The 89,767-nt window shown below is 59.2% G+C and carries 84 protein-coding genes and 2 pseudogenes (1 of these 86 running past the window's edge); 52 read left to right on the top strand and 34 right to left on the bottom strand.

Going from position 1 to position 89,767, the window contains the following annotated elements; all coding sequences use genetic code 11:
* The 3 genes from ACQRAX_RS19670 to ACQRAX_RS19660 form a co-directional block, all read left to right on the top strand.
* Positions 1 to 273: hypothetical protein (locus tag ACQRAX_RS19670; protein ID WP_427867751.1), on the top strand; the 273-nt coding region annotated here is incomplete at its 5' end.
* The gene (locus ACQRAX_RS19665) at positions 240 to 1,046 is read left to right on the top strand and encodes an aminoglycoside phosphotransferase family protein (protein ID WP_412041064.1); all 807 of its coding nucleotides are present in this window, start codon (positions 240 to 242) and stop codon (positions 1,044 to 1,046) included. The genes ACQRAX_RS19670 and ACQRAX_RS19665, both read left to right, overlap by 34 nt.
* 50 nt (positions 1,047 to 1,096) lie before the next feature.
* On the top strand, positions 1,097 to 1,987 hold the full coding sequence (locus ACQRAX_RS19660; RefSeq protein WP_412041065.1) for a formate/nitrite transporter family protein: 891 nt from the start codon (positions 1,097 to 1,099) through the stop codon (positions 1,985 to 1,987).
* Positions 1,988 to 1,993: 6 nt separating this feature from the next.
* Here the strand turns inward: ACQRAX_RS19660 and ACQRAX_RS19655 are convergent, their stop codons facing one another.
* Positions 1,994 to 3,097 (bottom strand): MBL fold metallo-hydrolase, encoded by a 1,104-nt coding sequence (locus ACQRAX_RS19655; RefSeq protein ID WP_412041066.1) that lies wholly within the window; start codon positions 3,095 to 3,097, stop codon positions 1,994 to 1,996.
* A gap of 129 nt (positions 3,098 to 3,226) precedes the next feature.
* Here ACQRAX_RS19655 and ACQRAX_RS19650 point away from each other — a divergent pair, with 129 nt between their 5' ends.
* A complete protein-coding gene (locus tag ACQRAX_RS19650; protein WP_412041163.1) occupies positions 3,227 to 4,300 on the top strand; it encodes a diguanylate cyclase in 1,074 nt (357 codons plus the stop codon).
* A 56-nt stretch (positions 4,301 to 4,356) separates the two neighbouring features.
* The gene (locus ACQRAX_RS19645; RefSeq protein WP_412041164.1) at positions 4,357 to 6,942 is read left to right on the top strand and encodes a bifunctional diguanylate cyclase/phosphodiesterase; all 2,586 of its coding nucleotides are present in this window, start codon (positions 4,357 to 4,359) and stop codon (positions 6,940 to 6,942) included.
* 38 nt (positions 6,943 to 6,980) lie between these two features.
* Here ACQRAX_RS19645 and ACQRAX_RS19640 read toward each other — a convergent pair whose 3' ends face one another.
* On the bottom strand, positions 6,981 to 7,304 hold the full coding sequence (locus tag ACQRAX_RS19640; protein ID WP_412041067.1) for a DUF2025 family protein: 324 nt from the start codon (positions 7,302 to 7,304) through the stop codon (positions 6,981 to 6,983).
* Positions 7,305 to 7,512: 208 nt separating this feature from the next.
* Between ACQRAX_RS19640 and ACQRAX_RS19635 the strand changes: the two genes are divergently transcribed.
* A complete protein-coding gene (locus ACQRAX_RS19635) occupies positions 7,513 to 8,727 on the top strand; it encodes a GAF domain-containing sensor histidine kinase (RefSeq protein WP_412041068.1) in 1,215 nt (404 codons plus the stop codon).
* A 23-nt stretch (positions 8,728 to 8,750) separates the two neighbouring features.
* Positions 8,751 to 9,152, top strand: a pseudogene (locus tag ACQRAX_RS19630) (SDR family NAD(P)-dependent oxidoreductase); the annotation flags it as partial.
* Positions 9,153 to 9,171: 19 nt separating this feature from the next.
* Here ACQRAX_RS19630 and ACQRAX_RS19625 read toward each other — a convergent pair.
* The 6 genes from ACQRAX_RS19625 to ACQRAX_RS19600 form a co-directional block, all read right to left on the bottom strand.
* Positions 9,172 to 10,041, bottom strand: coding sequence for an efflux RND transporter periplasmic adaptor subunit (locus tag ACQRAX_RS19625; RefSeq protein WP_412041069.1), 870 nt, complete (start codon positions 10,039 to 10,041; stop codon positions 9,172 to 9,174).
* A gap of 12 nt (positions 10,042 to 10,053) precedes the next feature.
* Positions 10,054 to 10,260 (bottom strand): DUF1656 domain-containing protein, encoded by a 207-nt coding sequence (locus tag ACQRAX_RS19620; protein WP_412041070.1) that lies wholly within the window; start codon positions 10,258 to 10,260, stop codon positions 10,054 to 10,056.
* A complete protein-coding gene (locus ACQRAX_RS19615) occupies positions 10,247 to 12,235 on the bottom strand; it encodes an FUSC family protein (protein WP_412041071.1) in 1,989 nt (662 codons plus the stop codon). Before ACQRAX_RS19615 ends, ACQRAX_RS19620 begins: the two co-directional genes overlap by 14 nt.
* 184 nt (positions 12,236 to 12,419) lie before the next feature.
* Positions 12,420 to 12,530: a cytochrome c oxidase subunit CcoM gene (ccoM, locus tag ACQRAX_RS19610; RefSeq protein WP_412041072.1), complete on the bottom strand. Its 111-nt coding sequence runs from the start codon at positions 12,528 to 12,530 to the stop codon at positions 12,420 to 12,422.
* A gap of 135 nt (positions 12,531 to 12,665) precedes the next feature.
* Positions 12,666 to 12,827, bottom strand: a complete 162-nt coding sequence (locus tag ACQRAX_RS19605) for a hypothetical protein (RefSeq protein WP_010221101.1) — start codon at positions 12,825 to 12,827, stop codon at positions 12,666 to 12,668.
* Positions 12,828 to 12,905: 78 nt separating this feature from the next.
* Positions 12,906 to 13,235 (bottom strand): aspartate-semialdehyde dehydrogenase, encoded by a 330-nt coding sequence (locus ACQRAX_RS19600; protein ID WP_412041073.1) that lies wholly within the window; start codon positions 13,233 to 13,235, stop codon positions 12,906 to 12,908.
* 313 nt (positions 13,236 to 13,548) lie between these two features.
* Between ACQRAX_RS19600 and rapA the strand changes: the two genes are divergently transcribed.
* The gene (rapA, locus tag ACQRAX_RS19595; RefSeq protein ID WP_412041074.1) at positions 13,549 to 16,395 is read left to right on the top strand and encodes an RNA polymerase-associated protein RapA; all 2,847 of its coding nucleotides are present in this window, start codon (positions 13,549 to 13,551) and stop codon (positions 16,393 to 16,395) included.
* Positions 16,396 to 16,639: 244 nt separating this feature from the next.
* Positions 16,640 to 18,916 (top strand): putative bifunctional diguanylate cyclase/phosphodiesterase, encoded by a 2,277-nt coding sequence (locus ACQRAX_RS19590; RefSeq protein ID WP_412041075.1) that lies wholly within the window; start codon positions 16,640 to 16,642, stop codon positions 18,914 to 18,916.
* Here the strand turns inward: ACQRAX_RS19590 and ACQRAX_RS19585 are convergent.
* A complete protein-coding gene (locus ACQRAX_RS19585; protein WP_412041076.1) occupies positions 18,816 to 19,703 on the bottom strand; it encodes an NAD(P)-dependent oxidoreductase in 888 nt (295 codons plus the stop codon). The two genes, ACQRAX_RS19590 and ACQRAX_RS19585, sit on opposite strands and share 101 nt — an antisense overlap.
* A gap of 199 nt (positions 19,704 to 19,902) precedes the next feature.
* Between ACQRAX_RS19585 and ACQRAX_RS19580 the strand changes: the two genes are divergently transcribed.
* On the top strand, positions 19,903 to 22,086 hold the full coding sequence (locus tag ACQRAX_RS19580) for a hypothetical protein (RefSeq protein ID WP_412041077.1): 2,184 nt from the start codon (positions 19,903 to 19,905) through the stop codon (positions 22,084 to 22,086).
* Between the two features lie 164 nt (positions 22,087 to 22,250).
* Here the strand turns inward: ACQRAX_RS19580 and ACQRAX_RS19575 are convergent, their stop codons facing one another.
* Positions 22,251 to 22,556: a DUF2288 domain-containing protein gene (locus tag ACQRAX_RS19575; RefSeq protein WP_412041078.1), complete on the bottom strand. Its 306-nt coding sequence runs from the start codon at positions 22,554 to 22,556 to the stop codon at positions 22,251 to 22,253.
* Positions 22,557 to 22,877: 321 nt separating this feature from the next.
* Between ACQRAX_RS19575 and ACQRAX_RS19570 the strand changes: the two genes are divergently transcribed.
* From ACQRAX_RS19570 to ACQRAX_RS19550, 5 genes are all read left to right on the top strand, one after another.
* Positions 22,878 to 24,008: a branched-chain amino acid ABC transporter substrate-binding protein gene (locus ACQRAX_RS19570; RefSeq protein WP_412041079.1), complete on the top strand. Its 1,131-nt coding sequence runs from the start codon at positions 22,878 to 22,880 to the stop codon at positions 24,006 to 24,008.
* Positions 24,009 to 24,234: 226 nt separating this feature from the next.
* A complete protein-coding gene (gene livH / locus ACQRAX_RS19565; RefSeq protein WP_028943524.1) occupies positions 24,235 to 25,158 on the top strand; it encodes a high-affinity branched-chain amino acid ABC transporter permease LivH in 924 nt (307 codons plus the stop codon).
* The gene (locus ACQRAX_RS19560; RefSeq protein ID WP_412041080.1) at positions 25,155 to 26,411 is read left to right on the top strand and encodes a high-affinity branched-chain amino acid ABC transporter permease LivM; all 1,257 of its coding nucleotides are present in this window, start codon (positions 25,155 to 25,157) and stop codon (positions 26,409 to 26,411) included. The genes livH and ACQRAX_RS19560 overlap by 4 nt, the downstream gene beginning before the upstream one ends.
* Positions 26,408 to 27,175, top strand: a complete 768-nt coding sequence (livG, locus tag ACQRAX_RS19555; RefSeq protein ID WP_412041081.1) for a high-affinity branched-chain amino acid ABC transporter ATP-binding protein LivG — start codon at positions 26,408 to 26,410, stop codon at positions 27,173 to 27,175. Before ACQRAX_RS19560 ends, livG begins: the two co-directional genes overlap by 4 nt.
* Complete coding sequence (locus ACQRAX_RS19550; protein ID WP_412041082.1) at positions 27,176 to 27,877, top strand: ABC transporter ATP-binding protein; 702 nt, start codon at positions 27,176 to 27,178, stop codon at positions 27,875 to 27,877.
* A gap of 66 nt (positions 27,878 to 27,943) precedes the next feature.
* On the opposite strand, the gene ACQRAX_RS19545 is transcribed toward ACQRAX_RS19550, so the two are convergent.
* On the bottom strand, positions 27,944 to 28,852 hold the full coding sequence (locus ACQRAX_RS19545; RefSeq protein ID WP_412041083.1) for a LysR family transcriptional regulator: 909 nt from the start codon (positions 28,850 to 28,852) through the stop codon (positions 27,944 to 27,946).
* A 107-nt stretch (positions 28,853 to 28,959) separates the two neighbouring features.
* Between ACQRAX_RS19545 and ACQRAX_RS19540 the strand changes: the two genes are divergently transcribed.
* From ACQRAX_RS19540 to ACQRAX_RS19530, 3 genes are all read left to right on the top strand, one after another.
* Positions 28,960 to 29,559 (top strand): short chain dehydrogenase, encoded by a 600-nt coding sequence (locus ACQRAX_RS19540; protein ID WP_412041084.1) that lies wholly within the window; start codon positions 28,960 to 28,962, stop codon positions 29,557 to 29,559.
* 70 nt (positions 29,560 to 29,629) lie between these two features.
* Positions 29,630 to 30,304 carry a COG3650 family protein gene (locus ACQRAX_RS19535; protein ID WP_412041085.1) on the top strand — a complete coding sequence of 225 codons (675 nt, stop codon included), beginning with the start codon at positions 29,630 to 29,632 and terminating at the stop codon, positions 30,302 to 30,304.
* Between the two features lie 106 nt (positions 30,305 to 30,410).
* Positions 30,411 to 32,024 carry an NAD(P)/FAD-dependent oxidoreductase gene (locus tag ACQRAX_RS19530; protein WP_412041086.1) on the top strand — a complete coding sequence of 538 codons (1,614 nt, stop codon included), beginning with the start codon at positions 30,411 to 30,413 and terminating at the stop codon, positions 32,022 to 32,024.
* 61 nt (positions 32,025 to 32,085) lie between these two features.
* On the opposite strand, the gene ACQRAX_RS19525 is transcribed toward ACQRAX_RS19530, so the two are convergent.
* The gene (locus ACQRAX_RS19525; protein ID WP_412041087.1) at positions 32,086 to 33,180 is read right to left on the bottom strand and encodes a PLP-dependent cysteine synthase family protein; all 1,095 of its coding nucleotides are present in this window, start codon (positions 33,178 to 33,180) and stop codon (positions 32,086 to 32,088) included.
* A 223-nt stretch (positions 33,181 to 33,403) separates the two neighbouring features.
* Here ACQRAX_RS19525 and nhaA point away from each other — a divergent pair, with 223 nt between their 5' ends.
* The gene (nhaA, locus tag ACQRAX_RS19520) at positions 33,404 to 34,582 is read left to right on the top strand and encodes a Na+/H+ antiporter NhaA (RefSeq protein ID WP_412041088.1); all 1,179 of its coding nucleotides are present in this window, start codon (positions 33,404 to 33,406) and stop codon (positions 34,580 to 34,582) included.
* Between the two features lie 80 nt (positions 34,583 to 34,662).
* Here nhaA and ACQRAX_RS19515 read toward each other — a convergent pair whose 3' ends face one another.
* The gene (locus ACQRAX_RS19515; protein ID WP_412041089.1) at positions 34,663 to 35,127 is read right to left on the bottom strand and encodes a glycine zipper 2TM domain-containing protein; all 465 of its coding nucleotides are present in this window, start codon (positions 35,125 to 35,127) and stop codon (positions 34,663 to 34,665) included.
* Between the two features lie 145 nt (positions 35,128 to 35,272).
* Between ACQRAX_RS19515 and ACQRAX_RS19510 the strand changes: the two genes are divergently transcribed.
* Positions 35,273 to 35,509 (top strand): hypothetical protein, encoded by a 237-nt coding sequence (locus ACQRAX_RS19510; RefSeq protein WP_412041090.1) that lies wholly within the window; start codon positions 35,273 to 35,275, stop codon positions 35,507 to 35,509.
* Here the strand turns inward: ACQRAX_RS19510 and pdxH are convergent.
* From pdxH to dinG, 5 genes are all read right to left on the bottom strand, one after another.
* Entirely contained in the window at positions 35,506 to 36,153 is a 648-nt protein-coding gene (gene pdxH / locus ACQRAX_RS19505; RefSeq protein WP_412041091.1) for a pyridoxamine 5'-phosphate oxidase, read from the bottom strand. The two genes, ACQRAX_RS19510 and pdxH, sit on opposite strands and share 4 nt — an antisense overlap.
* 18 nt (positions 36,154 to 36,171) lie before the next feature.
* Positions 36,172 to 37,137, bottom strand: a complete 966-nt coding sequence (locus ACQRAX_RS19500) for an OmpA family protein (protein WP_412041092.1) — start codon at positions 37,135 to 37,137, stop codon at positions 36,172 to 36,174.
* Positions 37,138 to 37,236: 99 nt separating this feature from the next.
* Entirely contained in the window at positions 37,237 to 38,382 is a 1,146-nt protein-coding gene (locus ACQRAX_RS19495) for a serine hydrolase domain-containing protein (protein WP_412041093.1), read from the bottom strand.
* A gap of 151 nt (positions 38,383 to 38,533) precedes the next feature.
* A complete protein-coding gene (locus ACQRAX_RS19490) occupies positions 38,534 to 40,789 on the bottom strand; it encodes a beta-galactosidase (protein ID WP_412041094.1) in 2,256 nt (751 codons plus the stop codon).
* 81 nt (positions 40,790 to 40,870) lie between these two features.
* The gene (gene dinG / locus ACQRAX_RS19485; protein ID WP_412041095.1) at positions 40,871 to 43,015 is read right to left on the bottom strand and encodes an ATP-dependent DNA helicase DinG; all 2,145 of its coding nucleotides are present in this window, start codon (positions 43,013 to 43,015) and stop codon (positions 40,871 to 40,873) included.
* Positions 43,016 to 43,112: 97 nt separating this feature from the next.
* Between dinG and ACQRAX_RS19480 the strand changes: the two genes are divergently transcribed.
* Entirely contained in the window at positions 43,113 to 43,577 is a 465-nt protein-coding gene (locus ACQRAX_RS19480) for a CopD family protein (RefSeq protein ID WP_412041096.1), read from the top strand.
* A gap of 57 nt (positions 43,578 to 43,634) precedes the next feature.
* On the opposite strand, the gene ACQRAX_RS19475 is transcribed toward ACQRAX_RS19480, so the two are convergent.
* The 4 genes from ACQRAX_RS19475 to ACQRAX_RS19460 form a co-directional block, all read right to left on the bottom strand.
* The gene (locus ACQRAX_RS19475; protein WP_412041097.1) at positions 43,635 to 44,393 is read right to left on the bottom strand and encodes a collagen-like protein; all 759 of its coding nucleotides are present in this window, start codon (positions 44,391 to 44,393) and stop codon (positions 43,635 to 43,637) included.
* Entirely contained in the window at positions 44,386 to 44,661 is a 276-nt protein-coding gene (locus ACQRAX_RS19470) for a DUF1145 domain-containing protein (RefSeq protein ID WP_412041098.1), read from the bottom strand. The genes ACQRAX_RS19475 and ACQRAX_RS19470 overlap by 8 nt, the downstream gene beginning before the upstream one ends.
* Before the next feature lie 94 nt (positions 44,662 to 44,755).
* Positions 44,756 to 45,463, bottom strand: coding sequence for an OmpA family protein (locus ACQRAX_RS19465; protein ID WP_412041099.1), 708 nt, complete (start codon positions 45,461 to 45,463; stop codon positions 44,756 to 44,758).
* Positions 45,464 to 45,553: 90 nt separating this feature from the next.
* The gene (locus ACQRAX_RS19460; protein WP_412041100.1) at positions 45,554 to 46,240 is read right to left on the bottom strand and encodes an OmpA family protein; all 687 of its coding nucleotides are present in this window, start codon (positions 46,238 to 46,240) and stop codon (positions 45,554 to 45,556) included.
* A gap of 159 nt (positions 46,241 to 46,399) precedes the next feature.
* Between ACQRAX_RS19460 and ACQRAX_RS19455 the strand changes: the two genes are divergently transcribed.
* From ACQRAX_RS19455 to ACQRAX_RS19425, 7 genes are all read left to right on the top strand, one after another.
* Positions 46,400 to 46,894: a DUF6231 family protein gene (locus ACQRAX_RS19455; RefSeq protein ID WP_412041101.1), complete on the top strand. Its 495-nt coding sequence runs from the start codon at positions 46,400 to 46,402 to the stop codon at positions 46,892 to 46,894.
* 4 nt (positions 46,895 to 46,898) lie between these two features.
* Entirely contained in the window at positions 46,899 to 47,375 is a 477-nt protein-coding gene (locus ACQRAX_RS19450; protein WP_412041102.1) for a YchJ family protein, read from the top strand.
* Positions 47,376 to 47,380: 5 nt separating this feature from the next.
* Positions 47,381 to 47,851 (top strand): LEA type 2 family protein, encoded by a 471-nt coding sequence (locus ACQRAX_RS19445; RefSeq protein WP_412041103.1) that lies wholly within the window; start codon positions 47,381 to 47,383, stop codon positions 47,849 to 47,851.
* Between the two features lie 6 nt (positions 47,852 to 47,857).
* The gene (locus ACQRAX_RS19440) at positions 47,858 to 48,058 is read left to right on the top strand and encodes an SEC-C metal-binding domain-containing protein (RefSeq protein ID WP_400171984.1); all 201 of its coding nucleotides are present in this window, start codon (positions 47,858 to 47,860) and stop codon (positions 48,056 to 48,058) included.
* Between the two features lie 113 nt (positions 48,059 to 48,171).
* Positions 48,172 to 50,613, top strand: coding sequence for a penicillin acylase family protein (locus ACQRAX_RS19435; protein WP_412041104.1), 2,442 nt, complete (start codon positions 48,172 to 48,174; stop codon positions 50,611 to 50,613).
* Positions 50,614 to 50,799: 186 nt separating this feature from the next.
* Positions 50,800 to 52,848 (top strand): c-type cytochrome, encoded by a 2,049-nt coding sequence (locus ACQRAX_RS19430; RefSeq protein WP_412041105.1) that lies wholly within the window; start codon positions 50,800 to 50,802, stop codon positions 52,846 to 52,848.
* Positions 52,849 to 52,954: 106 nt separating this feature from the next.
* Positions 52,955 to 54,070 (top strand): succinylglutamate desuccinylase/aspartoacylase family protein, encoded by a 1,116-nt coding sequence (locus ACQRAX_RS19425; protein ID WP_412041106.1) that lies wholly within the window; start codon positions 52,955 to 52,957, stop codon positions 54,068 to 54,070.
* A 34-nt stretch (positions 54,071 to 54,104) separates the two neighbouring features.
* Here the strand turns inward: ACQRAX_RS19425 and ACQRAX_RS19420 are convergent, their stop codons facing one another.
* Both ACQRAX_RS19420 and dcd read right to left on the bottom strand, forming a co-directional pair.
* The gene (locus tag ACQRAX_RS19420; protein ID WP_412041107.1) at positions 54,105 to 54,338 is read right to left on the bottom strand and encodes a hypothetical protein; all 234 of its coding nucleotides are present in this window, start codon (positions 54,336 to 54,338) and stop codon (positions 54,105 to 54,107) included.
* Positions 54,339 to 54,437: 99 nt separating this feature from the next.
* Positions 54,438 to 55,004 (bottom strand): dCTP deaminase, encoded by a 567-nt coding sequence (gene dcd, locus ACQRAX_RS19415; protein WP_028943496.1) that lies wholly within the window; start codon positions 55,002 to 55,004, stop codon positions 54,438 to 54,440.
* Positions 55,005 to 55,354: 350 nt separating this feature from the next.
* On the opposite strand from dcd, the gene ACQRAX_RS19410 reads away from it, so the two are divergent.
* Positions 55,355 to 55,564: a cold-shock protein gene (locus tag ACQRAX_RS19410; protein WP_010221054.1), complete on the top strand. Its 210-nt coding sequence runs from the start codon at positions 55,355 to 55,357 to the stop codon at positions 55,562 to 55,564.
* Between the two features lie 134 nt (positions 55,565 to 55,698).
* Here ACQRAX_RS19410 and apbC read toward each other — a convergent pair whose 3' ends face one another.
* Positions 55,699 to 56,793, bottom strand: coding sequence for an iron-sulfur cluster carrier protein ApbC (apbC, locus tag ACQRAX_RS19405; RefSeq protein ID WP_045185763.1), 1,095 nt, complete (start codon positions 56,791 to 56,793; stop codon positions 55,699 to 55,701).
* Between the two features lie 156 nt (positions 56,794 to 56,949).
* Between apbC and metG the strand changes: the two genes are divergently transcribed.
* The 8 genes and pseudogenes from metG to ACQRAX_RS19365 all read left to right on the top strand — a co-directional run bounded on the left by metG (position 56,950) and on the right by ACQRAX_RS19365 (position 63,543).
* Entirely contained in the window at positions 56,950 to 58,989 is a 2,040-nt protein-coding gene (metG, locus tag ACQRAX_RS19400; RefSeq protein WP_412041108.1) for a methionine--tRNA ligase, read from the top strand.
* 90 nt (positions 58,990 to 59,079) lie between these two features.
* Complete coding sequence (locus ACQRAX_RS19395) at positions 59,080 to 59,661, top strand: Rnf-Nqr domain containing protein (protein WP_412041109.1); 582 nt, start codon at positions 59,080 to 59,082, stop codon at positions 59,659 to 59,661.
* A pseudogene (gene rsxB, locus ACQRAX_RS19390) lies at positions 59,658 to 60,497 on the top strand (electron transport complex subunit RsxB); the annotation flags it as partial. The gene ACQRAX_RS19395 and the pseudogene rsxB, both read left to right, overlap by 4 nt.
* 1 nt (position 60,498) lies before the next feature.
* Positions 60,499 to 61,485, top strand: coding sequence for an RnfABCDGE type electron transport complex subunit D (locus tag ACQRAX_RS19385; protein WP_412041110.1), 987 nt, complete (start codon positions 60,499 to 60,501; stop codon positions 61,483 to 61,485).
* Positions 61,482 to 62,099 (top strand): RnfABCDGE type electron transport complex subunit G, encoded by a 618-nt coding sequence (locus tag ACQRAX_RS19380; RefSeq protein ID WP_412041111.1) that lies wholly within the window; start codon positions 61,482 to 61,484, stop codon positions 62,097 to 62,099. Before ACQRAX_RS19385 ends, ACQRAX_RS19380 begins: the two co-directional genes overlap by 4 nt.
* Complete coding sequence (locus tag ACQRAX_RS19375) at positions 62,092 to 62,616, top strand: Rnf-Nqr domain containing protein (protein WP_412041112.1); 525 nt, start codon at positions 62,092 to 62,094, stop codon at positions 62,614 to 62,616. The genes ACQRAX_RS19380 and ACQRAX_RS19375 overlap by 8 nt, the downstream gene beginning before the upstream one ends.
* Positions 62,617 to 62,620: 4 nt before the next feature.
* Positions 62,621 to 63,259, top strand: a complete 639-nt coding sequence (gene nth, locus ACQRAX_RS19370) for an endonuclease III (RefSeq protein ID WP_412041113.1) — start codon at positions 62,621 to 62,623, stop codon at positions 63,257 to 63,259.
* A gap of 104 nt (positions 63,260 to 63,363) precedes the next feature.
* The gene (locus ACQRAX_RS19365) at positions 63,364 to 63,543 is read left to right on the top strand and encodes a PA3496 family putative envelope integrity protein (protein ID WP_412041114.1); all 180 of its coding nucleotides are present in this window, start codon (positions 63,364 to 63,366) and stop codon (positions 63,541 to 63,543) included.
* A 95-nt stretch (positions 63,544 to 63,638) separates the two neighbouring features.
* Here ACQRAX_RS19365 and ACQRAX_RS19360 read toward each other — a convergent pair whose 3' ends face one another.
* Entirely contained in the window at positions 63,639 to 64,265 is a 627-nt protein-coding gene (locus tag ACQRAX_RS19360) for a response regulator (RefSeq protein ID WP_412041115.1), read from the bottom strand.
* 429 nt (positions 64,266 to 64,694) lie between these two features.
* Between ACQRAX_RS19360 and ACQRAX_RS19355 the strand changes: the two genes are divergently transcribed.
* The gene (locus tag ACQRAX_RS19355) at positions 64,695 to 65,255 is read left to right on the top strand and encodes a hypothetical protein (RefSeq protein WP_412041116.1); all 561 of its coding nucleotides are present in this window, start codon (positions 64,695 to 64,697) and stop codon (positions 65,253 to 65,255) included.
* A 42-nt stretch (positions 65,256 to 65,297) separates the two neighbouring features.
* On the opposite strand, the gene ACQRAX_RS19350 is transcribed toward ACQRAX_RS19355, so the two are convergent.
* Together ACQRAX_RS19350 and ACQRAX_RS19345 are read right to left on the bottom strand one after the other, a co-directional pair.
* Complete coding sequence (locus tag ACQRAX_RS19350) at positions 65,298 to 66,515, bottom strand: argininosuccinate synthase (protein WP_412041117.1); 1,218 nt, start codon at positions 66,513 to 66,515, stop codon at positions 65,298 to 65,300.
* 129 nt (positions 66,516 to 66,644) lie between these two features.
* Positions 66,645 to 67,598, bottom strand: coding sequence for a flagellar protein MotY (locus tag ACQRAX_RS19345; RefSeq protein ID WP_412041118.1), 954 nt, complete (start codon positions 67,596 to 67,598; stop codon positions 66,645 to 66,647).
* A 130-nt stretch (positions 67,599 to 67,728) separates the two neighbouring features.
* Between ACQRAX_RS19345 and pyrC the strand changes: the two genes are divergently transcribed.
* Complete coding sequence (gene pyrC, locus ACQRAX_RS19340; protein ID WP_412041119.1) at positions 67,729 to 68,775, top strand: dihydroorotase; 1,047 nt, start codon at positions 67,729 to 67,731, stop codon at positions 68,773 to 68,775.
* Complete coding sequence (rnt, locus tag ACQRAX_RS19335; protein ID WP_412041120.1) at positions 68,772 to 69,440, top strand: ribonuclease T; 669 nt, start codon at positions 68,772 to 68,774, stop codon at positions 69,438 to 69,440. The genes pyrC and rnt overlap by 4 nt, the downstream gene beginning before the upstream one ends.
* A 77-nt stretch (positions 69,441 to 69,517) precedes the next feature.
* On the opposite strand, the gene ACQRAX_RS19330 is transcribed toward rnt, so the two are convergent.
* On the bottom strand, positions 69,518 to 70,120 hold the full coding sequence (locus ACQRAX_RS19330) for a peroxiredoxin (protein ID WP_010221038.1): 603 nt from the start codon (positions 70,118 to 70,120) through the stop codon (positions 69,518 to 69,520).
* A gap of 234 nt (positions 70,121 to 70,354) precedes the next feature.
* Here ACQRAX_RS19330 and ACQRAX_RS19325 point away from each other — a divergent pair, with 234 nt between their 5' ends.
* Positions 70,355 to 70,573 carry a bacterioferritin-associated ferredoxin gene (locus ACQRAX_RS19325; RefSeq protein WP_115085622.1) on the top strand — a complete coding sequence of 73 codons (219 nt, stop codon included), beginning with the start codon at positions 70,355 to 70,357 and terminating at the stop codon, positions 70,571 to 70,573.
* Positions 70,574 to 70,772: 199 nt separating this feature from the next.
* Entirely contained in the window at positions 70,773 to 71,243 is a 471-nt protein-coding gene (gene bfr / locus ACQRAX_RS19320) for a bacterioferritin (protein WP_045185735.1), read from the top strand.
* A gap of 66 nt (positions 71,244 to 71,309) precedes the next feature.
* On the opposite strand, the gene grxD is transcribed toward bfr, so the two are convergent.
* Both grxD and ACQRAX_RS19310 read right to left on the bottom strand, forming a co-directional pair.
* Positions 71,310 to 71,642: a Grx4 family monothiol glutaredoxin gene (gene grxD, locus ACQRAX_RS19315; RefSeq protein ID WP_412041121.1), complete on the bottom strand. Its 333-nt coding sequence runs from the start codon at positions 71,640 to 71,642 to the stop codon at positions 71,310 to 71,312.
* 92 nt (positions 71,643 to 71,734) lie between these two features.
* Entirely contained in the window at positions 71,735 to 73,843 is a 2,109-nt protein-coding gene (locus ACQRAX_RS19310; RefSeq protein WP_412041122.1) for a molybdopterin-dependent oxidoreductase, read from the bottom strand.
* Positions 73,844 to 74,209: 366 nt separating this feature from the next.
* Between ACQRAX_RS19310 and argF the strand changes: the two genes are divergently transcribed.
* Together argF and ACQRAX_RS19300 are read left to right on the top strand one after the other, a co-directional pair.
* The gene (argF, locus tag ACQRAX_RS19305; protein ID WP_412041123.1) at positions 74,210 to 75,130 is read left to right on the top strand and encodes an ornithine carbamoyltransferase; all 921 of its coding nucleotides are present in this window, start codon (positions 74,210 to 74,212) and stop codon (positions 75,128 to 75,130) included.
* Entirely contained in the window at positions 75,127 to 76,236 is a 1,110-nt protein-coding gene (locus ACQRAX_RS19300) for an ABC transporter ATP-binding protein (RefSeq protein WP_412041124.1), read from the top strand. Before argF ends, ACQRAX_RS19300 begins: the two co-directional genes overlap by 4 nt.
* A 112-nt stretch (positions 76,237 to 76,348) precedes the next feature.
* Here ACQRAX_RS19300 and ybaK read toward each other — a convergent pair whose 3' ends face one another.
* Entirely contained in the window at positions 76,349 to 76,819 is a 471-nt protein-coding gene (gene ybaK, locus ACQRAX_RS19295; RefSeq protein WP_412041125.1) for a Cys-tRNA(Pro) deacylase, read from the bottom strand.
* Positions 76,820 to 77,102: 283 nt separating this feature from the next.
* Here ybaK and ACQRAX_RS19290 point away from each other — a divergent pair, with 283 nt between their 5' ends.
* The 4 genes from ACQRAX_RS19290 to glpD all read left to right on the top strand — a co-directional run bounded on the left by ACQRAX_RS19290 (position 77,103) and on the right by glpD (position 82,123).
* The gene (locus tag ACQRAX_RS19290; protein ID WP_412041126.1) at positions 77,103 to 77,954 is read left to right on the top strand and encodes an MIP/aquaporin family protein; all 852 of its coding nucleotides are present in this window, start codon (positions 77,103 to 77,105) and stop codon (positions 77,952 to 77,954) included.
* 67 nt (positions 77,955 to 78,021) lie between these two features.
* Positions 78,022 to 79,521 carry a glycerol kinase GlpK gene (gene glpK, locus ACQRAX_RS19285; protein WP_412041127.1) on the top strand — a complete coding sequence of 500 codons (1,500 nt, stop codon included), beginning with the start codon at positions 78,022 to 78,024 and terminating at the stop codon, positions 79,519 to 79,521.
* Positions 79,522 to 79,645: 124 nt separating this feature from the next.
* Entirely contained in the window at positions 79,646 to 80,401 is a 756-nt protein-coding gene (locus ACQRAX_RS19280) for a DeoR/GlpR family transcriptional regulator (protein ID WP_107024606.1), read from the top strand.
* A 183-nt stretch (positions 80,402 to 80,584) separates the two neighbouring features.
* On the top strand, positions 80,585 to 82,123 hold the full coding sequence (gene glpD, locus ACQRAX_RS19275) for a glycerol-3-phosphate dehydrogenase (RefSeq protein ID WP_412041128.1): 1,539 nt from the start codon (positions 80,585 to 80,587) through the stop codon (positions 82,121 to 82,123).
* 64 nt (positions 82,124 to 82,187) lie between these two features.
* Here the strand turns inward: glpD and ACQRAX_RS19270 are convergent, their stop codons facing one another.
* The gene (locus tag ACQRAX_RS19270) at positions 82,188 to 82,973 is read right to left on the bottom strand and encodes an NEL-type E3 ubiquitin ligase domain-containing protein (RefSeq protein ID WP_412041165.1); all 786 of its coding nucleotides are present in this window, start codon (positions 82,971 to 82,973) and stop codon (positions 82,188 to 82,190) included.
* Entirely contained in the window at positions 82,859 to 86,521 is a 3,663-nt protein-coding gene (locus ACQRAX_RS19265; protein ID WP_412041129.1) for a dermonecrotic toxin domain-containing protein, read from the bottom strand. Before ACQRAX_RS19265 ends, ACQRAX_RS19270 begins: the two co-directional genes overlap by 115 nt.
* Before the next feature lie 353 nt (positions 86,522 to 86,874).
* Between ACQRAX_RS19265 and ACQRAX_RS19260 the strand changes: the two genes are divergently transcribed.
* From ACQRAX_RS19260 to ACQRAX_RS19245, 4 genes are all read left to right on the top strand, one after another.
* A complete protein-coding gene (locus ACQRAX_RS19260) occupies positions 86,875 to 87,807 on the top strand; it encodes a glutamate/aspartate ABC transporter substrate-binding protein (protein ID WP_412041130.1) in 933 nt (310 codons plus the stop codon).
* A gap of 99 nt (positions 87,808 to 87,906) precedes the next feature.
* Positions 87,907 to 88,653: an amino acid ABC transporter permease gene (locus ACQRAX_RS19255; RefSeq protein ID WP_045185713.1), complete on the top strand. Its 747-nt coding sequence runs from the start codon at positions 87,907 to 87,909 to the stop codon at positions 88,651 to 88,653.
* Positions 88,650 to 89,318: an amino acid ABC transporter permease gene (locus ACQRAX_RS19250; RefSeq protein WP_177327798.1), complete on the top strand. Its 669-nt coding sequence runs from the start codon at positions 88,650 to 88,652 to the stop codon at positions 89,316 to 89,318. Before ACQRAX_RS19255 ends, ACQRAX_RS19250 begins: the two co-directional genes overlap by 4 nt.
* On the top strand, positions 89,315 to 89,767 hold the 5' portion of the coding sequence (locus ACQRAX_RS19245; protein ID WP_045185709.1) for an amino acid ABC transporter ATP-binding protein. The gene runs 282 nt beyond the window's last position; 453 of the gene's 735 nt are visible here — the first part of the coding sequence; its start codon is at positions 89,315 to 89,317; its stop codon lies beyond the right edge, outside the window. The genes ACQRAX_RS19250 and ACQRAX_RS19245 overlap by 4 nt, the downstream gene beginning before the upstream one ends.

The following is an 89,767-nucleotide window of genomic DNA, read 5'->3' as shown; positions in this document are numbered from 1 at the left end:
CGAATTCTACAGCGTTTCAATCCGCTGTCAACCACCTTTTTCACCGCTACCGATCTTGCGATCGAAGCCCCTCCGGTGCTACCTGGAACATCTAACTCGTTGAATCTCAAGGAGTTTTCCGTTCCGACTACGCCGGAAGTGGGGCGAATTATAGACAGATCCACAGGGGCGTCAAGGACTTATTTCAACTTTGTTTTAAATAGCTATATAAAGGTACTGCTAACCGGAGAAACGCATTCATGTTCGAACCCTACCTACAGCGCTGGCAGCTGATCGCCGACGGTGCGCCGATCATTACTCACAGCAGCCACCTGCTACCAGTGCGGTACCGCAAACAGCCGGCGATGCTCAAAGTTGCCCTGGTAGCCGAAGAACTTAACGGCGCACTATTAATGCAATGGTGGGACGGCCAAGGCGCTGCGAAGGTTCTCGCTCATGCCGACAACGGACTGTTGCTGGAGCGTGCCCAAGGGCTGGACGCGCTGGACGACTATGCAGTGAATGGCCGTGATCAGCAGGCCACGCAGATTCTTTGCCAAACCGTCGCCAACCTGCACGCGCTTGAACGCAAACCTGCACTGCCCCTTGTTGACCTGCATACCTGGTTCAAAGGCTTGCGTAGAGCAGCCCAGCTTCACGGCGGCATTTATCAACACTGTTCGCAAATCGCTGAGCAACTGCTCGCAGCGCCGTGGGAGGAGTCAGTGCTGCACGGCGATATTCACCACGGCAACGTTCTCGACTTTGGCCCACGCGGCTGGCTGGCGATCGATCCCAAGGGTCTCTATGGCGAGCGAACCTTCGATTACGCCAACCTGTTCTGCAACCCCTCCCCTCACATTGCCACCGATTACCAACACTTCAGCCAACGACTTGAGATTGTTTGCGCGCTCGCCGGCTTGCCACGCCAACGCTTATTGCAGTGGATCGTCGCCTGGTGCGGGTTATCGGCAGCCTGGTTCCAGGAAGACGATATGCAGGAAGGCGTTGAGCAACGACTAAAATTGGCCCAGCTAGCAATCAATACACTCGCGGTAGGCAACTAATCGGGCTCGGCGCTGCTCTGTAGATAAGGCACCCCATGTGAGCCACTGCCATGAGCGAGACCGAAAGCAGCAAAACCCCGGGCCTGTCGACGGATGAAGAGCAGGAAGTCAGCCAGAACCAACCGCCCCGCGCGGCGGTCTTGCACGAGATCATCCGCTACCAGGGCGATCAGGAACTGGAGCGGACAATTGCCGCCCTGTGGTGGTCAGCACTGGCCGCCGGCCTGAGCATGGGGCTGTCGATGATGGCCATGGGTCTGTTCTACGCGCGGCTGCCCGAAGGAGAAAGCAGCCAGGTGATTGCCAGCCTTGGCTATTCAGCCGGCTTTCTCGCGGTGATTCTGGCTCGTCAGCAACTGTTCACCGAAAACACCCTCACTGCCGTGCTGCCAGTGATGACCGAACCCACGCTGAGCAACCTCGGGCGCCTGCTGCGTTTATGGTCGGTGGTCCTGCTCGGCAATCTGGCCGGCACTATATTGGTGTCCTACGTGATGCTGTACCTACCGATTTTCGACAGCAAGACCGATGAAGCCTTTCTAGATGTCGGTCGCAAGGTTATGCAAAACGACCTCGGGCAGATGTTCGCCAAGGGCATTATCTCCGGCTGGATGATCGCCACCATGGTCTGGATGATCCCCGCCATGGAGCACGCCAAGATATGGATCATCCTGATGATCACCTACTTGATGGCCTTGGGCGATTTCACCCATATCGTTGTCGGCTCGGTAGAGGTCTCCTACCTCGTCTGGGCTGGAGAGGTCAGCTGGCAGGTGTTCTGGCTGAACTTTGCCGCCCCCACGCTGGTTGGCAACATTATTGGTGGCAGCTTCATCTTTGCCCTGATCAGCCATGCCCAGGTGCGCAGTGACAGCGGCAAGCCCCCTTCTAAATTGCCGGCCCTGGCCAAAGAAAAGCTGCGAAGCCGCTCTCAAGAGTAGCCCGAGTCATTGCAACTCTTTCATCGCCATGACCCGCTCACCCGCCCCATGCGGTTGACGCACTGGCTTAGGTAACCACCAGGCCGGACCACTATGCGGCTGGTCAAGGCTAACCCGCTCGCCCATTTGCGGAGTACTGAGTGGCACTTGGGCGGTATTGGCCAGCGCCAGAATGCGGTCGAACGGTTCATGCCAGCTGTGCACTGAAAGATCGAAGGTGCCGTTATGGATTGGCAACAGCCAGCGCCCGCGCAAATCCTGATGCGCCTGCAGGCTTTGCTCGGGCTGCATGTGCACGTTGGGCCATTGCAGGTTGTAGGCCCCGGTTTCGATCAGGGTCACGTCAAATGGACCGTACTGCTCGCCAATCTGCTTGAAGCCATCGAAGTAACCGGTATCGCCACTGAAGAACACACGCAGGTTCTCATCCAGGATTACCCAGGAGGCCCACAACCGGCTGTTGCTGTCGAACAGGCCGCGCCCGGAAAAGTGTTGCGCCGGGGTGGCGACGAAGCGGATGCCCTCGACCTGGGTTTCCTGCCACCAGTCCAGCTGCCGCACTTTGGCGGCCGGTACCCCCCATTCGATCAACAGATCGCCAACGCCCATCGGCGCAAGGAAATGCTCGGCGCGATCGGCCAGTTGCCGGATCGCCTGTTCATCAAGGTGGTCATAGTGGTCGTGAGAGAGGATCACCGCAGTCAACGGCGGCAGTTCGTCCAGTTTCAGCGGCGGCTGGTGAAAGCGCTGCGGGCCGACCCACTGCACGGGTGAGGCGCGTTCCGCAAATACCGGGTCGGTGATGAAGAAGCGCTCGTGCAGCTTCAGCAATACCGTGGAGTGCCCCAGTCGCCACAGGCTGCGATCCGGTGCTTCAAGCAATTGCTGGCGACTTAGGGGTTGAACAGCGATCTCCACATCCGGTCGGGTTCCGGCAGGCTTACTCAGGAACAGGAACTTGAAGCCGATGCGCAGCTTTTTCAGCACGCTGTCTTGCGGCATTTGGCGCAGGTTGTGATACCGCCCATCCTGGCGCAACGCCGGTTCACCGGCCTTTGGGGAAGAAGGGACCATGAATAGAAGCACTCCAAGGATAAGGGCGAGTTTCATGTTACCCCGAGGTGGCTGCATCCACTGTGAAATGGCTTGTAAGGCCATTTTTCAACAGCCTGCGATTGTTCAACAATATTCACACCTTTTATGCGATAAACGGCGTCCCGGAACAGACCAGCACTCATGATGGATAATAGAAGCGGCAAGGGACTTTCATTTGTCAGGAGGATCTACCTGCCGCGCATTATTGGCTTGGGTATCGGCATGCTTGCCGTTATGGCCGGTATTTTCGGCCTGGACATACCGCAATGGGCCTGGGCACTGCTGCTGTTCAATGGCCTGATCTGGCCGCACCTGGCCTTTCAACTTGCTCGTCGCGCTGGCGTGCCGTACCACGCCGAGTACCGCAACCTGCTAATCGATTCGTTGATGGGCGGGTTCTGGACCGCCACCCTGCAGTTCAATCCCCTGCCCAGCGTGACTATCCTGGCGATGATGGCGATGAACAATTTCGCCGCGGGTGGTCAGCGCCTGTTCTTCAAGGGGCTGCTGATTCAGGGCCTGGGGGCAGGGCTGTCGATTGCCCTGTTCGGCCCCGGTTTGCAGCTGCAGGCCACGCCAATGCAGATCTATGCCTGCCTGCCGATGCTGACCCTGTATCCAATGGCCGTCGGCTGGGTCTGCTACAAACTGGCGATGAAGCTCGCTGAACATAAACGCCGCCTCAGCGCCCTGAGCCGCACCGACAGTCTCACCGGCCTGCTCAACCATGGCTCCTGGAAAGACCTGTTGCAGCTCAAGTTCCAGGTCTGCCAGCAACAACACTGCCAGGCGGTGATCGCCCTTATCGACATCGACCACTTCAAGGCGATTAACGATACCTACGGCCATGTGGTTGGTGACTGTGTGTTGAGCCAGCTCAGCAGCGAACTCAAACGCGGCCTGCGCGAAGACGACCTCGCTGGCCGCTATGGCGGTGACGAATTTTGCCTGATCCTGCCCAATACCGACGTCGAACAAGCCAGCCAGGCCATGGAGCGGCTGCGCGAACAAGTCGGTGGTTACCGCAACCCACAGTTACCGGAGTTACGGATCAGCTTGAGCATTGGCCTGGCCGGCTGCCGCGAAGGCTTGGCGGATGCCGAGGCATGGCTTAACGAGGCCGATAAAGCCCTGTATGTCGCCAAGAACAGTGGGCGCAATCAGGTCAATTTCTCTCAACCGGACCTCACAACGCTGAAGCTGGCCTATCCTCAGTGAACGTTCGCCTCGCGGTGTAGCCGTCGGGACGCAGCTCACCAAGGATCTGCATGCGTATGGACAGGATCGTCGACGTTTCACCTACCAGCCCTCCCCCCAGCCTGCCGACACGTAAACTGATTGCCAGTATCGCTGCGCTGTTCGTTCTGGCTTGCTTGATTGCCGTCGGGGCACTGTTCAATATCGCCTCCTCCCTGAACGCCAATGAGCGCGAAAAAAGCAGCTTCTATGCACACAAGGCGCTGGAACAACGGCTCGAGTCAGCTCGTCAGTTTCTCTCCAGTTATGCCGTGTGGGATGCTGCCTATCAGCACCTCAATGGCACTGCCGACCTGCACTGGGCCTATGAAGAAGAGAACGTCGGCGACTCGCTGTACACCGCCAGTGGCTTTGAAGGCGTGTTTGTAGTCGATGACCACCGCACCAAATATGCCTTGTTCAAAGGCCAGCTCAGCAGCGCACCGGCCAGTACCTATATAGAAGAACCGCTGGATTCAATCATCACTCAGGCTCGAGGGGTTGCCGCCGACCGCCAGCAGATTACCCGCTACGTCTTGTTCAACGGCTGGCCGGCGGTGCTGGTGGCTGCTGCAATACGTCCCGATGATGAAGCGCTGAGCATTGACCCGCGAACGACCTCGGTGATGATCTTCGTCGACCAATTGACGGCGGAAAAACTCGTCAACCTGGGCACCGGTGCGGGTTTGAGTGGAATGCGCATCGAGAAGGTTGGCAACGAACTATTGGCCGATGCTTCCAGCCTGCCCCTGGGTGATACCGGCTACCGCCTGGAGTGGCTGACTCCGCGCCCAGGTGATCAATTGCTCTGGGCGGTATTACCACCGCTGCTCGGCGCCATGCTGGTGCTGGGCCTGCTGATGGTCTACTTCTTCCGCTACGCCTTGCGCACCTCGCGGCAAATCGACAGCACCTTGCAGCGCCTGCAAGCCAGTCATCTGGCGCTGGAGGCCAGCGAACAGCGCTTTCGCGCCGTTGCCGAGGCCGCCTCGGACTGGATCTGGGAAACCGACCGTTACCATCGCTTGAGCTACCTGTCGCAGCGCTTCGTGGCGGTCACCGGCTTCACCACCAAAGACTGGTTGGGGCAACCGATCAATCAACTGCTCAGTTGTGAAACCACCCCTCTCACCCTCTGGCTCGACAACCAGGCTGATCCCGACCCACAACAAATGGCCAACTTGCGTTGCGGCTATCGCGACCAGAAGGGTCATTCACGTTTTTGCCGGGTGTCAGCGCGCTCGATCATGGCGGGCGACAAGCTGGTTGGGTTTCGTGGCACTGCCAGTGATATTACCGATGAAGTAGCCGCCCATGCGCACATCCAGCACCTGTCGATGCATGATGCGCTGACCGGCCTTGCCAATCGCAACAAGCTGTCGCGCTTTCTCGAGCAAGCCCTGCTCAAGGGCCAGGCCGCTACACCTTTGACACTATTGCTGCTGGATCTGGACAGCTTCAAGCCAATCAACGACTCCCTCGGCCATGCCGCCGGCGACGCAGTGTTACTGGAGGTTGCCACCCGCTTGCGTGAATCAACCCGTGACGGTGACTTGGTGGCCCGCCTGGGCGGTGACGAGTTCGTCTTGGTAATGAACGGTATGGACAGCCGCAACGAAATCGACCGTTTTTGCGCTCGCCTGATCGACAACCTGCACCAGCCGATCCACTTCGAAGAACAGATTCTGCACATCGGCGCCAGCCTGGGTGTCGCCCAGACCCGCCTGCAAGGTTTCGATGCGGGTGAACTGATCCGCTGCGCCGATATTGCCCTGTACCAGGCCAAGGCCGACGGCAAGAACACCTGGCGCTACTTTTCAGCAGAAATGAATGACCAGATCCAGTACCGCCGCCAACTGGAAAATGACTTGCGCAAAGCACTGAAGAACAACGAGTTCGTCCTGCACTATCAACCGCGCTATCGACTGGAGACCCTGGAAATCGTGTCAGTCGAAGCGCTGGTGCGCTGGCAGCATCCGCTCGAGGGCCTGTTGGGCCCAGACACCTTTATTCCATTGGCTGAACAGACTGACCTGATCGTACCCTTGGGCCTTTGGGTGTTACGCGAAGCCTGCCAGACCGCTCGCAGCTGGCCGGAGCATCTGCTGGTTTCGGTTAACCTGTCGCCCGCGCAGTTCTCCCGTAGCGATGTGGTCAGCGATGTCTACAATATACTGGTCGACACCGGCTTCCCCGCCCAGCGCCTGGAGCTGGAAATCACTGAGAACGTCATGCTCAACGATATCGAGGGAGCCCTAAGTACCATGACCGCCCTCAAGGAGCTGGGTGTGCGGCTGAATATGGATGACTTTGGTACGGGCTATTCGTCACTGGGTTACCTGCGCACCTACCCGTTCGACAGCATCAAGATCGACAAGCGCTTCATCGCCGGCCTGAACAATGACGGCAACGACCGCGCAGTGGTCCAGGCGATCATCAACCTGGGCAAGGCCATGGGCCTGACCGTCACTGCCGAAGGGGTGGAAACCGAGCAGCAGCTCAATGCCTTGAGCAAGGAAAAATGCCATGAGGTTCAAGGCTACTTCCTGAGCAAACCGGTCGATAAACACGCCTTTGAACGACTGCTGCAAAACCCCGACAGCAGTCGCGCCGGGGCCTCCTAGGCGTTTTTTCGATCCATAGCCGGCCAGGCAAAAACCGGTTATGCCTGCAAACGCCGCTGCGCGGCTATCTCCGGCAAGTCGCGACGACGCAGGTAAACCCGTAGCGGCTCACTGACATTGAGACGTTCGTCAACATTCTGCGCCAGAAGGATTTCGATCAAGTCGCGGCTCAGGGTCATGACTTCACCGTCGCTCGCTTGCCAGACAAATTCGCTGCTAGGGGTGATGCTGTCATCGGCGACGTCCATGCCGAAGGAGTCTTCGCTAAAACGCACGATGTGCTTGCCAAACTTGCGGTGAAAACCGACAAAACCCTTGAGCTGGTCGGCGGCGGCACAAATGTCCTGTGATGTGATATGCATGTCAAACCTCACTGAAGCATCCACCAGGATGCAGGGCGAAAGGGATTGGCACGCGGGCAATGCAGGCCACTCTCTGACGGAGCAGCTCGAGGCCCAAGGTTAATAGAAAAAACCTGTGGGCGGGTATGGAATTTTCAACCAACTCAGGCGGGCTCGCTAGACTTAAACCACACTTCTCGTTCAAATCTTCAGCTACCGTGGAAGCTTCATGAGCAATGCCATCTCGTCCGACATCGCCACGATTGGCCGGATCAATGCCGTGCCCGCCATATTGCAGGTGATCTGTGAATCCACCGGCTTGCGCTTTGCCGCCGTAGCTCGGGTGACTGAAAGCAACTGGACTGCCTGCGCCGTGCTCGACTCCTTGGGTTTTGGCTTGAAAGTGGGCGGCGAACTCGACCTGGCCACCACCTTGTGCCACGAAATTCGCGGCAGTCACCAGACCATCGTAATCGACAAGGCCAGTGAAGATGAGCGCTATTGCACTCACCACACCCCGCGTATCTATGCGTTCGAAAGCTATATTTCAGTGCCGGTGTTTCGCACCGACGGCAGTTTTTTCGGCACTATCTGCGCCCTTGATCCGCTGCCCGCGGCACTCAAGGGCAGTGCTATCCAGCCGATGATGGAATCCTTCGCGCGCTTGCTGTCGATCCAGATCGAAAGCGAAGAAAACGCCCAGAAAACCGAAGAGGCGCTGCAAAAGGAACGGGCGATGGCCGAGCTGCGTGAACAGTTCATCGCCGTGCTCGGCCATGATTTGCGCAACCCGTTGTTTGCCATCACTGCCGGGGCTGAACTGCTGACCCAGCGCCTGCAAGACGAGAAAAGCCGGACCATTGCCCAGCACATACTCACCTGCGGTCGGCGCGCCACGCAACTGGTGCGGGATGTCCTGGACTTTGCCCGGGGACGCCTGGGCAACGGCATCGCCGTCAATATTCAGCCTTGCCCGGACCTAGACGATGCGCTCAGGCATGTCGCCTCGGAGCTCCAACACGTTCAACCGCAACGGCAGATCAATTTGCATATCGGCGATCTTGGCGGGATCAATTGTGATCGCGAGCGGGTCACCCAATTGCTGTCAAATTTGATTGCCAATGCGCTGGCCCACGGCGCACAGGACAAACCAGTAGACGTCACGGCTCAGATTGGCGAGGGCGTTTTTGTGCTCGGCGTGCATAACTTCGGCACGCCTATTGCTCCACAAATCCTCGCGCAGCTGTTCCAACCTTTTTCCCACCCGCTCAACGACACCGTGCGTGCTGGCCTGGGGCTTGGCCTGTACATCGCCAACCAGATCGCCCTGGCCCATGGTGGGCATATGGAAGTGATCTCAAGCCCGGAAGCCGGAACCTTGTTCAGCTTCCACTTGCCACTGGATCAAGACGCGGCACAAGCAACGCCGCCAGCCAATCCATGAAGGCACGTAACCTTGGTGGCACGAAGGGGCCGCTTTTCCTCAGCCAATGATTGCTGCCACTGATCGCCGATCAGGGCCGGATCGTCAATATCTCCACCGGCCTGCCCCGCTTCGCCCTGCCTGGCTATGCCGCCTACGCCGCGATGAAAGGCGCCATGGAAGTGTTGACTCGCTATCAGGCCAAGGAATTGGGCGCTCGCGGCATTCGCGTCAACATTCTCGCTCCCGGCGCGATTGAGACAGATTTTGGTCGCGGTGTGGTGCGTGACAACGCCGACGTCAACGGCTTCATCGCCAGCAATACCGCTCTGGGCCGGGTTGGTTTGCCGGATGACATCGGGGTGGCAGTAGCCCTGTTGTTAGGTGACGGTGGTGGCTGGGTCAATGGCCAGCGTCTGGAAGTCTCCGGTGGCATGTTCCTGTGAGCAACGGATGCAGCGCTGATCAGCGCTGCACCTGGTCTTCACGCACTTGCACACTGGCAGTCATGCCGGCGCTCAAGGTCACGCCCTCAGGGATCTGCTCGAGCTTGATCCGCACCGGAATGCGCTGCGCCAAGCGCACCCAATTGAAGGTCGGTTCGACTTCGGCGAGCAACTGGCTGTCGGGGTTGGCATTGCGGTCGGTGATACCGCGGCTGATGCTTTCAACCTGCCCCTGGATGGGCTCGCCGGCACTCATCAACCAGACCTTGACCGGGTCACCGACACGAATGCGCGGCAGCTTGGTTTCTTCGAAATAAGCCTGCACATAGAAGGTCGAATCATCGATCAGGGCCATGACCGGTTCACCGGCAGTGACGTAGTTCCCCTCGGCCAGACGCAGATTGGTGATATGGCCATCGCGCGGTGCTTTGACTTGACTACGGGCCAGGTTGATCGCCGCGACTTTGACTTCGGCTTGCGCTTCGCGCAGTTGCCCGCGGGCCACCGCAGCGTTGATCTGGGCGTTCTCGCGCAACTCGGCGCTGATCGCCTGCGGCCCCAAGGCGACACGCCGCGAAGCTTCATGCTCGCGCAAGCGCAATTGATGCTGACGGGTTTCAGCCACCGCGTTGGCCTTTTCGAGGGCCGCTTCAAAGCGATCGCGATCGATCGCCATCAGCAGCTCTCCGGCCTTGACCTGCTGGTTGTCATGCACCTTGAGCTTGCGAACCCAGCCCGAGACATCCGGGGCAATGATCACCACATCGGCGCGGATTTTCGCATCGCGGGTCCAGGGCGTGAGCATGTAGTACTGCCAGAGTTTCCAGCCGGCAAAGATCGCCACTAGCACCAGGCACAGGGTTACTGCGATACGCAGCAATGCACGCATGAATCACTCTCCTTACAAAGGCCCAAGCCCAAGGGTTACCAGGGTCAAGACACACATGAACAACGCACAATCGAACAAGGCCTCATGCCAGATCCAACGCCCCAATGGGGTCAGGCGCAACAGCAGACGCACGGCACCGGTCAGTACCAAGGCCAGCAACACATAGATCAGAAAAGGGCTGAGCAACACACCGCCCAACGCCCACTCACGCAAGCCCATGGATTTCCTCCTGTCGACGGCACCATTTGCCCCAACTGCGCTGTAACTGCAGCACCGCACCTTGCGCCAGGCGCAGCGGGTCGCTGGCAGGCTGACGCTGCAAAGCGTCGATAAACGCCTCGCTGGCCGCATCCAGACGCAGGCCTCTGCCAGGTGCCGGGCCACGCGAGAGCACGCTTTCCAATTGCTGCAGGTATTCACGCTCGGCGTTGTTGATCGGCGCCTGGGCAACCGCCAGGCAATGGCGCAAGTGCAACAACTCATCACCAATATCCAGGCCATGGATACCATCGTCCCAACGTTGGCGCTGCTGCTCGGTCAAGGCGGCGTAATGTCGTGCCATTTGCAACAGACGGTCGGCCATGCGTCCACCGAACCAGGTGTCGGCCCCACGCAGGTCGCGGCGAGTCAGGCGTACCAGATCACTCTGAGTTGCCGCACGCAGGCGCCGGCCGTGCCAGGTCGGGTTGTGCAGCACCAGTAGCTTGAATGCCAGGACCGCCGCGCCTACTCCCATTAACATCGCCTGAGCACTGTTGAGAAAGGTTGCGACTTCAAACTCCATAGCATTGAGCGGCGCCACCAGAACAATAAAATGCAGGCAATAGGAGGTGGCCGTGGCACCGATGCGTGGATTGGCCATACCTAAAGCACCCAAGAACAACGGCACACCCATGGCCATGCATAACAGAGCAAAGCCACTCCACTGTGGCAGCAGAATCTGCCCAACGAAAAATGCCACCGGTATGGCCAGGAGTATCCCGCGCAGGAAGCTCATGCCGATCTGGGCGCCGTTCTCGCGGCTGGCAAACAAGCTACACACCACACAGGTCAACACCAGGCCGCCGGGGGCTGCGGGCCAGGCAGTGGCCAACCAGAAACTGGCCATGGCCAGAAACGCCAGCGCGCTGCGCGAGCCGAACAACAATGCCAGGGGCAGATCGCGGTGCGCGGCGAGGCTATCAGTGGCATCCACCGGCGCTTTGCCCTCCTCCACCGCCCGCAGGGCCAAAGTGGCGGCCATGGCGTTGTCGAGCAATAACGTCAGGCGGGCCAGGCAATAGTGTTCGGCTGAGCTGATACGGTCATCGTGCGCCGCATCCCAGAGCCGCTGGCGTAGCAACAACAGGCCTGCCTGGTCGGGTGCGGCCAGGGCGTCATGGACCTCATCGAGCCAAGGTTGCAAGTGCTGCGCCTGTATTTCATCCAGCTGTTGCCACTGACGTCTTACCGAACGGGCGATACGCAAAAGAATCAGCAATTTCTGACTCAAGCCGCGGATAGCCCTGGCCCGCTGTCGTCCAACACTACCCTCGAACCAGGCATGCTCACGTTGTGCATCAACCGCGACAATACGCCCGAGAATCTCCAGTAAGCCTTTGCGTGCCTGGGCTTCGCCGATCAGTGTCGCGCTGGCCGCCTGCAAGCCACTGACCCAGGCCTGGTGCGCCTGACCGCTGAGCTGTTGTTCGACGCGTAGGGGCCAGAGCAGCGCGCTGGTCACTGTGGCACAGACAATCCCCAGACAGATCTCGGTGCAGCGCGCCACCGCCTGGTCGAACACTGCCAGCGGATGGTTGATCGCTGGCAAAGCAATGATCGCCACGGTGTAACCGGCCAATACAAACGAATAGGCCCAGGCGCTGCGCAATAGCGTCGAGCACGCGGTACACAGGGCCAGCCACAGCGCCAGGGCCAATAAAAACAACCAGGGCGTCTGGGCGAACAAGCCGATGAACAGCACCGACATAACCGTACCTACCAGGGTGCCGCACAGCCGCGCCAGGCCTTTCTGCAAGACCATGCCGGACAATGGCTGGGCCACGATGAACGCCGTCATCAACGCCCAGGCCGGTTGCTCCAGGCCCCAGCGCAAGGCCAGCCACAGGGCCAAGCCTCCGCCAAGCAGGGTCTTGAGGGCAAATTGCACGGCGAGTTTATTCGGCGCCAACAGGGCCTGCAAAGTGATGGGCACGGGACGAACCTTGGCTGACAGTGAGGTAACGATAGACAGGATGGGCAGAAAACATCGGATGCAGATTATTAGCTAGCTAACTAATAAGAGTCCAGCAATGCGGAAAGGTTTCTTGCGGACAAAAAAATGGGCGACCGAAGTCGCCCTAAATGCCTTGCGTGCTCATGTACCTGAAGAATCAGCGCTACTTGCGCTTGTTCGCATCCCTCCAGATAAAAATTCCGAATCCGACAAAGAACAACAGCATAAGGCCGACTGTAATCACTCCAGCGACAACCACATTATCGAAGAACATATCGGCCTCCATTCGCCTGTCCCCTGTCTGATGGGCTCAAGGTAACCAATGGCTGGCGAAAGGAAATTGACCGAGGTCAATAGCGCCCGGAAGCGGGCGCGAAAGGCGGGTGCAGGGTTGACCTGCATCAAGTTTTCAACGCTTCTTGGGTTTGCCCTTGGGCTTTTTCTTGGCCTTGCCCAGCGGCATGGCCTGCTCGAATGCCTGGCGCACTTCGTTCAGGCGTTTTTCATTGAGGTCGTGGACGCGTCGGGCGCGCTCGGCACCGAGGTCGATCAGGTTGTCATCTTGGCTCATGGTCTGGCTCAGGAAGCGGACGGCGATCCCGTAATAATGAAGGCTGTTGCCTTCTCTGACCAGTGACTGAACTGCTGTTCAGACTTCGATATCCACCAACAGCCCTTGACGCGGCTGTTCACCCATCAGCGGCGCGACCGGCACGGTGTTGTCGGCATTGACCTCATCACCCGGCAATGGCTGATAGAGCTCATCATCCCGGCTTGAGCGGCGGCGGCCCTGCTGGCGGCGTTGCTCTTCACGCAGGAGCAACGCTGCTTTCTCCGGATCACGATGTTTCAGGTCAATGGCGCCCTCACTGGAAGCCGGCTGCGCAGGCACCACCGGCTTGATGTCGGGGGTCGGCTTGACCGGGTCCAGTTGCGATGTCACGGGGGCGGCACTGAGGGGAATGATGGGCGGCAGCATGGGGGAGATCTCCTGTCGCCTATGTGTCGGCTCGCCGCCGATGGCCTTGAGCCGGGAATCAATAATATGCGGAGCACATCACAGCCTCCGCTGCCTGGGAGTATAGCGTCTGTGCCGTTAAGGCTCGTCGCTGTCCTCAGGCGTTGGGGCGATCTCGCTCTAGAAATCGGGGTACAGACAACGGTTTTAGACGCATGAATGTCACGGCCCTCACTGGCGACAGCAGTTTTCGTCGCTGAAATTGCTAGACTCTTTGGTCTGTACAGCCCTATCCGTTAAGATAGTCGGCTTTTCATGGCGGGAGTCAGGCAGTATGGCGCAGCAGTATCAACCGGGGCAACGCTGGATCAGCGACAGCGAAGCCGAGCTAGGTCTGGGGACCGTTCTGGCACAGGACGGCCGCTTGTTGACCGTGCTCTACCCGGCCACTGGCGACACCCGCCAGTACTCCCTGCGCAATGCGCCCCTGACCCGGGTGCGCTTCTCGCCCGGCGACCAGATCACCCATTTCGAAGGGTGGAAGCTGACCGTGCGCGAGGTCGACGACGTCGACGGCCTGCTGGTCTACCATGGCCTCGATGGGCAAAACCAACCGTGCACCCTGCCGGAAACCCAGCTGTCGAACTTTATCCAGTTCCGTCTGGCCAGTGACCGCTTGTTTGCCGGCCAGATCGACCCGTTGCCGTGGTTTTCGCTGCGCTACAACACCTTGGAACACACCAGCCGTCAGTTGCAGTCCTCGTTGTGGGGCCTGGGCGGCACCCGTGCCCAACCGATCGCCCACCAATTGCATATCGCTCGTGAAGTTGCCGACCGTATTGCCCCGCGGGTATTGCTGGCCGACGAAGTGGGCCTGGGCAAAACCATCGAAGCGGGCCTGGTGATCCATCGCCAGTTGCTCTCAGGCCGTGCTAGCCGTGTGCTGATCCTGGTTCCAGAAAACCTGCAGCACCAGTGGCTGGTGGAAATGCGCCGGCGCTTCAACCTGCAGGTTGCCCTGTTCGATGCCGAGCGCTTTATCGAAAGCGACGCCAGCAACCCATTCGAGGATGCCCAGCTTGCGTTGGTCGCCCTGGAGTGGTTGCGTGAAGACGAAAAGGCCCAGGACGCACTGTTTGCCGCCGGTTGGGACCTGCTGGTAGTCGACGAGGCGCATCACCTGGTCTGGCATGAAGAACAGGCCAGCCCTGAGTATTTGCTGGTCGAACAATTGGCCCAGGTTATTCCGGGCGTATTGCTGCTGACCGCGACACCTGAACAGCTGGGCCAGGACAGCCACTTCGCACGTCTGCGCCTGCTTGATCCGAACCGTTTCCATGACCTGGCCGCCTTTCGCGCCGAGAGCGAGCACTATCGCCCGGTGGCCGAAGCAGTCCAAGAACTGCTCGATGAAGGTCGCTTGTCGGCCAAAGCTCACGCCACCATTGAAGGTTTCCTCGGAGCTGAAGGCGAGGCCTTGCTGGCCGCTGTCAACGACGGCGACACCCAGGCCAGCGCACGCCTGATTCGCGAGCTGCTCGATCGCCACGGCACCGGCCGCGTTCTGTTCCGCAACACTCGCGCCGCCGTCCAGGGCTTCCCCGAGCGCAATCTGCATCCTTATCCTCTACCAAACCCCGATCAATACATGGAGCTGCCGCTGGGCGAGCATGCTGAGCTGTATCCCGAGGTGGCGTTCCAGTCCCAGAGCGACAGCACTGAAGAAGAACGCTGGTGGCGCTTCGACCCACGGGTCGATTGGTTGATCGACACCCTGAAAATGCTCAAACGGGTCAAGGTCCTGGTGATTTGCGCCCACGCCGAAACCGCGATGGACCTGGAAGACGCCCTGCGCGTACGCTCTGGCATTCCGGCCACGGTGTTCCATGAGGGCATGAGCATTCTCGAACGCGACCGTGCAGCGGCCTACTTCGCCGATGAAGAATTCGGCGCCCAAGTGCTGATCTGCTCGGAAATCGGCAGTGAAGGCCGTAACTTCCAGTTCGCCCACCATCTGGTGCTGTTCGACCTGCCGGCCCACCCTGACCTGCTCGAGCAGCGTATTGGCCGTCTCGATCGTATCGGTCAGAAACACATCATTGAACTGCATGTACCGTACCTGCAGAACAGCCCGCAAGAGCGCTTGTTCCAATGGTACGACCAGGCCCTCAATGCGTTCCTGGCTACCTGCCCAACCGGTAACGCCCTGCAGCATCAGTTCGGCCCACGCCTGCTGCCGCTGCTCGAAAGCGGTGACGACGGTGAGTGGCAAGCGTTGGTCGACGAGGCTCACGCCGAGCGCGAGCGTCTTGAGGCCGAGCTGCACAGCGGTCGCGACCGCCTGCTGGAACTCAACTCAGGTGGCGCTGGCGAAGGCCAGGAGCTGGTCGAGGCGATCCTTGAGCAAGATGATCAGTTCACCCTGCCGATCTACATGGAAACCTTGTTCGACGCCTTTGGTATCGACAGTGAAGATCATTCGGAAAACGCCCTGATCCTCAAGCCAAGTGAAAAGATGCTCGACGCCAGCTTTCCGCTGGGCGACGACGAAGGTGTCACCATCACCTACGACCGCAACCAGGCATTGTCGCGCGAAGACATGCAATTCATCACCTGGGAGCACCCAATGGTCCAAGGTGGCATGGACCTGGTACTGTCCGGCTCGATGGGCAACACCGCTGTAGCCTTGATCAAGAACAAGGCACTCAAACCCGGTACCGTGCTGCTTGAGTTGCTCTACGTCAGTGAAGTGGTTGCGCCGCGCGCCCTGCAACTGGGCCGCTACCTGCCACCGGCCGCCCTGCGCTGCCTGCTCGACACCAATGGCAACGACCTGGCCTCGCGAGTGTCTTTCGAGACCCTCAATGACCAGCTCGAGAGCGTGCCCAAGGCCAGCGCCAACAAGTTCATCCAAGCCCAGCGCGATGTGCTGACACCGCGGATCAACAGCGGTGAAGCCAAGATCATGCCGCGTCATGCCGAGCGGGTTGCTGAAGCCCAACGGCGTCTGGCGGCAGAAACCGACGAAGAGCTGGCCCGCCTGACCGCGCTGCAAGCGGTCAACCCAAGCGTGCGTGACAGCGAGATCGACGCCTTGCGCAAGCAACGTGAACAAGGTTTGGCGATGCTGGAAAAAGCCGCGCTGCGCCTGGAAGCGATCCGCGTGCTGGTCGCCGGCTAACCGCAAGGGTTGCCGCACACCGAACGCGAACTGGCCCATCGCCGGCAACGCCGGCTCCCGCAGCCCTGTGGGAGTCGGCGCCGCGTCACCGCGTTAGAACGTCTCGCTATTACCCCAATGCCCAAATCGTAGAATCAAAATGCCATTAATCAGGATGGGTTAATGCGCGCTTTCTATACTCCTCCAGAACGGTCTCCAGACGGGCTTTTGGGGGACGAGTGAAAACTCGACAAAGAGGCAAGCTATGGAGTGGCTGGGGCTACCGATGCTCGCCGAACTGCCGGCAACCGGACAGATCATCCTTGAATGCCATTACAATCCTTACCTGGTGGTACTGGCCTTTCTGGTTGCAGGTGCAGGCAGTTTCGCCACCCTGAGCATGGCCGAACGCCTTAACCCTGTAGAGCACCCTGCGGCCCAACGACAATGGCGGCTGCTCGGAGCCTGCTGCCTGGCTGGTGGGGTCTGGACGCTACATTTCATCAGCATGCTGGCGTTCCAGGCGCCCATTGAAGTGCACTACGACTTCGCCCTGACCGGCTTGTCATTGGTGGTCATGCTGTTCGCCGGCTGGTTGGCGATGAATACCCTGGGCCTGCGTGACCTGCGCGCCCGGCATTTTCTTCAGGCTGCTGTGTGCATCGGTCTGGGCATCACCGCCATGCATTACATCGGCATGGCCGCCATGCGTTCCAATGCCCAACAAATCTATCGCCCGGACATGTTCGCCGCGTCTATTGCGGTCGCCATCGCCACCAGCCTGCTGGCGCTGGTGCTGGCTCGCTACTTTCGCTATGGCAGCGGCATGCTTCATCAACTGCTCAAGTACGGTGCCAGTCTGTTGTTGGCCGGGGGGATCTTCGCTACCCACTTCACCGGCATGTGGGGCATGACCCTGATCATCCCCGCCGACGCCACAGTGACCCTGCCGAGTGCTGACAACAACCTGCAGTTGAGCCTGACCATCGCCTTCATCACCCTGCTGGTCAGCGCCAGCAGCATCAGCGCAGCGCTGTCCGACCAGAAGCTGCAGAGCAAGGAGCACGACCTGCGTCGGGTCAACGTCCTGCTCAGCCAACTCGACCAGGCGCGGGTATCGCTGCAGCAAGCAGCTCATTACGACGCATTGACCAACCTGATCAACCGTCGCGGCTTCAATCAGGTATTTGCCGAGCGCCTCGCCGAGCAGAGTGTCAACGAGGGCATGCTGGCGGTGATGTTCCTCGATATTGATCACTTCAAACGTATCAATGACAGCCTGGGCCATGATGCTGGCGATGAACTGCTCAAGGTGATTGCCAGTTACATCAAAGCAGCGACCCGCAGCCAGGATGTCGTGGCGCGGTTCGGTGGCGATGAATTCTGCATCCTCATCGCCCTGAACAGCCGTGAAGAAGCCCGGCACCTCGCGCAACGCATCATGCACAAGATGAAGGAACCCATTGACCTGGCCGGGCGGCGCATGGTCATGACCACCAGCATTGGTATCAGTATCTTTCCCGACGACGGTCGTAGCTGTGATGAGCTGCTCAAGAACGCCGACCTGGCGCTGTATCAGTCCAAAGGTTGCGGACGCAACAGCCTGACTTTCTTCAACAGCGCCCTCAAAACCCGCGCCACGCTGGAACTGCAACTGGAGGAAGAGTTGCGTATCGCCCTGCTTGAAGAACGGGGACTGCGCATTCACTACCAACCGATTTTCGACCTGCACACCGGTCAGGTAGCCAAGCTTGAAGCCCTGGTACGCTGGCAGCACCCACAACACGGTTTGCTGAACCCAGGCCGCTTTATCGGCATCGCCGAAGCCAATGGGCTGATCACCGATCTTGACCTGTGGGTGCTACGCCATGCCTGTGAAGACTTGGCACAACTGAACCGCCATGGTTACAGCGATCTGAAGGTCACGGTCAATTGTTCGGCCCTGACATTGGGCTGCGAACAGCTGGCCAGGGAAGTTGAGCGTGCCCTGCAACACGCCGGGCTTGCCGCCCGCCAGCTGGAACTGGAAATCACCGAAAACGCCCTGATGGGCAACATTCACAGTACGATCGCCTTGCTCAAAGACATTCGCGCCCTGGGTGTTTCGCTGTCGATCGATGATTTTGGCACTGGCTACTCGTCACTGGCCTACCTCAAACGCCTGCCGCTGGACACCCTGAAGATCGACCGTTCGTTCATTCAGGATGTGCCGCGCTGCCATCAGGATATGGAGATAGTTCAGGCAATCATCATCATGGCCCACACCCTGCACCTGCAGGTGATCACTGAAGGTGTGGAAACCATGGAGCAGTATCAGTTTCTCGCCCAGCAAGGCTGCGACTTCGCTCAGGGCTACCTGCTCAGTCGCCCGGTGCCCCTGAGCGAACTGCGCGCGATCCTCGCTCAGCTCGACCAACGCCATGGGCCATCGCTGGCCAGCTTCAATCCTTACAGCGGTACAGATCAATCAATGTCGCGGGATCTTTTTGCAGATAGCCCTGACTTGCGTGCAAGCGCATCAGCTGTGCGGCCAGGCCGCTGATCGGCGTTGCCGAACCCTGCTCACGCGAAAACTTCACCGCCGTATCCAGATCTTTGAGCAAGGTCCGCACGTGCCACTTGACCGGTTCGAAGCGGCTGTCGGCCATTTGTGGTGCGAGTATCTGCAACGGCTTGGAGTCGGCAAAGCCACCGGCCAGGGCTTCGGCGATCAGGCTGGCATCGACACCGGATTGTTCGGCGAGCGCCACCACCTCGGCAATCACCAGTGCATTGCAGGCCACGATCATCTGGTTGCAGGCCTTGGTCACCTGCCCCGCCCCCACCGGTCCCATGTGGGTGACCCGTTGGCCGAGGGTCAGCAGCACCGGGCGCACCCGTTCCAGGTCCGCCGCATTGCCACCAACCATGATCGCCAGGCTACCCGCTTCAGCGCCCGGCGTGCCGCCTGACACCGGCGCATCGAGCCAGCCCATGCCACTGAGGGCGGCAAGCTCGGCGGCCATTTCACGGGTCGCGGTCGGCTCCAAGCTGGAAAAGTCCACCAGCAATTGCCCGGCCTTAGCCCCCTTGGCAACGCCTTCGGGGCCAAACACCACCTCACGCACCACAGCCGTGTCGGCCAGGCACAAGAACACCTGATCAGCCGCCTGACACAGCTCGGCCGGCGTCGACACCAGCCGGGCGCCTGCCTCCACCAGCGCTGCGCATTTGTCCGGCGAACGGTTCCAGACCGTCAGCGGATAACCCGCCGCCAACAAGCGCCGACACATCGGCAACCCCATCAGACCGATTCCGGCAAACCCCAGTGAAGGACGTGCAGTACTCATGTACAGCTCCATGCAGATTAAAGAAGTTCAATGATTGGACGATTCAGTTTGCAGGCGTGACAAGGAAAACTCCTACAGCACTAGGGTAAGCCCCTATCGCTCACGGCAAATGCGCACTGATACAGTCGCGAAACTTATCCAGTGATGGCTCTATGATATCTACTAGAACAGCCACCCACCCCCAGGCAAATGGCGCAAAATGACCTCCAAGACTACTTCTGCCAACGCGGTTTCCGAGCTGACGTCATCCACTCCCGCGTTCAGCGCTTCAGGCTCCAAAGAATTCTACAGCCCGCGAGCGCTCAATCCGCAGCAGTACCTTTATTTCACCGAGCCCGATATCCAGCGCATCCTCGATAACCTCGACGGCCTGCGTGATCTGGTGTTTCCACCCAGCATTCATGTTGAGGACGAAAGCCAACTGCGCCTGGACCAGCAGTTTCCCTCGGTCTGCCTGATTGGCCTGGGTCGTTGTGGCTCGAACATCGCGCTGGATGTCGCGGAACTTGTATACAACGCCCGCACCTTTTACCTCAACGAATTCAACAATGACGACCGCGCTGGCAGCGAGCCCAATTACAGCCCGGCACGCTGGATTCGCAACAACCTGCGCCTAGTTCAGAACAAGGGCAGCAAGCCTGTGTTTTTGGTCGAACCGCTGGTGATGCTGGGTGACCTGGACAAAGACATTGCCGGGCGCATCCGCTTCTCGCGCAAGGGTGAAAAAAGCGGCTTCATCCGCGACTACAGCAAAATGAAGATCATGGACCTCTCGGAAGTCCATGCCGGGGGCGCAGGCAACGCGCCGATCCTCGGCCAATACCTGGCAAAGATCATTCTCAACAAGGAAACCCATCGTTTTTCCAGTGCCGACTGGAAGCTGATTCACTCCTACCTGATCGACTCCTGCGGCATCAAGGCCAACCAGTCGCGCTTGTACTTCTACATTTTCAGCGCCGGTGGCGGTACCGGTTCGGGCATGGCCTCGGAGTTCGGCCTGGCCCAGCAGTACTCCTACATGAACAAGACCTTCGACACCAAGCCTGCCGACGAGAACGACGGCAAGAGCGGGCACTCGTTCGTCTTCGAACCGATCTTCACCAGCGGTATCTGCGTGCTGCCGAACATTTCCGATCATCGCAGTGAAATGTCAGAGGCCCTGCACATCAACGCTGGACGCCTGCTGTGTAAGTACCTGTCGGAAGAATGGGACTTCTCCTATAACTTCGACAACGAAGACAGCAGCGAAGCCAGCGTCATGGGCCGCATTCGCCCGTGGAACGCGATGATGCTGATTTCCAACGACATCATGCGCTACGCCGAAGAGAACGATGACGGCAATATCCAGAACATTGATGTCAATGCCATGGAGAAGCACGCCAACCAGTACATCTCCCAACAGATCTTCAACATCCTCACTGCCCAGGCGGTGACCACCGACTACGACCAGAACTACTTCCGCCGCGCCGGCATCGATATCGGCGAAACCATTCGTCTGGATGCCAACGACCTGTTCATGAGCCTGGCCGGCCCTGTGGCCATTGCCTACGCCGAATCGGTAGTACCGGAACAGCCGTCGCCGAACTCAGAAAAATTCAAAGTGTTCGAGAAGGACCAGCCGCGTCTGAACATCGACGACCTGTTCTTCCGCTCTATCGACCTGCCGCACTTCAACAAAGTAACCCAGGCAATCGAAGGCATCAGCCTGCTGCCGATCGAGTCCAAGCGCTATCGCGCGGCCCTTGAGCAATACAAGGCCTCCGGCTATGACGCCGCAGCCCTGCACGACCTGCACTTCTTCAAGAATTGCTCGTCGGTAGTGTCGATCGTCTCGCTACCCAAGGACTACAAGCTCTCGTACATGGACCTGAACCGGCTCAAGACGCACCTCAACAGCCTGTTCCCCAACACCACGCTCAAGCGTTATGCCCTGGTGATCGGTGCGTCAGCGAACTTGTCGCTGACCACGCTGATCGCCAAGAGCCCGTGCCTGTCAGACGACTTCCTGACCTTGATCGTGGCCTTCATCAAGCGTTGCTTTGCGCGTAACCCCTACCGCTTCGACGATACCCTGGATAACGCCATCCTTGAGTTCATCACCCACGATGAATTTGACGAAGACCGCATCGATGACCTGCTCAACGAGTTCGAGAACCCGGCGAAGATCCTCGATACCAACTGGTACGCGATCAAGCCGATGTACGAGAAAAAATACCGTGAGCTGATCAACGACAAGAGCAAGTTCGTCTCGATCAATGACATTCGTCTGTCGCGCGAATGCGTGAAGAAAGCAGTGAAATACCTGCGCGAAATCTTCCGCCACCGGATCGGCAAGACGCGGGTCATCTCGCTCAACAGCCATACTGGGAAAGTGGACTACTGATCGGAGGTCTGATTCAGCCCTGTGGGAGTGGATTCATCCCCCCACAGGGTTGTTACCGTTAACGTTAAGCACACTCAACTGTTACCAACAGTCACCCTCGCTGAACAGTCCCGCGCACCAAAATCTCCTCATTGCTTGTTTTCGCGCACCAATCTGGAGCGCGCTCAGGCTTTTTTCTTTTCTTGAATCACAATAAATGGCGAAACCACCACGGCCCAGATCTCTGGATCGCGGTTCTGAAGGTCTAGTGCCTGCTCGGCAGACACCGGCCCTACAGTGCCAGCATTGCGCCATATGGCGAAGGTTTCGCTACGGTTCTCGGCCATTGCCTGTGCAACTTCGATCAGGTCCAGGCTCGGGTCGACCCAAATCAGGTCACCTTTTGCCCAAAAACGCTCCAGGGCTTTCCACTCGATTACTGCGGTCTCGCCGAGCAGTTTGGCATAGAGGGTGCTTGGTTGATCAGTCATGGGTTCCTGCCAGAAATAATTCGACTACTGTAAGAGGTCGGTATTTTTGCAGAAAAACCTGGTTTCAAATAAGTAATTGATCGAAAAGGACTTGAAAGCAAAGGATGGCCGCTCGCAACAGAGCAAGACCAAGCCGCTTTCCTGTACGTTTCTGTCAATTAAGCGACACGCGCCGAATTTGTCCCAGCGAGCCTGCTTTTCAAGCGACAAAGCAGCGCTCTACACTGTACCGGTACAGTTGCCAGGGCCAATTCGGAGCAATCCGGTCCTCACGCTCTGGCCGCAGGACTATAAAAATTACAACAGAATGAGTGGAGCACTATGAGTAAGGCTACTAAGCAGATTTCCAAGCTGTTTGCCGCAATGGTTCTGGCCGGGGTTGCCAGCCATTCGTTTGCAGCCGATACCATCAAGATCGGCATTGCCGGCCCGAAAACCGGTCCGGTTACTCAATACGGTGACATGCAGTTCATCGGTGCAAAACAGGCCATCAAAGACATCAACGCCAAGGGCGGCGTCGACGGCAAGATGCTTGAAGCCAAAGAGTACGATGACGCCTGCGACCCGAAACAGGCCGTGGCAGTCGCCAACAAAGTGGTCAACGATGGCGTCAAGTACGTGATCGGCCACCTGTGCTCCAGCTCCACCCAACCTGCGTCTGACATCTACGAAGATGAAGGCGTGATCATGATTACCCCCGCTGCTACCAGCCCGGAAATCACCGCCCGTGGCTACAAGCTGATCTTCCGTACCATCGGTCTGGACAGCGCTCAGGGCCCGGCCGCCGGCAACTACATCGCCGACCACGTCAAACCGAAAGTGGTTGCCGTGCTGCACGACAAGCAGCAATACGGTGAAGGCATCGCCACCGCCGTGAAGAAAACCCTGGAAGACAAAGGCACCAAAGTTGCCGTCTTCGAAGGCCTGAACGCTGGTGACAAGGACTTCTCCTCGATCATCCAGAAGCTCAAGCAAGCCAATGTCGACTTCGTCTACTACGGCGGCTACCACCCAGAGCTGGGCCTGATCCTGCGTCAAGCCAAAGAGAAAGGCCTGAACGCCAAATTCATGGGCCCTGAGGGCGTCGGTAACGACTCCATCTCGCAAATCGCCCAAGGCGCCTCCGAAGGCCTGCTGGTGACCCTGCCGAAGTCCTTCGATGCCGAGCCTGCGAACAAGGCCATCGTCGACGCCATCAAAGCCGATGGCAAGGACCCAAGCGGCCCGTTCGTGTTCCCTGCCTACTCCGCTGTCCAACTGATCGCCGATGGCATCAAGGCCGCCGGTACCAGCGACGACGCCGAGAAAGTGGCGGCAGAGATTCACAAAGGCACCTTCAAGACTCCGACTGGCGACCTGTCGTACGACGCCAACGGTGATCTGAAAGACTTCAAATTCGTGGTCTACGAATGGCATTTCGGCAAACCTAAAACCGAAGTTTCCCCTCAGTAATCCCGTCTGACTATATGACTACAAGCCCACTGTGCGAGCAGTGGGCTTTGTTTTACGAGGTTCATGGGCCTGATTCCCGCGATCCGGGAGCAGGTTCACCTGAAAATCTTAAAACCGTCACCAGCGGTTCTCTGGCAGTGCCTGCGTCGAAGTGGCTCAAGACCACCCGAGCGAGCCGGGTCAAGCCCACCAGTGAAATGCGTATCGGGTTTTTAGGAGCGCTGTAATGCCTGAGATCTATCACTTCTTCCAACAGCTGGTTAATGGTCTGACCATTGGCAGCACCTATGCCTTGATAGCCATTGGCTACACAATGGTTTACGGCATCATTGGAATGATCAACTTCGCCCATGGCGAGGTCTACATGATCGGTTCCTACGTGGCGTTCATTGCCCTTGCCGGGCTGGCCATGATGGGTATCGATTCACTGCCGATATTGATGACCGTCGCCTTCGTCGCGACAATCTTTGTCACCAGTGCCTATGGTTACAGTATCGAACGGGTCGCCTACCGCCCTTTGCGTAACAGCAACCGGCTGATCCCGCTGATTTCTGCCATCGGTATGTCGATTTTCCTGCAGAACACCGTATTGCTATCCCAGGACTCTAAGGACAAGTCCATCCCCAACCTGATCCCGGGGAGTATCTCCTTCGGCCCAGGCGGCGCAGAGGAAGTGCTGATCTCCTACATGCAGATCCTGGTTTTCGTTGTCACCCTGGTGGCCATGACCGGTTTGACCCTGTTCATCTCCCGTTCTCGCCTGGGACGCGCCTGCCGCGCCTGTGCCGAAGACATCAAGATGGCCAACCTGTTGGGTATCAACACCAACAACATCATCGCCCTGACCTTCGTCATCGGTGCCGCACTGGCGGCCGTGGCGGCGGTACTGCTGAGCATGCAGTACGGCGTGATCAACCCCAACGCCGGCTTCCTGGTGGGTCTGAAGGCCTTCACCGCAGCGGTACTGGGCGGCATTGGCAGTATTCCGGGCGCCATGCTCGGTGGCCTGGTGCTGGGTGTGGCCGAAGCGTTCGGCGCCGATATCTTCGGCGACCAGTACAAGGACGTGGTGGCATTCGGTCTCTTGGTTCTGGTGCTGTTGTTCCGTCCGACCGGCATCCTCGGCCGTCCGGAGGTTGAAAAAGTATGAACAAAAATCTTAAACAGGCGTTCTTCAGCGCCTTGCTGGTCTGGGCCGTCGCCTTCCCGGTGCTTGGCCTGAAACTCAGCATCGACGGCATCAACCTGATCGTCCACAGCCAAGGGCCTTTCACCCTCACGGTCATCGCCGTGTGTTCGGTGCTGATGTTCTTGCGCGTATTGTTCGACAAGCAATGGAGCGCGGTCACCAGCCGGCGCTCAGACCGCAAGTTGATCTCACCTGCCATGAGCAATTTCCTGACCCTGCCCAAAACGCAACGTTGGGTAATCATGGGACTTATCGCGGTGGCGCTGGTCTGGCCGTTCTTCGGTTCCCGCGGCGCAGTCGACATCGCTACCCTGATCCTGATCTACGTGTTGCTGGGCCTGGGCCTGAACATCGTGGTGGGTCTGGCCGGTCTGCTCGACCTGGGCTATGTCGGCTTCTATGCCGTCGGTGCCTACAGCTATGCCCTGCTGTCGCATTACTTCGGCTGGAGCTTCTGGATCTGTCTGCCGATCGCCGGGATGATGGCGGCGACCTTCGGTTTCCTGCTCGGCTTCCCGGTATTGCGCTTGCGCGGTGACTACCTGGCGATCGTGACCTTGGGCTTCGGCGAGATCATTCGCCTGTTCCTGCGTAACCTCACCGGCTTGACTGGCGGTCCGAACGGCATCAGCAACATCGAGAAGCCGACCTTCTTCGGCCTGACTTTTGAACGCAAGGCCGCCGAGGGCATGCAGACTTTCCACGAGTTCTTCGGGCTGCAGTACAACTCGATCAACAAGGTGATCTTCCTCTACCTGGTTGCCCTGCTGCTGGCCTTGTTGGCGCTGTTCGTGATCAACCGTTTGCTGCGCATGCCCATCGGTCGTGCCTGGGAAGCGCTGCGTGAAGACGAAATCGCCTGCCGTGCGTTGGGTCTGAACCCCACCGTGATCAAACTTTCGGCGTTCACCCTCGGTGCCTGCTTCGCCGGTTTCGCCGGTAGCTTCTTCGCCGCGCGCCAAGGCCTGGTGACGCCGGAGTCGTTCACCTTCATCGAGTCGGCGATCATCCTCGCCATTGTCGTGCTGGGCGGTATGGGTTCGCAGTTGGGCGTGATTCTCGCGGCCATCGTGATGATCCTGCTGCCTGAGTTGATGCGCGAGTTCAGCGAATACCGCATGTTGATGTTCGGTGCGCTGATGGTGTTGATGATGATCTGGCGTCCGCAAGGCCTGCTGCCTATGCAACGTCCCCATATGGAGCTGCGTCGATGAGCCGCGAAATTCTGCAAGTCAGCGGCCTGAGCATGCGCTTCGGCGGCTTGTTAGCGGTCAATGGCGTGGCCCTGACCGTCAAGGAAAAACAGGTGGTGGCGTTGATCGGCCCCAATGGTGCCGGCAAGACCACAGTGTTCAACTGCCTGACCGGCTTTTACAAGCCCAGCGCCGGCAGCATCCTGCTCGACGGCCAGCCGATCCAGGGTCTAGCCGGCCACGAGATCGCCCGCAAGGGCGTGGTGCGCACGTTCCAGAACGTGCGTTTGTTCAAGGACATGACCGCACTGGAAAACCTGCTGATCGCCCAGCACCGGCACCTGAACACCAACTTCTTTGCCGGTCTGTTCAAAACCCCGGGCTTTCGTCGCAGCGAGCATGAAGCGAAAGAGTACGCGCGGTACTGGCTAGAGAAGGTCAATCTGTTCGAGTTCGCTAACCGTCCCGCCGGCACGCTTGCCTACGGCCAGCAACGTCGCCTTGAAATCGCCCGCTGCATGATGACCCGCCCCCGGATCATCATGCTCGACGAACCGGCAGCCGGCCTCAACCCGAAAGAGACCGAAGACCTCAAGGCGCTGATCAGCGTGCTGCGTGAAGAGCACAACGTCACCGTGCTGCTGATCGAACACGACATGAAACTGGTCATGAGCATCTCCGACCATATCGTCGTGATCAACCAAGGCACGCCCCTGGCCGACGGCACACCGGAACAGATCCGCGACAACCCTGAAGTGATCAAAGCCTACCTGGGGGAAGCGTAAATGCTGCAGTTCGAAAACGTTTCCACGTTCTACGGCAAGATCCAGGCGCTACACAGCGTCAACGTCGAGATCCGCCAGGGCGAAATCGTCACCTTGATTGGCGCCAACGGCGCGGGCAAATCGACGCTGTTGATGACCCTGTGTGGCTCGCCCCAAGCACACAGTGGCAGCATCAAGTACCTGGGTGAGGAACTGGTTGGCCAGCCCTCCTCGCACATCATGCGCAAGAGCATTGCCGTGGTGCCGGAAGGCCGACGGGTGTTCGCGCGGCTGACCGTCGAAGAGAACCTGGCGATGGGCGGCTTCTTCACCAACAAGGGCGACTACCAGGAGCAGATGGACAAGGTCCTGCAACTGTTCCCGCGGCTCAAGGAGCGTTTTGCCCAGCGTGGCGGCACCATGTCCGGTGGTGAGCAGCAAATGCTCGCCATTGGCCGGGCGCTGATGAGCAAACCCAAGCTACTGTTGCTCGACGAGCCATCGTTGGGGCTGGCACCGATCATCATTCAGCAGATCTTCGATATCATCGAACAGCTGCGCCGTGATGGTGTGACCGTGTTTCTGGTCGAGCAAAACGCTAACCAGGCACTGAAAGTTGCCGACCGCGCCTATGTGCTGGAGAACGGCCGGGTGGTGATGCAGGGTACTGGTGAAGCGCTGTTGACCGACCCCAAGGTCCGCGACGCTTACCTGGGCGGCTGATCGGCGCCAGCAAATCAAAAAAGGCCTTCGGGCCTTTTTTCTTTGCCCCCTTTGCATTACTCACGACTATAGGGTCTGCAACGCCTGGCCGCTGCGCTTGAACCAGTGCAGCAGGTAATCGGTAAGCACCTGCACCCGCTTGGGCATCCGGCCTTGATAAGGGTGCACCAGAAACAACGGCACACTGCGGGTCTGATAGTCACGCAGCAGCCATTGCAGCCGACCATCAGCCAGTTCCGCGTGGACCATGTAGGACGGTAACCGGGCAATCCCGGCACCGAGTAATGCGGCTTTCTTCAGCAGACTGTAATGGTTGCTGGCAAAACTGCCGCCGACCTGTACACGCAGTAATTCATGGTGTTGGTGATACAACCACTCCTCACGCCCACTGTAATGGCTATTGAGCAGACAGCGATGGCCGCTCAATTGCGCAGGCGTGTGCGGTTCGCCATGGCGTTCCAGGTAAGCGGGGCTGGCACAGGTCAACTCCTGCATGGCCAACACCGGGCGTGCGACCAAACGCGCATCGTCCTGCACCTCGGTGCGGATCGCCAGATCGAAACCATCGCCGAGCAAGTCGCGGTAACCATTGTTCAACTCCAGCTCCACTTGCAAGTCCGGATAAGTGACAGCGAACTCCAGCAGCAAACCATCGAAAAAGGTTTCGCCCAGCGATACCGGCACGCTGATCCGCACCGGTCCGGCCAGTTCATCCTTGAGCATTGCCAGGGTTTGCCGGGCACCTTCCATTTGCCGCAACAACGCCTGGGCCTGGGGTAACAACATCGCTCCGGCGGCAGTGAGGCTCAGGCGGCGCGTGGTGCGATGCAGCAACTTCACGCTATGGCTGGCTTCCAGGGCAGTGATGCGCTTGGACAACTGCCCTTTGCTCCAGCCAAGTTGCTGCGCGGCCTGGGTGAAGCTGCCCAAGTCCATCAACACGGCAAAGGCTGCCAGATCGTCCAGGTCGCTCATGGATTGTTTCCAGATGAAAACCAAAGGTTGCCTATTAGCACGCTTATCCGGGAAAAAATCCACCCTAGACTTGAGCCTAATTTCCACCACCCGTAGGGAACAGCTCAATGAAAATCCTCTTGATCGGCGCTAGCGGCACCATCGGCTCGGCCGTTGCCAAAGAGCTGGAGCAACGTCACCAAGTGCTGCGTATCGGCCGCAGCAGCGGTGACTACCAGGTTGATATCAGTGACAGCGCCTCGATTCGCCGCCTGTTCGAGCAGACCGGCCGTTTCGACGCCCTGATCTGCGCCGCCGGTAACGTCACCTTCGCCGCCTTGGGCGAAATGAACGAAGCGCACTTTGCCCTGGGTCTGAACGATAAGCTCATGGGTCAGGTCAACCTGCTGTTGATTGGTCGCGAGTTCATCAACGATGGTGGTTCCTTCACCTTCACCACCGGTATCACCAGCCATGACCCGATCCGCACCGGCGCCTCGGCCAGCCTGGTCAACGGCGCCATCGATGCTTTCGTCAAGGCCGCCGCCATCGAGCTGCCCCGGGGCTTGCGGGTCAACTCGATCAGCCCCAACGTTCTGGTTGAAGCCATGCCGGCCTACGCCCCGTACTTTCGCGGTTTCAAACCGGTACCCGGTGCCGAGGTGGCATTGGCCTATGCCAAGAGCGTCGAAGGATTGCAGACCGGCCAGACCTATCATGTCGGCTAAGGCCTTGTGATCAGCGTCCAGCCTGCGTAACGTGGCGGCACCTTTCGGTAGAGACCCTGGAGTTTGCTCGATGCGTGCCGCCCCTTCGCTGTTGCTTGTCGCCCTGTTGCCATTGTTCGGTGGCTGCCAGATGCTGGCCGATAAACCGCAGGCTGCTTCGACTGCTGGCATGACCCGCATGCAGGGCGAACTGAGCGCCCAAGGCGGCCAGCTGCTGTTCAAACCCTGTACCGAAAACCGTCATTTTGCCGTGTTCGATGCTGGTAACACCGGCGTGCTGCAGGAGGCCGCCGCCCTCGCCGATGAACCAGGCACCCTGTTCGCCGATGTCATCGGCACTCTCGGCGCCAGCCAGAAAGCCGGCAACGACGGGCAACTGAATGTTCAGCGCCTGTACCGCGTGGAACACTCCAACAGCGCCTGCAGCGATCCCAATTTCAAGCGTTTGACCGTGCGCGCACACGGCAACGAACCCGATTGGGACCTCAAAGCCAGCGGCAAGGGCATGGTCCTGACGCGCCCTGGGGTGCCGGAATTGGCCGTGCCGTTTCTGGAAGAACAATTGCCCGATGGTCGTTTCAGCCTCAGCACCGAGGCCAACGGTCAGCGCGTTGAGCTCTGGGTCGCACCGCAACGCTGTGTCGACAGCATGAGCGGCGCTGTCAGCCACCTGAGCGCCGAGCTGCGGGTCAACGGCCAGATCATGCGCGGTTGCGGCTATTACGGTGGCTCACGCAACGACTGATCATCGGCACTTGCGTTTATCCTGCCTGCAAAGGCGGTGAACAGCTTATACTTGGCGGTTTGTGTAAAGCCGCCGGCCGTTCATGGCCGGGATACTGGACCCTGCCATGTTACGAATCACCGAACTGAAGCTGCCGCTCGATCACCCTGATGAAGCCCTGCGCGAAGCCATCGTGCAACGCCTGGGGATCAGCGACGAACAGTTGCTGGACTTCACCCTGTTCAAGCGCAGCTATGATGCCCGCAAGAAGAACAGCGAAATGCTGTTCATCTACACCGTCGACCTGAACGTCAGCAACGAAGCCCAATTGCTGCATAAGTTCGCCGACGACCATAACGTCAATGTCGCGCCGGACGTCAGCTACAAGGTGGTTGGCCAGGCTCCTGCTGACCTGCAGGAACGCCCTATCGTCGTCGGTTTCGGCCCGTGCGGGATCTTCGCCGGCCTGTTGCTGGCACAGATGGGCTTCAAACCGATCATCCTTGAGCGCGGCAAGGAAGTCCGTCAGCGCACCAAGGACACCTGGGGCCTGTGGCGCAAAAGCGTGCTCAACCCCGAGTCGAACGTGCAGTTCGGCGAAGGCGGTGCGGGCACCTTCTCCGACGGCAAGCTCTACAGCCAGATCAAAGATCCGCAGCACCATGGCCGCAAGGTTCTGCACGAGTTCGTCAAAGCCGGTGCGCCGGAGGAAATCCTCTACGTCAACAAACCGCACATTGGTACTTTCCGCCTGACCGGCATGGTCGAAAACATGCGCCACGAGATCCACGCGCTAGGCGGCGAAGTGCGCTTCGAAGAGAAAGTCAGTGACCTGCTGATCGACGGCGACCAACTCAATGGCGTGGTGCTGGCCAGCGGCGAACAGCTGCACTCCAAGCATGTAGTCCTGGCGCTGGGCCATAGTGCCCGTGACACCTTCCGCATGCTGCATGCCCGCGGCGTGTTCATGGAAGCCAAGCCGTTCTCCATTGGCTTTCGTATCGAACACCCGCAATCGCTGATCGATCAGGCACGCCTGGGCAAATACGCCGGGCACCCGAAACTTGGTGCAGCGGATTACAAACTGGTGCATCACGCCAAGAACGGTCGTTCGGTCTACAGCTTCTGCATGTGCCCAGGTGGCACCGTGGTCGCCGCCACCAGCGAGCCTGGGCGTGTGGTCACCAACGGTATGAGCCAGTATTCGCGCAACGAGCGCAACGCCAACTCGGGTATCGTCGTTGGCATCACTCCGGAGCAGGATTATCCCGGTGGCCCGCTGGCGGGCATTGAGCTTCAGGAACAACTTGAAGCTCATGCCTATGTGCTCGGCGGCAGCAACTATCATGCACCGGCGCAACTGGTCGGCGACTTTGTCGCAGGCCGGCCATCCACTGCCCTGGGCAGTGTCGAGCCGTCGTACAAGCCTGGAATCAATCTAGGCGACCTGGCGCCGAGCCTGCCGGACTTTGCCATTGAAGCCATTCGCGAAGCCCTACCGGCCTTCGATCGCCAGATCAAGGGCTATAACCTACATGATGCGGTGTTGACCGGGATCGAAACACGCACCTCGTCGCCGCTGCGAATCACCCGTGATGCCAGCATGCAGAGCCTGAACCTCAAGGGCCTGTTCCCGGCGGGTGAAGGTGCGGGTTATGCCGGTGGAATTCTGTCAGCAGGTGTCGACGGTATTCGCATTGCCGAAGCGGTAGCACGTAGCATGCTGGGCTTGGAAAGCTGATCGAGCAGTGGGGGCGGATTCACCGGGACGCCGGACCGGTGAATCCGCTTCCACAAGTGCTTCAAAGCCCTGCGCGCAATACTGACTCAGGCAAAGGCTCGCCCCGCTCTACGCAAGCCGCCACTGCCTCGATCAGCTCTTGCAACTCAAAGCCCTGCGCCGCCAGCCAGCTCTGGTCGTAATAGCTGGTCGCATAGCGATCACCACCATCACATAGGATCGCCACAATCGATCCTGACTCCCCTGCTGCCTGCATTTGCTCAGCTGCCGCCAAGGCACCGATCAGGTTGGTGCCACTGGACCCCCCTACCCGTCGGCCCAAGCGCCGTGCCAGGTAATGCATGGCCGCCAGCGACAATGCATCAGACACCTTGACCATGGCGTCGATCACGAGTGGCAGAAAGGATGCCTCGACCCGCGGTCGACCGATACCTTCGATACGCGAGCCACAATCAAGCTGCAACGAGCGATCGCCACTGGTGTAGCTGTCGAAAAACACCGAGCGCTCGGCATCAGCACACAGCACTCGAGTGGCGTACTGGCGATAACGTACATAGCGCCCCAGGGTTGCGGTGGTGCCGCCGGTGCCGGGGCTTGAGATCAACCAAGCCGGCTCCGGATGGCGCTCGAAGCGCATCTGGCTGAAAATCGATTCGGCAATATTGTTGTTGGCACGCCAGTCGGTGGCGCGCTCGGCATAGGTGAACTGGTCCATGAAGTGGCCACCGGTTTCCCGCGCCAGGCGCTCGGATTCGGCATAGAGCTGCGTCGGGTCTTCGACCAGATGACTGTGACCACCATGAAAGGCGATCTGCGCGATTTTTTCCTGGGAAGTACTGGCCGGTACCACGGCAATGAACGGCAGGCCGAGCAAACGAGCGAAATAGGCTTCGGAAATCGCCGTCGAACCACTGGACGCTTCAATCACCGGGGCATTGGGGCGCAGCCAACCGTTACACAGGGCATACAGAAACAGCGAACGCGCCAAACGATGCTTGAGACTGCCGGTGGGGTGACTGGACTCATCCTTGAAATACAACTCGACCCGAGGAAATCCAGGCAGCGAAAGCGGGATCAAATGGGTATCGGCACTGCGTTGAAAATCCGCCTCGATGATGCGGATGGCTTCACGTGCCCACAGGCGATGATCACTCATGTGTTCTTTCCCGGAAAAAGATCGATATACGAAGGATCATGTTAGGAAAATCCGTACAACTTCAACAGATACAGCCAGGCAAAATATTTCCACGCAACTGCTAGTCTGCAATTCGCAGGATCGTCACAGCTTATAACAAAAAAGAATATAGTTTTTGTTTGAAAGCATATCCTCACAGGTTAGGGTGTGCCCCTGTTCAGAACCCTCAGGATGGAGATCGCCCTTGCTGCGTAGCACTTTCACACGTTTCTTTCAGTTGGAAGCTGCCAGCGGTCTATTGCTGATTGCTGCAGCCGCCCTCGCCCTGATCATCAACAACTCGCCGCTGTCGTATCTGTACAACGGCTTGCTGGATGTTCCGGTAGTCGCCCAGATTGGCGCACTGAAAATCGCCAAACCCTTGCTGTTGTGGATCAACGACGGCCTGATGGCCTTGTTTTTTCTGTTGATCGGCCTTGAGGTCAAGCGCGAGATCATTGACGGCCATTTGTCCAAACCTTCGCAAATCGTCCTGCCGGGTGCCGCTGCAATTGGCGGCATGGTGGTACCGGCGTTGATCTACTGGTTCCTGAACAAAGACAACCCGGCCGCGGTTGCCGGCTGGGCCATCCCGATGGCAACCGACATCGCCTTCGCCCTCGGCGTGCTGGCGTTGCTGGGCAAACGCGTGCCGGTATCGCTGAAACTGTTCCTGATGACCCTGGCGATCATCGATGACCTGGGCGCAATCGTTGTCATTGCGCTGTTCTACTCGGGTGAGCTGTCGAGCCTGTCGCTGATGCTCGCCGCCGCTTGCCTGCTGGCCCTGATTGCGATGAACCGGCTTGGGGTGGTCAAGCTCGGCCCCTACATGGTGATCGGTCTGATTCTCTGGGTCTGTGTACTCAAGAGCGGTGTTCACGCCACTCTGGCCGGGGTGACCTTGGCCCTGTGCATCCCAATGCGCACCCGCAATGCCGAGCCCTCTCCCCTGTTGACGCTGGAACATGCCCTGCACCCTTGGGTAGCTTACGGCATCCTGCCACTGTTCGCCTTCGCCAACGCCGGGGTATCGCTGGCTGGGGTAACCATTGAAAGCTTCACCCACTATGTACCCATGGGTATTGCTGTCGGCTTGCTGCTGGGCAAAACCGTCGGGGTCTTCGGTCTCACCTGGCTCGCAGTCAAACTGGGCATGGCTGCCTTGCCCAGTGGTGCCAACTGGGGGCAGGTGCTGGGGGTGGCGATTCTCTGCGGGATTGGCTTCACCATGAGCCTGTTCGTCGGCTCACTGGCCTTTGTGCCGGGCAGCAGCGAATTCGCCGGCATGGATCGCATGGGTATCCTCACCGGTTCGATCCTCGCAGCGCTGATCGGCTACGGCGTCACCGCGCTGGCCAGTCGCAAGACAGCCACTGCCTGATCCTTAGCGAGTAATACAAAAAAACCGACTGGCACTGCCGAGTCGGTTTTTTTATGGCTTTTCTGACCGCCTGCAAAGTATCAGTGCGTAACGCGGCTGGTACCATCAACCGTCATGATGCGAACACGCTCGCCGACGCGGAAAATCTCGTTCTCCTGAACCGCCTGCACATACGCACGGGTGCTGCCGTCGTCTTCACGCACGGTGACTTCCACACCCTGAGTGCGGGTCAGGCCTTCTTCAGCAGCAGAGCCCGCCAGGCCACCGGCCACCGCACCAATGACTGCGGCGACAATACTGCCACGTCCACCACCAATGGCACTGCCCGCGACACCACCGACGATGGCGCCAGCGCCGCCACCGATAGGCGTTTTGGTGCCTTCGATTTTCACCGGCCGCAACGACTCGATAGTCCCCATGCGCACGGTTTGCACACGGCGGGCTTCGTCACGCGAGTAGGAGTCACCGGTCAGGCTCGAGGCACAACCACCGAGCAGCAGCGACATCGTGGTGAAGCTGGCAACCAGCAGAGCAGATTTACGCATAGGATACTCTCCATAAGACAGGTGTTCATTAGACTCCGCCCATTGATCACTGTCACGACTGAGGCGGGGTAAAATTGCTTCCATTCAGCTTTCATACAGGCTGCGTCTTCGATGCGGTCTGAAAACGTTTAGCGCAAGGATAGACATGGATTACTTCATCGTCGTCATCACGACTGTGGCAGGGCTGTATTTTCACTGGTGGTTGTACGTGCGCATCCGTCGCTGGATGGACCGCGACCTGGCGCTGTCATTGGCTGGCGCCGATGAAGGCAAGAAAGCCTACATGCTTGCATGTCTGGACAACGCCAAGGCGCAAAAGGTCAAACGCAGTGAGTTGGCGACCTGGCTGGAACGCGAGGCCGCCGCTTACCGAAGCGATTAAGGGGCCAGGCGCTCGCGCAGCCAGGCGCCCTGCTGCAGGCGATAATTGAGGCGATCATGCAGGCGGCTGGCACGGCCTTGCCAGAACTCGATACGCTCTGGCAGCAAGCGGTAACCGCCCCAGTGTTCAGGGCAGTGCGGCTGACTGTCACTGAAGCGTTGCTCGGTAGCCTTGACCAAACCTTCGAGTTCCGCGCGATCGGCGATCACCTGGCTTTGAGGCGACGCCCAAGCGCCCAGGCGGCTGCCCAACGGCCGCACCTGGTAATACTCGTCAGACTCCTCGGCCGTGACCTTGACCACCTTGCCTTCAATGCGCACCTGACGCTCCAGCGCCGGCCAGAAAAAGGTCATGGCCGCACATGGATTGGCCAGCAGTTGCTGGCCTTTGGCGCTGTCGTAGTTGGTGAAGAAGGTAAAGCCTTGGTCATCAAGGCCCTTGAGCAAGAGGATCCGACAATGCGGACGGCCTTCTGCATCCACCGTTGCCAGGGTCATGGCATTGGCTTCCACCGGCGGCTGTTCGGTTTTCACCGCATCATCGAACCATTGCCGAAACAACGCGAAAGGCTCGCGCGGGGCCTGAGCTTCAGCCAAACCATCACGGGTATAGTCGCGGCGCATATCAGCCAGGGTCTTGGTCATTGCTGCGTTCCTTGACGATCAGTTGGTCTTCGCAGGGCTGGTGTTAGCGGCCACTTTCTTCGCAGCCGGCGCTGGCTTTTTAGCGGCGGGCTTGGCGGCAGGGGCTTTCTTCTTGGCCATGGTGGCCTTGGCCGGCGCAGCTTTTTTGCTGGTGCTGGCTTTTTTTACCGGGGCTTTGGCGGCAGGCTTTACGGCAGCCTTGACCGGTGCCTTGGCATCTTGCACCGCGACCAGTTCGGCCGGGCTCGGTGTAGGCTGCTGGTACTTGGCGAGCAAGGCGACCATGGTGTTTTGCGGCGTCAGCACCAGCTCAACACGACGGTTGAGGGCCCGGCCTTCGACACTGTCGTTGGCCGCACGTGGCATAACCGAGCCCATACCGCGCAACATCAGACGGTCACGCTGCAAGCCACTGAGACGGAAGATCGCTGCCACCGATTGGGCACGCTCTTGGCTGAGTTTCTGATTACCGGCAGCAGCGCCGCTGGTATCGGCATGACCGAGGACCAGGACAGCAGTCTGCTTGTCGGTTTCAATGGCCTTGGCGACCCGGGTGATTGGCCCCAGGGTGACCGGCAGGAGCATGGCCGGGCGATCTGGGTTGTAGGAACTGTCCACTGGCACGGTAACCACCAGTATGTCTTCACGGCGCTCAAGTTCGAACTTGCTGTCCTTGATCGCTTCACGCAGGCGCGGCTCGTAGCTGTCCAGCCAGGCTTGAGTGGCCTTGTGGTCAATCTTGGGTACGGCTGCAACCTTGTTAGTGTCGCCGAATGGCCACCACCAGCGGCTGTTGCTCTCAGACTTGGCATCGGCTTTGGCGACTTTTTCGACCACCACGTCCTTCACTTCCTGCTCGGCAACCTTGTCCGAACCGAACGGCCACCAGTCGATCCCACTGTCGGTCGCGCCTTTAGGGGAGAGCTGCGCGCAACCGGTCATGGCCAGGCACAGGGCGAGAGCTAAGGTTTTATGTGAAGACATCAGTGATACACCATGAAAATGAAAGAAATTCTGCCCAGCAACACCGGGCATTGGAATTCAGGATAGACAAAGGGTTCAGGCAACACCGGGGTTAACCGATCAAAGGCAACTTGCCAGGGCTCGCACCAGCTTTTGCGCACGCGGATCCATCAACACATAAGGGCCCAGGGTATTGGTGACAAAACCAAAGGCGACATCGTACTCGGGATCGGCAAAACCAACCGACCCCCCAGCCCCCGGATGACCGAAGGCCTTGCTCCCCAGGCCAAAAGTGGCATTAGCCACAGTCGGCTGATCAAGCATGCATCCCAAGCCGAAGCGGGTCTGGGTCAACAGGGTTTTGTCCTGGCCCAGGCTGTGCTCACGGGTCAATTCATCGAGCAGTTCCGACTCCAGCAAACTGCCATCAAGCACGCCGGCATAAAACCCCGCCAGACTGCGGGCGTTACCATGGCCGTTGGCCGCAGGTTGCTGCATCCGTCGCCACTCCGGCTTGTTGGTGCTGGTAAGCATACCCGGCGGGTTAGTGAAGGCGCGGGTGGACAGTGCCTGCGGCTCACGCAGGGTGACCTGAAGCAGACGCTGGGCTGCTTCGTCGCCCATATTGCCTTTGCCCCGGGAAATATGCGCCACCCGCGGGAAGTCCTCGTCGGCCAAGCCGATGTGAAAGTCCAGCCCCAAGGGTTTGGCAGTGCGGGCAACGATCGATTCGCCAGGGCTGCGGCCATCGGCACGGCGAATCAGTTCACCAATCAGCCAGCCATAGGTGATAGCTGCATAACCATGGGCGGTGCCCGGCGTCCACCACGGAGCTTCGCCAGCCAGTGCCTGAACCATGGTTTGCCAATCGTAGAAGGCTTCTGCAGGCAGCAGCTCACGCAGCGCGGGCACCCCGGCGCGATGACTGAGCAACTGACGCAGCGTGATCGCTTGCTTGTCGGCTTGGGCAAACTCCGGCCAATAGCGCGCTACCGGCACATCCAGGGCCAACTTACCCTCGCCCACCAATTGCAAGGCGGTCACGGCGGTGAACATCTTGGTGCAGGAAAACAGGTTGGCAATCGTGTCGCTGTGCCAAGCCTCGGCGCCGTCCTTGTCGGCAGTACCGGACCAGAGGTCAACCACGGTCTCCCCACCAACCTGGATGCACAGCGCCGCACCACGCTCCTGAGAATCGTCGAACAGCGCCGCAAAGGCTTCGCGCACGGCTTCAAACTTAAGCTCGTAATGACCTTGAATCTGCACCCAGTCACACCCCGCATATGCCGCAATCGAAAATGGCGTGCATTGTTTCAGCCCGCGACGCTTTTGGGAACAGACAGCGGTCAGACCATCACCCAACCCTATCTATTGCCGACCTGACGTATTGATCATGCATCAGGCCGTAAGGGCGTGGTTACTGGGCTTTTGCAGCCTTGTCAGTGACGACTTGCTTGCCGATCTGCTCTTGGGCTTGCAGATTGCTCTTACGAACGCTGTCGACAAAACCCTGGAACGGCACGTCGGTGATACCGACCAGTCCGAAATGACCATTCTCGCCATCCAGCAAGCGACCACTGGCGGGTTGATCCAGGTACTGGAACCAGTGCACGCCGACAATTGACGGCTCAGCTAGCGCGGCCTTGACGAAGGCAGCGTAAGCCGGCCCCCGCGCTTCTTCTTTGGCCACTTCCATCGGCCCTGGCCAGAACGGCCCGCGATCACGTGAGCCGAACTGGAATTCCGATACCAGTACCGGTTTATCCAGGGCCTTGAGCTGGCTGAAGTCGTAGCCATCCTGCGGCTTGGGGGTATAGAAATTGAAACTTAGAACATCACAGAACTCGGCACAGGCGGCAACCGCTTCCGGCGTGCTCACCGCATAGCGACCGCCGAGCAACAGGTGATTGGGCGCATGCCATTTCAACGAATCGGCGATGGTCTTGAAATAGGTATCGGCAAAGACCTTTTGGAAGTGTTTGAAATCGGCTTCGATCTCCGGATGCTCAGCACTCGGCAAAGGCGGCTCAAAACCTGGGTCTTCCATCAGTTCCCAGGCCGGCAGGTCGATGCCCCAGGCCTTGGACAGACCGGCCTGGTTGCGGTACTTGTCACGCAGTTGCTTGAGGAAAGCGCGCTTGGCTGGCACATCAGTGGTCAGCCGCAAGGTGCCGTAAGCCAGGGCGTAACGTGCCTTGGGATCATCACCCGGTGCAGCCCAGGCCAGTTCATTGTCGGCGAAATAACCGATCAACCAAGGGTCGTTACGATGATCACGGGCGGCGATGGCCACGGCGCGCTCGGTAGCCATGGCAAAGCGCGGGTCGAACGGGTCCGGCATGCGCCCCCACCAATCCATTCCGGTGCTGATGCTGGTGTAATCACCGACGATCGACAACGGCAAGGTGTAAGGCAGGCGGTTGGCCTTGCCCAAGTCCGGTTCGCTCCAGTTACCCAAGGTGTTGAAACCCCAGGCCTGCAAACGGTCAAGGGTATGCCCCTGCCAGCGCTGCTGGTCCAGGGCCGGAGTCGGGCACTCCTGCGCAGCGCTGGTGTCGGTAGCAGCTGTCGGGGTGCAGGGTTTGCCGTAACTGCGTTCAAGGTTGGCAGCATAAAAATCAAACCAGCGGCCTTGGTTGAAAACGCGACCACTGGCCGATCCGTTGCCGTCGTTGTTGTTACCTTCACCATAGAATTGCGCCAGTGGTTCACCGGCTTGTGGCAAGGCGCTAAACATCGTTTCACGCCCGGCGACATAGGTTCGTCCGCCATCAGGAGCAACGGTGTTGACGCCCAACGAATAGAACGGATGGCCTTCCGGGGTAACCAGGTACCAACGCCCATCACGCTTTTCGGTACGGAAGAAGCCCTTGGCGTCAAAGTTTTGGCCGGCGGAAACACCACCGAACTTGTCCCGTTGCAACTGGCTGCGCTCAGCCAGCCAACCTTTGAGTTGCTGCTGCTCGCGCACAGCGGCAACCTTGAGTTGCTCGTCATTGACGATTTTTTCCGGCCAACGCCCGCGCGTGGACTGCCCATAGGCGTCAATCAATCCGGTGTAGACGGCCTTTTGCAGCAGGTCGTCATCCTGAATGCCGACGCGCTCGATCATCAAGCTTTGGGCAACGTCAGGCTTGTTCATCGACAAGCTCACCGACACCACTTGCTTCAAGTCCAGTGCACCGCTGCTGCTGGTCAGCAGCCAGCGATGGCCCTCGTGTACCCAGGGCATCGGTGGCCCGGCACGCATACCCTGGCTCAGCGACGAACTGGCGGTAAGTGGCACTACCACTGTTTGCGCAGGGCCAGCAGGCAGGTCGATACGGCTAGTGAGGGTCTGGCCATCACTGCTCAGCACCGTGACGTCCACGGTCAGCGGCCAGTCCATGCCGCTTTGCAGACGCAGTGTCATGGCGGTCGCTGCAGACCAGTCCCAAGCGCCGGATTGCGGACTCAAGCGCAAGCTTGGCCGCTGCACCGGGTTGAACACCACGCGACGCAATACCTCGCCCTCAGCCGTCTGCTCTGCGTTGTACTGCGGCAGGTTGGCATCTTCGGTGGCCACATTGACCACGGCGGCCGGGCGCACGAAGCTGAACAGCGTCTGTTGCCCGGCCAGCAACGGCGTGCTGAACAACAGGGCGAAGACAGCAGGCAAGGTACGGCGAATCATAGGGCTGGAGCTCTCCTTGAGGGCCCGTGCGGGCCTTGAACTGTGTGATAGACAACACCCCGATGCATTGATCCCCGGGGGTCAGGAAATTTCCCGTCGAAACGGCGGCAAAGCATTGAGAATAGCCTTGCCATAGCGCTGGGTGACCACACGTCGATCCAGCAGGGTGATGGTGCCGCGGTCTTCTTCGGTACGCAGCAGGCGACCACAGGCCTGGATCAGGCGCAATGAAGCGTCCGGTACGGCGATTTCCATGAACGGGTTACCACCGCGGGCTTCGATCCACTCGGCCAGCGCCGCCTCGACCGGGTCATCCGGCACCGCAAAGGGAATCTTGGCAATGACCACGTGCTCACAGTAGGCACCCGGCAAGTCGACTCCTTCGGCGAAGCTGGCGAGACCGAACAGTACGCTGGAGTCTCCACCGTCGACACGGGCCTTGTGCTTGTTGAGGGTTTCCTGCTTGGACAGATTGCCCTGGATGAACACCTGTTTGCGCCAGTCCCGGTCCAGGCCGTCGAACACGTCTTGCATCTGTTTGCGCGAAGAGAACAGCACCAGCGAGCCACGAGAGCCCTCTACCAACTCCGGCAGATCGCGAATGATCGCTGCGGTGTGGGCGGGGGCATCGCGAGGGTCGGCACGCAGGTCCGGCACGCGCAATACGCCGGCATCGACGTGATGAAAGGGGCTTGGCACAACACTGGTGACTGCGGTCTTTGGCAGGCCTGCACGCATGCGGAAGCGGTCAAACTTACCCAGCGCAGTCAGTGTTGCCGAGGTGACCAGAGCGCCATGGGCAACGCTCCACAAATTGCGCCGCAGCATTTCTGCCGCGAGGATCGGGCTGGCATTGACCTCAATGTCGAACAACGCCCCACTCTCTGCCAGGGTCAGCCAGCGAGCCATGGGCGGGCTGTCTTCTGGATCTTCGGCGGTGAAGGCGGTCCACAGTTCCCAGTTACCCTGGGCGCGCATCAGCAGGCTGCCAAACAGCGGGTACCACTCTTCGGCCTGATGGCTGGCAATACCGATGTTGACCTCGGCATCCATCCCTTCCTTGAGCAACTCGGTCAGACGGGTGAACAGGTCGGTTAGGCGCGAGAAGCCCTTTTTCAGTTCGATCCCCATCTCACGCATGTGCTCGGGGACCACTCCGCCCTCGAAGCGATGACGTGGCCGCTCGCGGCCTTCCATGTCTTCGCCGGGACGAAAATCCGCTACCTGCTCACAGGCGCTGAACATGAATTGCTGTTGCGCCTTGATTTCCCGTGCCAGCTCCGGCACCTGTTCGATCAACTTGCCCAGATCGCCGGGCAACGGGTGCTGGGCCAGCAGCTTGGCCAGGTTCTTGGCGGTTTGCTCAAGCCAGTCGGCGGTGGAACGCAGACGCGTGTAGTGGGCGAAATGGCCAATGGCCTTGTCTGGCAGGTGATGGCCTTCGTCGAACACATAGATGGTGTCGCGCGGATCAGGCAATACCGCGCCACCACCGAGGGCCAAATCGGCCAGCACCATGTCGTGGTTGGTGACGATGACATCGACCTTGCCCATGCCTTCACGGGCTTTGTAGAAAGTGCACTGGCCGAAATTCGGACAATGGCGACCGGTGCACTGGCTATGGTCGGTGGTCAGGCGCGCCCAGTCCTGGTCTTCCAGGGCCTGCGGCCAGCTGTCCCGGTCGCCGTCCCAACGATTGCCAGCAAGCTTCTCGATCATGCTGGTGAACAGCTTCTGGCTCGCCTCGTCGACCTCGATCTTGAAGCCTTCTTCTTCGAACAGCTGAGCAGTGGCTGATTGAGCGTGGCCTTCCTGCAACAACAGGTCGAGCTTGGACAGGCACAAATAACGCCCACGCCCCTTGGCCAAGGCGAAGGTGAAGTTCAGGCCGCTGTTGCGCATCAGGTCAGGCAGGTCCTTGAAGACGATCTGCTCCTGCAGCGCCACTGTCGCTGTGGCAATCACCAGGCGCTTGCCTGCGGCCTTGGCAGCCGGAATCGAGGCCAGGCTGTAGGCGACCGTCTTGCCGGTGCCGGTGCCGGCCTCGACCGCTACCACAGCGGGCTCACCGGAGCGTCGACCTTCATCGTCACAGTCGATATCACCAAGCACCTTGGCCACTTCGGCGATCATCAGACGCTGGCCGTAGCGAGGCTTGAGGCTCTTGGCTTCGAGAAAACGCGAATAGGCGCCCTGAATCGTGGTTTTGAGTTCGTTGCTGATCATGGTGTCGGGGCGCCCGAAGGGCTGGATATATTTTCAGTGTTTCGATTGGGTCGCTATCATACCCCGCTATTGCCCTTTGCGCCGAATGGAGATCCTGATGAGCGCCTTTGCCCTTCCTTATAGCCTGCACCTTCTGGCCGCCCTGGTCTGGGTTGGCGGCATGTTCTTCGCCTGGCTGATCCTGCGGCCGGCGGCGGTTGCAGCCCTGGATGGCCCTGCGCGCCTGCGCCTGTGGGTAGAAGTGTTTCAGCGTTTTTTCGTTTGGGTATGGATAGCGATCGCCGTCCTTGCGATCAGCGGTATCGGCATGTTGCACCTGCGTTTTGCCGGCTTTGATGCCGCGCCACGCTACGTACAAGTGATGATGGGGGGTGCCATCGCTATGATTGCCCTGTTCATTCGTATCCAGGCATTGCTGCTGCCGGAATTGCGCAAAGCCGTGGAGGCGCAGGACTGGCCGAGTGGCGCGGCCGTGCTGGGCAAGATTCGTCGCCTGGTGGGTATCAACCTGTTGCTTGGAATCGCAGTAGTACTGGTGGCGAGTACGCGCCTGCAGATGTAAACCGGTGGTATGTCGCTGTGGGAGCCGGCCTTGCCGGTTCCCACTGGTTCGGGCTCACTACAGCCGCTGCAAGATCAATTCCCCGGCAGCCCCCGCCAACCCGGGTTGCCCGGCCAATCCCGGCTTGCCAGCCGCACCTGCAGTCGTCTTGTAGACCCAACACCCCTTACTCGCCCCGCCTGCGCCTGGCTTGCCAGCAGCGCCAGCGACTCCTGGCGCACCGCCATCAAGTTGCACCTTGATTCGCTCAACCGGGAAGTCCATCGGCAGTGCCAAGCGCACCTGCCCGCCCGACGCGCCGTCATGGCCATTGCCACCATTGTCACCATTTGCCCCACGACTGGCCTGCCCCCAGGTACACCCCCCTGCCTTGCCGTTGGCGCCATCCAGCCCGACATAGCCCGGCGCACCCGCTCCGCCGCGGGCATCAATGGCCAGCAACGGTGCCTCAATTGCATGCACCTGCAGATCAAGATTGCGTCCAGCTTTCGCCGCCCGCTCGTAAGTCCCTGGAGCACCATGGGCAGCTATCTGGCTACCCTCCGCCATTTCTGCGCGCAGCACCTCGACCCGCAACGTGCTTTCAGCCGGTGCGATGGCAATGCGTGCCTCCTGCCCCAGATGCAGCTCATCCACCTTCAATTCGACCAGACTGGCCGGCAACAACAGCGTCGCTGCATCGGCCACCTGCAGACGCTGCAAGTGCACCACACTGGATTTGTTCGGTAAACGCAACACCGAATGCGGTGCGACGCTGATTGACTCAGCCAACACCAAGGGGCTGACCAACGCCGCCAACAACACCAACTTACGCATGAGCAGACTCCTGTCGTGGGGGCGGAATAGAAAGGACGTGAAAGATACCGACCAGCAGGATTTGCAAGCGGTCAAACCAGCGATGGCTGCGGCCACGTAGACGGCCATTGAAAAACAACACTTCGAGCAGGTGCAAGCCAAGCAGCGTGGCGCCGACAAGGTTGATCAGGCGATTGAAGGGAAACTCCTGGGGGATCAACAGATTCACCAGCACCACCCACCAGAACACCACCGTCAAGGCCTTGCCCAGTCCCAGTAAGCCCTTCATATGCGCCCTCTGCTGTTATTTTTTTTAGGCGACGCCTGTAGCCGGCATCGCCTGCAACATTAACGGCTGGCACTGCCCCACACCAGCGCCCTGATCAATTGAGGTGCAGTTCAACCCTGCGGTTTTGCGCACGACCGGCCTCAGTCTCATTATCAGCAATAGGTTCGCTCTCGCCGCGGCCCATACTGGTCACTTTCGACGGCGACAGTCCCTGGTTGATCAAGTATTCGGCGACACTACTCGCGCGCTGCTCGGACAGTGTTTGGTTATAGGCGTCGGAGCCACGGCTATCGGTGTGCCCAATTACCTTGACGCTGACTACGCTGGACGCATTGAGCTTGCTGATCAACGCCTGCAACTGGCTATCGGCGCTGCTGGTCAGGTCAGCAGAGTCATAGGCGAACATCACCGCGCCCTGATCATTAAGCGTGATAACTTCAGGTTCGACAGCTTTCTCGGTCACCGGATACTGTGGCAGTGGGCAACCGGTATGACTGACCGGGGTATTGGCCGGGGTATCCGGGCAGCGATCGCGGCGATCGAATACGCCATCTTCATCCTCATCACCGTCCTGGGCATAACAGATCAGACCACCAGCGATGGCTCCGGCGACACCGCCACCGGCCGCCCAGGCAGAACTTTCGATAGCCCCCAATCCGCCACCTACCAAACCACCCAGCAGGCTGCAAATTGGCCAGGTCCTTTGATTGAGTGGCGCGCTGCCATCGCTGTGGGTGGCGCAACCAGAAAGCAGGCTTGCAGCCACCAGCACCGGCACTGCGGCCTTGAAGAGAACACTCATGGGAATTGCTCCTGTGTCACCGGCGTCTACCGGTCACACAGGAGTAAAGACCGGCCTGCGGCACTTCTCAAGCCGCAGGCCGATTGGGCTTCAACGCTCGATGCGAATCTCTACACGGCGGTTCATTGCCCGACCTTCAGCAGTGGAGTTGTCGGCTTCTGGCCGAGACTCACCTGCCCCCTGCACTGCAACGAAGCTGGCTTGCGGCACACCGCTGCTGACCAGATAGTCGGTGACCGACTGGGCGCGTTGTTCCGACAATTTCTCGTTATAAGCATCTCGACCGACGCTGTCGGTGTGTCCGGTCACCGTCAGTCTGGCGGTAGGTGCCTCATTTTTCAGGCGGGTCGCGATGGTGTTCAAGCGCTCTTTGTCTGCCGGGGTCAGCCGAGCAGAGTCGAACTCAAAGTGCACATCGCGAATGACGATGACCTCTTCCTTGACCACAACCACTTCCTCGACCGCAGGTGCGGGTGGGCAACCGTTGGCATCCACTTGTACACCCGGTGGTGTGCCCGGACACTTGTCACGGCTGTCCGGTACGCCGTCACCGTCTTCGTCGCCATCGCCGTGGGCCCAGCAGTAGCCCGCCGCCATCCCAGCGCCAAGTAACGCGCCCCACCCAGCCCAACTCGAGCTCTCTATAGCGCCCAACGCCGCGCCACCTACACCCCCGACGGCAGCACACATCGGCCAGTCGGTCTTTTGTAAACCTGCGCAACCAGTCAACACGCTGGTGAGCAGAACCAGAGGTAATGCTGTGCGTACTATGCTCATTTGTTGCGTCTCCTAGGGGGAATCGGTTCAAAACCGATGCTCTGGGAGTAAAGACCGCGCACACCATCTCCGCCAGCAATAAGCCATGATGCGGCTCTCAGCCACTATGCCTGAGGGACCGAGATGGTTAGTCTTGACGCATCTGACCGAGGGTTCCCGATGATTGACGGATTTTCCCAGCGCACGCCCCAACAGGCCCTGGCAGCGCTACTTGAACGCCACCCACCGCAACGTTTGTTGCTGGTCGGCAGCCGCTTTCCAGCCCTGGAGGCCTTTGCCCAGGCACATCCGCAGGTCGAGATTGCCCAAGCCCAACCCGGTCCCCTGCCAGAAAACCTGGCGGCTCAGCGTTTTGACCTGGCCTTGCTGGTCGATTGTCTGGAGCACCTGCCCAAGCGCAAGGGCCTGGAACTATTGGGCGGCATCCGCAACCTCAATGCCAGCCGCGTGGCAGTGCTGGCCGACCTGCACGCCTGCGGCTGGCAAGACACCGACTTCTTCGCCCTGGCCATGCACGCCAACGAAAAATTTCAGCGAGATGATCAGGTATTGAGCCTGTTCACCTATGATCTACGTGACTACAAACAGGTCCCGGATTGGCTCAACGCCAAGTTCTGGGCCAATCCGCAAAATTTTGGCAAGTACTGGTGGTGAAACAATGAGTGTCTCGGTATGTCCCTGCGGCAGCGGTAACCTGCTTGACGCCTGTTGCGGACACTATCACGCCGGACATCCGGCCCCTGACGCGCAAGCGCTGATGCGCTCGCGCTACAGTGCTTACGTGCTGGGGTTGATTGATTACCTGGTGAGCACCACCCTGCCCGCGCAGCAGGCGGGCCTGGATCGTGACAGCATCAAAGCCTGGAGCACCCAAAGCACCTGGCTGGGCCTTGAAGTGGAAAGCGCCGAAGTGTTCGGCGGTCAGCCTGAGCATGCCTTTGTCACCTTCACTGCGCGCTGGCATGACAACGACGGTGAACACAGCCATCGCGAGCGCTCGGCCTTTGTGCAAAATGCCGGGCACTGGTACTTCATCGACCCGACCGTGGGCCTGAAGGCCGGGCGTAACGATGCCTGCCCCTGCGCCAGCGGGCAGAAATTCAAGAAGTGCTGCGCCAGTTATCTGGGGAGCTGAAGCCTATGGCCCGCCTGTTGTTGTTCAGCTTCCTGATACTGCAACTGACGGGCTGCGCCAGCTGGCTAAGCGACGACTATCGTGATCCCGAGGTGCACCTGGTCAAGGTCGAGGTGGTCAAGGTGCGTCTGTTGGAGCAGGAGTTCATCCTCCATGTGCGCGTCGACAATCCCAACGACGGGCGCCTGTTCATCCGCTATCTGAACTACAGAGTGCGCCTCAATGATTTGCTCCTGACCGAAGGCGAGGAGAGTCTGTGGCGCAGCGTTGGCGGGCACGCGCGGCGAACCTTCAAAATTCCGGTGCGTACCAATCTCTGGCAACAGGTCAAACCGTTGGCGAAAATGCTCAAAAATACCGACCAGCCACTGCGTTACCGCCTCGATGGCGAACTTATCAGCGGATTAATCTTCTCCCGCGAACTGCACTTATCGCGCAGTGGTGAGATAATTCCCGGCGATCTTTTACCGGAGTAACCCGCAATGACCCAACAACCCCATGTCCATGGCCCTGACTGCAACCACGATCATGATCACCACGATCATGACCACGGCCATGTTCACGGCCCGCACTGCAACCACGCCCACCAGGAACCGGTGCGCAACGCCCTGAAGGATGTTGGCCGCAACGATCCGTGCCCATGCGGCAGCAACAAGAAGTTCAAGAAGTGCCACGGAGCCTGATTTTCGCCCCGTAACAGGGCTTTGAAAATAAAGGCTGTGCCGCCGCTTGCATGGCGTGGTCGGGCTCACTAACGTAGCGCCTTTTAGACGCCACGCCCTGCAGGAGCCCGACCATGGCCGCGCCAGCCTTCCCCCCTTTCCACCCCCGGTTCGGCGTAGCCGCAGCGATGTTCGGCTTGCTTGCGGTGAGCGGCTGTCAAATGGGCGGCTATCGCGACAGCGTGCTACCGGTCAGCGGTGTGCAGCCACTCAAGGGCCTGGCCCAGAACGTCTCGGTACGACGCAATGCCTTGGGCATGCCGTTGATTGAAAGCAACAACTTCCACGATGCGCTGTTCGCCTTGGGCTATGTACATGCCGGTGACCGTATCGGCCAGATGGTCGGCATGCGCTTGTTGGCGCAGGGTCGCCTGGCCGAGATCGCTGGCGCAGATGTACTGGAAGTCGACCGCCTGATGCGCGGCGCCAACCTCAAACAAACCGCCAATCAGCTGTATGCCGATGCCTCGCCACGCCTGAAGCGCTTCTTCGAAGTTTATGCCCGTGGTGTCAACGCTTACCTGTTCCGCTACCGCGACCGCTTGCCGGCACCGTTGGCGCAAAGCGGCTACCGCCCGGAATACTGGAAACCTGAAGACTCGGCACTGATATTCTGTCTGTACAACTTCAGTCAGTCGGTGAACCTGCAAGAAGAGCTGGCCGCCCTGACCCTGACGCAGAAAGTTGGCAGCGACAAACTGGCCTGGCTGTTACCCAGCTACCCGGATGAACCGTTGCCATTGGCCGAGTCCGAGAAACTCAAGGGCCTGAACCTCAACAGTCAACTCGCCGGGCTGGCAGCGCTGACTGGTGCCAGTGAACAACTGGCGACGCTCAACCTGCTAGGTACGGCGGGCTCCAGCAACTGGGCGATCGCCCCGCAACGCAGCCGCAGCGGCAAGAGCCTGCTGGCCAGCGACACCCTCAGCGCCTGGGCCATGACCCCAGTGCAGATTCGCGCCCCCAAGTACCAGGCTGCCGGGGTGTCGATTGCCGGTCTGCCACTACTGCTTTCCGGCTACAACGGCAAACTGGCCTGGAGCACCAGTGCGGTCATGGCCGACAACCAGGACCTGTTCCTGGAGCGGATTAAACGCGAAGGCAACCGCCTGATGTACCAGGCCGATGGTAAGTGGCTGCCCGCGTTGGCGCGCAACGAAACCTTCTTCATCAAGGGCCAGCGTCCACAGCGCGAAACCCTGTATGACACCCGTCACGGCACACTGCTCACCAGTGCTCAAAACGCCAGTCTCGGCCTGGCTCTGCAAATGCCCCAGCTCAAGGGTGACCAGAGCATGGACGCGTTCTTCAATCTGTCGCGGGCACAGAACGTCGAGCGCGCTTTCGATAACACCCGGGAAATCGGCGCCGCTGCGCTGAACTTTGTCTTCGCCGACGCCAGCAACATTGGCTGGCAGGTCAGTGGGCGTTTCCCCAATCGTCGCGAAGGCCAGGGCCTGTTGCCCTCACCGGGCTGGGAGGGGCGTTACGACTGGGATGGCTATGCCGACCCGATGCTCCATCCTTACGACCAGGATCCAGCCCAAGGCTGGTTGGGCAATGCCAACCAGCGCAGCGTGCCCAAAGGATATGGCATGCAATTGTCCAATAGCTGGTACTACCCTGAGCGCGCCGAACGCCTGGGGCAACTGGCCGCGAATGGCAAGCATGACAGCCGCAGCCTGATCACCATGCAAAACGACCAGACCAGCCTGTTCGCCAGCAAACTCAAGCAGATGTTCGAAGCGCCTGGCATGGCGCAGCCGCTCAAGCAGGCAATCGATGCCTTGCCAAGTGATCAGCGCAGCAAAGCCCGCGAAGCCTACACCCGGCTGATGGCATTCGATGGACGCCTGAATACCACCTCGGCCGATGCCGCCCTGTATGAGTTGTTCCTGCAAGAGAGCGCGAAACAAACCTTCCTCGACGAGCTGGGCCCGGAATCTTCAGCGGCCTGGCAGGCCCTGGTCGGCAATGCGCGCTTGTCGTATTCGGCCCAGGCCGACCATTTGCTCGGTCGCGAGGACAGCCCGTTCTGGGACGACCAGCGCACCCCACAGAAGGAAGACAAACCCGCAATTCTCGCCCGCAGCCTGGCGGCCGCGATCAGCGCCGGGGAAGTACAACTGAGCCAAGACCGACGCGCCTGGCAATGGGGCAAATTGCACCCATTGCGCTGGCCGACACCGACCTTCCATGGCCTGGGAGACGCTGTCAGCCGTAGCCCACAGGCTAGCGGTGGCGACCACAGCACCTTGAACCTGGCACCGTATGCCTGGGGCAAAGACTTCAACAGTCACTTGCCGCCGTCGCTGCGCATGGTGGTGGACTTCGGCCAGATCGAACCGCTGCAGTTGCAAAGCAGCAGCGGCCAGTCCGGCAACCCGGCCAGCCCGCACTTTGCCGATGCTCTGGACGCCTGGTTCAAGGGCCGTTACATGAGTTTGCCGCTGCAGCCGCAGAACGCTGACCGGGCCTATGGCAACAAGCGCCTGACCCTGGTGCCCGGCAAGTAACCCTCCTTCCCCCGCAGCCGGTGCAATGCCGGCTGCGCTGATCCAAATCAACTGCACCTGCGAGCAATTGCTCTAAAACGAAACTCAGACGAGCTTCGTCTTTAGTGCTGCCTGATGAATCATAAAAACGATTGCGCGCCGGTGCCCAGGGCACAGACCCAGACCGGGTGAATAAAGGAATATGCAATGGCTTCTGTTCTTTCGCGTCTGGCCCTGTGCGCCACGACGCTGTTGCTGATACCCGCCCTTTACGCCAGCGAGCCAGACACAGCCGTGGCTGAGCCTGCCAACCAGACGCTGATCGAGCGTGGCCGCTACGTGGCCCAATTGGGTGACTGCATTGCCTGCCACACTGCCCCGCAAGGTGCACTGATGGCCGGTGGTCTACAGCTTAAAACGCCCATGGGCACTATTTATTCGAGCAATATCACCCCGGATCCGCAAACCGGAATTGGTCGCTACAGTTTCGAGCAGTTCGACACCGCGATGCGCGAAGGCATGAGCGCCGATGGCACCCATCTTTACCCCGCGATGCCCTACCCGTCCTACGCGAAAATGAGCGAAGCGGACATGCGCGCGCTATACGCCTACCTGATGCAGGGCGTGGCCCCCATCAGCCAGTCCAACCAGGCCGCCGACATGAGCTGGCCGTTCAACATGCGTTGGGGACTGGCGCTGTGGAACTGGGCGTTCCTCGACAACCAGCCCTTCGAACCTGACCCGAGCCGCGACCCGCTGATTAACCGTGGCGCCTATCTGGTCCAGGGCCTGGGCCATTGTGGCGCCTGTCATACCCCTCGAGGTATCGCCTTCCAGGAAAAAGCCATGAGCGACGCCGGCAGCAGCGGCAAGCACTTTCTCGCCGGGGAAACCGTCGAGCATTGGCGGGCGCTGAGCTTACGTAACCTATGGACGGTGCCAGACACCGTACAACTGCTCAAAACCGGGCAAAACCGCTTCGCCACCGTGTCCGGGAACATGGCCGATGTGATTCATCACAGCACTCAACACTTCAGCGACGCAGACCTGACGGCCATTGCCAGCTACCTCAAATCGCTACCACCAAGCGATGACGATTTACCCATGCCGGCGCTTGCATTGACGCCTGCGATACCGGCGGCTGACCTGTTCAGCAGCCGTGGTGGGCTGGGTTACACCCAGTTCTGCAGCGACTGTCACCGCGCCGATGGCGGCGGTGTGCCGGGCATGTTCCCACCATTGGCGGGCAATCCAAGCATTGCTTCCAGTGACCCGACGTCCCTGCTGCACATCACCCTGACCGGCTGGAAAACCGCACAAACAGCCACCCATTCGCGGGTCTACACCATGCCGGGGTTCGCCCGTTTGTCGGATCAGGAAATCGCCGAAATCCTCAGTTTCGTGCGCAGCCGTTGGGGTAACGACAGCTCGGCGGTCACTGCCCAGCAGGTGCAAAAACTGCGTGGCCAACTCAACCCGCAAACCACCGACTCCACAGCTTTTGAGACCCCACGTCTGGCCGACCTGCTCGCTGCCGCCAATGCCGACCAGGTCATCCGCGGCATGCGCCTGCACCTGCAAACCAAGGAGCTGCTACCGGACAACGTCGGCAATGCGCTGAACTGCACCAGTTGCCACCTCAACGCTGGCACCGTGGCTGACGGCTCACCGTTCGTTGGCGTGTCGGCGTTTTTCCCCGGTTACGCGCCACGTGCCGGCAAAGTCATCACCCTCGAAGAACGCATCAATGGCTGCTTTCGCCGCTCGATGAACGGCACGCCGATTCCAGCACAATCTGCGGATATGCAGGCCATGGTTGCCTATTTCGAGTGGATGAAGAACAACACTCAACCCGGCGACAAAGTGGCTGGGCGTGGTGTCGGCAAGATCGATCCGGCCATCAAGCCGAACCTTGAGAACGGTGAGCAGATCTACGTCAAACAATGCGCTGTATGTCACGGCAGCAACGGCGAAGGTCTGGCTCGCGCCGATGGCAGCCTGGTGTTTCCACCGCTGTGGGGTGAGCAGTCCTTCAACATCGGCGCCGGCATGGCCCGTACCTACACTGCTGCTGCCTTCGTCAAACGCAACATGCCGATCGGCTTTCATGAACGCTTTCCCCTCGGCCAGGGCGGCCTGAGTGACCAGGAGGCAGTGGATGTCGCTGCCTGGTTCTCCCAGCAACCGCGCCCGGACTTCGCGGACAAGGTCAAGGACTGGCCCAACGGCGGTAAACCGGTGGATGCACGCTACTGACACGCTAGAGGGGGAGCGCAACCTGCGCGCGGGGCAACTTTATGCTTATATCATCATGCCCGCCGGCGTAGTCTGGCTCTCCCAGGACCGACCCACTAGGACTGATATGCATCATTCTACCCATGACATTCTGGCACCGGTTCCAGGCATTGCCCGCCAGATCCACAGCTTCCACTTCGGCCCCCGGGGCGCCGGCAAGATCTACATCCAGGCTTCCCTGCACGCCGACGAACTGCCCGGCATGCTGGTCGCCTGGCACCTCAAGCAACGCTTGAGCGAACTCGAAGCCCACGGTGTGTTACGCCGTGAAATCGTTCTGGTGCCGATCGCCAACCCGGTCGGCCTCGAACAAGTACTGATGGATGTGCCTTTGGGTCGCTTCGAGCTGCAAAGCGGTGAGAACTTCAACCGTAACTTTGTCGACCTGAGCGATTCGATCGGCGATCAAATCGAAGCTCACCTCACCCAGGACCCAACGCACAACGTGGCCTTGATCCGCGAATGCCTGCGCCGTGCCCTGGACGCACAACCGGCGCGCACCCCGCTGCAATCGCAACGCCTGACCCTGCAACGCCTGGCCTGCGACGCCGAGATGGTGCTGGACCTGCATTGTGACTTCGACGCCGTCGCCCACCTTTACACCACCCCCGAAGCCTGGCCTCAGGTCGAGCCGTTGGCATGCTATCTCGGTACCCAGGCCAGCCTGTTGGCCACCGACTCCGGCGGCCAGTCCTTCGATGAGTGTTTCACCCTGGTCTGGTGGCAGTTGCAGCAGCGCTTCGGCAAACAGTTTCCGATCCCCCAGGGCAGCTTTTCGGTCACCGTCGAGCTGCGCGGCCAAGGCGATGTAAGCCACCCGCTGGCAGAAAAGGATTGCGCGGCGATTCTCGATTATCTGACTCGATACGGCGCCATTGAAGGCCAGGCCACCAGCCTGCCCGCGCTGGCGTACCCCGCTACTCCGCTTGCCGGCGTCGAGCCTGTGGCCACACCGCTGGGCGGCCTGTTGGTCTTTCACGCCAAGCCTGGGCAATACCTGGAAGCTGGCCAATTGATCGCTGAAGTCATCGACCCGCTCACGGATCGAGTAACCCCGGTGCGCAACGTCCAGCCAGGCTTGATGTATGCCCGTTCGCTACGACGCATGGCCACTGCTGGCATGGTCATCGCCCATGTCGCCGGGCGCCAAGCCTATCGCAGTGGCTATCTGTTATCGCCTTGAGCGTAACGTTTTCGGTGCTTGGCGCCGGTAAGTTTCAGGCCACAGGAGCAGGCGGTGGTTCGTCCGGCAAGGTCGGTTCACCGGGCTCCATTGGTGGGTTTTCACCGGGTTGCGGTTGATCGGGTGTATCCGGGTCGGGCTGACCGGGTACGCCGCCAACCTGGGCGAGGTGTGGGTGCGGATGGGCAAGCAGCGACCAGGCCAACACCCCCACGCTATTGGGCTGCAACACGGCCAGCTTGGCACTGATGGACGGGTCGAGTTTCATCGGCGGCTCCTTGGCGACGTTCGCCAGGCCTATTGCCTGGCGCAACGATTCAAGACGTTAGAGTCCGCGGGCGGGTAAGAATTCCCGCGTTTCGTCGGCTCAAGTACGCGGCAGGGTGACGCCACGCTGGCCTTGGTATTTGCCGCCACGGTCCTTATAGGACACTTCGCACTCTTCGTCGGACTCGAGGAACAGCATCTGTGCCACACCTTCGTTGGCATAGATCTTCGCCGGCAAGGTGGTGGTATTGGAGAATTCCAGGGTCACGTGGCCTTCCCACTCCGGTTCCAGCGGGGTGACGTTGACGATGATGCCGCAACGGGCATAAGTGCTCTTGCCCAGGCAGATGGTCAGGACATTGCGCGGAATGCGGAAATACTCGACGGTGCGGGCCAGGGCGAAGGAGTTCGGCGGGATGATGCAAACGTCGCTCTTGACATCGACAAAGCTGCCGGCGTCGAAGTTTTTCGGATCGACGGTGGCCGAGTTGATATTGGTAAACACCTTGAACTCGTCGGCGCAGCGTACGTCGTAGCCGTAGCTGGAAACGCCGAAGGAGATCAGCCGGTTGTCGCTCTCACCGCGCACCTGGCGCTCGACGAACGGCTCGATCATGCCGTGTTCCTGCGCCATGCGGCGAATCCACTTGTCCGATTTGATGCTCATGGCGGGTGTCCTGAAGTTACGAGGTGAAGAAATTCTGAGGCGCATCTTACCGGGCCCGGCGCCCGGTTCAAAGTTCAATGCACCGTCAGGCGTCGAATCCCCGTATGGCGGGGCCTTCAGCGAGGGTGACAGCACCGTCAGTCATGATTTGCGCGAAAGCTGAACAAGACCATTGGCACGTTCTGGAAAAAGGGTTAAGGTGACGCCACTGTGCTGCACGTGTCACTGAGAATATCTACCTGATGCAAGATTTCGATCAACCCATCTTCATGAATTTTCTGCCTCTTTGCACTCAGTCTCGGCCAGGGCGTTTCCTGAGTCGTAGTTAACTTTGTCCAAGGAGACAGACCATGTCCAATCGCCAAACCGGTACCGTTAAGTGGTTCAACGATGAAAAAGGCTTCGGCTTCATCACCCCACAATCCGGTGACGACCTGTTCGTACACTTCAAAGCCATCAAGGCTGACGGCTTCAAGAGCCTGAAAGAAGGCCAAGCGGTCTCTTTCATCGCTACCCGCGGTCAGAAAGGCATGCAGGCTGAAGAAGTAGAAGTTATCTAACTTCCGCTTTACAGCTTGAAAAAAGCCCCGCCCTTAACAGGCGGGGCTTTTTTTATGCCTACGATTCAAGACCGTAGGAACGGATTCATCCGCGAAGGGGCGCAGTGCACCCCAGAAAATGAACGAATCCTAAATCAGTCTTCGCTGATGGTGATATTCGGCATGGCCGGCGCTGCAGCTTCCTGCAACACAATCCGCGCACCCACCTGACGCGCCAGCTCCTGGTAGACCATGGCGATCTGACTCTCCGGCTCGGCAATGGCTGTTGGTTTGCCGCTATCTGCTTGCTCACGAATCAACATCGACAGCGGCAGTGAGGCCAGCAGCTCGACGCCGTATTGCGACGCCAACTTCTCACCACCACCTTCGCCAAACAAATGCTCGGCGTGGCCACAGTTTGAACAGATATGCACGGCCATGTTCTCGACCACGCCCAATACCGGGATATTGACCTTGCGGAACATCTCCACGCCTTTCTTGGCGTCAATCAGCGCCAGGTCTTGCGGAGTGGTAACGATCACTGAACCTGCCACCGGCACTTTCTGCGCCAGGGTCAGTTGAATGTCGCCAGTGCCTGGCGGCATGTCGATGACCAGATAATCCAGGTTGTCCCAGGCGGTTTGGGTGACCAATTGCAGCAACGCCCCGGAAACCATCGGCCCACGCCAGACCATCGGCGTGTTGTCATCGGTCAGGAAAGCCATCGACATGACTTCCACACCGTGCGCCTTAAGTGGCACGAACCACTTCTGGTCACGGATCTGCGGACGCGTGCGCTCAGGGATGCCGAACATCACACCCTGACTCGGGCCATAGATGTCGGCATCGAGAATACCCACCCGCGCCCCTTCCCGGGCCAGGGCCAAGGCCAGGTTGGCCGCCGTCGTCGACTTGCCCACACCGCCCTTGCCCGAGGCCACGGCAATGATGTTCTTGACGTTGGCAAGGCCGGGGATCTGCGCCTGCGCCTTGTGCTCGGCGATCACGCAATTGATCTCGACCCGAGCCGAGGCAACCCCGTCAATGCCTTCGATGGCGGTTTGCAGCACCTGCGCCCAGCCATTTTTGAACAGACCAGCTGCATAACCGAGTTGCAACTGGACACTGACCTGCTCGCCCTGGATGTCGATCGCCTGCACACAGCCGGCACTGACTGGGTCCAGGTTCAGGTAAGGGTCGGTGTACTGGCGAAGAACGGCTTCGACGGCTGCGCGAGTGACGGCACTCATGGAGACTCCCGTGATAAAGACTGAGTAAAACAGACCACTATGCTAACCCGCGAAACATCCACAGATACGTCCATGGGGTGAAATAAATTTCCCGGCGTTTTATAGTGGCCGATCACCGTTTCATCTCAAGTAGCCGAAAAAAGTAGCCGAGCCCCCATGTCCGAGCCACGTCAGATTCTCGTCACCAGCGCCCTGCCCTATGCCAATGGTTCCATTCACCTTGGCCATATGCTCGAGTACATCCAGACAGACATGTGGGTGCGCTACCAGAAGCATCGCGGCAACCAATGCGTGTACGTCTGTGCCGACGACGCCCACGGTTCGGCCATCATGCTGCGCGCTGAAAAAGAAGGCATCACCCCTGAGCAACTGATTGCCGCCGTCCAGGCTGAGCACAGCGGGGATTTTGCCGACTTCCTGGTCGACTTCGACAATTTCCACTCGACCCACGCCGAAGAAAACCGCGAGCTGTCGAGCCAGATCTACCTCAAGTTGCGTGATGCTGGGCACATTGCTACCCGTTCGATCACCCAATACTTCGACCCGGACAAAAAAATGTTCCTGGCCGACCGCTTCATCAAAGGCACCTGCCCCAAGTGTGCCGCTGAAGACCAGTACGGCGACAACTGTGAAAAGTGCGGCGCCACCTATGCGCCAACCGAGCTGAAGAACCCCAAGTCGGCGATTTCCGGCGCCACACCGGTGCTCAAGGATTCCCAGCATTTCTTCTTCAAGCTGCCTGACTTCCAGGCCATGCTCCAGCAGTGGACCCGTAGCGGCACCCTGCAGGACGCCGTGGCCAACAAGATCGCCGAGTGGCTGGATGCCGGCCTGCAGGAATGGGACATTTCCCGTGACGCGCCGTACTTCGGCTTCGAGATCCCTGACGAGCCAGGCAAGTACTTCTACGTCTGGCTGGACGCACCGATCGGCTACATGGCCAGCTTCAAGAATCTCTGCGCCCGTCGCCCGGAGCTGGATTTCGATGCGTTCTGGAACAAGGACTCCAAGGCCGAGCTGTACCATTTCATCGGCAAGGACATCGTCAATTTCCACGCCCTGTTCTGGCCTGCCATGCTTGAAGGCGCCGGCTATCGCAAGCCGACTGCGATCAACGTCCACGGCTACCTGACCGTCAACGGCTCGAAGATGTCGAAATCCCGCGGCACCTTCATCAAGGCCCGCACTTACCTTGACCACCTGTCGCCGGAATACCTGCGTTACTACTACGCCTCCAAGCTCGGCCGCGGTGTCGACGACCTCGACCTGAACCTGGAAGACTTCGTACAGAAGGTCAATTCCGATCTGGTCGGCAAGGTGGTCAACATTGCCAGCCGTTGCGCCGGGTTCATCCAGAAGGGCAATGATGGCGTGATGGTCGCTGGCGATGCCGCGCCTGAGCTGACCGAAGCCTTCCTGGCCGCTGCGCCGGGCATCGCCGAGGCCTATGAAGGACGCGACTTCGCCCGCGCCATGCGCGAGATCATGGGCCTGGCCGACCGTGCCAACGCCTGGATCGCCGACAAGGCGCCGTGGTCGCTGGCCAAGCAGGAAGGCAAGCAGGATGAAGTCCAGGCCATCTGTGCCCAGGGCATCAACCTGTTCCGTCAACTGGTGATCTTCCTCAAGCCGGTACTGCCGCTGCTGGCCGCCGACGCCGAGGCGTTCCTCAACGTTGCGCCACTGACCTGGAACGATCACCAGACTCGCCTGAGCAATCACCAGTTGAACCCGTTCAAGGCCCTGATGAGCCGTATCGACCCGGCCAAGGTCGAAGCCATGACCGTCGCCAGCAAAGAGGACCTGGCAGCCAGCCAGACTTCCGTGGTGACCGGCAATGGCGAACTGAGCAAAGATCCGCTGTCGGCCGAAATCGACTTCGACACCTTCGCAGCCGTCGACCTGCGCGTAGCACTGATCCTCAAGGCCGAAGCCGTTGAAGGTGCCGACAAGCTGCTGCGCCTGACGCTGGACATCGGTGACGAACAGCGCAACGTGTTCTCCGGCATCAAGTCAGCCTATCCGGACCCGACCAAGCTTGAAGGTCGCCTGACCATGATGATCGCCAACCTCAAGCCACGCAAAATGCGCTTTGGCATCTCCGAAGGCATGGTTATGGCGGCCGGCCCTGGTGGTGAAGAAATCTACCTGCTCAGCCCCGACAGCGGCGCCAAGCCAGGTCAGCGCATCAAGTAACGCCCTCGCCCCGGACGATTACGTCCGGGGCGTTCTCATCCTCGCCTCATTGCCGGATAATGGCGAACAGCCCTGGCAATGTGCACCTCCATGAGCGAATTCATCCTGGCCCTGATCAGCGCCGCGCTGGTCAACAATCTGATCCTGCATCAAGGATTGGCAATCGACCCGGCCTTGCAACCTTCGGCTGCTCACGAGCGCCGTCGACTGCATGCCTTGGGGCTGGCAACCCTGACGTTGCTGGTACTGGCCAGCAATCTCGGGCAACTGGCTTATCGCTACGTCCTACTCCCCCTGCAGCTTGATTACCTAGGTCTGTTCGTCCTTTTGCCGCTGTGTGTGCTGCTGATCGAGCCGTTGCTTGAACTGTTATCGCGAGCCTTGCCGACTTGGCCTTTCAAGGGGCTGACACCGTTACTGCTGGCTAATGTGGCACTGCTAGGCTTGAGCCTGCAGGTAACTGAAGGGGGTTATGGCGTCCTGCAGACCCTGGCCTGGAGCCTGGGTGGCGGGCTGGGCTTCTGGCTGACCCTGAGCCTGTTCGCCGACTTGCGTGAACGCAGCGACAACGAGGCAATTGCCCGCAGCTTTCGCGGCCTGCCTGTACACCTGATCGGCGCCGGCGTGATGGCCTTGGCGTTTCTCGGCTTCAACGGATTATTTACCTCATGAGTCTGATTCAACGCATCGATGCCCTGCTGCCGCAGACCCAATGCGGCAAGTGTGGCCACCCTGGCTGCAAGCCCTACGCAGAGGGACTGGCCAAGGGCGAAGCGATCAACAAATGTCCGCCAGGGGGCAGTGAAACCATCGCCGCCCTGGCCAATCTGCTGCACGTGCCGGTCATTGCCCTGGACCCCGAACGCGGCAGCGCACCGCCCCAGGTCGCCTTTATTCGCGAAGCCGAATGCATCGGCTGCACCAAATGCATCCAGGCTTGCCCGGTGGATGCGATTGTCGGCGCCGCGAAATTGATGCATACCGTCATCAGTGCCGAATGCACCGGCTGTGACCTGTGCGTAGCGCCCTGCCCGGTAGACTGCATCGACCTGCTGCCACTCACTGCAAACAGCAACATCATCGCAATTGTCGGGGGCCTGGCCGAAGACGACCGCACACTGGCTGCACGCAGCAACAAACGTAACCATGCCCGTCGACGCTTTGAGCTGCGCAACAGCCGCCTGCAACGCGAGGAAGCTCGCAAACAAGCCGAACGTGCCGCCCGCAGTCAACGCGCGGCTAGCAGCAACAGCGCAGATCAGGCGGTTATCAGCGATGACCCGATCAAAGCGGCCATCGAGCGGGTCAAGGCGCAGAAAGCTGCCGCTGCCGACGCTGCGTTGAAAAAGGCCAAGATTGCTGCCGCCATGAGCCGAGCCCAATTGCAAAAAGCCCGTAGCGCATTTGGTGATGTACCGAACGATGCCCAGCGCGCTCAGTTAGCTGAACTGGAACAGGAGGCCGAACAGGCTCAGGCACAACTGCAGGCTTTGCAACCGGCCCCCGCCCATGCCAGCCACTGATCTCAGCGAGCGCCTGCGCAGCACGATGCTGCTGGTACTACTGGCGTGTCTGCCAGGCGTGCTGACGCTGCTTTGGCAGCATGGCTGGGGCCTGCTGTTCAATCTACTGCTGTGTACCGGCACCGCCCTGGCCTGTGAAGCCTTGTTGCTCAAGCTGCAGCAACGACCTGTGCGGCCTTCGCTCAATGACGCCAGCGCCCTGGTCAGCGCCACCCTGCTTGCCGTTGCCTTGCCAGCCTACGCACCTTGGTGGGTGCCGGTTATCGCTACGGCGAGTGCCATTGGCCTGGGCAAGCATCTGTACGGCGGCATGGGTAAAAATCCATTCAACCCTGCCATGCTCGGCTATGCCGTGGTGTTGCTGGCCTTTGCCCAGCCCATGACACAGTGGCCTGGCGCACATTTGCTGGACCTTGGCAGCAGCCTGCAGCAGGTGTTTGGCTGGAGCAGTAGCGAGCAACCTGACGCTTGGGTCCAAGCCACCCTTCTCGACGGCTTGCGCAACAACCGCAGCCTGACCGTGGACGAGCTGTTCAGCAGTCACCCAGGCTTTGGCCATTGGGGTGGTAAAGGTAGCGAATGGGTCAACCTTGCGTTCTTGCTGGGTGGCCTGCTGCTGTTACAGCGCAAAGTGTTCAGCTGGCACGCGCCAGTAGGCTTGCTGGGCAGCCTGTTCGTGCTCAGCCTGCTGTTCTGGAATGGCTCCGGCTCGGACTCCAATGGCTCGCCGCTCCTGCATTTGTTCAGCGGTTCAACCATGCTGGCTGCCTTCTTCATTGCCACTGAACCGGTGTCCAGCCCCAAATCACCTCAGGCCAGATTGGCGTTTGGCATCGGCATGGGCATGCTGATCTACCTGATTCGTACCTGGGGCAGCTATCCCGACGGCACTGCGTTCGCCGTACTGCTGATGAACCTCTGCGTACCGGCACTGGAGCGCTGGGCCGAACGACGTCAGGGACTGCAATCATGAACCGCGCATCGATACGCAACGCTGCGCTGTTGTTGCTTATAGCGGTGCTGAGCCTGGGCAGCAGCGTGATCTGGCAGCACTTCAGCGCCAAGGATATTGCCCGCGCGCAGCAGCAACTCAAGGCGCAAACCTGGCTCAGCGTCCTGCCGAAACAGACCTATGACAACCAACCGTTGCAATCGCCTGTGGTGCTGAACAATCCTCGCCTCGACCACAGCCAGTTGCTGGCAGGCTATCGCGCCACTCGGGCTGGCCAGCCCAGTGCGCTGGTATTGCACAGCCAAGTCCAAGGTTACGGCGGCCCACTGCAACTGCTGATTGCCATCGACCCACAAGGCCGCCTGCTCGGCACTAAGGTCCTTCGCCAGGAAGAAACACCGGAATTGGGCGCCAAGCTAGTCGAACCGGGTAACACATGGCTACAAGGATTCATCGGTGCCAGTCGGAAAACCACCGCCGATACTGCCTGGGCGCTCAAGCGCGACAGCGGCCAGTTCGATCAACTGGCGGGCGCGACGGTCACCTCACGCGCCGTGATCCATGCCGTGCATGACGCCTTGCGCTACTTCGACGAACACCGTCAGCAGTTACTGGAGGGCGGCAGCGATGACTAGGCAATGGCTGGCGGCAGTGAGCCTGGCACCCCTGCTGGGCGCCACCCAAACACTGCTCAATGCGTGTGCCATTGCTGCTTTGAGTGCAGGGGTGATCGCCCTGCATCAATTGGCAATGAGGCCATTGCAGCACTGGCTTGCAGCCCGCAGCAGGCTGCTCGCCAGCGTCCTGCTCGCAGCGGCACTGGTGACCTGGCTGGAACTGAGCTTGCGCGCCTGGGCCCTACCGCTGTATCAGGCGCTGAGCCCCTATCCGGCATTGATCGCCGTACAATGCGTGGTGTTCGAGTTTGCTCAAGGTGAGCACCGTCGTTGGCGCAACAGTGTCCGCATACTGGCGGGTTTCGCCTCCTTGTGCATCGTTCTGGGGATGTGTCGCGAACTGCTGGCTGAATGGGCTGGGCTGCGCTTGGCGGCGTTGCTGCCCGGAGCTTTTTTTCTCTTGGGCTTGTTGCTAGCCCTGTACAACCTGGCTTGCCTGCGGCGAGCCTCCTCACGTCGTCAAGGAAAGCGTTGACCCCATGAATGCTGCTAAACGCCAGGAAATATTTCGCAGGCTGCACGAAGACAACCCTGAGCCGAAGACCGAACTGGCTTACACTTCACCCTTCGAGTTGCTGATTGCGGTCATTCTTTCGGCCCAGGCCACTGACGTCAGCGTGAACAAAGCGACTGCCAAGCTGTACCCGGTCGCCAACACCCCCGAAGCCATCTATGCCCTGGGCGTTGATGGCCTGTCGCAGTACATCAAGACCATTGGCTTGTACAACAGCAAAGCACGCAATGTCATCGAAACCTGTCGCCTGCTGATCGAGCAACATGAAAGTCAGGTGCCGCAAACTCGCGAAGCCCTGGAGGCACTGCCCGGAGTCGGTCGCAAGACCGCCAACGTGGTCCTCAACACAGCTTTCCGGCAACTGACGATGGCGGTAGACACGCATATCTTCCGGGTCAGCAACCGTACTGGAATTGCCCCCGGCAAGACCGTGCTTGACGTTGAAAAGGCACTGATGAAGTTCGTCCCCAAGGCCTACCTGCTAGACGCCCATCACTGGTTGATCCTGCATGGGCGCTATGTATGCCAGGCTCGCAAACCCCGTTGCGGAAGTTGCCGGATTGAAGACCTGTGTGAATACAAGCAGAAAACCTCTGACGATTGAGGCGATAGAGAGAAATGCGTTTACTCGATTGAAAAAATCTTTTTTACCCGGTCAAAAATTCTCGCTATAAGGTGCGCCAATGGCCTCTTGGCTGGGAGTGACATATGAGCACCGTTAAAGAAGACCTGGACGTAGATGAAGAGTTCTCTCCTGTCGAGTCAGACGATGTGGAGCCCGCTGTTGAGACAGCGAAAACCAACCTGAGCAAACGCCGCACCATTGATAACCTGCTCGAGGAGCGTCGCTTGCAGAAGCAGTTGGCCGATTACGATTTCGACCTCTGACTTCTCGATATCGAATAGCCAGACAGCCTCAGGTTATGCAGTGCTGCCCACAACGAACAAAGCCTCCCGATGGAGGCTTTGTTGCTTCTGGATCTTCACACCAAGCCGTTACGCTGTGCCAGTTCGATAAGGTCAACCAACGAACGTGCGTTGAGCTTGAGTAACAAACGGGTCTTGTAGGTACTGACCGTCTTGTTGCTCAGAAACATGCCGTCGGCAATTTCCTTGTTGGTCTTGCCTCGCGCCAGTTGTTGCAGAACCATCATCTCCCGCCCCGACAAGCGCTCGACCATATCGGCCTCACTGACTCCGCCCAGATTGGCACGTACCGAGTGCAACGCCTGATTGGGAAAATAGCTGTAACCGGACAACACCGCCTTGATCGCACTGAGCAACTCGGTGAGGTCTTGCTGCTTACATACGTAACCCGCTGCACCTGCTTGCATACAACGCATCGAGAAATGTCCTGGCGCCTGCGAGGTCAGTACCAGCACCTTGCTACCCGGACAAGTGGCCGTGACCCTGGCAATGACCTCCAGGCCGTCGAGCTTGGGAATACCGATATCCAGAATGACAATATCCGGATCGTGCTCCCGTGCCAGTTGTAGCGCATCCACGCCATTATCCGTCTCCGCGATGACTTCATAACCATGCCGTTCCATCAGCATACGTACCGCCAAGCGAATGACCGGGTGATCATCCACGATCAGCACTTTATTCATGGGCAGATCCAATTGTTCGCTGTTCGATTTTTTTTGTGAGCCCGCACAATAGCCTAGTCAAACGACATATTGTATTGCAGTGCCCGCGAGCAAATGCATACAAAGATAAAACCTACACGCACCAGGGATAAATCCTACAAAATACTTTCACCTAACACGCCAGTACTCACATCAGCACCTCTGAACACGATAGAGGTAACCTCGACAATCAACATAACACTAGAGCAACGGGACAACCCAGCCAAACAACGCTGCAATACTTGAAGGAAAAATCCTATAGTTTCGTTTAATAGGCATCGAAACTTACAAACCCAGATACAAATTGAAAGGCAATTATTTCTTTGCACAGAAACCTCACCCACTGCCAAGCAAGCTTATCAGCACGGTTAATTAGCCCTGAATTGGGTTACATGAGGCGAGGACACGGTCATGAGCAAAGTAGAGCCGAAGAGCCCTTTGACAATCATTGCGATATTCGCCGGCATCATCGAGGCCTCGGCGCTGGCATCGCTGCCTTTTCTTAGCGAAGACAGTCAGACCACCTACACATGGTTCCTGGTAGGCTTCCCTTTTTTTCTGACCGTACTGTTCTTTCTCACACTTAACTTCAACTACAAATCTTTGTACTCACCTGCAGAGACCGAATCCCTCCCCCTGGTTGCTGCCGATACTTCACTACCGCCATCCCAGTTACTGCCTGCCTCGACCGAGGAAATCACACAGGTTTCCGAAGAAATACGCGTTTGTAACAAAACTAGCGACACTCCAGCGGGAGTTCGCAATGCACCGGTACAAGCACTTGGCAATCCTTCGCAGAATAGCCAGGCAACTGTCTCCATTACCTTGAGTGGTGCCAGCGCCGGTAAATTGCAGGAGCACTTTGCCCTGCAAGCACTGAACCAGCCCTCGCCGTTATGCCACACCTGGATACTGAACAACTTGGAAACGGGCACCCAGACCACCCTGTCGACAAAACCGCTAGACAAATAAAAAACCCCAGACTCAGCCGGGGTTTTCTTATTCAAGGCTCGGTCAGATCAGCGAGCGACCCTTGTTTGCGGCAATACGCATGCGCAACGCATTGAGCTTGATGAAGCCTGCAGCGTCCGCCTGGTTGTAGGCGCCACCATCTTCCTCGAAGGTCGCAATGTTGGCGTCGAACAGCGAATCATCCGACTTGCGGCCAGTGACGATGACGTTGCCCTTGTACAGCTTCAGGCGAACCACGCCGTTCACATTAACCTGAGATGCGTCGATCATCTGCTGCAGCATCAGACGCTCCGGGCTCCACCAGTAGCCGGTGTAGATCAGGCTGGCGTATTTGACCATCAGCTCGTCTTTGAGGTGAGCGACTTCACGGTCCAGGGTGATCGATTCGATTGCCCGGTGGGCGCGCAGCATGATGGTGCCACCAGGGGTTTCGTAGCAGCCGCGGGACTTCATGCCGACATAGCGGTTCTCGACGATGTCCAGACGGCCAATGCCGTTTTCACCGCCAATGCGGTTAAGGGTAGCCAGGACGGTGGCCGGCGTCATTTCTACGCCGTCCAGGGCGACGATGTCACCGTTGCGGTAGGTCAGTTCCAGATAAGTTGGAACGTCCGGCGCGGTTTCCGGCGACTTGGTCCACTTCCACATCTCTTCTTCGTGTTCGGTCCAGGTATCCTCCAGCACACCGCCTTCATAGGAGATGTGCAGCAGGTTGGCGTCCATCGAATAAGGTGACTTCTTCTTGCCGTGACGCTCGATCGGGATGCCGTGCTTCTCGGCATAGTCCATGAGCTTTTCGCGCGACAGCAAGTCCCATTCACGCCACGGAGCGATGACTTTGACACCTGGCTTGAGCGCATAGGCGCCCAGCTCGAAACGTACCTGGTCGTTACCCTTGCCGGTAGCACCGTGGGAAATGGCGTCGGCACCAGTTTCATTGGCGATTTCGATCAGACGCTTGGCGATCAGCGGACGAGCGATGGAAGTACCCAGCAGGTACTCACCTTCGTAAACGGTGTTGGCGCGGAACATCGGGAAGACGAAGTCGCGCACGAATTCTTCGCGCAGGTCGTCGATGTAGATTTCTTTCACGCCCATGGCCTGAGCCTTGGCGCGGGCCGGTTCGACCTCTTCGCCCTGCCCCAGGTCGGCAGTGAACGTCACTACTTCACAGTTGTAGGTATCCTGCAGCCACTTGAGAATCACCGAAGTATCAAGGCCGCCGGAATACGCCAGTACGACCTTTTTTACGTCCGCCATGCCATCACTCCACGGGGTTTTACGGAAAGCCGTTGATTCTACCGGCCTTGCTGGAAAAATTACAGTGGGGCGACAGCTTGTGACGACAAAGCGACAGGAACTGTCGAGGGCGCGACGGACGGTCGCAGCTCAGGACTTGATCGGCGCTTGACTATTATCCACTTGCGCAGCAGCCGCTGGTGCTGGTTCTGGCGTTTTCTCTGGCTCTTTCTGCGCCTGGGTTTGCACTGGCGTCACCCGATCAAGCTCAATATTCACCCGCCGATTGCGCGCGCGGTTAGCCGCCGAGTTGTTGGCGGCCAACGGATAGCGCTCGCCGTGAAAACGCACCGTGATTTGATCTTCGGCAACGCCGTGCACTTTGAGGTATTCCATTACTGCCAGCGCGCGGCGGCGGGACAGATCACGGTTGGTCAGACGATTGCCACTGTTGTCGGAGTGTCCATTGAGCTCAATGTGGTTGACCGTCGGATCAGCCTTGAGAAACGCCACAATCACGTCCAGACGTGCTTTGGCATCGGCATCCAGATCGATACCGCCACCGGGAAACCCGACCCGCGTCTGGCGGACCTGGTCATAGTTCATCGGCAGCAGCTTGGCAGCGCACAGCTGATAGTCGCTGTAGGCCTTGCTGAATTTCACCGGCAGCAGGCGCACTTCCATCGCCCGCCCGGCCTCACCGGCACGGTTGCGTACGACGGTGCTACGACCGTCAAGCAGCCCGTTGATCAGGCGACTGGCCTGACCTTGGGAGCTGGTAAACAGTACGCCGTTTCGGCTCATACGTACCGCTCCCAGGTTGATATCGCCACGCCCTGGCTGCCAGGGCGCAGCGGCGGCGAGCAGCATCGCTGAGCCACTGCCCAGCGCATTGCTGCTAGAGCGCAATTGAAAGGTCGCCTGTTCACCGGCACGACGCACGAACTCACCGCTGCCAAAATCGGCAACCGGCTGGACCAGTCGACATTCGAACTGATCACCTTCGACCTTCCACTCAATATTCTCCAGACGGGTCTGGAAGGTAAGTGCTGTCGCCGGGAAGCAGACAAACACACTGAGCAGGGCTAGATAACGCTGGCGCACGGGCGGCTCCACAGATTTTCACGGTATACCCGCAGGCTATCGGTCAGCGTCGGCAAAACTTGATAGCGAGTGCTCGGGCCCGGCTTTTCCGGTAGCATTCACCTTGAGTTCGACCCGCCTGGAATCCCCAATGTCCGACCGCCTGACCCTCCTGCGTCCCGATGACTGGCACATCCATCTTCGCGATGGCGCCGTCCTGCCCCACACTGTTGGCGACGTTGCGCGCACCTTTGCTCGTGCAATCATCATGCCCAACCTGGTACCGCCCGTGCGTAATGCCGCCGAGGCTGGCGCCTATCGCGAGCGCATCCTGGCCGCACGCCCGGTTGGCAGCCGCTTTGAACCGTTGATGGTGCTGTACCTCACCGACCGTACCCAGCCCGAGGAAATCCGCGTGGCCAAGGCCAGCGGTTTCGTGCATGCCGCCAAGCTGTACCCGGCCGGAGCGACAACCAACTCCGATTCCGGCGTCACCAGCGTCGACAAAATCTTCCCGGTACTCGAAGCCATGGCCGAGGTCGGCATGCCGCTGCTGGTCCACGGTGAAGTGACCCGCAGCGAAATCGACGTGTTCGACCGCGAGAAGCTGTTCATCGATGAGCACCTGCGCCGTGTCGTCGAGCGCTTCCCGACCTTGAAGGTAGTGTTCGAACACATCACCACCAGCGACGCCGTGCAGTTCGTCAACGAGGCCCCGGCCAACGTAGGCGCGACCATCACCGCCCAGCACCTGTTGTATAACCGCAACCACATGCTGGTGGGGGGTATTCGCCCACACTTCTATTGCCTGCCAATCCTCAAGCGCAACACCCACCAGGTGGCGCTGCTGGACGCCGCCACCGGCGGCAGCAGCAAATTCTTCCTCGGTACCGACTCTGCACCGCACGCCCAGCACGCCAAAGAAGCCGCGTGTGGCTGCGCCGGGTGCTACACCGCTTACGCTGCCATCGAGATGTACGCCGAAGCGTTCGAACAGCGCAATGCCCTGGACAAGCTCGAAGGCTTCGCCAGTATTCACGGCCCGGCCTTCTATGGCCTGCCACGCAACACCGAAACCATTACCCTGGTTCGCGAAAGCTGGACCGCCCCAAATAGCTTGCCGTTTGGCGAGCAAACCGTTATCCCGCTGCGCGCCAGTGAGCAACTGCGCTGGCGCCTGCTGGAGGAAACTGCGTGAGTGAAGATCTGTACGACGACCAGGACGGTCAAAGCGGCGGCCCGCGCCATCCAATGGCCGAGCGTTTCCGCGGTTATTTGCCCGTTGTCGTGGACGTAGAAACCGGCGGTTTCAACAGCGCCACCGACGCGCTGCTGGAAATTGCCGCAGTGACCATCGGCATGGACGAAAAAGGTTTTCTGTTCCCGGAACACACCTACTTCTTCCGCGTCGAGCCGTTCGAAGGCGCCAACATTGAACAGGCGGCCCTGGAATTCACCGGTATCAAGCTGGACCACCCTCTGCGCATGGCGGTCAGTGAAGAATCGGCACTGACCGATATCTTCCGTGGCGTGCGTAAGGCATTGAAGGCCAATGGCTGCAAGCGAGCAATCCTGGTTGGGCACAACAGCAGCTTCGACCTGGGCTTCGTCAACGCCGCCGTGGCGCGCAACGACATGAAACGCAACCCGTTTCATCCGTTCTCCAGTTTCGACACTGCAACCCTGGCCGGGCTTGCCTACGGCCAGACCGTGCTGGCCCGAGCCTGCCAGAGCGCCGACATCGACTTCGACGGTCGTGAAGCCCACTCGGCCCGCTACGACACCGAGAAGACCGCTGAGTTGTTCTGCGGCATCGTCAACCGCTGGAAGGAAATGGGCGGCTGGCAGGATTTCAACGACTGAAGCCGAGCCATCGCACCAGCATTCTTGCAGGTACAAAAAAACCGGCCATCTAGGCCGGTTTTTTTTATCGCTGGCGATTACAGCTTGCCAGCGTTCTCGCTCAGGTAAGCAGCAACGCCTTCAGGCGAAGCAGTCATGCCCTTGTCGCCTTTTTTCCAGTTGGCAGGGCAGACTTCGCCGTGCTCTTCGTGGAATTGCAGGGCGTCGACCAGACGCAGCAGTTCGTCCATGTTACGGCCCAGTGGCAGGTCGTTGACGATCTGCGAACGAACAACACCTTTGTCGTCGATCAGGAATGCGCCACGGAAAGCAACGCCGCCTTCGGATTCAACGTCGTAGGCCTTGGCGATGTCGTGCTTCATGTCAGCAGCCATGATGTACTGAACCTGACCGATGCCGCCGGCATTGATCGGGGTGTTGCGCCAGGCGTTGTGAGTGAAGTGCGAGTCGATCGACACGGCGATCACTTCAACGTTGCGTGCCTTGAATTCGGCCATGCGGTGATCCAGAGCGATCAGCTCGGACGGGCAGACGAAGGTGAAGTCCAGTGGGTAGAAGAACACCAGGCCGTACTTGCCTTTGATGGCCGAAGCCAGGTTGAAGCTGTCGACGATTTCGCCGTTGCCCAGAACAGCTGGAACGGTGAAGTCCGGGGCATTTTTGCCAACGAGTACGCTCATGCGATATCTCCTGATGGGGTGGAATCATCTGCACAGGCCAGCAGGCGCTGGCCCGGCATCAAAATGGCCGACCATCATACACCGCCCGGCGCCATGCGCCGAGTTTCAGTCCGATTGCGCGACAATCTGCCATTGGTCGCTCTAACCCGCGACGTGAAAGAAAGTGCTTTGACAAGCATTCTCATTAACATTAAGCTTCGTTGCATTGAGCCTTTACCAGCGGTGGCCTGCCCTATGTATGTGTGTCTTTGTGTTGGTGTAACCGACGGACAGATCCGCGATGCGATCTATGAAGGATGCTGCAGCTACAAGGAAGTCAGAACCGCCACCAACGTGGCGAGCCAGTGTGGCAAATGTGCCTGCCTGGCCAAGCAAGTGGTGCGCGAAACCCTGACCGAACTGCAGGTCAGCCAGGCCGCCCTGCCCTACCCTGTAGAATTTACTGCCGCGTAAAAACCGCCTATTCAAAGAACCGGACCTCGTGTCCGGTTTTTTTATGCCTGTAATTCAATAAGTTAGGGTTAAAACGCGGAACACAAACATTCTTATTCCGATTAATTTTCACTTATTATTCAATAACTTAGGTTTGACAGTCGAACTTGCGAGGCTCAAACTCTTTCCTATAGGCACACTTATAGGGCAGGACCCCATCATGAAAGGCGACGTTAGCGTCATCCAGCATCTCAACAAGATCCTCGGAAACGAGCTGGTCGCAATCAACCAATACTTCCTGCACGCGCGCATGTATGAAGACTGGGGTCTGGATAAGCTCGGCAAGCACGAGTACAAAGAGTCCATCGATGAAATGAAACACGCTGACAAACTGATCAAGCGTATTTTGTTTCTTGAAGGCATTCCCAACGTCCAGGACCTGGGCAAGCTGCTGATTGGTGAACACACCAAGGAAATGCTCGAATGCGATTTGAAGATCGAGCAGAAAGGCTTGGTCGATCTCAAGGCCGCTATCGCTCACTGTGAAACGGTTGGCGACTTTGGTAGCCGTGAGATGCTCGAAGATATCCTCGAATCCGAGGAAGAGCACATTGACTGGTTGGAAACCCAGCTGAGCCTGATCGACAAGGTCGGCCTGGAAAACTACCTGCAGTCGCAAATGGGCGAATAACCTGCCCCCCTTGCGCTGCCAACAAAAAGCCCCGCAATGCGGGGCTTTTTGTTGACTAAAGCGTTATCAGGCTTTGTCAGCAGCCTTGGCTGCAGCTTCCTTGATCAGCGTCTGCAGTTCGCCGTTGGCGAACATCTCAGCCATGATGTCGGAACCACCAACCAGCTCACCGCCAACCCACAGTTGTGGGAAGGTCGGCCAGTTGGCGTATTTTGGCAGGTTGGCACGGATTTCCGGATTCTGCAGGATATCCACGTAAGCGAATTTTTCGCCACAACCCATCACGGCTTGCGCCGCCTTGGCCGAAAAACCGCACTGCGGGGCATTCGGCGAGCCTTTCATGTAAAGCAGAATGGTGTTGTTAGCAATCTGCTCTTTGATTGTTTCAATGATATCCATGAAGCACCTCGCGGCTGAACTTTCCGACCTGGTTGTCGGCACGGTGACGCATTGTATCGGAAAGCCAAGCGTGACGCTCGGCCTTGCCGATATCAGGCCGCAACCACCTGCACTGGCACGCCATTGAGTGCGGCATTGCCCGAAACCGCATCAAGTTGGCGCTCATCTGTCAGGTCATTGGCGCTGGCGCCCGGCTGATTGCTGGCAATCGCCATGCGCACACCGGCACGGGCATGACCGAAGCCGTGGGGCAGGCTGACCACGCCAGGCATCATGTCACGGCAGGATTGCACTTCAACCTCAATGCTGGCGACCCGCGAACTGACTTTCACCCGTTGCCCATCCTGCAGTTGCCGATCTGCCAGATCATCCGGGTGCATGAACAGTTGGTGGCGTGGCCTGCCCTTCACCAGGCGGTGATAGTTGTGCATCCATGAGTTGTTACTGCGCACATGGCGACGACCGATCAACAGCAGTTGCCCTGGCTCAGGAGGATGCTGGCTGGCAAATCGCTGCAAATCGTTGAGGATCTCCACCGGTGCTGCCTGGATGTGCTGGTTGGCGGTCTTCAGGCGCGCTGCAAGGTTGGGCTGCAACGGCCCCAGGTCAATACCGTGCGGGTGCTGAGCGAGTGTGGATATCGACAGGTTGAAGGGCGAGCTCTCTCCATAACGTCCCTGACGCAAGCCGATGTCGATCATCTGCGCCGGGGGCATGGTCGGCTTCAAGGGTTTGTCGCTGAGTGCCGCGAAAGCCTTGGCCAGGCCAACAAAGATTTCCCAGTCGTGCAATGCACCTTCCGGCTTGGGCAGGATCGCCCGGTTGAAGCGACTGACATTGCGTACGGCAAACAGGTTGAAGGTGGTGTCGTAGTGATCGTTCTCCAGCGCCGAGGTGGACGGCAGGATCAGGTCCGCGTAACGCGTGGTTTCATTGATGTAGAGGTCAATGCTGAGCATGAACTCAAGCCCGTCCAAGGCTCGTTCCAGTTGTCGCCCGTTGGGCGTCGACAGCACCGGGTTGCCCGCCACCGTCACCAGCGCGCGCACCTGCCCCTCCCCTTCACACAGCATCTCTTCGGCGAGTGCCGCCACGGGCAGTTCACCGCCGTATTCCGGAAGACCGGAGACCCGACTCTGCCAGGCATTGAAATGCCCGCCTGCGGTACTGGCCACCAGATCCACCGCAGGCTGTGTGCACAGTGCGCCGCCGACCCGGTCGAGATTGCCGCTGACCAGGTTGATCAGTTGTACCAGCCAATGGCATAAGGTGCCGAAGGTCTGAGTCGAAACCCCCATACGTCCGTAACACACCGCCTTGTCGGCAGCGGCAAAATCGCGTGCCAGTTGGCGAATGACCAACGCCTCAATGCCACACAGGGGTGTCATCGCTTCAGCAGTAAATGGGGCAAGCGCAACACGCACCTGATCCAGACCCTCGACCAGCAATGCTGACGCCCGCTGCAAACCTTCGCTGAACAAGGTATTGAGCACGCCACACAGCAACGCCGCATCCCCGCCAGGACGCACGAACACATGCTGGTCAGCCATGACTGCGGTTTCACTGCGCCGTGGATCGACCACTACCACTTTGCCACCGCGGGCCTGGATCGCCTTGAGGCGCTTCTCGACATCCGGCACGGTCATGATGCTGCCGTTGGAAGCGAGCGGGTTGGCGCCCAGGATCAGCATGAAATCGGTGTGGTCAATGTCCGGTATTGGCAGCAGCAGGCCATGGCCATACATCAGGTAGCTGGTCAGGTGTTGGGGTAACTGGTCGACCGAGGTGGCGGAAAAACGATTGCGGGTTTTGAGCAGGCCAAGGAAGTAGTTGCTGTGGGTCATCAAGCCATAGTTGTGCACGCTGGGATTGCCTTGATACACCGCCACAGCATTCTGCCCATGGGCCTGCTGGATGGCCCAAAGCTTCTGCGCCGCCAGCTCGAAGGCTTCGTCCCAACCGATCGCCTGCCAACCGTCGCCTACGCGTTTGTGCGGCGCACGCAAGCGATCAGGGTCATTCTGGATGTCTTGCAGGGCCACAGCCTTGGGGCAAATATGGCCACGACTGAAGCTGTCCTGAGGGTCACCTTTGATCGAACTGATCTGCGGCGCAGCATCCGGCACCTCGGTGATTTCAATATTCAAGCCACAGATGGCTTCGCACAGGTGACAGGCACGGTGATGCAGGGTCTTGTTCATGGCCACCTCTTTCGGGGGTCTGCTGTTGAACCTGACTATGAACTTGAGCGGGCCTGGCGACCAGTGACTTTCGCCGTGTGAATCTAGCGGCATCAGGCGCAGCGATTCATCCGGGAGTTTGCCAAGGCGCCAGCGGGCAGTGTAAAACCCTTGTGTAGCACACAAAAAAAACCGCCACCCAATGGGTTACGACATTGCCTGCAATACAGACAGTGAACAGCCCACTTGGTATGACGCGACATTTAATTATAGTATTGCGTCTTCCCTTATTTCGTCGCCCCGTGCGGCTTTCGCCGCAGGTCAGCTCCGTTGTTTCTGAAAACCGGTATCGTTGATCTGCGGTCTGTTGCAAAAAGGTAGTCAAACATGAGCGCTAGGCACTTTCTCTCCCTGATGGATTTCACACCCGACGAACTGCTCAGTGTGATCCGTCGAGGCATCGAGCTGAAGGACCTGCGTAACCGCGGCGTACTGTTCGAACCCCTGAAGAACCGCGTACTGGGGATGATCTTCGAGAAATCCTCGACGCGTACCCGACTGTCGTTCGAAGCCGGTATGATCCAGCTCGGTGGCCAGGCGATCTTCCTGTCCCCGCGCGATACCCAACTGGGCCGTGGCGAGCCGATTGGCGACTGCGCCATCGTCATGTCGCGCATGCTCGATGCGGTGATGATCCGTACCTTCGCCCACAGTACCCTGACCGAGTTCGCTGCTAATTCCCGGGTTCCGGTGATCAATGGCCTGTCGGACGATCTGCACCCGTGCCAGTTGCTCGCTGACATGCAGACGTTCCTTGAGCATCGCGGCGCGATCCAAGGCAAGACCGTCGCCTGGATTGGTGACGGCAACAACATGTGCAATAGCTATATAGAAGCGGCGATCCAGTTCGACTTCCAACTGCGCATCGCCTGCCCGGCCGAATTCGAACCCCACGCGCAGTTCCTGGCCCAGGCCGGTGACCGTGTGCAGATCTTCCGCGACCCCAAGGATGCCGTGCACGGCGCACATCTGGTGAGCACCGATGTCTGGACTTCCATGGGCCAAGAAGAGGAAACTGCACGGCGTCTGGCATTGTTCGCGCCTTACCAGGTAACCCGCGAACTGCTCGACCTGGCAGCACCCGATGCCCTGTTCATGCACTGTCTGCCCGCCCACCGTGGCGAGGAAATCAGCCTGGACCTGCTCGACGACCCTCGTTCGGTCGCATGGGACCAGGCTGAAAACCGACTGCATGCGCAGAAGGCGCTTCTCGAATATCTTGTTGAACCGGCCTATCACCACGCATGAGTCAACCTTTACTGCTTAACCTGCGCAACCTCGCCTGCGGCTATGGCGAGCAGCGCATCGTCCAGAACCTCAACCTGCACCTCAACGCTGGCGACATCGGTTGCCTGCTGGGCTCGTCGGGGTGCGGCAAGACCACCACCCTGCGCGCCATCGCCGGCTTTGAGCCGGTGCATGAGGGTGAGATCCAGCTGGCCGGCGAGGCCATCTCCAAAGCCGGCTTTACCCTGGCACCGGAGAAGCGCAGGATCGGCATGGTGTTCCAGGATTACGCACTGTTCCCGCACCTGACCGTTGCCGAAAACATTGCTTTCGGGATCGGCAAGCACCCACAGCAGCAACAGGTCGTGGCAGAAATGCTCGAACTGGTCAAACTCGGCGGGCTGGGCAAACGCTACCCGCACGAGCTCTCCGGTGGCCAGCAGCAGCGTGTGGCCCTGGCCCGCGCGCTGGCGCCCGAGCCGCAGCTGCTACTGCTCGACGAACCCTTCTCCAACCTCGACGTAGAGCTGCGCCGACGCCTCAGCCATGAGGTTCGTGACATTCTCAAAAGCCGTGGTACCAGTGCCATTCTGGTCACCCACGACCAGGAAGAAGCCTTTGCCGTCAGCGATCACGTCGGCGTATTCAAGGAAGGCCGCCTGGAACAATGGGATACCCCGTACAACCTCTATCACGAACCCCTGACGCCGTTCGTGGCCAGCTTCATTGGCCAGGGCTACTTCATCCGTGGCCAGTTGACCAGCCCGGAGTCGGTACAGACCGAACTGGGTGAGCTGCGTGGTAACCGTGCCTACTCCTTCACCCCAGGTAGCGCAGTCGATGTGTTGTTGCGTCCGGACGACATCATTCATGCGCCGCACAGCGCCTTGAAGGCACTGATCACCGGCAAGAGCTTCCTCGGCGCGTCGACGCTCTATCGCCTGCAACTGCCTACCGGCAGCCAGCTCGAAGCCATTTTCGCCAGTCATATCGACCATCAACTCGGTGCCGAAGTCGGCATCGAAGTGGCTGCCGATCATTTGGTGCTGTTTGCCGTACCGGGCAGCGTTGCAGCGCAACTGCCGGTGCCGGAGAACGGTGTTCGGCGGTATAGCTCAGCGGTCTGAATGCGCTAGCTGGAGGAGTCAGTCTTGCTGGCGATGCCATCAACACGGCGTCAGCTGTTGCGCGGTGTCTGCATCACCGGCAAAACCTGCTCCCACAAAAAGCCTGGCCATGTTAGTCGCGGCCGATTGCCGCGAATTTGGCCTGAGTGTGTTCAGCTAGCACCGCTGACGCCAACTCAACTTCCAAGCCGCGACGCCCGGCGCTAACGTAAATTGTTTCAAATTCTTGGGCCGACTGATCAATAAATGTACGCAGACGCTTCTTCTGCCCCAGTGGACTGATACCGCCCAACAGGTATCCGGTGGAGCGTTGCGCCGCTGCCTTGTCAGCCATTTCGCACTTCTTGACCCCCGCCGCGTGGGCCAAGCCCTTCAGATCGAGACTACCGACCACCGGCACCACTGCCACCAGCAACTCGCCCTTTTCACTGCTGGCCAATAAGGTCTTGAACACTCGCACCGGCTCAAGACCGAGCTTTTCAGCCGCTTCAAGCCCGTAAGACGCAGCTTTGGGATCATGTTCGTAACTATGAATGTGATGTTCGGCGCGAACCTTTTTCAGCAGATCCAGGGCGGGGGTCATGCAGCACTCCAAACAAAAGGTGAATAGCTGTTCGCCGGCTACTTTAGGTCAAAACCTGCGCCGCAACCAATGCCCATCCGTGGCGCCAATAGTCAGATTGTGAATGGTGGTTCACTTTCGACCTTTGACATAAGCGTTTCTTGTCTATATTTTTTCGAATCTGAATATAGCGATGCCCTGAAAAGGTGCATTTTTGCCGCCTGCCTGACCGAAATGGGGATTTCTGTCGGGTTTTTGTCGAGCGCTCACTGCGCCTCACAACAACAAAAACCGGGGTTAACGAATGACGACAGCTCTGCGACAACCAACCTTATCCAGCCAATGCATGGCCGAATTTCTCGGCACCGCGTTGCTGATTTTTTTCGGCACTGGCTGCGTGGCGGCGCTCAAAGTCGCAGGGGCCAGCTTCGGCCTGTGGGAAATCAGCATCATCTGGGGCGTCGGCGTGAGCATGGCGATATACCTGACTGCCGGCGTATCCGGCGCTCACCTGAACCCTGCGGTGAGTATCGCCTTGTGCCTGTTCGCCGGTTTTCAGAAGAGCAAACTGCCGTTCTACATCGTCGCGCAGATCGCCGGCGCCTTTTGTGGTGCTGCGCTGGTCTACACGCTGTACAGCAACCTGTTCTTCGATTTCGAACAAACCCATGAAATGATTCGCGGCAGCCAGGCCAGCCTGGAGCTGGCTTCGGTGTTCTCCACCTACCCACATCCGGCACTGTCCACTGGCCAGGCATTCCTGGTCGAAGTGATCATCACTGCAATCCTGATGGCGGTGATCATGGCCCTGGGCGACAACAACAACGGCCTGCCCCGTGGCGCCATGGCGCCGTTGCTGATTGGCCTGCTGATCGCCGTCATTGGTAGCGCCATGGGCCCGTTGACCGGCTTTGCGATGAACCCGGCCCGTGATTTTGGCCCTAAGCTGATGACATTCTTTGCCGGCTGGGGCGATATCGCCTTCACGGGCGGTCGTGACATTCCCTATTTCCTGATTCCAATATTTGCGCCGATCATAGGAGCGAGCCTTGGGGCCGCCCTGTACCGCAGCGTGATCGCCCGCAACCTGCCGGTTGCCGAGAGCGAGAGCGCGCAGACTGACGCCAACCCTCAGGGCAAGACCCAGGCATCCTGATGCCTGCTGTGGCGAGCCACGCTCGCTGCGCCCTGACCTCTACCCTATTTAGTGCAAGGCCAACCACATGACAGACAGCCAGAACAAGAACTACATCATTGCCCTGGACCAGGGCACGACCAGTTCTCGGGCCATCATTTTCGACCGCGATGCCAACGTGGTAGGCACCTCGCAGCGCGAATTCGCTCAGCACTACCCGCAAGCCGGTTGGGTTGAACACGACCCGATGGAAATTTTCGCCACCCAGAGCGCGACCATGGTCGAAGCGCTGGCCCAGGCAGGCCTGAGCCATGACCAGGTAGCGGCCATCGGCATCACCAACCAGCGTGAAACCACGGTGGTCTGGGACAAGGAGACCGGGCGCCCGGTGTACAACGCCATCGTCTGGCAGTGCCGACGCAGCACTGAGATCTGCGAACAGCTCAAGCGTGACGGCCTGCAGGACTACATTCGAGAAACCACGGGGCTAGTCACAGACCCGTACTTCTCCGGCACCAAGCTCAAGTGGATCCTCGACAACGTCGAAGGCGCCCGTGAGCGAGCCGAGCGCGGCGAGCTGCTGTTCGGCACTGTCGACAGCTGGCTGATCTGGAAATTCTCCGGCGGCAAGGTACACGTCACCGACTACACCAACGCCTCGCGGACCATGCTCTTCAACATCCACACACTGCAGTGGGATGAGAAGATGCTCCAGGTGCTGAACATCCCACGGCAGATGCTGCCCGAGGTGCGTAGTTCTTCTGAAGTCTACGGCCACAGCAAAAGCGGCATCGCCATTGCCGGTATCGCTGGCGACCAGCAAGCGGCCCTGTTCGGGCAGATGTGCGTGGAACCGGGCCAGGCCAAGAACACCTACGGCACCGGTTGCTTCCTGCTGATGAACACCGGTGACAAAGCGGTGAAGTCTTCCCACGGCCTGCTCACCACCATCGCCTGCGGCCCACGCGGTGAAGTGGCCTACGCCCTGGAAGGTGCGGTGTTCAACGGTGGCTCCACCGTGCAATGGCTGCGCGACGAACTGAAAATCGTCAATGACGCCCATGACACCGAATACTTCGCCAGCAAGGTCAAAGACAGCAATGGCGTCTACCTGGTGCCAGCCTTTACCGGCTTGGGTGCACCGTACTGGGATCCCTATGCGCGGGGCGCGTTGTTCGGCCTGACCCGCGGGGTCAAGGTCGATCACATCATTCGTGCCGCCTTGGAATCGATTGCCTACCAGACCCGTGACGTCCTCGACGCCATGCAACAAGACTGCGGTCAGCGCCTGAGCGAGCTGCGGGTGGACGGTGGCGCAGTGGCCAACAACTTCCTCATGCAGTTCCAGGCCGACATTCTCGGTACCTGTGTCGAGCGCCCACAAATGCGCGAGACCACAGCCCTTGGCGCGGCTTACCTGGCCGGCCTGGCGTGCGGTTTCTGGAGCAGCCTGGATGAACTGCGCGGCAAGGCGATCATCGAGCGTGAGTTCAGCCCACAACTGGATGAAACCGCCAAAGAGAAGCTGTATGCCGGCTGGCTGAAAGCGGTCGACCGTACCCGCGATTGGGAACCGCACGAGGAGTAGGCGGTAGCCGCAAGCGATAGGCTGCAAGCTGCAAGGGCGCGGGGCGAATGATCTTGTGGCTTGCAGCTTGGGGCTTGAGCTGCTTTCATGGCGCAATTTGCCCGGCAGCCCAAAAGGACCGCCCATGAACCTGCCTCCCCGCCAACAACAAATCCTCGAACTGGTCCGTGAACGCGGCTACGTCAGTATCGAAGAAATGGCGCAGATTTTCGTTGTCACCCCGCAAACCATCCGCCGTGATATCAACCAATTGGCGGAGGTCAATCTGCTGCGCCGCTATCACGGTGGCGCCGCCTATGACTCCAGTATCGAGAACACCGCCTACGCCATGCGCGCCGATCAGATGCGCGACGAAAAGCAGCGGATTGCCGAGGCCATCGCCGCACAGATTCCTGACCATGCCTCGCTGTTCATCAACATCGGCACCACCACCGAATCCATCGCCCGCGCCCTGCTCAATCACAACCACCTGAAGATCATCACCAATAACTTGCATGTGGCCTCGATCCTCAGCGCCAAGGATGACTTCGAGGTGCTGTTGGCCGGGGGTAATGTGCGCCGTGACGGTGGCGTGGTGGGCCAGGCCAGCGTCGACTTCATCAATCAGTTCAAAGTCGACTTCGCCCTGGTCGGTATCAGCGGCATCGACGAAGACGGCAGCCTGCTGGACTTTGATTATCAAGAAGTCCGGGTTTCCCAGGCAATCATCGCCAATGCCCGTCAGGTGATCCTTGCTGCCGACTCCAGCAAGTTCGGGCGCAATGCCATGGTGCGCCTGGGATCGATCAGTCTGATTGACTGCCTGGTCACCGACCAGGCGCCGGTACCCGCGCTCACTCAACTGCTCAACCAGTACAAGATTCGCCTGGAAGTGGTCTGAGCCTGCAACAGCTGCCACCGCAACGGTGGCAGCGTAAATGTTCGTTATTTTTCATTTAATTGTCATCCGATCAGTATTTTCTATGAAAAGCGACTGGCAGCCCGCATTCTGTTGCGCTAGTATTTTCGAAAATGAACATCAATGTTCAAATTCGATGCTAGAAAGTCTTTGAGGAAGCCACCCGTGCCGCAATCCAGCTTGTCATCGCCCGCCCTTGCCGACATCTATGACCTCGCCATTATCGGCGGCGGCATCAACGGCGTGGGCATCGCCGCCGACGCGGCTGGACGTGGCCTGTCGGTGTTTCTTTGCGAAAAAGACGACCTGGCCAGCCACACCTCCTCGGCCAGCAGCAAGTTGATCCACGGCGGCCTGCGTTACCTGGAACACTACGAGTTTCGCTTGGTGCGCGAAGCCCTGGCCGAGCGTGAAGTGCTGCTGGCCAAAGCCCCGCATATCGTCAAACCGATGCGCTTCGTGCTGCCGCACCGCCCGCACCTGCGCCCAGCCTGGATGATTCGTGCCGGTCTGTTCCTTTACGATCACCTGGGCAAACGCAAAAAGCTCGGCGCTTCACGCAGCCTGCGCTTCGGCCCGGGCAATCCGCTCAAAGCAGGCATCACCCGCGGCTTCGAGTACGCTGACTGCGCCGTGGATGACGCCCGCCTGGTGGTACTCAACGCAATGGCCGCTCGCGAAAACGGTGCAGACATTCGCACTCGTACCCGCTGCCTCAGCGCCTGCCGTATCGACGGCGTGTGGCAGGTACAACTGGAACATGCCGATGGCAGCCAGCAGTCGATTCGTGCTCGCGCCCTGGTCAATGCGGCCGGCCCATGGGTGGCCAAATTCATTGAGGATGACCTTAAGCTGGATGCGCCTTACGGCATTCGCCTGATCCAGGGTAGCCACCTGATCGTGCCGAAGCTGTATGACGGCGAGCATGCCTACATCCTGCAGAACGAAGACCAGCGCATCGTCTTCGCCATTCCATACCTGGAACGCTTCACCCTGATCGGCACCACTGACCGCGAATACACTGGTGACCCGGCCAAGGTCACGATCACTGAAAGCGAGACCGACTATTTGCTCAACGTGGTCAACCAACACTTCAATCACCAGCTCAGCCGTGCCGATATCCTGCACACCTACGCCGGTGTACGCCCGCTGTGCAACGACGAGTCGGATAATCCCTCGGCGGTGACCCGCGACTACACCCTGGCGCTCTCTGCCAGTACGGGTGAAGCACCGCTACTGTCGGTATTCGGTGGCAAATTGACCACTTACCGCAAGCTGGCCGAGTCGGCGATGAGTCAGCTCGCGCCCTTCTTCACCCAGATGCGCGGCAGCTGGACGGCCAATGCAGCGCTGCCGGGTGGCGAAGACATGACAACCCCATTCGCCTTGGCGGATGCGATTCTGGCGCGCTGTGGCTGGCTACCAGCGGAGATTGCCAAGCGGTGGGCACTGACCTACGGCAGCCGTGTCTGGCGCTTGCTCGAAGGCGTTCAGGGCCCTGCGGACCTGGGCGAAGCCATTGGCGGTGGCCTGTTCACCCGTGAAGTGGATTACCTGTGCAGCGAGGAATGGGCGACTAACGCCGACGATATCCTCTGGCGCCGCACCAAGCTCGGCTTGTTCACCAGCCAGGCAGAACAGCAAGTGCTGCGTGACTACCTGCAACAGGTCGAAGTGAATCGTGCCCGGGTTCGCGCCGCCTGAGTGATGGCCAGCGGACGGTCAGGTGGGTGCTCGCATTCACCTGACCCTCCAGTTGCACTTCGGCTCAAGTACGACTGCGCTCATCGGCTTCCCTGGTTAGGGTGAGCAGTAACTCTCGCTCGGCATTCGCCAGTTCCCTCATCAATGCATTGCTTCGCTCCAGATAGACCCGCTCGCCTGAGCTTTCGACCTCCTCCAAGTAGTGCGCCAAACGCTCATGAAAAGGCGTAACAAGCGCTTCGAAGCGTTGCGCGTGACGTTCGCGCATATACGTTTCCCAGAACGGGCGCTGCGCCAGTGAAGCGATCAAGACCTCCGGGGTCTCGGCACGCAAGACTGCCGCCTCGGCCCTTCGCACATCGCTGGTCGTTATTGGCGCATGGTCCTCGTAGTACATCTCCCCAGGCTGAGCGGGCAACTCAAGCGCTGACGCAAGCCTTGTCCGATAGGCAAGACGCAGCTCTATCTCATCCACTTCCGGTCTCGCCCCCTCGCGCAAGCGGAGCGTATGCTGGGCGGCAATTCGGTCGACTTCATCCAGACGAAACAATGAGCGCCCCAACCGGAGCAAACGCGCCTCCACCCGATTCATCGGGCCTGCGAACATAGCGATCTCGGCCAGGACACTGATTTCCAGCTGACTGAAGATCATCAGCAAACGATCTTCACAGGTTCGCGGCCCACCTGCTTCGCGAAACAGGCGCAAGCGCAGGGCTTCATGCTGCTCACAGGCGCTTAGCATCGTCCACACACGCCTGCGATAACCCTGCGGGTGACCTTCGAATTCCTCAAGGCGAGAAAAATCCGCGAGAAAGCGCAACAGATCCGCCGACCCAGGCTCTTGCTGCAGCCTATCCCAAAGCGCTCGACGCTGTTCGCGCAGCGCGCCTTGCTCATCGCCAAGCCAGAGATCGCGAACCGCAGCATCGACCGCATGATGGTGGACAGAGCTCCCCCTCTGGCAACTGGATCGGATATGCTGGCCGCTTGGTCCAGCAGCATTTCGCTCGGCGCATCCAATGGGTTGTCATGCAGGCTCATGCGTTGAACGCGTTGTCGCAAAACTTGCAGCTCATCCCGTAGCTGGCGAATGCGGTTGTCCCGAAGGTCGATGTAAGCGCGCCAGGGCAGTTCCCGGCCAGAGGACGACAGATTTTCAATGCCCACCGCACGCAGCAGCAACCGTCGCAAACTCCTGTTGCCCTCCAGCGCCGGTACCCGCCCAAGTGGGTTGTGGCTCAGATCGAGTGTTTGCAGCCGCGTCAGCGCACCGAGACGCCGATCACCTTGCGCATCCATGGCGATCTGATTGTGAGCGAGATGCAATTGCCTGAGCTGAGTCAGCTGTTCGATGCCGGCAGGAATGGCAGTGAGTTGATTGTTACTTAAATCCAGTTCGATCAGCCGATTGAAGCGCGGCAGAAAATCTTCCGCAAGACTGCTCAGGTCCATGTCGCGCAATACCAGACGGCGCACATGACTGAATGTCACCCCCGCTGGTAGTAATGGCAGGCTACCCACGCGCTCACCCTCGATGGTCAGCATGTACTCATCGTCGAGGCCGACGAGCTTACGGCGCCAGCAGCGACGCAATCCTGTGGCAACCCTCCTGCGCCTGAGCGCATCGAGGGGATTGCGCCACTCACTCTGCCAGGCATACAAGGCTTGGCGCAGGCGAGCCAGTTGCTCTTGAAGCTCATGGTAGTGGCCCCACAAGCTTTCTCCTCTGCCTAACACGTCCAGCAGGTAAGCCGTTAACTGGTCGTCGCTAAGCGTGGGGTAGATCTGCTGGATGCCCCGTCTGGTCGCTTGCCGACTGCTCTGCCCACGGCCACTGAGTGGATAACCCAGACGCCCGTCGGCAAACCGCAGAGGCGGCCGCACGCCAATACCGATGGGGACCATGCCGACCAACTCAGCCACCTGCTCACGGTTGCTGCTGACGCGAGCCACCAGGCAGTCCCTCAACCCCAGCTCGGTCAACTGCGCACCACCGAGCAGTACTTTCTGTCCTTGCTCCATGCTCAGCAATAAGGCCGTGAGCAGGTTGTCCGTGGGTGCCGCCTGCCCAACACGGTCTCCGTCCATGGCCAGATAGCCCCGCCGCCCCTTGATAATGCGCCGTACGTGTACAGACTGCGCAGCCCCGCGCGAAGCCAGCAGCGGCCCATCCGGCGCCCTTTCGCGCAACTCGAACCGTATGGCCTCTGGCCATGGCGCAAGGCGATCGATCAACCCTAGCACCAACCGTTCGCAATCAGCGTTGACGGCTTGCGCCAGGTACAGCCCCGCGCACGCCCTGTCCACCCGGCTATCGCGCAGAAACCAGCGTGCCCGCTCCGCGAGCGCCAGCGGCACCCGACTGCTGGCAAGCATGCCGTCAACCAGCGCACCACTTGCCTGCTCAACAATCTCCCGCGCACCACGCACCGACAAGCCAGGGAAATCCCGTATCAAAAGGCCTTGCGCTGCGTCTGGCATCGCCTGCCGCTGCCTCAGCTGCTCCTCGAATGCCTCACCTCGCAACGCCGGGTAGCGCATATTCACTTCAAAACGTTCCAGGGCATCGAGCAACCGTGCAGGTGCGCCAGCGTTCTCCAGATGCAGTTGTCGCAGTTGGGCCTGATCAAAACCTGTGATTTCGAGCAAGGCCTGGGCCATCGCATCTGACACCTCGGCCAAGCGACTGCCCAGACGCTGCACCAGATACCCAGCGCCCCGCCAATATTGTGGTTGCTCCAGTTCGTGCTGCCAGCCACCACTGCCATTGTGCTCCAACGCAGGCGCATAATCGGCACGGTGTGGATGGCGAATCCGCCAGCGGCCCGTAGCAGGGTCTTGCAACACTTGAAAAGTCCCCTCATGCAGGCGCAAGCGCCAGTGATCGGCGTAACGAACCCGGCTGCCCAAGGGTGCTTCCCGATCCGTCACCTGATAAGCCAGTAGTTCGTCACTGCACAGTTTGAGCCGACCCGCATCGGTACGCAGCGGCACCAGGCCATCGACAAAAGGCACACGCTGGGTAAGGTGCAGAGCCTGCTCGCTTAGCTTGCCAACCACCACCCCTACCGCCAAGCTCTGCGCAACCCCAAACAAGTGATCCAAGGCCGCCTGGCGGTCTCCCAGTTGCCAGTCCTGGTAACCTTCATACACCTCATCGGCAAGCTGAACCGCCGCCACGGTCAACATGACTTCGCCCAGAACCGGCACAAACAGCCCGATCAAGTTCAACAAGTCCAGCCCGGCACGTTGATACCCCTCTAGTCGCTCACGTCTTGAGGACTTGTCCTCATCGTCGGTGGGCACCGCCAGAACCCTGGCATCGTCCAATTGTTTGTCGATGTGCAAGGTACGCAGATGGACGAAAAGTGATGTAGGGAGAGCAAAGTTTCGGCCATCAAGCTCCAGCGGCTCACCTGCAGTGGCTGAACGCATCAGGTTGGCGAGCTTATCGGTGAAGGCTGAGCGATCCCGCTGACTGATAAACCTTGAGAAGAAGGTCCGGTAGGAGGCGTTGCGCAAACGGCTGGCGAGCGCTTGATACACGGCTTCCCAAGAGCCATAGCAGGCCACCGGCAGCTGGGGATCATCCGGAATCCAGACAATGACCGACTCCAGCGCAGTATCTTTCGCCAGCCGCATTTCCATTGCCACCACACCATGAATGCGTTTGCCCAGCAGAAACAGCTGACGAGGTGTCAGCCCTCCGGGAATCGGCGGCACAATGGGTGCTGGCGAAAACACCGCAAGCATAAGCAGGTAGCTGCGCTCGTCGAGCTCGCCTTTGAGCTTGGCGATGCGCACCGCGACCTCCAACCGCGAGCGCTGACTTTCCTCAAACAAACCCTCGATGGCTTGCCTGGCAGACATGTCCTGCGGCTGCAGACACGCCTGCAGCACAGTTTGATAGCGCCCGCCAAGGTCCAGACGTCTGCACAACCGGGCAAAGGCCCCAAAGCTGAGCGCCAGCGGCTGGCCGTCAGCATCCAGCAGTTGCGCACGACGTAATGGCGACGGCTGGGTTTCCTCCTCGCTGTAGTTATGCAATGCCGCAGCCAGCAAGCTTTGCCTCGAGGTGAAGGTGTACCGGGGCGGCGGCAGGTGTGGCGCCGCCGTGGGCAAGGTCACTTCTTGCTCGGTATGCACCTGGGCTCCGCGCACATTAGCATCGGCGAGCCCTTCCTGAGTCAATGCACTTACAAGAAAAGGAGCGGCGTATGCATCCAGTGCAGGGATAGCATCCAGCAACTCGCGCATCTGCTGAGCGTTGGCCTGCTGCCTCCTCATCGCACGCTGTAATGCCCACAGATGATCGACCTGGGCCGCCGTCAACCAGCCAGGTAACTGCTGAGCGATTAGTGCATCGATCGAGTCGAAGGGGATAGGAATTGTTGACATGAAATGCTCTCCAGGCAGAAAAAGCCAGAAGACCACCTCTACTTCGTGCCGTGGAGTTACCCCATTACCACCCACCCTGACCCGACCTGACGCCTGCTCGACCTGTCTATCATTCGGATTTCCGAACAACAAGAACACACAAATTCGGGATGCCGGACACCGAAATTCAACAATCAATCGTCAAAAAACTTTAATCCCCAGTATTTCCGGGGCGTTATGATCGGAATCAGGGCTTGGCACGAGTCATGCTCTACACTCAGTACCCGAATGCGCAAACCGCTTCATTGCAGTGTTCGCTGAACGAAAGAGCCCGCCAACGGCTCCATAAAAAAAACAACGTCGAGGAAATTTTGATGCGTATTGTTCCCCACCTGTTGGGCGCAGCCATCACGGCCGCTTTGATCAGCATGCCAGTCACCGCCGCAGAGCTGACCGGTACCCTGAAAAAGATCAACGACTCGGGCACCATTACCCTGGGGCACCGCGACGCCTCTATCCCGTTCTCCTACATCGCCGACGCTTCGGGCAAACCCGTCGGTTACTCCCACGACATCCAGCTGGCAATCGTCGAGGCCCTGAAAAAGGACCTGAACAAGCCAGACCTGAAGGTCAAATACAACCTCGTCACCTCGCAGACCCGCATCCCGCTGGTGCAGAACGGTACCGTTGACGTCGAGTGTGGTTCGACCACCAACAACGTCGAGCGTCAGCAGCAAGTGGCTTTCTCGGTCGGCATCTTTGAAGTCGGCACCCGCCTGCTGACCAAAGCCGAGGATGGCAAGCCTGAGAACGCCAAGTACAAGGACTTCCCGGACCTGGCTGGCAAGAACGTGGTGACCACCGCTGGCACCACCTCCGAGCGCATCCTCAAGTCGATGAACGCCGACAAGCAGATGAAAATGAACGTCATCTCGGCCAAAGACCATGGCGAGTCGTTCCAGATGCTCGAATCCGGCCGCGCTGTTGCCTTCATGATGGACGACGCACTGCTCGCCGGTGAAATGGCCAAGGCCAAAAACCCGAAAGGCTGGGCCATCGTCGGCACCCCACAGTCCTACGAAATCTACGGCTGCATGGTCCGCAAAGATGACGCACCGTTCAAGGCCGCGGTCGATAAGGCCATCGTCGGCCTCTACAAGTCGGGCGAGATCAACAAGATCTACGACAAGTGGTTCAACCAGCCTGTCCCACCAAAAGGCCTGAACCTGCAATTCCCGATGAGCGACGAGCTCAAGGCGCTGATCGCCAATCCTACCGACAAAGCTGCAGACGAAAAGAAGTCCTGATCCCCAGCTAGTTAGTGTCTAACCTTTCATCCGAGGGTGCCTTGCGCCCTCGGATGCTCGAAGGTGCCCGTGAAACAACTGATCTGAGGGGAGATCCCGATGAATTACAACTGGGACTGGGGCGTATTCTTCAAGTCCACCGGCGTGGGTAGCGAAACCTATCTGGACTGGTATATCACCGGTCTGGGCTGGACCATCGCCATTGCCATTGCCGCCTGGATCATCGCATTGCTGCTGGGTTCGGTACTCGGCGTTATGCGTACTGTCCCGAACCGTCTGGTATCGGGTATTGCCACGTGCTACGTGGAACTGTTTCGTAACGTACCGCTGCTGGTGCAGCTGTTCATCTGGTACTTCCTGGTGCCCGACCTGCTGCCTGAGGGCTTGCAGGAATGGTTCAAACAGGACCTCAACCCCACTACCTCGGCACTGATCAGCGTGGTCATCTGCCTGGGTCTGTTCACCGCCGCGCGGGTTTGCGAACAAGTGCGCACCGGTATCCAGGCGCTGCCACGTGGCCAGGAAGCCGCCGCTCGCGCCATGGGCTTCAGCCTGCCGCAGATTTACTGGAATGTGCTGCTGCCGCAAGCCTACCGGATCATCATTCCGCCGCTTACCTCAGAATTTCTGAACGTGTTCAAGAACTCTTCGGTGGCCTCGCTGATCGGCCTGATGGAGCTGCTGGCACAAACCAAACAGACCGCCGAATTCTCGGCCAACCTGTTTGAAGCCTTCACCCTGGCAACCTTGATCTACTTCACCCTGAACATGGGCCTGATGCTGCTGATGCGCATGATCGAGAAGAAAGTCGCGGTACCCGGCCTGATCTCCGTGGGGGGCAAATAATGGACTTCAGTGGAATCATCCCTGCCCTGCCAGGCCTGTGGAACGGCATGGTCATGACCTTGCAACTGATGGTCATGGGCGTAGTCGGCGGCATCGTACTCGGGACTATCCTGGCCTTGATGCGACTGTCGTCGAACAAGCTGCTGGCGAACATCGCTGGCGTCTACGTCAACTACTTCCGCTCCATTCCGTTGCTGCTGGTAATCACCTGGTTCTACCTGGCGGTCCCTTTCGTGCTGCGCTGGATCACCGGCGAAGACACGCCGATCGGTGCCTTCACCTCCTGCGTCGTTGCGTTCATGATGTTCGAGGCGGCGTACTTCTGTGAAATTGTCCGCGCCGGTGTGCAGTCGATCTCCAAGGGCCAGATGGGTGCGGCGCAAGCCCTGGGCATGTCCTACAGCCAGACCATGCGTCTGATCATCCTGCCCCAGGCGTTTCGCAAGATGACCCCGCTGCTGCTGCAGCAAAGCATCATCCTGTTCCAGGACACCTCGCTGGTCTACACCGTCGGCCTGGTCGACTTCCTCAACTCGGCACGTGCCAGTGGCGACATCATCGGGCGCTCCAACGAGTTCCTGGTGTTCGCCGGCGTTGTCTACTTTGTCATCAGCTTCTCCGCTTCCTTCCTGGTCAAGCGTCTGCAGAAAAGGATAACCGTATGATTTCCATCAAGAACGTCAACAAGTGGTACGGCGACTTCCAGGTTCTGACCGACTGCAACACCGAAGTCAAGAAAGGCGAAGTGGTGGTGGTTTGCGGCCCGTCCGGTTCGGGCAAGTCGACCCTGATCAAGTGTGTCAACGCCCTGGAACCGTTCCAGAAGGGTGACATCATCGTCGACGGCACCTCGATCGCCGACCCCAAGACCAACCTGCCCAAACTGCGTTCGAAGGTCGGCATGGTGTTCCAGCACTTCGAGCTGTTCCCGCACCTGACCATCACTGAGAACCTGACCATTGCCCAGCGCAAGGTCCTCGGTCGCAGCGAAGCGGAAGCAACCAAGAAGGGCCTGGCGCTGCTCGAGCGCGTCGGTCTTAGCAACCAGGCGAAAAAGCACCCCGGCCAGCTCTCTGGTGGCCAGCAGCAGCGTGTAGCGATTGCCCGCGCCCTG

Source organism: Pseudomonas sp. UM16 (assembly GCF_050312595.1).
In the GTDB taxonomy this organism is placed as follows: Bacteria; Pseudomonadota; Gammaproteobacteria; order Pseudomonadales; family Pseudomonadaceae; genus Aquipseudomonas.
This window is presented reverse-complemented; position numbering and strand designations above follow the sequence as displayed.

Excerpts from the sequence above, each read along its gene's own strand:
- ACQRAX_RS19660 (WP_412041065.1), top strand. The coding sequence starts at position 1,097 with ATGAGCGAGACCGAAAGCAGCAAAACCCCGGGCCTGTCGACGGATGAA.
- ACQRAX_RS19375 (WP_412041112.1), top strand. The coding sequence starts at position 62,092 with ATGACTAGGCAATGGCTGGCGGCAGTGAGCCTGGCACCCCTGCTGGGC.
- pdxH (WP_412041091.1), bottom strand. The coding sequence starts at position 36,153 with ATGACCAAGACCCTGGCTGATATGCGCCGCGACTATACCCGTGATGGT.
- ACQRAX_RS19530 (WP_412041086.1), top strand. The coding sequence starts at position 30,411 with ATGTTACGAATCACCGAACTGAAGCTGCCGCTCGATCACCCTGATGAA.
- ACQRAX_RS19590 (WP_412041075.1), top strand. The coding sequence starts at position 16,640 with ATGGAGTGGCTGGGGCTACCGATGCTCGCCGAACTGCCGGCAACCGGA.
- ACQRAX_RS19330 (WP_010221038.1), bottom strand. The coding sequence starts at position 70,120 with ATGAGCGTACTCGTTGGCAAAAATGCCCCGGACTTCACCGTTCCAGCT.
- ACQRAX_RS19645 (WP_412041164.1), top strand. The coding sequence starts at position 4,357 with ATGGACAGGATCGTCGACGTTTCACCTACCAGCCCTCCCCCCAGCCTG.
- ACQRAX_RS19475 (WP_412041097.1), bottom strand. The coding sequence starts at position 44,393 with ATGCGTAAGTTGGTGTTGTTGGCGGCGTTGGTCAGCCCCTTGGTGTTG.
- ACQRAX_RS19260 (WP_412041130.1), top strand. The coding sequence starts at position 86,875 with ATGCGTATTGTTCCCCACCTGTTGGGCGCAGCCATCACGGCCGCTTTG.
- ACQRAX_RS19445 (WP_412041103.1), top strand. The coding sequence starts at position 47,381 with ATGGCCCGCCTGTTGTTGTTCAGCTTCCTGATACTGCAACTGACGGGC.
- grxD (WP_412041121.1), bottom strand. The coding sequence starts at position 71,642 with ATGGATATCATTGAAACAATCAAAGAGCAGATTGCTAACAACACCATT.
- ACQRAX_RS19265 (WP_412041129.1), bottom strand. The coding sequence starts at position 86,521 with ATGTCAACAATTCCTATCCCCTTCGACTCGATCGATGCACTAATCGCT.
- bfr (WP_045185735.1), top strand. The coding sequence starts at position 70,773 with ATGAAAGGCGACGTTAGCGTCATCCAGCATCTCAACAAGATCCTCGGA.
- ACQRAX_RS19470 (WP_412041098.1), bottom strand. The coding sequence starts at position 44,661 with ATGAAGGGCTTACTGGGACTGGGCAAGGCCTTGACGGTGGTGTTCTGG.
- ACQRAX_RS19425 (WP_412041106.1), top strand. The coding sequence starts at position 52,955 with ATGCATCATTCTACCCATGACATTCTGGCACCGGTTCCAGGCATTGCC.
- glpK (WP_412041127.1), top strand. The coding sequence starts at position 78,022 with ATGACAGACAGCCAGAACAAGAACTACATCATTGCCCTGGACCAGGGC.
- ACQRAX_RS19515 (WP_412041089.1), bottom strand. The coding sequence starts at position 35,127 with ATGCGTAAATCTGCTCTGCTGGTTGCCAGCTTCACCACGATGTCGCTG.
- ACQRAX_RS19355 (WP_412041116.1), top strand. The coding sequence starts at position 64,695 with ATGAGCAAAGTAGAGCCGAAGAGCCCTTTGACAATCATTGCGATATTC.
- ACQRAX_RS19655 (WP_412041066.1), bottom strand. The coding sequence starts at position 3,097 with ATGAAACTCGCCCTTATCCTTGGAGTGCTTCTATTCATGGTCCCTTCT.
- ACQRAX_RS19545 (WP_412041083.1), bottom strand. The coding sequence starts at position 28,852 with ATGAGCGACCTGGACGATCTGGCAGCCTTTGCCGTGTTGATGGACTTG.
- ACQRAX_RS19605 (WP_010221101.1), bottom strand. The coding sequence starts at position 12,827 with ATGAGCCAAGATGACAACCTGATCGACCTCGGTGCCGAGCGCGCCCGA.
- ACQRAX_RS19290 (WP_412041126.1), top strand. The coding sequence starts at position 77,103 with ATGACGACAGCTCTGCGACAACCAACCTTATCCAGCCAATGCATGGCC.
- ACQRAX_RS19480 (WP_412041096.1), top strand. The coding sequence starts at position 43,113 with ATGAGCGCCTTTGCCCTTCCTTATAGCCTGCACCTTCTGGCCGCCCTG.
- apbC (WP_045185763.1), bottom strand. The coding sequence starts at position 56,793 with ATGAGTGCCGTCACTCGCGCAGCCGTCGAAGCCGTTCTTCGCCAGTAC.
- ACQRAX_RS19650 (WP_412041163.1), top strand. The coding sequence starts at position 3,227 with ATGGATAATAGAAGCGGCAAGGGACTTTCATTTGTCAGGAGGATCTAC.
- ACQRAX_RS19420 (WP_412041107.1), bottom strand. The coding sequence starts at position 54,338 with ATGAAACTCGACCCGTCCATCAGTGCCAAGCTGGCCGTGTTGCAGCCC.
- ACQRAX_RS19600 (WP_412041073.1), bottom strand. The coding sequence starts at position 13,235 with ATGCTGCCGCCCATCATTCCCCTCAGTGCCGCCCCCGTGACATCGCAA.
- ACQRAX_RS19500 (WP_412041092.1), bottom strand. The coding sequence starts at position 37,137 with ATGTCTTCACATAAAACCTTAGCTCTCGCCCTGTGCCTGGCCATGACC.
- ACQRAX_RS19440 (WP_400171984.1), top strand. The coding sequence starts at position 47,858 with ATGACCCAACAACCCCATGTCCATGGCCCTGACTGCAACCACGATCAT.
- ccoM (WP_412041072.1), bottom strand. The coding sequence starts at position 12,530 with ATGTTCTTCGATAATGTGGTTGTCGCTGGAGTGATTACAGTCGGCCTT.
- ACQRAX_RS19450 (WP_412041102.1), top strand. The coding sequence starts at position 46,899 with ATGAGTGTCTCGGTATGTCCCTGCGGCAGCGGTAACCTGCTTGACGCC.
- ACQRAX_RS19575 (WP_412041078.1), bottom strand. The coding sequence starts at position 22,556 with ATGACTGATCAACCAAGCACCCTCTATGCCAAACTGCTCGGCGAGACC.
- argF (WP_412041123.1), top strand. The coding sequence starts at position 74,210 with ATGAGCGCTAGGCACTTTCTCTCCCTGATGGATTTCACACCCGACGAA.
- ybaK (WP_412041125.1), bottom strand. The coding sequence starts at position 76,819 with ATGACCCCCGCCCTGGATCTGCTGAAAAAGGTTCGCGCCGAACATCAC.
- ACQRAX_RS19465 (WP_412041099.1), bottom strand. The coding sequence starts at position 45,463 with ATGAGTGTTCTCTTCAAGGCCGCAGTGCCGGTGCTGGTGGCTGCAAGC.
- ACQRAX_RS19580 (WP_412041077.1), top strand. The coding sequence starts at position 19,903 with ATGACCTCCAAGACTACTTCTGCCAACGCGGTTTCCGAGCTGACGTCA.
- ACQRAX_RS19300 (WP_412041124.1), top strand. The coding sequence starts at position 75,127 with ATGAGTCAACCTTTACTGCTTAACCTGCGCAACCTCGCCTGCGGCTAT.
- ACQRAX_RS19365 (WP_412041114.1), top strand. The coding sequence starts at position 63,364 with ATGAGCACCGTTAAAGAAGACCTGGACGTAGATGAAGAGTTCTCTCCT.
- ACQRAX_RS19280 (WP_107024606.1), top strand. The coding sequence starts at position 79,646 with ATGAACCTGCCTCCCCGCCAACAACAAATCCTCGAACTGGTCCGTGAA.
- ACQRAX_RS19380 (WP_412041111.1), top strand. The coding sequence starts at position 61,482 with ATGAACCGCGCATCGATACGCAACGCTGCGCTGTTGTTGCTTATAGCG.
- ACQRAX_RS19620 (WP_412041070.1), bottom strand. The coding sequence starts at position 10,260 with ATGGGCTTGCGTGAGTGGGCGTTGGGCGGTGTGTTGCTCAGCCCTTTT.
- ACQRAX_RS19255 (WP_045185713.1), top strand. The coding sequence starts at position 87,907 with ATGAATTACAACTGGGACTGGGGCGTATTCTTCAAGTCCACCGGCGTG.
- pyrC (WP_412041119.1), top strand. The coding sequence starts at position 67,729 with ATGTCCGACCGCCTGACCCTCCTGCGTCCCGATGACTGGCACATCCAT.
- ACQRAX_RS19430 (WP_412041105.1), top strand. The coding sequence starts at position 50,800 with ATGGCTTCTGTTCTTTCGCGTCTGGCCCTGTGCGCCACGACGCTGTTG.
- metG (WP_412041108.1), top strand. The coding sequence starts at position 56,950 with ATGTCCGAGCCACGTCAGATTCTCGTCACCAGCGCCCTGCCCTATGCC.
- ACQRAX_RS19410 (WP_010221054.1), top strand. The coding sequence starts at position 55,355 with ATGTCCAATCGCCAAACCGGTACCGTTAAGTGGTTCAACGATGAAAAA.
- ACQRAX_RS19310 (WP_412041122.1), bottom strand. The coding sequence starts at position 73,843 with ATGAACAAGACCCTGCATCACCGTGCCTGTCACCTGTGCGAAGCCATC.
- ACQRAX_RS19665 (WP_412041064.1), top strand. The coding sequence starts at position 240 with ATGTTCGAACCCTACCTACAGCGCTGGCAGCTGATCGCCGACGGTGCG.
- ACQRAX_RS19540 (WP_412041084.1), top strand. The coding sequence starts at position 28,960 with ATGAAAATCCTCTTGATCGGCGCTAGCGGCACCATCGGCTCGGCCGTT.
- ACQRAX_RS19625 (WP_412041069.1), bottom strand. The coding sequence starts at position 10,041 with ATGCGTGCATTGCTGCGTATCGCAGTAACCCTGTGCCTGGTGCTAGTG.
- rapA (WP_412041074.1), top strand. The coding sequence starts at position 13,549 with ATGGCGCAGCAGTATCAACCGGGGCAACGCTGGATCAGCGACAGCGAA.
- livG (WP_412041081.1), top strand. The coding sequence starts at position 26,408 with ATGAGCCGCGAAATTCTGCAAGTCAGCGGCCTGAGCATGCGCTTCGGC.
- nth (WP_412041113.1), top strand. The coding sequence starts at position 62,621 with ATGAATGCTGCTAAACGCCAGGAAATATTTCGCAGGCTGCACGAAGAC.
- ACQRAX_RS19635 (WP_412041068.1), top strand. The coding sequence starts at position 7,513 with ATGAGCAATGCCATCTCGTCCGACATCGCCACGATTGGCCGGATCAAT.
- ACQRAX_RS19525 (WP_412041087.1), bottom strand. The coding sequence starts at position 33,180 with ATGAGTGATCATCGCCTGTGGGCACGTGAAGCCATCCGCATCATCGAG.
- ACQRAX_RS19460 (WP_412041100.1), bottom strand. The coding sequence starts at position 46,240 with ATGAGCATAGTACGCACAGCATTACCTCTGGTTCTGCTCACCAGCGTG.
- dinG (WP_412041095.1), bottom strand. The coding sequence starts at position 43,015 with ATGATCAGCAACGAACTCAAAACCACGATTCAGGGCGCCTATTCGCGT.
- ACQRAX_RS19490 (WP_412041094.1), bottom strand. The coding sequence starts at position 40,789 with ATGATTCGCCGTACCTTGCCTGCTGTCTTCGCCCTGTTGTTCAGCACG.
- ACQRAX_RS19350 (WP_412041117.1), bottom strand. The coding sequence starts at position 66,515 with ATGGCGGACGTAAAAAAGGTCGTACTGGCGTATTCCGGCGGCCTTGAT.
- ACQRAX_RS19325 (WP_115085622.1), top strand. The coding sequence starts at position 70,355 with ATGTATGTGTGTCTTTGTGTTGGTGTAACCGACGGACAGATCCGCGAT.
- ACQRAX_RS19550 (WP_412041082.1), top strand. The coding sequence starts at position 27,176 with ATGCTGCAGTTCGAAAACGTTTCCACGTTCTACGGCAAGATCCAGGCG.
- ACQRAX_RS19560 (WP_412041080.1), top strand. The coding sequence starts at position 25,155 with ATGAACAAAAATCTTAAACAGGCGTTCTTCAGCGCCTTGCTGGTCTGG.
- ACQRAX_RS19535 (WP_412041085.1), top strand. The coding sequence starts at position 29,630 with ATGCGTGCCGCCCCTTCGCTGTTGCTTGTCGCCCTGTTGCCATTGTTC.
- ACQRAX_RS19570 (WP_412041079.1), top strand. The coding sequence starts at position 22,878 with ATGAGTAAGGCTACTAAGCAGATTTCCAAGCTGTTTGCCGCAATGGTT.
- dcd (WP_028943496.1), bottom strand. The coding sequence starts at position 55,004 with ATGAGCATCAAATCGGACAAGTGGATTCGCCGCATGGCGCAGGAACAC.
- ACQRAX_RS19395 (WP_412041109.1), top strand. The coding sequence starts at position 59,080 with ATGAGCGAATTCATCCTGGCCCTGATCAGCGCCGCGCTGGTCAACAAT.
- ACQRAX_RS19455 (WP_412041101.1), top strand. The coding sequence starts at position 46,400 with ATGATTGACGGATTTTCCCAGCGCACGCCCCAACAGGCCCTGGCAGCG.
- ACQRAX_RS19510 (WP_412041090.1), top strand. The coding sequence starts at position 35,273 with ATGGATTACTTCATCGTCGTCATCACGACTGTGGCAGGGCTGTATTTT.
- ACQRAX_RS19435 (WP_412041104.1), top strand. The coding sequence starts at position 48,172 with ATGGCCGCGCCAGCCTTCCCCCCTTTCCACCCCCGGTTCGGCGTAGCC.
- ACQRAX_RS19385 (WP_412041110.1), top strand. The coding sequence starts at position 60,499 with ATGCCAGCCACTGATCTCAGCGAGCGCCTGCGCAGCACGATGCTGCTG.
- ACQRAX_RS19585 (WP_412041076.1), bottom strand. The coding sequence starts at position 19,703 with ATGAGTACTGCACGTCCTTCACTGGGGTTTGCCGGAATCGGTCTGATG.
- livH (WP_028943524.1), top strand. The coding sequence starts at position 24,235 with ATGCCTGAGATCTATCACTTCTTCCAACAGCTGGTTAATGGTCTGACC.
- ACQRAX_RS19360 (WP_412041115.1), bottom strand. The coding sequence starts at position 64,265 with ATGAATAAAGTGCTGATCGTGGATGATCACCCGGTCATTCGCTTGGCG.
- ACQRAX_RS19640 (WP_412041067.1), bottom strand. The coding sequence starts at position 7,304 with ATGCATATCACATCACAGGACATTTGTGCCGCCGCCGACCAGCTCAAG.